Below are 97,852 nucleotides of genomic sequence, written 5' to 3' on the forward strand. Positions count from 1 at the left end.
TGCTGGATGATGAAATGAAATCTCGCGAGACAGAAAGAAAAGGGCCGCGTTGTACGCGACCCATTGGTTTGGTTATTGGGACGGCCCGTGCGGGGTGAACGCTGACAAGCCTTTGAGGATGTCTATGGCATATGCCAGTTGATAATCCTCTTTCCTCAGCTCAGCGGTTGCTTCGGCCCTTGCACGATCTTCCTCGATCTGGCGGATTTCATCCTCGCTCAGGCTGTCATTGTTCAGACTGCCGCGCAGGTCAGCTTCGGACCGGGTACGCCCGTTGCTCTCTTCTTCTTCTTCTGCAGGTGCAGGGCGAGGCTGTTCAACAATGATGTCCGGGCTGACGCCAAGGGCCTGGATTGATCGTCCTGATGGCGTGTAATAGCGCGATGTGGTCAGGCGCATAGCGCCGTCGCCGCGCAGCGGCATGACCGTCTGCACGGATCCTTTGCCAAAGCTCTTGGTGCCCACAACGATAGCGCGGCGATGATCCTGCAATGCACCGGCCACAATCTCGGATGCCGAGGCCGAGCCGCCATTGATCAGCACCACAATTGGCTTGCCTTCAGCCAGATCCCCGGGGGTGGCGTTGAACCGCTCACCCTCATTCGGGTCGCGGCCGCGCGTGGAAACAATTTCGCCTTCGTTCAGGAACGCGTCCGAGACTTTGATCGCCTGAGTCAAAAGGCCGCCTGGGTTGTTGCGCAGGTCCAGAACAAAACCGTTCACCTTGTCGATGCCACCCGCTTCGGCAATCTGTTCCTGCAATCCTTCCTGCAGGTTCGGGAAGGTCTGGTCGTTGAACGTGGTTACACGCAGCACGACACTGGTGCCTTCGGTCCGTGCGCGCACAGCGGTCAACTTGATTGTATCACGGATAATAGTGACATCGAACGGATCAGGCTCACCCTCGCGTACGACGGTGATGATAATTTCGGATCCGACCGGGCCGCGCATCAGGTCAACCGCTTTGTCCAGCGTCAGGCCCAGAATACTTTCACCGTCCACATGGGTAATGAAATCCCCGGCTTCGATTCCGGCTGCGTCGGCGGGGGTATCGTCAATAGGTGAGACGACTTTGACAAAGCCTTCTTCCTGCGTAACTTCGATACCCAACCCACCAAACTCACCCCGGGTCTGCACGCGCATCTGTTCAGCGTCGTCAGGAGAAAGATAACTCGAATGCGGATCAAGCGAAGTCAACATGCCATCAATGGCCGCCTCGATCAGTTCTTCGGGCTCAACCTCTTCGACATACTGGGCGCGGATACGTTCGAAAATGTCGCCGAACAAATCCAGCTGTTCATAGACGCTTGCCTTGTTCTCGGCCTCCTGCGCCAGCAGGGGTCCTGCAATCTGAGTTGTTGCAAGAATACCTGCCACAGTTCCAGCCAGACCGGCCACCACAAATTTCTTCATACGCGTTTATCCATCCTTGTCGGTCCGAAACCACGATTCCGGGTCCACGGGGCGATTGTCTTCTCTTACCTCTATATAGAGCGTTTCTGAGCGGTCAGTTCCAGTGCCATCACTGCTTGTTGACAAAATTGCGCCGATTTCCGGCATTTCACCGGGCATCAGACCAACTGGTGTGCCCTCTGGGATCACCTGACCGGTCTGGCCATAGACCTCCTGCAAACCGGAAAATACGAACAAAAGACCCGATTGAGGTTCAAGTATTACCAGGTTCCCCAGGTCCAGCAGCGGCCCGCGATAGCGAATTGTCGCAGAGGTTGGCGATGTGACCAAGGCGCGCGGGCGTGTCCCCATGATCAGGCCGGGGCGCATGACACCAGCGGCGTCCGTTTCACCGGCCTTGTGCAGCAAGATGCCCTGTACCGGCATTGATATCCGGCCTTTCCTGTCCAAGACGCTGGCATTGCTGTCGAGGATCTCTCCCTCCGAGATCTCGGACAGACCACTGGCAAAACCATCCAGTGTTTCGGTCGATGAGATCAGAATGGCCGTACGTACCGGGTCTTCCACGAAACGGCGGGGCAGATCCGTGCGGTCGGCGATTGCCTCGCTCAGACGGGTGCGGGCCGCCTGAACACCCATCAGACCCTCTGTCAAAGTTTCCGAGGCCTTTTGCTGCAAGACACGCAATGTCTGCACTTCATTCAGGTCCTGCGCCAGTTCCTGCGCGCTGGCGTTCAGGCCGGGGGTGACCTCGGACAGCATAATACCGGCGCGGGCAGCCCCCAACGGGCCGGCGGGATGTAACATCAAAACGGGTGGTTCGGTCGTTTCAATGGTTTGCAGAACACCGAGCAATCGCCGGATTTCTTTTTCGCGCGTCCGCAACTCGGCACTCAGTTGCGCCTCACGGGTAGCCGCTTGGCGCAATCCCACCCGCATCGCACCCAACCCGGCCTCATAGGCATGGATCGTCTCCGTAAGAGCATTGACCCGATCCCGGGCGCCTTCGGCCTCGGACAACGCCATGGACGCCTGTTCGAGCATCTGCGCTGCATCCAAAGCAGCCTTGGAAGCGTCTGGCTGGGCCAGCGCCGGCAAGGCCAAAAACAGACACACTGCCAGAGCAGCCGGTTTCATGACAGCAGGCTTTCCCCGGTCATTTCCGGGGGTTTAGGCAAACCCATCAGTTCAAGCAGGGTCGGGGCGAGATCGGACAAACGTCCTTGGCGCAATTTCGCACCTCCTGGCCCGCCAACCAGCGCTACGGGAACAGGATTGAGCGTATGGGCCGTATGCGGGCCGCCGGTCACAGGATCGACCATGACTTCGCAATTACCATGATCGGCCGTGATAATCATCGCCCCCTTGACCTTTTCAAGAGCCGCAATGACTTGCGCCAACCCCTGATCGACAGCTTCACATGCTTTGATTGCGGCATTCAGATCACCTGTATGACCAACCATATCGGGGTTGGCATAATTTGTAACAATCAGGTCATACCCGCCTTCGATGGCTTCGATAAACTTCGCCGTAACCTCTGCGGATGACATTTCGGGCTGTAGATCGTAGGTCGCCACTTTCGGCGAGCTCGGCATAAAGCGGTCCTCACCTAGTTCGGGCGTCTCCTTACCGCCATTCAAAAAGAACGTAACATGCGGGTACTTCTCGGTTTCCGCCAGTCGAAACTGACGGAGCCCTTGCTTGGCGACCCATTCGCCCAGCGTATTTACAATCGCGCGCTTTGGAAAAACCGTGGTCATGTAAGCATTATGCCCGTCAGAGTACTCGACCATGCCCAGCAGTGCTGAAAGCTTCGGGCGCGGTCCTGTCGCGAACTCGGAAAATCCGGGCTCTCCGAGGGCGCGCAGGATTTCACGTGCACGGTCAGCGCGGAAGTTCAGGCAAAAGAAACCGTCGCCATCGTGAATACCGTCATATCCCGTCAATACGGTTGGTGTGACAAACTCGTCAGATTCGGACTGGTTATAGGCGTGATCAACCGCGCCATGGGCGCTGCTGGCTGTTCGGCCCTGCCCGTTGACCATTGCACCATATGCTTCACTGACACGCCCCCAGCGATTGTCGCGATCCATGGCAAAGTACCGCCCGCTCACGGTGACGATGCGTACGTTTTCGGGCAGGCGTTCTTCCAGCTCAGCGATGTAAGTCAGAGCAGACCTTGGCGCGACATCACGCCCGTCCGTCACTGCGTGCAGTGCAACCGGGACACCGGCATCCGTTATGGCAGTGGCTGCGGCAAGGATATGGTTCAGATGACCATGCACCCCACCATCCGAGATCAACCCCATCAGATGTGCAGTACCGCCAACGGACTTAACACTGGCGATGAAAGCTTGCAGAGCTTCGTTTTCAAAGAATGTCCCGTCTTCAATGGAAAGGTCGATCTGGCCCAGGTCCATGGCGACCACACGCCCTGCCCCGATATTGGTGTGCCCGACCTCTGAGTTGCCCATCTGCCCGCTAGGCAGACCCACATCGGGGCCGTGGGTGATCAGGGTTGAATGCGGGCACTCAGACATGATCGCGTCAAACGTCGGCGTGTTTGCCAGATAGGGTGCGTTGGCTTTTGTGTCCTCGGACAGGCCCCAACCATCAAGAATACACAGGACTACAGGTTTGGGGGTGGCCATTGATGTACTCCATTTGCTGCTCTTGGGTCACCTTCTATCCTTTGGACTTCGACGGGTGAACCGCCTTTTGCAATGATGTACAATTATAACCAACACAGAGGTGTTAGTCCTTCAGATAGCTTTGGAAAGGGCGCGCCTTGCGATTGCGGTATTTGACTGTCAGATCCAGTGGTGCATCGTTTTCATCATAAACGCCCAGAACAACACCCCTGCCCCGGCTTTTGGTGCGCATTTCAATCAATTGCTGCTCGGACCGGGTCGTGCGCTGTGACGCCCGCCGCGTCCAGGCGAACAGGTGCTCGTACATTTCGGCGATTACACCGGCATGTTCGGCGCTGTCACCCAGATCGTTCAACTCATCGGGGTCGTTTTCCAGATCGAACAGGATTGGCCGGTACCCACCTTCACAATGGATCAGTTTCCATTTCTTACTTGCGACCATGAACATCACCGCATCGCGGACCGACATGTCCAAAACACTTGCGATTGGCGAAGCCGAGTAGTCATATTCGCAGATCACCACATCGCGTGGCAACGCGTCCACCTCCCCATAAAGGATGGGCAGCAGTGAGTGACCTTCCAGAATATGCGTCGCCACTTCCCCACCAGCCGCGTCAACAAAGGTCGGTGCAAGGTCGATGGATTCTACAAGCGCATCGCTGACAATGCCACGTGTCGCATCCGCCTCGGGCGACGGGTCATAAATGATCAACGGCACTCTGGTTGAGGCATCGTGGAAAAAGGTCTTTTCCCCCATCCAGTGATCGCCCAGAAAATCGCCGTGGTCTGATGTCAACACGATCATCGTGTTTTCCATCCGCCCGGTTCTCTCCATCCAGTCCAACAGGCGGCCCATCTGATCATCGGCTTGCTTGATCAGCCCCATATAGGCCGGGATAACCGCCTCACGCACGTCCTGCCGCGAGAAGGTCTGGCCGATCTTTGTGTCCATGAAGGCTTTGAGCACGGGATGCGCATTCTGACGTTCCGCCTCGGATCGCACCACAGGCAATACATGTTCCGGCCCATACATCGAGGCGTATGGGTCCGGTACGATGTACGGCCAATGCGGCTTGATAAAGCTCAGATGACAGCACCACGGGCCATCATGCGTTTCCATGAACTCGATCCCGCGCCCGGTCAGATAGGGCGTTTCGCTGTCTTCCTCGGCAATATTCGCGGCTTCGGGTGAATTCTTCAGAAACCAGCCAGACAGAACGTTCCCATCCGCATCCAGTCCGGAATTGGCAAAGTCATGCCAGGGATTGTCACTCTCATACCCCTTTGCTTTCAGGAACTTGTTGTATTCCTTTGCCCCGTCCGGGTCATAATACCCATCCGGACCTTCGGGCAGCATACCGTCATCCCGTTCATATACGTCAAACCCACATTCGGCGACGCGCGCACCTATCAAGCTGTCAGGTTCCAGACCAAGCCGCGCCATCCCTTCGGCGTCTGCACGCATATGGGTTTTGCCGACCAGCCAGCAATCCATCCCCGCCTTACGCAGGTGATCACCCATCGTTATCTCGCCGACTTTCAACGGAATTCCGTTCCACGACGCGCCGTGAGAATGCACATAGCGCCCTGTGTAGGTGGACATGCGAGAGCTGCCGCAGATCGGTGATTGGATATAGGCGCGGTTGAAGCGCACGCCTTTGGCAGCCAGACGATCGATATTTGGAGTATGCAGATGTGGATGGCCGTAGCAGCTCAGATAATCCCAGCGCAGCTGGTCGAACATGATGAACAGGATGTTTTTTGCCTTGGCCAAGTTGACGCCCTTCCCCAAAAGTCACGAGGGCCTAGTTAGCCCCTTCTGTCCGCAGAACGAAGCAAAACCTGCGTCAGGCCTGACGGTCCATTTGTTCCAGCATCTTCTTGGCGCGTTTACATTGCAGCTTGTCGCGCAGTGGGCTGTCGGGGTCGATGTCTTTTTGGCAGACAACGCATTTGTCAGCGCCCGAGATCGCGTTTAGACCACCGCAGCTGCCTTTGATGGTCTTTCCCATCAGCATGACACCCAATGACATGCCCACCATGACGAGAGCGAGAAGAATGAAGGCCAGAATAAAGGTACTCATCTCAGCTCCAACAGTCAGTTCAATCCCAGCGCGTCTTTGAACGCCGCACTATGGGCAGTGATATAGGCATCTTCGCCGCCTGTCACATCCCGCGAGATGAAATACACGGCAAGTTTATGCTCCTCCGCCAAAGCAAGACCCTTTTCCTGACCCAAAGCCAGCATGGCTGTTGCCCAGGCATCGGCCATCATCGCGTTTTCGGCCAGCACGGTAACCGAGGTGGTGCGATGCGTGATCGGGTGGCCTGTTGTCGGATCGATGATATGCGAATAGCGCACTCCATCCTGTTCAAAGAAATTCCTGTAATCGCCCGAGCTGGCCATGCCCCGATCATCCAGTGAAACAACCAGTTGGATGGTTTGCGAACCCGTTTCAGGTTTCTCGATACCAATGAGCCACGCTTCGCCCTCGTCATTCTTACCTTTGGCCACAAGATCGCCGCCAATTTCGACCAGATAGTTTTCGATGCCAGCGGCCTGCAAGGTTTCCGCAACAGCGTCAATTCCATAGCCTTTTGCAATCGCGGACAGGTTAATGCCCACACTGGCGTTTGACTTGGCAAGCGTACCAGCATGTGTATCGAGCTTCAGCAAGCGGCCCTGACCTACACCGTTCAGCGCTGCGTTGATATCGGCATCAGATGGCACCGGGTCCTCGGGTTTGCGTGGGCCAAAACCCCAAAGTTCGATCAAAGGGCCGAGGGTTACGTCGAAAATGCCACCGGATTTCGCGTGCACTTCGTTCGCCGCCGAAAGAACCAGCGCAAATTCGTCGGAAACAGGCATTGGATCTGTGCTGGACGACGCGGAAAAAACGGAAACTTCCGAGTTCGGATCCCAATTGGACATCTTGGCATTCACAGCTGCCAACTTATCACTGACGGCCGCAGCCAGTGCGTCTTCGTCAAGGTCTTCGCCAATTGCGGTGATATTGTAGGTCGTGCCCATTGTCTCACCGGACAGACGGACCACTTCGGGTTCCTTGTCAAAAAGACAGCCTGAAAGAAGGGTGAAAAAGGCCAGTATGGGCAAAAGACGCATTGGGCGTTCTCCGGGACATTCTGTGCCCGGCATATGACAGCGGTCCCTGCCAGAGTCAAATTGGCATTACAGTTTCAGCGGAAGGAAACCCAACAGTAAAAGACCAGTTCCGGCCGGAATACCAAACAACCACGCGCGTTTGCGCCACCCGGGCTGCTGTTGCTTCCACGCCATACGAAAGTTGTGACCGCACACAACAGCCGCAAAGAAGATCAGCGCGGCAACCGGGGGCGTAAGATAGAGTTCATTCAAAGGCTTAAGCTCCCTTTGCTGACCTGCGTTCGGCCAACTCGTGCAATTGTACCCTATACAGGTCGTTTAGCTGCGCTAAGGTGAAAGGGAAAGACTTTGCAAGAACCAAAAGGAGATTGCCCATGGCTCCAACCTCTTACCAGTCGCCGTCGCGCGGTGACAAGGCTGACAAGACAACCTACAGCCAATCAGCGGAATCAAACCTGTCGCATTCGCAGACGACCGTGGCCAAGTTGCTTGAGGGTAAAGGGGATGCGGTGTTTTCGGTGCGGCCTAATGATACCATCCATTCGGTGGTGAACACGCTCAAGGAAAAGCGGATTGGCGCTGTTCTGGTGACAGATCAGAACGGGGCATTGCAAGGGATCTTGTCGGAACGCGACATCGTGCGTCGCATGGCCGATACGCCCGGACAGACCCTGCCACAGTCGGTCGAAGACCTGATGACCAGGGATGTAAAGGCCTGTACGCCCGAGGATACGCTGAATGACGTGCTGAAAACCATGACCGAAGGGCGTTTCCGTCATATGCCGGTTCTGCGTGATGGCAATTTGTGCGGTGTCATCACTATCGGTGACGTGGTGCATTTCCGTCTGAGGGAATTGGAGTATGAAGCGCTTCGCATGAAGCAGATGATCGTAGGATAGTTTCAACCGGTTGAAAAAAACCTGACACTGCCGCCGTCTATTTCAGCGGCAGTTAATCTGCCTGAGGCAAAGGCACCTGTATCGATCGACACAACCCGGTTTCTAACCTGGGGGTGGCTTACAATAGTATGACCGTGAACAACCCATTGCGCGTCGCTGCGTGCAAGCCGTGGAAACATCGGATGACCCCAAAGACAGATCTGGCGATCCTGGGATTGAATGGATTGCCGCGGATCAAGTGCCGCGTGGACAAAGGTGACGTTGCCCCTAGTCCAGGTCAGCGGCAGATTTGCAAGCCAGTCCAGCAAGCTGTCGCCCATCTTGTGCCGCAGACGCTCTGCCAGTTCAGGCAGATGCTTGCCACTATCCAACTCGTCGGGACATTCGAGACCGAAAGATGCCAAAGTTTCCGTTCCGCCGTTATGAAACCAAAGCCTGGCGTATCGTTCCGGGTCGTTTACAAATTGCAGCAGCATCTCTTCGTGATTGCCAAGCAGGCATTGCACCCGCCCGTCTGACGCCTCACTCAGGTGATGCAAATGCCGCAGTACCTGCGCGCTGTATGCCCCCCGATCGATGTAATCGCCCAGAAAGACCAGCGGGCTTTGATCGTCGAGTCGTGGCAAAACCGCCTGAAGCAAATCAAGACGGCCGTGAATATCACCGACAGCTGTCACCTTTTCCGCGGGTGCCACGTCGCATGGCATCGCATTGGTGCTTTCCTTCGCCGCGGATTGGAACCGCCGTCTGATCCAGTCTTTTATCATGGCATTTGATCCCTACCCGCCCTGCGTAGTGGTCGCAATCAACAACTGTTTGAGTAGGCAAGGTGTTGACCACGAGCCTTAGATTGTCCGATATGGCCCGCAGGATGTTCGCAAGCAGTTGATCTGATGATAGGATCAACGCCTTTCGATCAGCGATGAATTTGCAGTGAGTTCTGAGGGTTTTATGAAACGAGTTTTGATTACAGGTTCTGCCGGGTTCATCGGATTCCATCTGGCCAAATTGCTTCTGGCAAAAGGGTTTCAGGTACATGGCTATGACGGGATGACCGACTATTATGATGTGACCCTGAAACAGCGTCGACATCAGATACTGCTTCAAACCCCAGGATTTACGGCAACTGAAGACCGTTTGGAAAACTTTGACCGTCTTGTGCAGGTCGCTGAGGAGTTTCAGCCCGATGTCATCGTCCATCTGGCCGCGCAGGCAGGCGTGCGGCACAGCCTTGAATATCCTCGCAGCTATATCGAGTCGAACGTTGTGGGCACGTTCAATGTGATGGAAATCGCGCGTCAGCACAAAGTGGAACACCTTTTGATGGCGTCGACCTCATCAATCTACGGTGCAAACGAGGACATGCCGTTCATCGAAACAGAAAAAGCCGACACCCAACTGACGATCTACTCCGCCACCAAAAAGGCGAATGAGGCGATGGGGCATTCCTATGCCCATCTGTGGGATTTGCCGACCACCATGTTTCGATTTTTTACCGTTTACGGCACTTGGGGGCGCCCCGATCTGGCCTATTTCAAATTCGTCGCTGCGATACTGGATGGCAGACCAATCGACATCTACAATCATGGCGACATGTATCGCGACTTCACGCATGTAGAAGACCTTGTGCGTGGGATCAGGTTGCTGATCGATGTTCCGCCGGTCCGCCCGACCAGCCGCGCGGATATCGAAGATGGTGACAGCTTGTCGCCCGTTGCACCGTACCGCATCGTCAACATTGGCAACGGAGACAAGGTGCGTCTGATGGATTTCATAGAAGCCATCGAAGAGGCTGTTGGCCAGAAAGCGGTCAAAAACTTTATGCCAATGCAGATGGGCGATGTTCATGCCACTTGGGCTGACAATCGGCTGCTGCAGCGACTGACGAATTATCGCCCGCAGACCGACCTGAAAGACGGCATTGCCCAATTCGTCGATTGGTACCGGGACTATTATGGAAAATAGGTCGACCTGGCGCCGGAATGAAAAAACCGGCGCACTCAGCGCCGGTTTCATTAGTTACCCGCCAAAATCGTCGAGCATGATGTCTTCGCGATCCACGCCCAGATCCAGCAGCATGTTGATTACTGACTGGTTCATGATTGGCGGTCCACACATGTAGTATTCGCAATCTTCAGGTGCCGGGTGGTTCTTGAGGTATTCTTCGAACAGAACGTTGTGGATGAAGCCGGTATAGCCTTTCCATTCATCCTCGGGCTGGGCATCCGACAGAGCGACATGCCATTCGAAATTGTCGAACTCTTCCGCCAGTTGGTCGAAATCCTCGACAAAGAACATCTCTTTCTTGGACCGCGCACCGTACCAGAAGCTGATCTTGCGGTCGCGGTTCTCAAGGCGTTTGAGCTGGTCAAAGATGTGGCTGCGCATCGGTGCCATACCGGCACCACCACCGATGAAGACCATTTCCTTCTTGGTTTCACGTGCGAAAAACTCACCAAACGGACCCGAGATTGTGACTTTGTCGCCCGGCTTCAGGTTAAAGATGTAGGACGACATCTGTCCCGCCGGAATTCCTTCTGAGCCCGGAGGCGGTGAAGCAACCCGAACATTAAGCATGATCATGCCCTTTTCATCCGGATAGTTGGCCATCGAATAAGCGCGCTCGATAGGTTCGTTCACAACCGACTCGTATTGCCACAGATTGAAGCGATCCCAATCCTCGCGATATTCTTCCTGCACGTCGAAATCGGTGTATTTCAACTGATGAGCAGGCGCTTCGATCTGGATGTAGCCCCCGGCACGGAAGTTCACATCCTCGCCTTCGGGCAGGTCCAGAGTAAGCGCCTTGATAAAGGTCGCAACGTTGTCGTTCGAGCGAACTGTGCATTCCCATTTCTTGACGCCAAAGACCTCTTCTGGAACCTCGATTTCCATGTCCTGTTTCACCGCTACCTGACAGGACAGACGGTTGCCACAGGATGCTTCGCGCTTTGTGATGTGACTTTCTTCGGTCGGCAGGATCGAACCGCCACCCGAATGCACTTTCACGCGGCACTGGGCACAGGTACCACCACCACCGCAGGCTGACGGAACAAACAGTTTTTCGGCCGCCAATGTTTGCAGCAGTTTGCCACCAGCCGGAACCGAGATAGTCTTTTCACCGTTGATGGTGATGTTGACGTTGCCGGTCGACACCAGCTTGGAACGTGCAGCCATAATGATGGCCACCAGCGCCAGAACGATCAGGGTGAACAGGACAACGCCGAGCGAAAAGGTTTCCATTCTCTCGCCCCCCCTTACAATTTCACGCCCGAGAAGGACATAAAGGCCATCGCCATAAGCCCGGCGGTGATAAAGGTGATGCCCAGCCCCTGAAGCCCGTCCGGAACATCCGAGTATTTGAGCTTTTCGCGCACGCCTGCCATCGCGGTGATCGCCAGCGCCCAGCCGAAACCGGATGAGATGCCATAGGTGGTTGCCTCGGCAAAATTATAGTCGCGTTCGACCATGAACAGCGAACCACCCAGAATGGCGCAGTTTACAGTGATCAAAGGCAGGAAGATCCCCAGCGCGTTATAGAGCGGCGGGAAATATTTATCGAGGATCATCTCGAGGATCTGAACCATCGCTGCGATAACGCCGATATAGGAAATCAGCCCGAGAAAGGTCAGATCCACGTCCGGGAACCCGGCCCATGCCAATGCACCCGGTTTCAGCAGGAAGGACAGCAACAGGTTGTTGGCGGGCACGGTGATGGCCTGCACCACCATGACTGATATTCCCAGCCCGATGGCAGTCGAAATCTTTTTCGACACGGCGATGAAGGTACACATGCCAAGGAAAAAGCTGAGCGCGAGGTTTTCGATAAAGACGGCCTTCACGGCCAGAGAGATAAGCCCTTCCATCAGTGCGCCTCTACCTGCTGGATTTTGTATTCACGTTCTTCGACCTGGTTCGGCTTCCACGTGCGGAAAGCCCAGATTAGCAGGCCGATCACAAAGAACGCCGACGGCGGCAGCAGCAACAGGCCGTTGGGCACGTACCACCCGCCATTGTTGACCGTTTGCAGGATTGTCACCCCGAACAGGCTGCCCGAACCGAACAGTTCGCGGATGATGCCCACCAGCATCAGGATCAGGCCATAGCCCATGCCGTTGCCCAAACCGTCGATGAACGATGCTACCGGCGGATTTTTCATAGCGAATGCCTCGGCTCGGCCCATAACGATACAGTTGGTGATGATCAGGCCGACGAACACAGACAAAGTCTTGGAAATCTGAAAGGCATACGCCTTGAGGATCTGATCCACCAAAATCACAAGCGAAGCGATGATCACCATCTGCACGATGATTCGGATCGAACCAGGAATCTGGTTTCGCAAAATCGAAATGAACATCGACGAAAACGCGGTCACAAAGGTCACCGCCAGCGCCATCACAAAGGCCACCTGCAACGACGAAGTCACCGCCAGAGCCGAACAGATGCCCAGCACTTGCAGGGTGATTGGGTTGTTGTCGACAAGGGGGTCGACCAACAGCTCTTTCTTGGTCTGAGACATCAGATCTCTCCTGCTTGCAGCTTGGCCAGGAACGGAGCGTAACCCGCGTCACCCATCCAGAATCTCACCAGGTTGTCGACACCGACAGTGGTCAGGGTCGCACCTGCCAGGGCGTCGATGTAATAGTCGGGCCCGGCCGCAGGCTGCGACTTGGCGACGGTGATCTGCAACACTCCCGCGTCGTCGCGCAGCTTCTTGCCGTTCCACAACGTCTTCCAGCGCGGGTTGTCCACCTCGGCACCCAGACCAGGCGTTTCACCATGCTGATAGAATTGCAGGCCGAAAATGTCGTTGCCGTTCTTTTCCAGCGCGATGAAGCCATAAAGCGTGGACCACAACCCATAGCCATGCAGCGGCAGGATCACCTTGTCCAACGCTCCGCTGTCGTCGCGCAGCAGATAGATGACCCGATACTTTGCCTTGCGACCAATGCCTGCGGGGTCATCGTCAAGGGCAACACTTAATTCCGGATCACCGGCAGCGGCCAGATCGTCAAAGGTGGCTGGGTCGAACTGATCGTCCGCAAATTCGCCCGTCGCCAGATCCAGAACATGCGGCTCGAACGCGGCAAAGGCCTGGCTGACATCAATGCCGGGTTCATACACCCCCGCCACCTGCAGAATGTTGACCTGCTTGTCCTTCAGCTTGTTGGCCTCCTGCACCGGGCGCAAGCTGACTGCGGCGGCAGACACGATCATCGAGGCAACGAGACAGACTGCAACAGCAATAAAGATTGTTTTGCCAACTGAATCTGGCGAGGCCGCCAGAAAACGGGCAATCGCGCCCTTGCGTTCAGGGGATTGCGTATCAGACATGGCGACGCGCCCTCCGTTTGATGTTGGCCTGAACGACAAAATAGTCGATCAGCGGTGCAAAGACGTTGCCGAACAGTATGGCCAGCATCATACCTTCGGGGAAGGCTGGGTTGATCACACGTATCAACACAACCATGACACCAATCAGTGCACCATAGATATAGCGCCCGACATTGGTGTGGCTTGCCGAGACCGGCTCGGTCACCATGAAAGCCAGACCAAAGGCGTAACCGCCCAACACGACATGCCAGTACCATGGCATTGCGAACATCGGGTTCGTCTCGGACCCGATCAGGTTCAACAGCCAGGTGAACGCAATTGTGCCCGCCAGACATCCCAAAATCAGCCGATAGTTGGCAATCTTGGTGATCAGCAGGAAGGCCAGACCGATCATGCAGGCCAGAGTCGAGGTTTCCCCGATACTGCCCTGAATGGTGCCGTAAAACGCGCTCCACCAGGTGATACCGTCAGCGGCCAGTGCCTGGTAGCCTTCGGCAGCCGACACAGCCAGAGCCGTCGCCCCGGAAAACCCGTCGACCGGGGTCCAGACAGCATCGCCCGACATCTGCGCGGGATAGGCAAAATACAAAAACGCCCGCCCCACCAAGGCAGGGTTGAGGAAATTCTTACCAGTGCCGCCGAATACCTCTTTGCCGATCACGACACCAAAGATAATCCCCAGGGCAACCTGCCACAGGGGTGTGGTTGCAGGCATGATCAGGGCGTAAAGCATCGAAGTGACAAGAAAGCCTTCATTCACCTCGTGGCCGCGGACCGTTGCGAAAATGACTTCGAAAATACCGCCTGCCACCAACGTGACGAAATAGATCGGCAGGAAGTACATGAGCCCGTGCATGACATTGGCAAAGATGCTGTCCGGACTAAGAGAAATGCCAAAAACCTGAAGAATTGCAATCCGCCAGCCGGTCGCAGACTCTGGGCCAAGCGCGGCAATGGCCGAATTTGCCTGATAACCGGTGTTCCACATTCCCCATAGGATGCAGGGAATAGTAGCAATCACGACATATGTCATGATCCGCTTCATATCCACGTAAGACCGCGCATGAGGAGCAACAGTGGTTACGGTTTTCGGAGTGTAGATGAAGCTTTCCACCATCTCGTAGATCGGAAAAAGCTTCTCGTACTTGCCGCCCTTGGTAAAGTTCGGCTCGATCCGGTCAAAGAAGTTACGCAATCCCATTCGGATCAGCCCTCCTTTTCAATCTTGTTCAGGCAGTCGCGCAGCGCCAGCCCGTATTCGTATTTCGCCGGACAGGCAAAGCCCACAAGGCCCAGATCCTCTTCGTCCAGTTCAAGCGCACCCAGTGCCTGAGCTGTATCCGTATCCATCACCAGCAAGGCCCGAAGCAATTGTGTGGGCAGGTAATCCTGCGGCATCAGCTCTTCGAACACACCTGTCGGCACCATCGCGCGGCGGCCACCGTTCAAGTTGGACGTGAAAGCATAGAGTTTTCTGGAAAAGGCCGAGCCCAATACAGGCTGGACGGAATACTTGGAAGGCATTGGTCGGATCCAGCCCATCGGAATCTGATCGTGATCCTCTTGGATGATACAGATTTGACGGGCAAACCGCCCCAGATATGCGGTCGGCCCGTCGGCATGTTGACCCGACAGGATCGAACCCGAGATAATGCGGGGCGTTCCGTCCACACTTACCTCACCTCGTGTCAAGTCGTCCGTGGACGCGCCCATCACGGTGCGGATCAAACGCGGCTGACGCGCACCGGGCCCGGTCAAGGCGATCACAACACTCGGATCCAGACGCCCGGTCTGCATCAGGCGGCCAATCGCGATGGTGTCCTGATAACCGATAGTCCAGACTCGCTTTTCCCCCGCAATCGGTTCGAGGAAGTGAATATGCGTTCCGGCCAAACCAGATGGATGTGGACCGGAAAACGCCACGGCCTCGACACCGGCAACATCCGCGCCGGGGATCGTGTCGCCTTGTTTCTGGCAAAGATAGGTTTTGCCCTCGGTCAGCTTGCTGATTGCTGCCAACCCAGCGGCAAAGGCCTCGGGTGCCTCGGCAATGATCGTGGCGGCATCAGCCGCCAAAGGGTCACTGTCCATGGCGGTCACGAAAATCGCGTTCGGCTTGGCACCGGGTTCCGGCATTTTCGAATAAGGCCGCGTGCGGAATGAAGTCCATAGACCAGTGGCGCACAGTTTTGCAGTCACGCCTTCGGCGCTGTGCGCATCGCCCACGCTCGAAAAATCCAAGCCCGTGTCATTGGCGTCGGACACTTCGATGACGACGCTCTGCAACACCCTGCGGGCACCCCGGTTGATGGCAACAATCTTGCCAGTCACCGGTGCAACCATCATCGCGTCAGGCGCATCTTTGTGACAAAAGAGCGGCGTACCCCGCTCGACACTATCACCTTCCTGCACCAGCATCCTTGGCTTCAGGCCAATGTAATCCCCACCCAGAACGCCAACGGTCGAATATTCCGGACCCGGATGAATGGTTTGGTCGGGAGCGCCTTCCACTGGCAGGTCCAACCCTTTTTTAAGTTTGAAAGTTTGCATGCCGCTACGTTCTTCCAAGCCTCTTTCCTGCGCCAGCCCTGCCGACACCCTTTAGGGGTCATGCAATAACGCGGTTTTTTCCGGTGCCCATCGCAAAAGCGTCGAAACGGGTCCAAATTCCGCAGGCGTATTTCTGATCACGGACCCTTTACGCGCGGATGCCCGCAAACGCAAACCTGTTACCGCCGAAAGTTAAGATCAAACTGCAAAATCTTGGAGTTTTCCCTCAAGATGGCCAAAAATACGGGTCAAAATTGCGTGTCGCGCCCGCTGAACTTCCAGTGTAAGCAACCGGAATGAAAAAAGACACAGACTTCGAAATCTTTCTGATTGCCACCCCGGGCCTTGAAGCCCCCCTCTGTGCCGAGGCGCAGTCCAACGGGTTCGCTCAGGTCAAGACGATTCCAGGGGGTGTCATTTGCCGTGGTTCGCGGTCCGAGGTCTGGCGCGCCAACCTGACCTTACGCGGTGCAAACAAGGTTCTGGTTCGTCTGGGCAGTTTTCCTGCCGTGCATCTAGCCCAATTGGACAAACGTGCGCGCAAATTTCCGTGGGGCGAGTTCCTGCGCTCCGATGTTCCGGTCAAAGTCGAGGCCACCAGCCGCAAATCCAGAATATATCATGCCGGTGCCGCACGGCAGAGAGTTGAACAAGCGATATCCGAAACTCTGGGCGCTCCGATATCTTCCGACGCCGATGTCAGGATCTTGCTGAGAATCGAAAAGGACATCTGTACGATATCGGTCGACAGCTCGGGAGAGCTTTTGCACAAGCGTGGTCATAAAGAAGCAATTGCCAAAGCGCCAATGCGCGAAACGATGGCAGCCATGTTTCTGCGTGACTGCGGATTTAGCGGCAATGAACCGGTGTTGGACCCGATGTGCGGTTCGGGTACTTTCGTGATCGAAGCCGCCGAGATTGCCCTGGGGCTGCGCCCTGGTCGGTCCCGCAGTTTTGCGTTTGAAAACCTTGCGGGCTTCGACCCTGACCGCTGGCAAGACATGCGCAGCGAGTCAGAGGTCGCTGAGTGTTTTTTCACCTTCTGTGGCTCTGACCGCAACGCCGGAGCTATCGAAGCCGCAACAGCCAACGCCCATAGAGCGCAGGTTAACGCCAACACGCGTTTTCAACAGCTTTCCGTCAGTGACATCAAACCCCCTGCGGGACCCGCCGGGCTGGTCATTGTGAACCCTCCCTACGGAGCGCGAATTGGAGATGAAAAGCGTCTGCGCTCTGTCTACGGAGCCTTGGGTAAATCTTTGATGAGCCGGTTTCAAGGATGGCGTGTCGGGATTGTGACCAGCGCCCCGGCCCTAGCTCGGGCGACCCGCCTGCCTTTGCTGGCACCCGGTCCGGTGGTAGACCACGGAGGCACCAAGATTCGCCTGTACAAAACGGACGCTCTGCCATGAGAGTCGCGTGACTTGCCTAGCCCATCCGATACCGGTTCAAAGACGGCAGATTCAGATGACCGCTTCTCAAAATCCTCTTGCGCATCGGAAAAGCCCCGTATAGATCACCCGCCACGGTCGGAGTGTAGCTCAGCCTGGTAGAGCACTGTCTTCGGGAGGCAGGGGCCGGAGGTTCGAATCCTCTCACTCCGACCAGTAAAACAAGGTGCCCAAAGGTGCCTTTGTTGTTTGCCGCTGATCGGCCGCAACGATATCCACAATGTTTCGTGTGCCGGATGTGCTCAGTTCGTTTGCAAGCGCCAGCTACCTACCACGCAGACGTACCTCATATCTTCCAGTCATTGATCCCTGCGGCCTTCTTAACCTCCTCTGGGCTTACGTGACTCATGCGCTTTTTCCAATGCCAAAGTCGTTCCTGTGATGTACGTGCCTGGGTTTAAGTTATCCCCGGCGATTTTGAGATCACCGACGCGATACATCAACTTGGCAACCTCGACAAAAAGACTTGAGGCCACATTGTTAACGCTGTTTTGGCCAGTATCGCCTGCCAAAACAGGCCGGACGGCGTTGTTATCTGCCTCTAGGTTCGAAAACCGCGAGTTTACGTCGCCAAAATCCACAAGCCGCCCGCTGACGGATGCTGTGTCGGCTGGCTGGGAGTAAATTCCCCATCCGTCTCAGGGCATACCCTATCTCCAATGGGTTAAGCCCAGCAAAAGCAGGGTTTTTGGATCATTTGTTGATTTCGGCCAAGTTATCTTCCCGTGGAGGAAGTCAGTGGTCGTCTTCAGATGTTTGCCACGCCTTTCGGCAATAGGACAAGTTCTCGATTCCTATAGAATGACACGTTATGGTCGTTAATGGCCTTTGCGTGCGCCATGGCTCGACCTCTCGCGTAAGAATTAACGTTTTCAGCCTTCACTATTTCAAATTCACACATTTCCAGTAGTGCAACCAAGCCTGAGAGGTTGGGCGCAAAGACGTTGGTGAAATCACCGCCCAATTCCCCACGGGGGTAGATTTGCATGATCGGCTCCTTATTGACTTTTGGAGCTATTTCTTGAAGCGAAGCCGGGTTTTTGAGGCTATCTGTTAGAAAGTAATCGTCAATAGACGCTGTTTCAAAGAAGGCAGAACCCTCATCACGCAAGACTGAGCGCACGTTGTCAATCGCCTTTGAGCCCAATCCAAACAAATCACCCATTACAGCCCGCCCGGTTTGCGTTCCGCTGCTGCCAATTGGCCAATTGCGCGCGATAAGCAGCTTGTTCCAGTCCAACCCGTTCAACATTTGCGATCTGCGCGGGATCCCTGCGGTTTTCTTAACCTCCTCTGGACTTATGGACTGATAAGGAAAGCCCGATTCACCAATGGAAAAGATGCGCACTTTTAAGGGTGTCAGAGGTGTGCGATTGGATCGAAGACAAGAAATCCGGCAGCGAGTGAACAAGGGGCCAGTTGGGGGCGCTGAAGCAAACTAGAAACTTAAATTTTCAAAACTTCAATTCATCAAAATGGTGCGGGTGGAGGGACTTGAACCCCCACGCCTTGCGGCGCCAGAACCTAAATCTGGTGCGTCTACCAATTTCGCCACACCCGCAACTCAGCGCCGCAGCGCTGGATTGAAGCGGTCAATAACAAAGCTTGCTTCCGAGCGCGAGGGGTAAAATACATGTATCGCCAAGTTTGTAGATCCTCTGATGAGATATGGGGCAACCACGCTATCTTATGAAAATGTATAGCCCCAAGAGGCTCGTCAGTGGAAAGTTGATGGGAACATCAGTGGCCGTGAAACCCGATATCCTGCGGGACAATGTCCACGCTATTTAGGAAGAGCTCTTCATTCGTGCCGAAGTTAAAAATTGACCCAGCTAGCCTGCGAAATATCGCTCTTACGTTGACCAAAGTCCTAGAAAAAGCCGACAGCTTGTTGTCAGATCACCAATGGCGAACATGGAAATCCTACTTCATTGCCCTTGCGCGTTCATAGTTGAATCCATGGGAGGAGGCGCGGGATTACTCGCCACGACACCCCAGAAAACGCATCTGCGACCCTTTCCAACTCAGAGAGCAACTTCAGGTTTCTGAAACAACAAGAATAACTTATCCGACTAAAGTGCCCTTCAGGGCCACACAGATTATTGAATAACCCGCACCGTCAGGTTCAGGCAATTGTGTTCCGCCGGTCTCCGCTCGGTTTCATACAGTAGGTGCGGAATGGCTCTTGCGTCATAGGCATTCCCGCGCAGGTTGAGGCATTCTCAAGAGAACTCCACCACAAAGCTGCCACATTTCAAACGCCAAAAAATCTTATTCACGTCAAAATAAGACCGCCTTGAAGGGTCTTGTTGTTTAGCAGGAGTTAATGAGTCTTTTTTGCCACTTTGGCGCCGGTACGAGTTTCCTGCTCAACTCCAGTACAAGGTTTACTGCTGTGACCGATCTGAATCCCTCCGCTACTGCCGAGCAAGAGGCTGTCTTCTTTGCTCGCGAAAGCTTTCTTGGCGAACTCAAGATCCTGAACCGGGACCACCCGAACACGGGCTTTGGGATATCGCTCCGAACCCATTCCGGAGACCACTACCTGCTGGCCAATGCGCGTATGCCATTGCCCGCGGTCAAATCCGAGGGTTTCCCGACCGGACGCCGCGTTGCGTGCCTTGAAAACGGCGATCGCTTCAGCTCGATCGAAGTGCTGGCTGACGCCAAGGCTTACGAAACCATCAGCCCGCGCGCCGAGGCTGACATTCTGGGCAACGCTTTGGACCTGATCGCACGTATCGACACGCTGACAGGAATTCCAACGGGCCGTCCTTCGCATGAACCCCGCATCGCAGCTACGGGAACCGGAGGTTAAGCATGGCGCGCAATGATCACCTGTTGTCTGTAGGCAACGAAGCTCTGGCGCCAATGACTTCGGCAATGTCATCACTGACGGCGCAGATTGATCAATTGACTGAGGTGGCTGATGCGCGCTCCTCGGCACGTCTGGCAACACTCAAGACCCGGATGGAAAACTTCACCGCCAGCATCACTATGGTCGGTCAGGTAAAAGCGGGCAAATCATCGATTGTAAACATTCTTGCGGGGCGCCCATCTTTGCTTCCGTCGGATGTGAACCCGTGGACGTCGGTCGTCACAACCCTGAATATCAACACGCGTCCACCGGGCGATACCAAGGCCAAGTTCACCTTCTTTGAGCAGGAAGAATGGGACAATCTGATGGTCGGGGGCGGCCGGTTGGGCGAACTGGCCAACCGAGCCGGTGCAGATGACGAGATGGAGGACATTCGCCGTCAGATCGGCGAGATGAAAGCAAAGTCGGAAGAGCGTCTTGGAAAGCACTTCGATCTGATACTTGGCCAAAGCCACCAATACGATCACTTCGATGAAGAACTGATCCAAAGATATGTCTGCCTGGGCGATGAGGACGACCCGGATATCAATCCAAAAACAGGCCGGTTCGCAGATGTGACCAAGTCGGCCGAGTTGTACATGGATATCCCTCAGTACCCGATTGCGCTGAAGCTTTGTGATACGCCGGGTGTCAACGATACCTTCATGGTGCGTGAACAGATTACCCTGCGCAGCCTGCGCGGGTCCGAAGTCTGTGTTGTGGTGCTTGCCGCAAGCCAAGCCCTGACCACCATGGACATGGCCTTGATGCGGATCATCGCCCAATTTGAGAACCGCCAGATTGTCCTGTTTGTGAACCGGATTGACGAGTTGTCAGACCCGGTCAATCAAGTCCCCGAAATCCGCGACCGGATTCTGGATACTCTGAAACAGAACAACATCGACGCAAAGACAAGTGTCGTGTTCGGCAGTGCCTTGTGGGCCGAGGCAGCGCTGACCGGGAACCCCGAAATTCTGAACGAGGAATCCCGCGAAGCACTCAATACATTTTACCTCGCTGCCGGGTTCGGTGATCAGGCCCCCTCGCTGGATAAAATCTGGGCATTGTCCGGTTTGCCTGACCTGCTGCTGGCGATAAACGAGCGTATTGCAGAAGGTGCCGGAACAAGGCTGATGGATCGGGTTCGCCATCGTGCCCGCAACATCGCCAGCCAGATTCGTGCCACCGCCGTGGCAAAGACTCTGTCAGAGGGTGAAGGCGTTGCGCGTGATCTTGACGGTGTTTCTCCGGAAGATGCAATTGCGAAAGTTTCTGCGGAATATGAAAAGAAAGCAGCCGAACTGACCAATGCATTACGCGACAAAGTATTGGAGCGCCTGAACTCAGCCGAGGCGAATTTTGTGAAGCGCGCCACGGATTCTCTGATCGCGCACCTTGAAAAGAATGGCGAGCAAGGCACGTGGCAATACGACCCTGCTGGATTGAGGACTTTGCAAAAAGCCGCTTATTTCAGTTTTGCCCGCGCAATGCGTAAGGATGCTGGCGCGCTCTACTCAACTGCGGCTGCGGATGTCGAAGCGCTGTATCACAAAATTCTTGGCAACCACCTGGGCGAATTCAGCATCGAAGCACCTATCGTGCCGCGCGTTCCACCACCATTGGGGATCGGCCGGACGATCGCTCTGGACTTGCAAAGTACCTGGTGGCGGCGCTGGTGGCAAAAGCGCAAAGGTTTTGAAGCATACGCTGCCGATTACACACGCCTGATCGCGTCCGAGGCGAATTCGATCACCAAGGATATCGAGGAAAACCAGATTGCGGCCGTGTTGGAAAACGTCCGCGCTATTCTGGCGGATTTCATGCGGGAACAGAAGGAAACGTTGCTGAGCATCTCATCATCAGCAGACAAAAACTCCAGCCAGACCTCGGCAGCGATGGCGGGCCTGCAACCTCAGAAATCGCGAGACGAGATTCTGGGTGACATCCTGAAAGACCTAAGCAACGAAGCGGCATAAGTAGAAAAATGGCAAAAGATTCACAAACACGCTTTGTTTCACCGAAAGCATGGGAACGTATCGAGCAGTGGTCCCGCCGCAAACCGGTTTTCGCTTTGATGGGTGAATTCAGCGCTGGCAAATCCACACTGATGAACTTTTTACTGCGAACGCAAACCTTGCCAACGCAGGTTACTGCAACCCAGTTACCACCGGTCTGGTTTAGCTGGGGCAGTGAAAAACCATATATCAAGCGGCATGACGGAAGCATTGAGCCAATCGAACTGGATCAGCTTGAGACTGTTGGCGTCAACGACGCGCAGTTCATTCGTATCTTCCTTGAGGCAGATATTCTGGAAGCCGTCGATCTGATCGACACCCCCGGCATCTCGGACCCCAAAATTTCGACAGATGTCTGGCAGCGCGCAGTCGGGCAGGCAAACGGCGTCATTTGGTGCACCCATGCGACGCAAGCCTGGCGCGAAACCGAACGTGCAACGTGGGTTTCGCTGCCGGACCGCTTGCAACACAACTCGCTGCTGTTGGTGACGCGGGCGGATGCACTAAACCTTAAAGACCGTCAAAAGGTTCTGCGACGCGTCAATCGCGAAGCCGGACATCTGTTCAACCGGTCCATTTTGTTTTCCGCCCGGGATGCGATCAATGCCCGTGACAAGACTGGCGACGCCGAAATGTGGTCGCGCAGCGGCGGCGGTAAGATGATTGACAGTTTTCTGGAAATCACAGAACAGATTATGGACAACCGCGCCGATCAGCTGGCACGGTACCAGATCGACAAAAGCCAGACGGGCGCATTCAAGGTTCAACCACTGCGCCCCGCCCGCAAACCAGACGAGCGAGAAGCACTGTCCAGCGACATCGAAGCTGCACCTTTGCGACTGGTCAACCCGTTGGACGACGAACAGCGAACTGAAGACAACGATCTTAATGTCGTGACAAGTTTCCCCATTCGGCCAGCCCGCGTTGAGCGGCGCTCTGATGAGGGCGAACGAGTTCGGATCAACCCGGATGAAGCTGAACGGCTGCGTGCCGAAATGGTATCAGACCCGGAGCAAATGTCCGAGAAAGCTGATACCAGCGACGAATTGCGCGCCTTCTTTAAAGACACCTCGAACGATCCGCTGGAATTGAAGAATGTCGCTGGTCTGGAAGAAGATGTAGATGAGTTCGACCTGTCCGGTGAAATCGGCGATACAGATGACTCTGACGATCTGTTGGATGACGCTCCAGATGCTGAAACGGGCGACAAATCCGTTGATGACGTCCTGACCTCGTTGAACACGACGTTGCGTGAAGCCTCGGACGAAGCGGACGAAGTCGAAATTTTCACGCCGGAAGTTGAATCGCGTGATGATCGGGGTATCGAAGTCTCGGTATCCTCCATTGCGGCTCTGATGGCGGCTCAGCCCGAGAACAACGCCGAGGATTACGAACCTGAGCCTGAGTCAAACGGTTTGATAGAGGTCGTGGCCTCAGTCGAGGAAGACGCCCGCGATATCCGCCACGATGCGCATATCGATCTTCCAGAATCCGCAGTCGGGTCGCCGCTTAGCGCGTCGGATATGTGGCGGGAAATCACAAACAAGGAGGACCTGCCAAAAGACGCAGTCGGGCTTCAGAATGTATTCAAAGCCTTTCTTGCCGAATTTGACCAGATCGCAGTTGAATATAGTGCAAAACAGTCCAGACACGCCCCGCAAGCCATTCCAAAGACGAAAGAAAGCAGCAGTGCAGAATGGCATGTTTTGTAAGGACGCCTTAGTCAAGGCGCTGAGAAGAAGGACGATAAAGAGTTAAATGTCCATTCAGGATGCATTGAACACCGCGATTGAAACGATACCCGACTGCATTGCAGCCGGGTATATCGACATGGAGACCGGCATGCTTTTAGGCAGCAGTATCTCTGATTCAGATTGCGCAGAATCGCTGGACACTTTGGCAATCGCAGTGGCCAATCTGTTTCAGGGGCGGGGTGTCGCTGCATTTGAAGCGCTCTTGCACGAGGCCGGAAACACTGATGAGGAAAACGCCGGGTTCGGGGAAATCGCGGTGTTTTCAAAAGACCGGTTGAACATCTTTTTGCGGACCAAGGAATATCCTGATCATGTGGTCTGCTATATCTGCCGCAACAGCGCGAATGTGGGACTGGCACTCACGAAATCGCATCTCAGTCTCAAGCCGGTCGCGGCCGCAGTCTGAACGGGACCAGAGGGGGTCACGGTATGATGGACACAGACATTCTCGACATGCTCGAAGATATCGGGCGGTCTTCGGTCGCCCGCCTGTCTCCGACGGTGATTGTCCCCGGTGAAACTGCTGCAGCCCGTCGGGTGGCTGTATTGCGTTTCATTCGCGGAACAATATTGCCCAGGCGACTGGAGCTGACCGCGGCAAATGGAAACTGCCTGAAAATCGAAGTGAACAGCTCTCGGATCACGGATGTGTTTCAGGTGCCGTCCGGGCAGATCCCTGATTTCGAAACGGAATCACGTACCGCGCTGGTCGACAAGCTGGCCCAACTGATTTCAGACATTTCAGCCGCCCCTGCCCCACTGGAACTGATGTCTGGAAAGCCAGCCTCGACGCTGGAGGCTGATGATGTTGGTATTACGCTGAGTGAGATCGAGAACGCCTGCGCCGGAATTGAGCTTTCCTCTGAGCCAATCGTGTCTGTCGTTCCGGACGTTGAAAAACCTTCAGACAACAGCCCTGCCCCGGCAGCAGGGTCGGGCAATTCGTTGGCGCAACAGTTTTTTGACGGGGCTGCACGCTTTGCCACAGGTCGTGTTCTTGTGGACAGTATGGAAAACACTGCGCTGGCTTTCGAAGGAACCTGCAAACCTTCCGAGGGAATGCACCCCAATCAAGAGATTTTGACACGTTTTGTTTCGGATCTTGCTGGTTGGAACAACGACACCCGGGACGAATTCGAAGGCCCACATCTGATCGTCATACGGCCATCGGGTGGTAAGGGTGCGGGCATGGCAGTTCTGAGCGATAACGAGCAGATTGCTGTGACCATCCACGATGCCCGCAAACTTGGGGCGGTCATTAATCTGTGGACATCTTTGGGGGAGGTTGAGGAATGACTACCCCTAAAGCATTCAAATTTTCGACTAATTCAACGCGTTGTCTTTTTTGTAGTCAGGGTAAAGAGTAATGAGTGAAACACATCGTCGCGAGCTTATTCGCATCGCAGAAGACATGAACGGGACGAGCAATGACGAAACACGTCAGTTCATATCGCGCATCATTGGTGATCTGGGGAAACTGAAACCGTCAGTTGCCTTTGTAGGACAAATCAAAGCAGGAAAGTCGCGCTTGATCAACGGCTTCACCGGTCAGGCAGAATACCTGCCGTCGGACGTGAACCCCTGGACGACCGTGATCACCGACATGCATTTCGGGCACCCGAACGGTCGAACCGAAGGAGCCGAGTTCCATTTCTTCGACAACTATCAGTGGCAATCACTGATCGCCGAAGGCGAAGAGTTGCGCAACATGTTCCCGGATGACGAGGACAGCTACAAGCGCGAGATGATCGAAGAGCAGGTCGAAGCCATGAAGACCCGGGCGCGTCGGCGACTGGGGGACAGTTATGAACAGCTGTTGGGTCAACATCACGATCTGGATCAACTGACATCCGATGATCTGGCGCGTTACGTGTGCGCCGGGGACGACCCCGCAGAAGATGGGACAGTTGACCCCGGCAGTGATCGCGGACTTTACAGCGACATCACGCGCAAGGCCGAGGTCTATTTTGACATCGGACATTTCCCATTCCCTCTGACCGTCACCGATACGCCCGGAGTAAATGACCCCCTGCTTATCCGTGAGGAGATTTCCCGCCAGTATCTCAAAGAATCCGATTTCTTTGTGGTGGTTCTTTCAGCGCATCAGGCGTTGTCGCGTGCGGACCTGAAACTGTTCCGGCTGATGCAGGCACTGGAACTTGGACAGATCGTTGTCTTCATCAACCGTGTCGATGAATTGGGCGGCGGGGCCGAAGATGCGGCAAAGGTGCGTCTGGATGTTGTAGACGGGCTGGAAAAAGCTTTGGGTACTTCGAATATCGATGTCCTGATGGGCAGCGCACAATGGGCGCATTATGCGCTGACCGGCGATGAAACCGGTGTGAATCACGATCATATTCTGGCGTGGTTGCGGGCGCACCCGGAACAGATGCAACAATACCTGAACGGTGTGGCAGAGATCAAACAAGGACCGGGGCCCATCAGCCGTGAGGCTGTCTTGCGGTTTGCCGCTATGATCGCGTCAGGCTTGCCCGACTTACGACGCCATGTCACTCAGGCGTTGACGGAGGGGCCGATAAACGAACAGTTGCGGATGGCGTGGCAGCATCTCGACAGCTTCGCGCGTGGCGAACTGGAGCGATCCCAGGTACATCTTCGTGCTCTGCAAGATGAAGGCAGCGCGGGTGCGCACAGCGCTGAGGACAGCGACAAGACGCTGGGCAATCTGCGCAAACTGATTGCGGACAAAACGCAGGACATTGTCAGGGACATGGACGACGTTCTGTCAAACCTGCGTGGGGTTATGGATGACACGGTGTCCGAGTCTGTCTTTGTTGTGGTGCGCGGGCCTGAAGGACAATCCCCATTGCTTGCCAAAGGTGGCGCGACCGAGTTGAATTTCTCACCACTGCGCGAACACATGCGCGAGCTGGTGCAAGGCGCCTCGCAAGTGGTTCGCCAACGCATGCTAAGCGAACTTTACGCGATCGACATGCAATGCAACGCCGCTTTACGGGCACTGCCGGGGTGGCAGGAGCCGGTCGACAATCGCATGAACACAAGTGCGGTACGTTGGTTCCGCCCGGACACCACTGCGCTAACCCGTGGCATTACGGTTGAGCTGCGTGTAAACTGGTTGTCGCGTCTGATATCGCGCAACAGTGTTGTGACGCGGGCCGAGCGCATGATCGTGCAGGAATTCGAGTTGATTGGCGATGACCTGATCGACACAACACGCGAAAACCTGCTGGACCGGTTGAAAACCGTTCTGGATCATTACTTGGCTCTTTTGGCAGGCCATCTTGAGCACCGTTCCGGGGCGGGTGAGTTGAATGCTCAGGCGAAAGCACAAGCTGCGTTCGAGCGGGCGCGCCGTATTACCGACGAGTTGGAAAGTGTCTTTGGAACAAACAACGTGGACGAACGACAGGCAGAGGCTGCGGAATGATTGAGTTTCCCGGAACCGAACAGGAAGTGCGGCAGCTGGAGCGCTTTCTGACAGCGACAGAAAAACTGTCGTCGGACCCGAAATTGGAAGATATGCGCACGCGGGCCCTCGCCCACGCAGAACGCCTGTCCAACGCGGTCAACATCGGTTTCGCCGGGGAGTTCGGAGCAGGCAAGTCAAGCCTTGCGAACATGCTGGCAGGGGCGGATATCCTTCCAACCGGTCCGCAGCACCTGAAGCTGCCACTTGTCATCGTTGCCTACGCGGATACGCCGGAGACGACAGTCGGCTGGTGGAACAAGGAGCCAAAGACATATTCTGGCATAGCACTGGAAAAGGCCGCTGCGGATGAGCCTGACTTTATTTCGGTTGGATTGAACACACCTGCTCTCAAAGAGATATCACTGTTCGATCTTCCCGGCTCTGGTGCATTGGATGATACATACAAACAGACACTGGACCTGCTGAAATTCGTCGACTGTGCCATCTGGTGTACCAACGGCACAAGCGCATGGCGTGAAACAGAACGGCATTTGTGGGCGCAGGTGCCGCCCGAGCTAAGAGCCAACAGCCTGCTGGCAGTTACACATGCTGATTTGCCCCCGGTGCAGGCCGCTCTGGATCGGGTACTGGCTCGATTGAACAAAGAAAAAGAAGGACTGTTTCGCGCTGTGGTCCCAATTGGCACGCCCGTCGCGGTGCGCGCCATGGCACAAGAGCCGGAACCAGATTTCGATCTTTGGGAAAACTGTGGCGGCCAGGAACTCGCGGAAAAAGTTCTTGATGCGGCGTCTGACCGGCGGCGCAGCGACCTTGACGCTGCCCGGAAGGATCTGAAGCACGAGTTTCTGCCATTCCTGGAAACATTGAATGGGCCAGAGCCGGAACCTACCGTCAACGATGCTGCGTCAATACAGTCAACGCTGGGGTCTGCCCTTCCGCCACTGAACAACCCCATTCTTGAAGACTGGCTGGCTGCCATTGCCAGCATTTATGAAGATCTGCGTGACACCGCTGCCATTGAACCCGCAGCTTTTTTGCAAAGCTGCCAGGAAATCGTCGAAGATTTCGCGGAACGGCTGGACCAAGGTGGCGAGATCGATCCGGATGCTGACTGGATTCCGGCCGAATTCGAAAAAGCGACTGACTTGTTGTTGTTGCTTCAGTTTGAAAGCGGAGATGCGCCTTTGAAAGACGCAATCAGCATACTTGTACAGCTTGGTGACAACCTTGCATGGGCTGGCAGTACCGTCGCCGCGGCACAATCCAAAACCGGTACCTAGCACTTTCCATCAGGATTGAAGCGCTGTTCAGCGATTCGAAGGGCCGAAGAATCGGCCCTTTATTGTTTCGAATTCGTAGACCAAGAGACCGATTTGGGGTCGTCAGTTTTCATTTATTCCACCCCGTTAATCAATATATTGTGCTATTGCTTCGCACTAGCACCGTATATGCCATATTCGAAAAAACGATCCTTAGTGAAGCCATCAGGCGGCCCCATTAAAGTCAAATTTGAAACGTCTAACCGTTCTCAAGTGTCCTGCGGTTGTTTTTGGTTGTGAGTTCGTGGGCTGCCGGCCCTGTTTAATTAAGCCGCAAAATGAGTAGAACGGGCGGATTAAAATGAGCCACAACCAGGCTGTCGGTGCAACGCACGACGAACCAAAAATTGAAGGACTGCAACCGGGCGCAAAGCTGTTGCGCGGGCAGTATGAGATCCTCCGATATCTCAGCAACGGCGGATTTGGGATCACCTATTTAGCACGCGACAGCCTGGAGCGTGATGTCGTGATCAAGGAATGTTTCCCCGGTGCGTTGTGCCGTCGCAACGGGGACTTGGTTGAGCCGAACGACCCGTCCTACAAGGATGATTTGCGCGCCATTATCGACCTGTTTATTCAGGAAGCCCGCAATCATGCGCGTCTGGTGCATCCGAACATCGTCGACGTTCATCAGGTGTTCGAAGACAACGATACCGCCTATATCGCTATGGATCTGATCCGAGGTTGCGACCTGCTGGACTATGTTGAGAATCCGGAAAACGACGGTGGTCCTGACTTTATCGTGCAAGTCACGGAAAAGATGCTGTCCGCGGTGTCGTTCATCCACCAAAGCGGGATGCTGCACCGTGACATTTCACCCGATAACATCCTGATTGACGAAAACGGAAACCCGGTCCTGATCGACTTCGGTGCCGCGCGTGAGCAAGCCGCAAACAAGTCGGCCGCATTGTTGACCCTGCGCGTCATAAAAGACGGATATTCGCCGCACGAGTTTTACGTCCGTGGTGCCGAACAAGGGCCCAGCAGTGACCTCTATGTCTTGGCCGCGACTCTGTATCACGCAATCAGTGGCGAACGCCCGGTAGACGGCCAGAGCCGCCTGAATGCATTCAACAACGGGCAAGACGACCCTTATACCCCATTGGCAGGCCGCTTTGACGGATACCCCAACGGATTCCTCGAAGCAATCGACAAGGCAATGGAAGTACACGCAACGGACCGGTTGCAGACAGCCCTAGATTGGCTGCGCATGTTCCGCGGCCCTGGCGTGATGTTTGATACATTCGCCTATCGCCCGGTTTCCGTGATTGTCGGCATGGATCGCAAGGACAAGGAAGAAGAAAAGGCGCGGATCAAGGCCGAAAGTGAAAATGCCGAAGCGGTTGTGACGGCTCTGCTTGCCGGGAACTCGGACATTGTTCGCGAAAACGAAAAAAAGAATGAACCCGAGATGGCCAAGATTTCTGCAAAAGCGGAAACACCGGTCGCAGTTGATACCGTGGTTCAGAGCGGATCCGGTGGCAGCGGCAAGATGATCGCTGGTGCAGCAGTGCTTGTGGCAGCGTTGGCCGCAGGCGGTTTCTTCGTGATGTCCGGCGACAAAGGTGAAGAACAAGCCGAGGTTACGACGACGCTGCCTGAAGCAACCACACAAACTGCCGAAGCAGAACCGCCCGCGGTGGAAGAACCCTTGGCCGAAACACCTGAACCCGACGTCACGGTCGCTTCAGAGCAACAACCTGAACCAGATGAGCCTGTCGAGCAGGCGCAAGTTGAACCTGCGGAACCAACCGCTTCAGAAACAGCGTCCGAAGCTACCGAGACTGCCGGTGCCCAGGAACAACCTGCAGAACAAGAGGTTGCGGCCGTTGTGGACGAACCCAAAACCGATGCCGCTTCCGGCACTCCGGTCGAACAACAGGTATCTTTCCACCATTGGGATGTTGAAATCCCCTTCCAGACGTCCCGCCGCCGGACCGCAACAGGTGCAACTATTGCGGTTACCGGTGTGGACGCCAATCAGGACATGAACGTTATCGGTGAATGGGTGGAACCCGGAGTTGTGATCTTTACTCTGAACGGCAACCCGGTTCGTCAGGACATCTCTTTCGCGGCGCAAGTCCTGGACAAGCTAAGCGTCGACCCAGACGGCTTTACACGGGTTGCAGCCCGCTACCGGCCGCTTGGAAAGACCCGCGCGCAGAATGGCCTGCTGGCACTGCCTGTTCTGCGCTCGGTCGGATTGGAGAACGGTTACTCGTTCACAGTCAGCAGCTCGGGAGGTGAAGGGTGGCAAACAAAAGTAAGCTCGGTTCCAGCCGAGGCGACAGGCAGCCTGCAAAAAGGCGATGTTCTGTTGAGCGAAAGCCAGACCAACATGACATTGAATACGTCCGAAAGCCTTGATGGCATGCTGGCTACGCTGGTTTCCGACAGTCAGCCTGAGGCAAAGCTGACCGTATTGCGCAACGGTGCTGAGGTAGCTGCGGCCATGCAGTTAGCGCAGGAGTGATCTGACCGGTTCAATTTTGATCTGCCAGTGTGTGTTTACTGAGGGTGGCTTTAAGTTTGCCGCCCGGCGGGAACCGGCCCGCCGCAGAGAGTACCAGTTTCCATGTTTTCAATTGAGTGTCTCTGCGTTGTTCCACGCAGGGTTAGGTAGCAGCCCCATGGCACAAAAGGTCCGTGCCAACAATTCGAAGGTGTCGACACCATGTTCAAATACAAAAGCCCACTGAGCCGGCTTCTCGAAGGTGCCGGCAAATCCAAAGAAGATGATGTTGCTGAAAACGCTCATGCAACTGACAGCGCGGCACCTGAAACCGAAAAGCAGGAGCCTATCGCAGACTTCAACGCGCTGCGTGCCGCACTGGCCGGTGGAAACATGACGTCTGAATCCTATGAGGAAACAGACGAACTTATCCCTGAAGAGAAAATGCCGGAATTCGACGAAGTTGCGGCGGAGAACACGGAAGAGCCGGTTGAAGTGTCCATCTTCGTTGAAGATGCAACTGACGAGGACGACCAAGATACCAAGAACTTGATGGCCGACCCCGACGAGGACGAGGATATCTCGGACGATCAAATCATCACTTTGCATGTAGCAGACGAGCTTGCCGAAACACCGGATGAAGTTGCGCCGCCTCTGGATGTAGCTGAAATGAGCGCGCCGGAAACGATGGAAGCTGAGGTTGCAGCCCCGTCCGTGCAAGAACCGGCAGTGGTGGAAGAGGGTGCCGTACAGGCTCAACCCACGCCTGCCGCCCCAGCCGAGGACCGTCGCTCGCGGGTCAAAACAACGTTCCTTGGGTTTGAGCGTGCGGACACGCATGTTCAGGAATTGATCGAAACATCAGAACCCGTCTCAAAAACTGAAGCCGCTCAGGAAACATTCCCGGTTGGTTGGCTGGTGGTGACGGCAGGTCCCGGACGGGGCGCCAGCATCACCCTGACCGAAGGCCTGATGCAAATCGGTCGAAACGATGACCAGGCGATCCAATTGGATTTCGGCGACACGGGCATTTCACGTTCGAACCACGCCGTTATTGCTTATGACCCGGAAGATCGGAAATGCTATCTGGGGCATGGCGGTAAGGCCAACCTTGTTCGCCTGAATGGTAAACCCGTTCTGAGCACAATCGCACTCTCCAGCGGTGATCTGATCCGCATCAGTGAAACATCAATCCGATTTATGGCCTTCTGCGATGAAGGTTTTGATTGGCGGGATTCCTGATAGATGCTGGCGACTCCGGCATATGATGTTGCGCTGATCCTGAACCAGGGTCAGCGGGAAACGCAGGAAGACGCGATTGCTGCGCGCATGTTCGACGCATCGGACGCGGGCTATATCGCGATTGCTGACGGTATGGGTGGCCACGAGGCGGGCGAAGTGGCTTCGGAAATGGTGATTGCCGCTTGGCGGAACGCGCTGGATACCGAGCTAGAGGCCGATACCTTGAATGAAGGCGCCGCAATTGACGCGCTGCCATTGGCAGCCATGCAAGCCAATGCAGCGATATCCGACCATAACGAGGCACAGGGCCAGGGTTTCAACATGGGCTCCACCTTGTTGGGTGTCCTCTTTCTGGGTCAGCGTGTGTTCAGGATTTCGATCGGAGACAGCCCCCTTTACCTGTTCCGCGAAGGCAAGTTGACACAGGTGAACGAAGACCACTCGATGGCCCCCGTGATCGACGCAAAACTGGCCGCTGGTGAGCTTTCGGAAGCTGAAGCACGGGGATTGGACAGGAACCAACTGACGTCGGTGATCATGGGGGGTGCTATTCCAAAAGTGGATTGCCCTGAAGACCCGCTGATCGTGTCTCCGGCTGATATTCTGATCCTTGGCAGCGACGGGCTTCAATATCTTAGCGACGCTGAGATTCAGGATGTTCTGCGCCTGCATCAGCAGGAGCTAGCACAGGAAATCGCCGAAGCCTTGCAACTGGCAGTGCAGGCCAAGGGCGACCCCGATCAGGACAATCTGTCGATCGCAGTCGCAAAACTTACGAGAAAATAACCAGGCAAAGCAACAGGACCCATGAGAAAACACCTATTCATATCAAGCCTTGCACTTGCCGCCGCCACAGGCGCGGCGTCAGCGCAAGAGGCATGTTCAAGCTACGAGATTCAACGTGGCGATAGTCTGCGGGAATTGGCAATCCGAGTTTACGCGACCGAAGATTATCGGCCAATCTACGATGCGAACAGGGATGTTATCGGCACAAATCCCAATATCATTCGTGTCGGCGATGTTTTGAAATTGCCTTGCCTGGAAGATGTCGGGCGCGCACCTGAGTTGCCCGACACCGAAGCAGGACGCCTCGCGGCTGAAATGGCCTCAGAACTGGTAAAAGCGGCAGAAGAACGCGCGGAGAAAGCCGTGGCCGAAGCGGAAGCCCGTGTCGCGGCGGCAGAGGCTGAGGCAAAGAAGGCAAGTGAAGATGCAGTCGTCGCTGCACGGGCCGCTGCCAAAGAAGAGATTGAGGCAGCCCGCTCGGAAGCCGCTGCACTGATCAGAAATGCTAACGCTGAAACGCGCCCGGAAATTCGTGATCGTCAGTTGCTGTTGATTACCGGTGGGAACTACGCTCCGTTTACGGACGAAGCATTGCCCAACCGGGGGCTTTACACGCATCTGGTTGAGACAGCGATGCTGCGGGCCGCGCCGGAACAAGCGTATAAAATTCAGTTTGTGAACGATTGGTCGTCGCATCTGGATTTGTTGATGCCAACACTTGCATTTGACGGCACCTTCCCGTGGTCCCGCCCAAATTGCGAAGATGCAGCAGCGTTGTCGGAAAGTGACCGCAATCGTTGTGAGACCTACAATTTCTCAAACCCGTTCTATGAAGTCGTGGATACATTCTTTGCGCGCGATGGATCGGGGTACGAGCAGACGCTGACCTATGCCGACTTTGCCGGGACAACAATTTGCCGCCCGGAAGGTTGGTCGCTTTCACATATGGACGCGGTAAGTCTTTACGAACCCGTCATCAAGCTGATGCGGCCAACATCGCCTGATGATTGCTTTCATGCTGTGATGGACGGAACTGCCGATATCGTGGCAATCGAAGCGCATCTGGCAGAGGAAGCCATCGCACGACTTGGCTATAAACACCGGATTATCGAAAACCCCAACCTGGCGGCGATCAAGTCGCTTAATGTCATGACCCATAAAGATAATCCTGATGGGGAAGCGATCTTAGAGACGCTGAATCAGGGTCTGGCAATCATGCAGCAGTCAGGCGAATGGCGCGATATCGTGTCGACCGCCCTGCGTCACCAAATGGAAAATGGATAAGGCCCCGTCTGGCCTGACAAACAAAAGTCTGGAGGAAGTGGAAATGTTTAACGAGAAAATTAAGAAACTGGCGCTGTCGGCAACTGCCATCACAGCTCTGAGCGCGGGAGCCGCCGCTGCACAGGAAGCGTGCACGAACTATACCGTGCAAGATGGTGACACATTGGCAACCATCGCCATTGCCGCCTACGGCACCTCGAACTACCAGCCAATCTTCAACGCGAACAGGAACGCGATCACAAACCCGGGGGCTCTTAATCCTGGGCTGGTGCTGGCCCTGCCCTGTGAAGACGGTAGCCTGCCGAACGGCCAAAGCGCGCAGGAAATCATCGCTGCTGAAGAACAGCGCGCGGCCAGCGTAAAGCGGTCGAATGTCTATGCGCCGCCGATCAAAATGGTGGCTGGTAACGGCTGGGAACCGTTCACAACCGAAACACTGAATGGCGGCGGCATCATGACCCGTCTGGCAACGACCAGCCTTCAGCGGGCCGGAAACAGCCGTGAGTATTCAGTCAGCTTTGTCGACGACTGGAGTTCGCATCTGGATACACTGTTGCCGCTTGGTGCCTTTGATATTTCAATTGCATGGACCGTTCCTGATTGTACCAACCGTACATACGAATGGTCCCCTGAAACCGAAGCTCGCTGCACTCAATTCGTAGCTTCGGTCCCGGTTTACGATATCGTCGGCGGCTTCTTCACACTGCCGGAAAGCGAATACGCAAGCGCGACCAGTTTCAAGGACCTGGAAGGCTCGACCATTTGCCGTATGGCAGGCTGGAGCATGGTTGTTCTGGAAGAACAGGGACTGAACCGCGAGAACACGACTGTGGTTCAGCCCAGCTCGGCCCGTGATTGCCTTGACGCTGTATTGACCGGAACCGCAGATGTTGCGGCATTCGAAGTTGATCTGTTCGCATCGACAATGAAAGACATGGGTTTGACTTCGGCTGACATCGTTGAGAACCCCTATGTGTCCACACTGTCGTCGATGAGCTTCCTTGCGCATCGCACCAACCCGTTCGCGCGCGAATACATCGCTATGATGAACAAGGGTCTGATCGAAATGCGTCAATCCGGTGAATGGTACGCGATCATCTCGGATACGCTGCGTGAGCAAAACGCAAAGTTGAACGCAGCTTCGAACTGATCCCTCGGTTCAGCTGAAACTTTGGGGCCGGTTCTTGAACCGGCCCCCTTTTGCTGAATTATCGGCGCGATTCAATCGGATGCCAAAATTCGGCCATTTATCTGCTTCAGAAATACCTCATACGCGCAGCATCTTGGGAACAAAGCGCAATCATCCCTCAAGTGACACGTCCGAGCGAGCAAGAGTGACATATGATACAGGGTGCCTTGAATATCCAAAGTGGATCTCTGACACGGGCGTCGTGGCCGGGTTTGGAAATTGCTGTTATCTTGCCCTGTTACAATGAAGCCGTTGCCATTGGTGAAACAGTCAAGCAGTTCCGCGCCGCCCTGCCGGAGGCGGTAATTTACGTATTCGACAACAATTCCACGGACGGCTCGGCGAGAGTGGCGCAAGAAGCTGGCGCGCGGGTCTATTCTGAAACATATCAGGGTAAAGGTAACGTTGTCCGCAGGATGTTTGCCGACGTGGATGCGGATGTCTACGTTATGGCAGACGGGGATGCGACCTATGACAGTATGGCAGCACCTGAATTGATAAATCTGCTGGTCTCTCGAAATCTTGATATGGTCAACGGCGCACGGGTAAACGACGACATTCAAGCCTATCGGCGGGGCCATAAACTTGGAAACGCCTTGTTCAGCGGGCTGGTGAAATTCTTCTTTAAAAGCAAAATCAACGACCTGCTCTCCGGCTATCGTGTTTTCAGCAGACGCTTTGTCAAAAGTTTTCCAGCGGTTTCCAACGGTTTCGAAATTGAAACTGAACTTACGGTACACGCGATGCAGATGCGCATGCCAATTGGAGAAATCGAGACCAAATACGTCGCACGGCTTCCGGATTCGAATTCCAAGCTAGCCACCTATTCCGATGGGTGGCGAATTCTCAAGATGATTGGCCTTCTGATCAAGGACGAAAAACCAATCGCTTTCTTCCTCTCTTTGGCCTTGTTGATTTTCTTACCGTCGCTTTTCGTATTCGTATCGGTTTTCCGAGAGTTTCTGGAAACGGGGTTGGTGGACCGAATTCCATCTTTGGTTGTCGCAGTATCCGGTTTTGTCGGAACCATGCTGTCGATCGTGTGCGCGCTTATCCTGGAATCCCTGGCGCTCGCCCGGCGTGAGGCGCGTCGCCTTTCTTATTTGCGGCATAAAGGTGTTGCGGTTAGCGGAGCGAACAGAATACAAGCGCCGATTGCCAGCCCAGAACCCCGGCGTGTTGGCTAAAACCCTGTCTCCAGTATTTTTAACCCTGTCTCCAGTATTTTTGTGAGCACTCGATTTCGTGTTCAACCATGGTTGAACTGCTGAGCTGTCCAGAAAATCCTGAGAACCAAAATGAAATGACCAGCACCCCAAATGCTGGTCATTCTCTGAGTGAGTGATAAGGCCCTAAGGCATCACCAGTGAAATTCTCTGTTATCCAAGGTTTAAAGCAGTCAGCGCTGTCGTGCTATTAGGGGAATCCCGTAAGTACAAACAAATTTTTTATAACGCATTGTAAATGCAAAAAACTTTTGCCGACCCTACTTTCCGTCACAGTGTCTGCGATACAAAAAGGGACCGCACAACTGTGCCGGTCCCTTTCCATGTTTTGAACAGGCGAGGGATCACCTGTTTTGCCGTTAGCGATTAGCCGATGATTGTGTTCAACGTTGTGCTGGGCCGCATAACCGCTGCCGTTTTGGCTGGGTCCGTGTGATAGTAGCCGCCCAAATCCGCAGCTTGACCTTGAGCTGCGGCCAACTCTGACAGGATCTGCTCTTCGTTGGCGGCCAGCTCCTTGGCCAGTGACGCAAACTCGGCAGCCAGTTCCGCATCTTTGGATTGGGTGGCCAAAGCCTCTGCCCAATAGCGTGCAAACCAATAGTGGCTGTCGCGGTTGTCCGGCTGACCAACTTTTCGGCTGGGTGAGCGGTTGTTGTCCAGAATACCCTGCGTCGCTGCTTCGGCCGCTGTACCCAGAATGCCCGCTTTTTCGTTGCCTTTGCTATCAGCAAGGAAGTTCAGCGATTCACCCAACGCACAGAACTCACCCATCGAGTCCCAGCGCAGATGGTTTTCCTCGACCAACTGCTGCACGTGTTTGGGCGCCGAACCACCGGCACCGGTTTCGAACAATCCGCCACCGTTCATAAGTTTGACGATGGAGAGCATCTTGGCCGAAGTACCAAGCTCCAGGATCGGGAACAGGTCAGTCAGATAGTCCCGCAGCACGTTGCCTGTAATGGCAATCGAGTCGTTACCAGCGGTGATCGTCTCCAACGACTGACGGGTCGCTTCACGCGGGGCCATGATCAGGAACTTGTCGGCCACGCCAGCGGCCTCAAGCGCCGGTTTGACATATTTAATAAGTTCCGCGTCATGGGCCCGGTTTGCGTCCAGCCAGAAAATCGCTTCGGACCCGGTCAGACGCTGACGGTCCATAGCCAACTGAATCCAGTTCTCGATAGGCGCCTTTTTGACGGTGCAGGCGCGCCAGATATCGCCGGCCTCGACACTGTGGCTGTGCAACGTTTCACCATTGGCCAGAACGATGCGGATTGTACCATCGGCCGGTGCCTCGAAAGTTGTCGGGTGCGAACCGTATTCCTCGGCTTTCTGAGCCATCAGGCCCACGTTCGCCACGGCTCCGGCAGTGGACGGGTTCAACGCGCCATTGGCTTTGAAGAACTTGATCGCCTCATCATAGACGGTCGCGTAGCACCGATCTGGGATCACACAGTTGGTGTCACCTTTGGCTCCCGTCTCGTCCCAGCCTTTGCCCCCAGCACGGATCACTGCAGGCATTGAGGCATCAATGATCACATCCGATGGGACATGCAGGTTCGTGATTCCGCGGTCCGAATCCACCATATACATGGATGGACGGTCCGCCTTGAGCGTGTCGATAGCCGCCATGATGTCAGCATGACCCTGTACGCGCTCCAACAGAGCGCCCAGACCTGAATTTGGGTTCACACCCAACGCATCCAGTTCCGCGCCGAACTTTTCGAACACGGGGGCCAGCCAGGCTTTGACCGCATATCCAAAGATGATCGGGTCTGAAACCTTCATCATCGTGGCTTTCATATGCAGCGAGAACATGGTCCCGTCTTTTTTGGTGTCCTCAATGGCATCTGAAAGGAACGCAGACAGTGCATTGACCGACATGAAAGTCGCGTCGGCTATGGTTCCTTCTTCCAGCGACCAGCCGTCTTTCAGAACGGTGACGTCACCATCTTTACCTACAAACTCGATTTTTGCATCGCCTGCTTGTGCTGCGGTGATGGTGGCCGAAATCTCGTTTGCATAGAAATCATTAGCCGGCATGGACGAAACTTTGGTCTTGCTGTCCGACGCCCATTCGCCCATCGAATGCGGGTTGTTCTGAGCATAGTTTTTCACCGCACGCGCCGCACGGCGGTCGCTGTTCCCTTCGCGCAGAACCGGGTTAACAGCAGAACCTTTGATCGCGTCATAACGGGCGCGGATCGCCTTTTCCTCATCCGTTGCAGGTTCTGCAGGGTAGGTCGGAATGTCGTAACCCTGCGATTGCAGTTCTTCGACGGCCGCAACCAACTGTGGAACCGAGGCAGAGATATTTGGCAGCTTGATGACATTGGCATCAGGTGTCTTCACCAGATCGCCCAAATCCGCCAGATCGTCGCTTACACGCTGATCGTCGGTAAGGTTCTCGGGGAATGCTGCCAGAATACGTCCCGCCAGAGAAATATCTTTGGTGCCAACGCGGACGCCCGCAGCAGATGCGAACTTGCGGATGATGGGCAGGAACGAAGCGCTGGCCAGTTCTGGCGCTTCGTCTACAATGGTATACAATATGTCGAAGTTCGATTTATCTGCCATATTCTTTTACCTTTTTTAAGCCTTTCGGGGCGTGCGATCCAAGAGTTGCAACCACAATTGCGTGGCGTGAGAGGGGCTAAACCACGATACAGCCCCTGGGTGACTCTGTTTTGACAGGGCTTCCCTTAAATCACGTTTGACTTGGAATCAATCGCATCTGCCCGCGCGTTTTGCCACGGGTCAGATAAAGTGTCGTGCAACTCTTGGGACGGGTAAGACTGCCCGTGGGCTGGAAGGTCGTGACTAACGATACCGTTGCCCGGTCTCTGGATCAAAAAACATCACACGATCTGGCTGTATGGCGATGCCGATCCGATCCCCGGTTCTGCTTCGTTGATCGTCCCGTTCCTCAATGATCAGCTTATCACCATTTGGCGTCCGTAAATAGGAATAGGACACGCCGCCTAAGGCTTCGGTCAGGTCCACGGTGCAGGCATCTGCCGAACGGTCAATCTGAATATGCTCGGGCCGCATGCCCAATGTCACCTTGGTCCGACCAGAGGGTATAGCCACAGAAACGGGCAAGGGCTTGCTAAGTGCGGGATGGGAGACTAGGCCGTCCTCATACTCACATTCCAGAAAGTTCATTGCAGGCGAACCGATAAAACCTGCGACAAACCGGTTGTCGGGATCGCGGTACAAATCCATCGGAGCGCCAACCTGTTCAACACGACCATCCCGCAGCACGACGATCTTGTCGGCCATGGTCATGGCTTCGACCTGATCATGGGTCACGTAAATCATGGTCGCGCCGATTTCCTGATGAAGGCGCGCGATCTCGACACGCATTTCCACGCGCAACTCGGCGTCCAGATTGGACAAAGGTTCGTCAAACAGAAAAACCTCGGGGCCACGAACGATGGCACGGCCAATCGCAACCCGCTGCCGCTGACCACCCGACAGGGCCTTGGGTTTGCGTTTGAGGTACTGGTCAAGCTTCAGAATGTTCGAGGCTTCCTGCACTTTTCTGGTGATCTCTGCCTTTGGGATGCCGTTCATGCGCAGCCCAAAGCCCATGTTTTCCGCTACGGTCATATGTGGATAAAGCGCATAGGTCTGGAACACCATCGCCACGCCGCGCTTAGCCGGGTCCATGTGGGTTACGTCCCGCGCCCCTATGTGGATCTCGCCTTCCGACGTTTCTTCAAGACCCGCGATCATCCGTAACAATGTGGATTTGCCACATCCCGAAGGGCCAACGAAAACACAGAATTCACCATCTTCGATCTGCAAGTCGATGCCGTGAATGACTTGCGTCTGGCCGTACCGCTTGATTGCCTGGTTCAGAGTTACACCTGTCATGTCGCTTGCTTCCTGTCATTGCCGAGGTCTGGTCGCGTTTCAGGGAAACGCCAAGCCTGTGCCTCGGTGCTGATTTGTTCAGCCACCCGCCGCACACGAGGCACCCATGCCTCGAGTTGTTCAAAATCCATTCGTTGAGTCGAGCCGGTTACCGAGATTGCGCCTAGGACCCGACCGCTTGTTGTCAGAATGGGGCAGGCAACGCAGATAATTCCGGGTTCATGTTCTTCGTCATCAACGGCAAAACCCTTGCTGCGAATTCGATCAAGATCGGTGCGCAGATCATTGTCCGACGTCAGGGTCTTGTCGGTAAAGCGGTGAAAACTCTGCTGCGAAATTGCCCGGTTAAGGTCTCCCTCATCCAGAAATGCAAGCATCGCCTTGCCGACGCCCGTGCAGTAGGCCGGGCCCACCTTACCCGCCTGAGAATACATCTCGATCGGTTGCGCTGCGTTGCGTTTATCAACGTATAGAACCTGACCTGCATCGAGCTGCGCCAAATGCACGGTCTCGCCGGTTTCCTGGCTTAGAATATCGAGAAACGGACGTGCGATAGGGGCCAGTGAGCTTTGGGTCCAAGCTGCATGCGCAAGCCTTACCAAACGCATACCCGGAGCGTAGGTTTGGCGCTCGGGGTCGTAACATAGCATTCCCTGATTGGTTAATGATTGCAAAAACCGATACAGTGTTGCTTTCGGGAAATCGCTGTCGTCCAGCAATTCCGAAAATCGCACAGGGCGCTGAAATGCGGCGACCTGATCCAGCACGTCACATGCTTTGCCAATAGTTCCGTCACCTGACACGAGCGTCCGTTCTCCTCCGCTTGCCCATCGCAGTTCGCACGAGGGTCTTGACAAGACTAACCGAGTCGATGTGTAGTTTTCAATATATAAAACTAGGTTTCATTATTTGAAACTTGCATGGAGACAACAGGGAGGAAACCATGTATTCCACTTTCAAGCGCACAACCGCTGCGCTGGCACTTGGCGTTGCTATGGCGGCACCAGCAGCTGCCGACCTGACCGGAGAACTTCGGATTTTTCTGGACACGTCGAACCCGGCCCCGCGCGCAACGATGGAAGCGATGATCGAACGGTTTGCAGCGCAGCACCCCGGCCTGGAAATTGAAACCACGGTGATCGACCGCGAGGCGTATAAGACCCAGATCCGCAACTTTCTGACGGCCGACACACCTGACGTGGCCACCTGGTACGCCGCCAACCGTATGAAACCATATGTCGAGGCCGGTCTGTTCGAAGACGTCTCGGATCTTTGGTCGGAACCTGAAATCGCCGAAAACCTGGCATCAACCAAAGGCGCGATGACCATCGACGGCAAACAATGGGGCGTGCCCTATACCTACTACCAGTGGGGCGTTTACTACCGCAAAGACATCTTTGATGAGCTGGGCCTGAGCGAACCGACCACTTGGGAAGAAGAGCTGGCAAACTGCCAGAAGATCGTCGATTCAGGTCGCGCTTGCTATACCATCGGGACCAAGTTCCTTTGGACCGCTGGTGGCTGGTTCGACTACCTGAACATGCGCACCAACGGGTTTGATTTTCACAACCAGCTGGCCAATGGTGAAATCAGCTGGGAAGATGACCGGGTCAAGCAGACCTTTGCCAACTGGAAGCAGTTGATCGACATGGGGGCCTTCATTGATAACCATCAGACCTATAGCTGGCAGGAGGCTTTGCCATTCATGGTCAATGGAGAAGCCGCCGCGTACCTGATGGGCAACTTCGCAGTCGCGCCCTTGCGTGAAGCAGGGCTGACCGATGATCAGCTGGATTTCTACCAATTCGTGTCAATCAACCCTGATGTCGAACTGGCTGAAGACGCGCCGACCGATACATTCCATATCCCGGCGAATGCCTCGAACAAAGAAGCAGCGCGTGAATTCCTGCGCTTTGTTGTCTCGGCGGACGAACAGACCGAGATCAACAATGGGTCAAACCTCGGTCAGCTGCCGGTGAACGCGCAATCCTCAGTAGACGATGACAAGTTCCTGCAGCAGGGTTTTTCAATGCTCTCGTCCAACAGCCCCGGCGGTGTGGCTCAGTTCTGGGACCGCGACGCGCCGGCTGAAATGGCCAAAGTGTCAATGGAAGGTTTCCAAGAATTCATGGTCAAACCAGACAATGCTGACCGTATTCTGGCCAAGCTGGAACGCGCGCGAGAGCGTATCTACGACAACTGATCAGGCTTGGGCCGGGCTGAAGCCCGGCCTACTTGACCCGCTTTGTTGGGCAGGTTTCAGCCCGCCTTCACCTCAAGAAAATCCGGGACACCCATGACCACTGCCGCCGACGCCCCAGAACAGGAAAGCTGGTTCCACAGAAACCAACAGCGCATCGCGCCGTGGCTATTTCTGGCTCCGGGCCTGCTGTTCTTTATGGTCTACGTGATCATTCCGGTCTTCCAATCCTTCAACCTGTCACTTTACGAGTGGGATGGGTTGGGTGCCGCCGAATATGTAGGCATGCGCAACTATGAAGATTTGTATTGGGAATGGGTTGACCGGGACGCATTCTATATCTCGCTCAAAAACAATCTGATCTGGTTGATCCTATACCTTCTGGCCATTCCGGCGGGCCTGTTCATTGCCTTGTTTCTGAACCAGACAGTCTGGGGTATCCGCCTTTACAAATCGCTGTTTTTCTTTCCATTTGTCATTTCTCAGGTTGTCGTTGGCCTCGTATTCACGTGGTTTTACGACCCGACTTTTGGTCTTCTGAATGAGCTTCTTGGCTTATTTGGAATAGGCCCCTTGAATGTGTTGGGCGACGAACGTTTGGTCACCTACGGCATCATCGTCGCGGGCCTTTGGCCGCAAACCGCCTATTGCATGATCCTCTACCTCACCGGTCTGAATGCCGTCGACCCCGAACAGATCGAAGCCGGGCGCCTGGACGGTGCCAAAGGCTTGAGAATGCTGTGGCACATCATTCTGCCGCAGTTGCGCCCGGCGACTTTCATTGCATTCGTCGTGACAATCATCGGAGCGCTGCGCAGTTTCGACCTGATCTCGATCATGACACAGGGCGGGCCATTCGGATCCTCCCGAGTTCTGGCCTATTACATGTTCGAAGTCGCCTTATCTGAATACGGCTTCCGCATGGGGTATGGCGCGGCAATCGCTGTGGTGCTGTTCCTGATTATGCTCTGCTTCATCGCCTATTTCCTCTGGTCGATGTATCGTGAAGAAAGGGGGCACTGAGATGTTTCCCAAACCCATCGAAAAACAACCTCGCGCCGCGCAGATCACCTATCAGGCGATGCTGCCACTTGCCTTGTTGCTGTGGCTGGGGCCCCTGCTGGCGGTGGCTCTGTTTTCGGTCAAACCTGCGGCGGATTTCACCAATGCAAACTACTGGGGCTTGCCATCCAGTTTTGAAGGTGCAGTCAATTACGGGCTGGTGTTCTTCAACTCGGACATGCCGCGATATTTATTGAATTCTTTCATGATCACCATTCCTACGGTAATCGGTGCCGTTGCCCTCAGTTCCATGACAGGCTTTGCACTGGGTATTTACAAATTCAAATCGAACCTATGGATTTTCTTCATGTTCGTAGCCGGCAATTTCGTGCCATTCCAGATCCTGATGGTGCCTGTGCGCGACCTGACACTGGATTTAGGCCTCTACAACACTAAAACCGGCCTCGTCTTGTTCCACATCGCCTTCCAGACCGGCTTTTGCACCTTGTTCATGCGCAACTTTATCCGGGCCCTGCCCTTTGAATTAATCGAGGCCGCGCGGGTCGAGGGTATCAGCGAATGGCGCATCTTCTGGTATGTGGTTCTGCCGTTGATGAAACCCGCAATAGCCGCACTCAGCGTGCTGATCTTTACCTTCATCTGGAACGATTACTTCTGGGCGGTCGTCCTGACTCAGGGCGCGGAAAGCCAACCTGTCACGGCAGGTATCACCAGTTTCAACGCCCAGTTCCGCGCCGCCTACCAACTAATGAGCGCGGGCTCGATCGTAGCAGCGCTGCCGCCGGTTGCCATGTTCTTCCTGATGCAAAAGCACTTTATCGCGGGCCTGACCCTCGGAGCTGTAAAATGACAAAGATAACTTTCATCGGAGCAGGTTCGACAATTTTCATGAAGAACATCGTGGGGGATGCTCTGCTGACCCCCGCTTTGGCGGACAGTCACTTTGCGCTGATGGATATCGACCCCGTACGCCTGACAGAAAGCGAAGCTGTAGCCCGCGCCATGATCCGTTCGGTCCGGTCAAACGCGACAGTATCCACACATACAGACCGACGCGCCGCACTCGATGGTGCCGATTTCGTTATTACCGCCTTTCAGATTGGCGGGTACCAGCCCTGTACCGTCACAGATTTTGAAATCCCCAAGCAATACGGGCTGCGCCAGACCATCGCGGATACGCTGGGCGTCGGCGGCATCATGCGTGGGCTGCGCACTGTGCCAGTCTTGTGGGGCGTGGCGCATGACATGATGCAGCTATGCCCTGATGCGACACTGCTACAATACGTCAATCCAATGGCCATCAACACCTGGGCACTGGCCGAGAAATACCCATCATTGAAGCAGGTCGGTCTGTGTCACTCGGTTCAGAACACGGTTGCGGAACTGGCACATGATCTGGACCTGCCAAAAGACGACATTCGCTACAAAGTCGCGGGCGTCAATCACGTCGCCTTCTTCCTGCGGCTTGAGCATCAGGGCCATGATCTTTACCCCGCCCTTAGGCAAGGTTATGTCAGCGGCAGAATGCCCAAGGCCCCGCTGCTGATGCCGCGTTGCCCCAACAAGGTGCGCTACGAAGTGATGGACCACCTTGGCTATTTCTGCACCGAAAGTTCTGAGCATTTGGCAGAATACGTGCCATGGTTCATCAAAGACGGGCGGGCGGACCTGATCGAGAAGTTCTCAATCCCACTCGATGAATACCCGACCCGCTGTGTGGAACAGATGAGCAACTGGAAAGAGCAGGCCAAAACCCTGACCGACGGGCGCGACATTGCCGTCACTCGCAGCCATGAGTTTGCGGCAGACATAATGAACGCAATCATCTCTGACACCCCCTACGTGGCATATGGCAATCTGCCAAACACCGGCCAGATACCTCAGCTGCCGATGGGGGCTGCTGTCGAAACACCGTGTCTGGTTGATGCAAATGGCATTCAACCTTCTGTCATCGCAGACATCCCACCGCAGCTGATCGCCCTGATGCGTAGCCAGATCAACGTTCAGGAACTCACAGTCAGGGCATTGGTCGACCAGAACCCCGAGCATATCTTTCATGCAGCCATGATGGACCCGCACACCGCCGCCGAGCTGGACCTGCGCCAAATTCGAAATCTGGTGAACGACCTTCTGTCTGCCCATGCCGACTGGCTGCCAGATTGGTGCCGCCCATCTCGCGCCGCTTGAATTTCACCTTTTTACAAATACTCAAATCCACCCAGACCTAAAAAAGCATCACAGAACAATGTCAAAACGCCGCTCACAGCACTGGTACGGGAAACTCGACAAGGATGGGTTCATCCATCGATCCTGGATGAAAAATCAGGGTTTTCCTGATCACGCCTTCGATGGGCGGCCGATCATCGGAATCTGCAACACATGGTCGGAGCTAACCCCTTGCAATTCCGGCCTGCGCGATCTGGCCGAAGGGGTAAAGCGTGGTGTGTGGGAGGCCGGGGGCTTTCCCGTCGAATTCCCGGTCATGTCGTTGGGCGAGACCCAGATGAAACCCACAGCCATGCTGTTTCGCAATCTTCTGGCCATGGATGTCGAAGAGTCGATCCGCGCATATGGCATTGATGGTGTGGTTCTGCTGGGCGGGTGCGACAAGACCACGCCAGGCCAGCTGATGGGCGCGGCATCGGTCGATCTGCCGTCGATCGTTGTCAGCTCCGGCCCTATGCTGAATGGAAAATATCGCGGTCAGGATATTGGCTCAGGAACCGATGTTTGGAAGTTTTCCGAAGCTGTGCGCGCCGGAGAGATGACCCTTCAACAGTTCATGAGCGCCGAATCCGGGATGTCTCGCAGTGCCGGGGTCTGCATGACCATGGGAACCGCCAGCACCATGGCGTCTCTGGTCGAAGCGATGGGCATGAGCCTGCCCACCAATGCCGCCCTGCCCGCCGTTGACGCCCGCCGCATGGCCCTCGCCCATTTGACCGGCAAGCGGATTGTCGAAATGGTCGACGAAGACCTGAAACCATCGGACATTTTGATTAAGGAAGCCTTCGAGAATGCAATCCTCGCCAATGCGGCCGTTGGTGGATCGACCAATGCCGTTGTGCATCTACTTGCGCTCGCAGGTCGCGTGGGCGTTGACCTGACGCTCAAGGACTTTGAAATCGGATCAGAGATTCCCCTTCTGGTGAACTGCATGCCCTCAGGCAAATACCTGATGGAAGATTTCTGTTACGCGGGCGGTGTGCCGGCTGTGCTGAGCGAACTCAAACCTTTCCTGCGCCCGGCCAGAACGGTTCTGAACAAGGACATCTCGGCCCACTACGAAGGTGCTGAATGTTTCAACCGCGACGTCATTCGCCCTTTCAACGATCCGGTGAAGCCCGCTGCTGGCCTTCGTGTTTTACGCGGCAATCTTGCGCCCAACGGGGCCATCGTCAAACCTTCTGCCGCAACAGATGCCCTTCTTGAAACCGAGGGTGAGGCGTTCGTTTTCGAAAATATCGAAGACCTGAAAGCCAATATCGACCGGGTTGATCTGCCGGTCACATCCAAGAGCATTCTGGTGCTCAAGGGATGTGGACCCAAGGGTTATCCCGGGATGCCCGAGGTAGGAAACATGCCGATTCCGGCCAGATTGGTTAAGGAAGGTGTTCGCGACATGATCCGTATCTCGGATGCCCGTATGTCCGGCACTGCCTATGGCACCGTCATCCTACATGTCAGCCCCGAGGCACAGGCGGGCGGCACACTGGCGCTGGTGAAAACCGGCGACCGCATCCGCGTATCTGCCAGCGCTGGAAAGCTTGAGCTGTTGGTGGACGAAAAAGAACTGGACGCGCGCCGAGCCCAATGGAAACCAGACAAGCCGCATTATTCCCGCGGGTATGCCAAACTATATGTCGATCATGTGCTGCAGGCCGATCAAGGTGCCGATCTGGATTTCCTTGTCGGCAAAGACACCCGCCTTGTGACCAGAGAGAGCCACTGATGACCCAACCAGCAACATTTCATGACTTGAACGGGTCATCCGTCTATATCACCGGCGGAGGCTCGGGCGTGGGCGCAGCATTAACGGATGGGTTTTTGGCTCAGGGGGCCAATGTGGCTTTTATCGGCAGATCGGACGCCAGCGGTTTTGTCGAAGAGATGCGCGACAAACACGGCCGCGCACCTCTGTTCATGCAGGGCGATATGACCGACACTCAGCTTCTTCACACGACAATGGCCAAAGCCGCCGAAGCCCACGGCCCCCTAGACGTTTTGGTTAACAACGCGGCCAATGACCAGCGCCATACACTTGAGGAAACCACGACCGAGTTCTGGGACTGGATGATCGACGTAAACCTGAAAGCCTACTATTTCGCCTGTCAGGAAGCGGCCCGGCAAATGAAGGAAGGCGGCGTTATCATTAACTTCAGCTCGATCAGCTACATGATGGGCAATGCAGGCTATCCGATCTATACGACGTCAAATGCGGGCATTACAGGGATGACGCGGTCTTTGGCCCGCGAACTGGGGCCAAAGAACATACGTGTGAATGCGCTGGCTCCCGGTTGGGTTTTGACGCAAAAACAGCTGGATAAGTGGGCCACGCCCGAAGATTTGGCCGCGCATTTGGATCGACAATGCCTGAAAGAACATTTGACGCCCGAAGACATGGTTGCACCGACATTGTTCCTGGCATCCAACGCCAGCCGGGCGATGACCGGTCAGTGTATGGCGGTTGATGGCGGCGTCGTAGTTTCAGGGTGAAGCAATGAATACCGACTGGATCGCCGTTGATTGGGGCACATCTCACCTGCGGGTCTGGGCCATGCAGGGGGCAACGGTGCTGGACTGCGCGCAGTCCGACAAAGGTATGGCACGTATCGGAGCCGACGGGTTCCAGACCGCCCTGTTGGAACTTGTTGAAAACTGGCTGAAGGATGGCCCCATAGATGTGATCGCCTGCGGTATGGTCGGTGCACGCCAAGGCTGGGTCGAAGCACCTTATTCTACCGTTCCGTCGCAACCCTTGCCGCAAGTACCGGTCCGTGTTCCCAGCACAGACCCGCGCATCCGAGCCTTCGTCATACCCGGATTAAAGCAATTGACCCCGCCGGATGTGATGCGGGGCGAAGAAACTCAGATCGCTGGATTTTTGGGAACTCGCCAGAACTGGGATGGTGTCCTCTGCCTTCCGGGAACTCACACGAAGTGGGTTCAGGTCAGCGCAGGTGAAATCGTGAGTTTTCGGACGCTCATGACCGGAGAGCTTTTTGATTTGTTAAGTGCGCAATCTGTGCTGCGGCATTCTATAGGTGAAGGATGGGATGAAGATGCCTTTGCAGATGCTGTGGCGGATACATTGTCCAAACCCGAACAGTTGGCTGCACGCCTGTTCGGCTTGCGGGCTGCAGACCTGCTGCACGATCAGGACAAAGACATCGCGCGCGCACGGCTGTCCGGACTGCTTATCGGTGCTGAATTGGCCGCCACTCGTCCATATTGGCTGGGCCAACAACTGGCTATCATTGGCGCAGATGCCGTATCGCGGGTCTATGCGGCAGCGCTAAGACAACAGGGCGCTTTTGTTGAGACTGCAAACGCCACCGAAGCAACGCTGGCCGGGCTGGCACTGGCGCGCAACATGACAAGGCAAATCGCATGAGCCGCCCCATCATCGCCATTCTGCGTGGTCTGCAACCACAAGAAGCCGAGGCGGTTGGCAGAGTTATCATCGATGCAGGGATCGACCGGATCGAAGTTCCACTCAATTCGCCTGATCCGCTCGACAGCATTTCCATTCTGGCCGAAGCTTTCGAAGATCGCGCCCTGATTGGCGCTGGTACTGTACTAACGGTTGATCAGGTGGACGCAGTTCGGAATGCCGGCGGCAAGTTGATCGTGTCACCCAATTATGATGCTGATGTGATCAAACGGTCTGTGGCGTTGGGGATGCAAAGCTGGCCGGGCGTTTACACGCCGACCGAAGCTTTTGCCGCTCTCAAAGCCGGGGCCACAGGATTAAAGCTGTTTCCTGGTGTCATGGCTGGCCCTTTAGGGCTCGCAGCACTTCGCCCCGTCTTGCCCAAGGAAACACGCGTCTTTGCCGTCGGCGGTGCCGGGCCCGAAAATTTCGACCAATGGATCAAAGCTGGTGCCGATGGATTCGGGATTGGATCAGCGCTGTACAAACCTGGCATGGATACAGTCGAAGTCGCAGAACGCGCGGGGCAAATCGTGGCAGCCTTTGACAAGGCGGCAGGATGAGTACGGTCTTTGACGACCGCCCATGCGCGTTGGGCGAAGGTCCGCTATGGCACCCCGCTCGGCAACAGCTTTTCTGGTTCGACATTCTCAACAAACGCATGATGACGCGCGAAGGCGAAAATCAGATAAGCTGGGATTTCGATGAACATGTCTCTGCCGCTGGCTGGGTGGATCGCGATACACTGCTTTTGGCGTCGGAAACGGGTCTTTGGCAGTTTAACTTGAAGTCCGGGCATCGAGCGCTGGTCACGCCGCTCGAGGCAGACAACCCAATTACCCGCTCGAATGACGGTCGCGCTGATCCCTGGGGCGGTTTCTGGATCGGTACGATGGGCAAACAGGCTGAAGCCGGGGCCGGATCAATCTATCGGTTCTGGAAAGGTACACTCAGATGTCTCGTGTCGGATGTGACGATTTCCAATGCAATCTGTTTTGCCCCGGATCGATCCGTGGCCTATTTCTGTGACACGAAAACGAGGCAGGTCAGGCGCTGGAGCTTGAATGCAGAAAGCGGATGGCCCGAAGGGGAAAGCACGGTATTTCTGGACTTACGCAAAGAAGGCCTGAACCCGGACGGTGCGGTGGTTGATGCCGACGGGAACATCTGGATCGCGCAATGGGGGATCGGACGTGTCGCGGCCTACACGCCCGAAGGTCAATTTCTAAAGGCCATTTCCTTCGACGCGTCACATACGTCCTGCCCGGCGTTTGGCGGCGACAGCTTAGGCACGCTGTTCTGCACCTCAGCGCGCCAGGGATTGAGCAACGCGGATATTGAATCCCAACCCACCAACGGCATGACCTTTGCAATGCCAAACGCGGGGCGAGGGCAGGCAGAACACAGGATCATATTATGAAGCCGGAACTTGGTGTGTGTTACTACCCTGAACACTGGCCCGAGGCGATGTGGGCGGAAGATGCCGCGCGCATGGTGGACACCGGCATCTCGTGGGTACGCATAGGAGAGTTCGCCTGGAGCCGGCTGGAGCCCCACCCCGGAACCCTGCAATTCGAATGGCTGGACCATGCGGTTGAAACACTTGGCGAGGCGGGATTGAAAGTCGTGCTTGGCACACCAACAGCAACGCCACCGCGTTGGATGCTGGACAAACATCCGGACATGCTGGCCGTGGATGCACATGGAAACGTGCGCAAATTCGGGTCACGGCGACATTATTGCTTTAGCCACCAGGGTTATGTCGATGAATGTGTCCGTATCGCAAGGGTCCTGGGGAAGCGCTATGGTCACAACCCGTATGTGGCGGCATGGCAGATCGATAATGAGTATGGGTGTCACGACACAACCGTCAGCTATAGCACCCCGGCTCTGAACGCATTCAGGCGCTGGCTGGCTGTTCAATACAGTTCCATAGAACAGCTGAACAAGGCCTGGGGAAACGTGTTCTGGTCGATGGAGTACCGTAGCTTCGATGAGGTTGATTTACCCAATCAAACTGTAACCGAGCCGAACCCTGCTCATGTACTGGCATTCCGTCGGTTCAGTTCAGATCAGGTTGTGGCATTCAACAAAGCTCAGGTCGATGTATTGCGAACTTTAACCGATGCGCCGCTGTTGCATAACTATATGGGCCGTATTCTGGATTTCGACCATTTCGAGGTTGGCGCGGATCTGGATATTGCGACTTGGGACAGCTATCCGATCGGATTTCTATCGGACCGATTGGAAGATGACGAAGCCCACAAGACCGCCTTTCTTCAGCAAGGCGATCCGGACATGCAGGCGTTTCACCATGATCTTTACCGGGCAGTGGGCCGTGGCCGATGGTGGGTGATGGAACAACAACCCGGTCCGGTGAATTGGGCACCCTATAACCCGGCACCCTTACCCGGAATGGTACGGTTGTGGTCGCTTGAGGCTGTCGCTCACGGAGCTGAGGTTGTGAGCTATTTTCGGTGGCGGCAAGCCCCCTTTGCACAGGAACAGATGCACGCGGGTTTGCTGACACCGGACAATCGCCCTGCCCCTGCCTTGCACGAGGCCCGTCAGACAGCGGATGAGCTATATACATTGGGCGAGGTGCATCAGGCGCAATCCAAGGTTGCCATACTGTTTGATTACCCTTCGGACTGGGCCTGGACATCGCTACCGCAAGGAGCAGGCTTTGACTATTTCCGGTTGGTCTTCTCAGCTTATCGTGCATTGCGCCGCGCGGGGCTGTCGATTGATTTCGTTTCGTCCAATGACCTGTCCGCGCATTATGCGCTGATCCTTGCCCCCGGACTGGCAACGATTGGCCCGGATTTGGAGCGTAGGTTAACGGACAACTCGGATCTGGCCATCCTCGGTCCGCGCAGCGGCGCAATTACTCGTGATTTCCAGATCCCCGTCGTCGGTCGACCTGGCCTGAAAGGGTTGGATTGCAACGTGGATTTGGTCGAAACACTGCCCCCCGCAAACAACCGGACTGTCCGAGGTGGCGGCGCGGTACAACATTGGATTGATCGCCTTTCAGGATCAGCCGAAGAAATTCTGAGTTTTGACGACGGAGCGCCTGCGCTTATGGCAGGGGACGGGCTCTGGTATCTTGCAGGCTTCCCAAACGAAATATTATGGGATCGCGTCATCGGCCTGGCTGCGGAAGAAACGGGATTGAGCCTGAAGCCAATGCCGCCAGGACTGCGACTGCGTGAGACAGCCGATCACGTGTTCCTGATCAACTATAACGCTGAACCGGTGGTCTGGAACGGGTCGACCATCGGCGGTTGTGATGTAAGAATCCTGAAGCGCAATCTGCCCGGACAGATTTGAATCCTGTCCGGGCAGTTGCGTTGGTTGCCGCTTAGCACAGCATTAGTCGCTTTTCAGGCTGTTGGGGTCAAACACCCCTCCGAAACCACTGTTGTTGGATGGCTCACTCTCGGATTCAGAAGTACCTTCGTTGCTTTCATTCTCGCTACCATCCAGCGAGTTCGGAGCGAAGACATTACCAAAACCGCTGTTATTTGACGGCTTTGGCGCGGTTTGGGCATCACCCTGCCCGGCTTTTTCCGCCTCCTGCTGTTTGCGGCGTTCCTCACGCTGCTTGCGAAGTTCCTGAATGCGTTGTTCCGCTTCCAGCTGTTTTTGCTCGCGAACATCGGCAATGCATTGCGCCGGACTGTAGGTCGCCGCTGTGCCGATAACGGTGATCGTTACAACCGCAAATGCGACCAACAACACGGCGGCCATGTTACCGGCAAAGAAACTGGGCAGCTTGATCTTTCCAGCCAGTTCCTCGACCGTTGCGTTCTTACGCGCCGCGGCCACCAGTTCCTGACGTTTCAGCTTGGCTTCGTTAAGCAGAGCGAAGAAAACCGTCAGCGCAACGATGATGAATGCCAGCGCCGAGATCGCAGGCGTGATGCCGTAGCGAACCTTCTGAGCCAGCTCAATCGTCAGCGTCGGGTATTCACCAAAGGTGAAAGTGGTGGTGTTGTAGTTCTCGAACGAGGCCAAGAATGCCAGCACCGCTGCCGAGGCGATTGCAGGGCGCATGAAGGGCAGCAGGATCTTGCGGAAAGCCTGTGCATGGCTGGCCCCAAGGTCCAGTGCCGCCTCGGTCAAGGCAACATCGTACCGTTGCAACCGCGCCACTAGCACCAGCATGCAGTAACTGGCGATGAAGGTGGATTGGCCGATCACCGTCAGGAAGATGCCGTTTGACAGAAAGCTGTCTGCACCCAGCCCCAGCATCCGGTTGATCCGGTCCCAGAAGACCAGCGTCGAGATACCAAGTACCACACCGGGGATCAGGATCGGTGCGATGATGACAGTATAGTAGGTCGCGCGAAGCTTCGGCCAGATCTGGGTCAGCATCAGCGCGCCTGCCAAACCCATCGCCACGGACAGGATCACTGTGCCAATTCCGATGATCAGCGAGTTCTTGATACCGTTTAGGATGCGCTGATCCTGAAACAGTTCGCCAAACCACTGGAATGTCAGACATTCCCATGGGCTCATACGGGGGAAGCCGGACGAGTTGAACGCGGTGATCGACATGATCACAAGCGGGCCCAGCAGATACAGGAAGAAGATCGCCAGATAGACCCAGATGCTTATACGGAGGAAGGAATTGTTCATTTCCCGATATCCCCCATGTTCACTTTGAACAGGCGCATCATGGCCAGCACGAACAGAATACAAGTGACCAGCAGAACGATTGCGTAGGCGGCGCCCTGTGGCCAGTCGTTGTTGTCATTGAACTGCTGATAGATCAGTTGGGTGAACCACAAACTGGACGGCCCGCCCAGAATTTGCGGCGCAGCCAACGCACCGGCGGACAACATGAAGACCATGGTACAGCCCGAGCTGATCCCCGGCTTGGCATAAGGAATGACCACACGCCAATGTATCCGCCACCAAGGCGCCCCAAGGTCGCGTGCTGCTTCGATCTGGTTTTTGTCCAGACTTTCAATCACGTTATACATCGGGAAAATCATCAGCAGAATGTACGCGTATCCCAGACCCGCATAGAGCGCGATGTCATTGCGAATGAAGTCGAACGGCGTATCCCAGATGCCCAACCCCGTGAACAACGTGTTCAACACACCTGTTTCCCCAAAGATGATGCGTAGCGCAAAGGCGCGCAGGATTTCGTTGATCCAGTAAGGGATGATCAGCATGATCGCAAAGATACGAATATGGCTACCTTCGGCCTGACCCAGGTAATAGGCAATCGGATAGCAGATGATCAGGTTGAAAACCGTCACAAAAACCGCAGCCACAAGAGTTCGGAAAAACACCCTCAGATCAACGGTGTTGTAGTCCTGACTGCCGCCTTCGGGGCCATAAATCAGATATTTGTAGTTCTCCAGCGTATATACGTCTTTGGGTCCGCCGATCTCTGGCGGCGGCAGGTTCGGACGGAACGAGAAGTCCAACATCGACAGCTGCGGAAGGATGATCAGGCCGATGGTCCAGAACAGAACCAGACCCAGGATCGCCACTCCCATGCCGGTGCCGTTGCGATTGAAGAAGTCTTTCAGAAACTGGGGCATGAGTTTTTCCCCTTATTCTGCAGCCAGTTCACCCGCAGGAACGATGACGGCATTATGCGTCTTGTATTCCAACGTGATGTTCTGTCCGGTGTGGTCCTCGAAGGATTGTCCATGGTTCGGGATCGACACCTTGATCTCTTTTCCACCTTCACCTTCGGTAAAGATGTTGAAGACGTTGCCTTCGAATTCTTCGTGGTTGACCCGCGCGGTAACAAAATGGTCACCCGAAGCCCCCTCGGGCGCAATGGCGAAGGCTTCGGGACGAATGAACATCATCGCACTATCGCCTTCTTTCATCTTGCCTTGGTTGGCGGTCGATATCCGTGCAACCAGGTCGCCCGAGCGGTTGGTCGAGATCAGCGCCTCGTTGCCCATGACCTGTTTGATCTTGCCACGGAAAACGTTGTTTTCGCCGACAAATGAGGCCGCGAAAGCCGTGTTGGGATCGTTGTAGATGGTTTTACCGTCGGCAATCTGGTCAATCACACCTGCACGCATGACGGCGATATTGTCTGACATGGTCAGTGCCTCGCCCTGGTCGTGTGTGATGTAGATAAAGGTAATGCCCACCCGCTGCTGTATCTCACGCAGTTCCGTTCGCATGTGCTGGCGCAGTTTGAGGTCAAGTGCCGACAAAGGTTCATCAAGAAGCAGAACATCCGGCTCGGCGCAAAGGGCGCGAGCGATGGCCACTCGCTGACGCTGACCCCCAGACAATTCGCTAGGAAGTTTGTCGCCTTGCCCCGGCAGCGCGATCATGTCCAAAAGCGCATCAGCGCGCTTGCGCCGTTCGGCGCTGCTGGCACCTTTGATTTCCATCGAGAACGTGATGTTCTCCCAGACCTTCATCAAGGGAAACAACGCCAGGTTCTGAAAGATCAGAGCAGTGGGGCGTTTGTTAGGTCCGATGCCCCGCATGTTCTTGCCGCCGATCAGAACATTGCCTTCGCTAGGCTCGAGAAAGCCGGAAACAGCCCTTAAGATCGTTGTTTTTCCGCAACCCGAGGGCCCGAGGAACGAAAAGAAATCGCCCCCGTTTATATTGACGTTTGCATCGCGCACGGCGACGAAGTCACCGAAACGGATCCACAGGTTTTCCAGATCGACTCCGACCCCTGCACTCATTTTTGGTATCTCCCTGAGGTGTGTGCTGTCACCACACCACATAGCTTTCCGTTACGCCGGAGCGGCGCACAGATTGTTGCCCCCCGCAGAACGCGAGGGGCATGGTTTCAGATCGCTTATGCGCTCTTGAACTTGTTGACGAACTCGGTCCGCGTTTCAGCATACCATGGTGCTTCGGCCGGCCACGGGTTGAGGTTGGCCAGCGAGTCGCCCGGATAGGCCTCGGCAAAGTTCTTCTTGTAGGTGTCGCCAGAATACTGGTCAGCCCCCAGAACAGGAGAGTTGTACCCGTGGCTGTCGATGGCAACACCGGCAGGTTTGGCCTGATAGGCGAAGTCGATGAAGGCATAGATCTGGTCGATATTCGCCGCACCAGATGGAATCGACATCCCGTCAACCCATGCCATCGCCCCTTCGATAGGCGCCTGATAGTGCACCGGTTCACCAGCCGATTTCAGTGCCAGTGGCGGACCGTCCCAGGTCTGACCGACAACAACACCTTCGTTCAGAAGGCCGTTCTTCTGCGTGTCGGCGTCGTTCCAGATCAGCTTGATGCGATCCTTACGTGCAATGCACCAGTCGGTGATCTGTCCCCAGACCTTGCGCATGGTTTCTTCATCGCCATATGCGGCCCAGACCGAACCCGGCTCCATCTCGCCGGAACGCTCCATGTAAAGACCAGCGCCAAGCATCATCGAATGCGCGCGGCCCATGGTCTTGCCTGCGTTTTCTTCCGACCAGACGTCGCCATAGGATGGTGCATCCCCAGCCGGCAGCCACAAGTCGGTGCGGTATGCAATACCTTCGGTGCCCCAGATATGCGGCAACCAGTGGACCCCGGCGCCGCCAAAGTTCCAAGCATCCGTACCGATTTTGGCCATGGCAGGGTTCACCAAGTCGACCGGAACCTTGTTCATGTCAAAGGGCTGCAACAGCTCCAGCGGCTCCCACTGCAACGAGCGGTTGTTGGTCGGTGAGACGATGTCAAAGCCCTGACCTTTGGTTGCCTTCATCTTGTTGATGATTTCTTCGTTTGAGCCGATCCCGGTGTAGTTCACCTTGATGCCGGTAAGGGTCTCAAACTCTTCGATAAAGCTGGGCGGCAGGTAATCCGACCACATCAGGATGTTGATTTCACCGGACGACGCCAGTGCGCTCTTGCTGTAAAGAGGCGCGGCAAGTGCCGCGGCACCCGCTCCTTTCAAAACAGTGCGTCTGGAAAGTGATGATTTGGTAACCATAGTGTTCTCCCGTTGTTGGACTCGATTTTTTTGTTTTCTATTCATAGGACTTTCTGCGCCCATCCGTCAGTCCAAAAGTGACAGTTTGCGAAAATCTTATGTCCAGTTTCGCGATTTGACACGTCTAAGCTGAATTATGAGGCGCCGCATTCTCCTGCCAAACGGTAATGTCCTTTGGATTGACCGGATCTGAACCAAGCAAAATTTGACGTGCAAGGCCAACAGGCAAAGGCTTTGAAACGTCACTGAAGTTGAACGCGTAGTAGGTCGAGCCGCGTTGGGTTATGCGCAAATCGGGATCGCAAGGCGTTGCATTTATCCCAGCCCAGTTCAGTACCTCACCGACAATCGCTTGCAAAAGCTCATTACGCGGAACCATTGCCAGATAGGTCGTGCGGTCAGAACGGATGACCGCCGGGCTGGCATCGCAATAAGCGCTCTTGAAGCGGGCCAAAACGTGCTCTTTGGTTTCGACGATTTCACGCCAGCCCGTGAATTCGAGTTGCTGACCATCGGGAAGAATCACAGCCTCCTGCGCAAGTGAAGGGAGTGATTCGACGCGCGTGACACGGATACCTGTTAACTTTGCCAGTTCGCCCGGAGCCAGATTGGAAGGAGTGTTCATCCCGGATGTCTTGCTGCCGGAACGGGCACCTATCAGTATCTTGGCTCCCGAAGCGTCAAGCTTGTCTGCAAGGTCAGCCGTCACGATCATGCTTTGCGGTAATACGATGAGGGCATAGCCGCTCAGTTCATCTTCAGGGCCAACAAAATCAAGATCGACCCCAAAACCACGAATAGCAGTGTGCCACTCGCGAAAAATCTGGACATTGGGGAAATCCCTGTCATGCGGCAGGATATCCGCCGCCCAGATCGAGGTATAATCCAGCAGCATTGCAACCCGCGCTTTTGCCCGCCTCTCGGGTGGCAAAATGGCGCGATCCTTCACGATCTGGGCCAATTCAACAGCGGCCTGATCCAGGCTGCCATCTGACCGCAATATCGCTGTATGGTATTGTTCTTGAGCAGATTTTGCCTGTCGCCAGCGAAAGAACATCACGGCTTGCGCGCCATGTGCATAGGCCGCCCAGGTCCAAAGCCGAACCATCCCCTCTGCCGGAGAGGGGTTTTTATCGGCCCAATCTACCGGACCCGGCTGCTGTTCCAGAACCCACATCCGACCGCGCCCCTGACTGCGATATAAATCACAATGAAATCCCTGATAGTCCGGTGCGCCGGTGCGCAGATAACGGCGCTTTTCTTCATCCGAAAGGGAAGAGCCCAATAGGTTCCCCAGCGGGTAACTGTCGAACCCGACAATATCCAGATCAGCAGCCACGACGTGGTGATCGAACTCGAAACTGCCTGCCATAAAGTTATGGGTGATATCCCGGCCCGGCGCATATTTGCGCAGAACATCCACCTGCGTTTTGTTGAACAGCCGAACCCGCTCTGAAGAATAGCGCGCGAAATCCAGCGCGTGGGCTGGATTGGGCATGGCGACCAGCCCGTTGGGCAGTTCGATCTGACCAAACCGTGAGTAAAGCGACCCCCAGAAAACGGTTCCCCACGCGTCGTTCAATACGTTGATTGCACCATATCGTTCCTCCAACCAGTTCTGAAAACCAGTCCGCGCGGCATCGGAATAGCTGAGAACTGTATCGTGGTCGTTATACTCATTGTCGATCTGCCACGCTTGTACATACGAATTCTGACCATATCTGCGAGCGTATTCGGTTGCGATCCTTTGCGCCTCGGCCAGATAAACCTCACTGGAAAAACAATAATGCCTGCGCGAACCGAACCCTCTGACCCGACCATCCGGCCCTACAGGCAGGATTTCGGGGTACTCATCGATCAACCATTTTGGGGGGGCGGCTGTTGGGGTGGACATCATGACCCGCAGACCGGCTTGCCCCAAAATCTCAATCACCTCATCCAGCCAGCCCCAGTGGAACTGACCGCGCGCGGGTTCGATCAGGCCCCAGGTGAATTCAGCAATCCGCACCCAATCCAACCCCATATCTGCCATTCGGGCGGCATCGTCTCGCCATTGCAAAGGGTCCCACTGTTCGGGGTAGTAACAAACCCCAAGTTCCAGCGCGCTCATCGTGTGTCCTTTGCCGTGCGTCGTTCGATCCACTTCAGGAAACTGGCGCAGCCGAGTGTGAGAACGACATACAGGATTGCTGCCGTGTTGAAGGGGGCAAAGGGCAGAAAGCTAGCCGCCTGAAATTCGCGCATCCTCTGGGTCATGTCGCGGACGGACAGGATAGACAGCAATGACGTATCCTTGATCATCGCGATGAACTCGTTGCCAAGCGGTGGAGTTACAATCCGAAGGGCTTGCGGCAGAACAATAAGCCGCGCCGTATGCCATCGCGACAAACCCAGAGAGCTGCCCGCTTCCAATTGGCCTTTCGGTATCGCCTCGATCCCGGACCGGAAAATTTCGGCCATATAGGCGGAATAACCAACCGAGATCGCGATGATCCCGCGTGTCATATTGGTCATATCGATTCCGCCGCCGGTAACATCCTTGACTGCGCCCGCCAGCGGCAAACCGATATAAAGAATGATTACCAGCATCGGAATGCCGCGTATCGTATCCACGAAAAATTCGGCCCCGACCGCCAGCGGGTGCAGCTTATGCTGAGCCCCGCCGATGGTCAGTGTCAGCAACAAAAACCCGAGCACGGCAAATGCCAGGGCTGGATTGCGGTACTTGTCGGGTAGAAATCTTGTTTGCCACAGGACCGGATAACCTTGTGTATGGGCATCGGCCGGGACAAAAGCGCCCGAGACACTGTCGACCGTTTCGATCTGTTCAAGCGCGGCAGTGGCATCGGTTGCGCTGCGGATGCGATATTGCTGACCGTCGGCCCCTTCGAACTCACCAAACCGGATGACGTCAGCCTGCGCCTGCGGCGTGCCGCGCACAACCGCGATACGCCCTTCGGTGCTGCCCACCAGAACAAAGCTGACCTGCGGCTGCATGAAGAAAAAGGCTGAGGCTGCCAGCAATGCCAAACTGATCGAACCATAGACGACCGTCGTACGCGCCTTTGGTTTAAACGATTGCAACCCGACCCAGACCAAACCAAGAATGGCCGCGAAGATATAGGCAAATATGGCCGCGCGGAATGTAATGGCCACCCCGGTCGCGAACTGCCAATGAGCCATGAACATGAGATAAAACAGAACCGCGCCTGTGAGACACTCCAACCCCAACAAGACGCGCCCGCGCCAGGGCGGCTGCAAACGTGCCGAAATTAGGCATAGTGCGACGACAGCCGCGTAAACCGCCAGGAAAACTTGTAATCCCGTCTGAACCTTGGCGATCACGCCCGGAAACAGTACCCAGGTCTGACTGGATCGATCGATAAGGGGTGATGTGTTTTCGCTGAGCGCATGGAAGAAGACCGACTCGGCAAATGGCATCAGAAGCAGCGGAGAAACAAAGCTGATGACCAAAAGCGCCGCAGAAGCTGGGAACGCGGCAAGCGCGCAGAATCGCAACCAGCCGGGGGAGTTTTGTGAAAACCGCACGTAGCGTGCGCAAAGATATCCAAGGATCGCAACGGTCGCAATCAGCAGAAATCCAACAAAGATGGGCCCCGCGTCGGTGCCGATCCCCAGAATTGCGACCAGAGACCGCAAGTATTTTGAGGATGTGGCGAACAGGTAGATAATAAAGGGCGCTGCTGCGAGCAACACCAGGTTACTCGGGCGGATCGTGCTGAGGCGCAACATGGAACTTCTCCGCTAAGACAAGGCCCGGCAGCGCTGGCCGCCGGACCGGAAGGGCGCTAATGGATCAATTGGTGCCCCAGTATTTGGCTGTCAGTTCGTCCAGCGTTCCATCCTCCTGAATGGCTTTCAGACCAGCGTTAATTGCATCCACTGTCGGATCGCCTTCCTGAAACACGATGCCTAACGGGTCGGATTGCAGGCCTGTGATGCCAACAGTCAACTCGCCCGCAAATTCCTGTTCATAGGCCGCCGCTGAAGTGCCATCGATGATCACGCCCTGAACGTCCGCGTTCTGAAGCGCCAAAATGGCGGCCGAGAAGTTGTCGTAAAGGCTGACATTCTCGCGCCCAACAAGCTCTTCCGCCAATTGGGCGTTGGTCGTCGCAGTTTGCGCGGCCAGTTTCTGGCCACCGGCTTTGAAATCCTCAAGTGTCATGTCAGCATTATCGACCTGCAACAGAATGGCCTGGCTGACAACGATGTAAGGCTCGGAAAAGTCCATGGTTTCTTCGCGTTCCGGTGTGATCGACACGCCCGAGATAACCAGATCGAACTCACCCTGCTGAAGGGCCGCAAAGATACCATCCCAGGCGGTGTTTACGAAATTGGGGACGCAATTGACCTTCGCGCAGATTGCATTCATCACATCGACGTCAAAGCCCACGATCTCACCGGTTGTTTCATCCACGGTTTCCATCGGTGGGTATGTCGCATCGGTTCCGATTTTCAGAACACGACCTTCTAGGTCGGCAGCAAAGGCCGCTGGAGCCATCAGTGTTGTGAGTGTTGCAGCGGCAAGTAGGTTTTTAAACATTTTCAGGTACTCCTTTGTTGGATCAGGTGGTTTGCGCCGCATCCGGCGCCGGGGTGTCAGGTTGCCGCTCGATCAATGAGGCCCTGATCTTTTTCTGAATCTCGGACGGATCGACCCCGTCCAAAGCTTTCAACATGAACTCACCCAGCAGACGGCTTGTTTCAGCAATCGGCAAGTAATAAGTGCTGGGTGGCGGTACAAAATACTGGCTGAGCTTCAAGTCGTCGTTCGAGATGACCACAACGTCCCTTCCAACCTGCACTCCGGCTTTATCGGCAGCTGACAGCGCCCCAAGGGTTATGGCCTCATTAGCGCAGATGATGGCGCTCGGCGGTTTCGGCAACTCCATAAGCGTAGCAAATTTCTGCTGACCGGATTCCGCGGTGGTCGGGCCGGTGGAAACCAGTGCCGGATCGAACTCCACACCGCATTCTGATAGCGCATTAGCATAACCCCGGCGGCGTTGCTGCGCATAGATCAGGTCATCCGGCGGGTTTATCAAAGCGATGCGACGATGCCCCAGCCCAAGCAGCCTGGCGGTGGCATCATAAGCTGCTGCCTGACTGTCGAGATCCACATAAGGATGCGGTTGGGGGCTGTCGCTCATGCCGTATGTGACAAAAGGAAAGCCCTGCCCCTGCAGATACGCGACGCGTTCATCATGAACACGTGTGCCGGAAAAGATCACGCCATCAGCCTGCCCTTCCTGCACGATGGACTTCAACGTCTGCACCGCGGCCTCGCCATCACATGTGCTGAACACGCTCAACTGATAGCGTGTTCCTATTAGCGCATTGGATATACCGGCTAGAATACGCGTAAACTCTACACCTTCCCACTCTTCCGCAGCGTCGTTCGAAACACTGACCATGACCCCGATTCTATAGGATTTATTGGTGCGTAGCTTCAGGCCATCCAGATTCACCCGATATCCCAGATCCGACGCAACTTTTTGAATCTCTTCCCGGGTTTCCCGTTTCACCGATACGGAATCCCGCAAAGCATTCGAAACTGTGCCAACGGAATACCCAGTACTTCTGGCAATCGATTTGATCGTCGCCCGCGCCATCACCCAAACCCTGCCAATTGTTCCGTCAAAAATGACCGACCCGTTTGCAGGGTGCGCACGTGATCATCGGTTTCGTCATGTTCGACAAACAGGTCCGTGCAGTTGGTCGAGGCAAGCACACGCAGGGTTGCGTTCCAGTCAACCACGCCTTCGCCCAAATCGCGCCAGCGCGCGTCACCTGTTCCGCCTGCTGGGTCGATATCCTTTGCATGCACGGACAGGATTCGATTGGCGTGGCGGCGGATCGCGTCCGCCGGATCCAGACCAGCCGCAACCAGCCAACCGATATCTGGTTGCCAAAAGACATCTCCGCCGGCAAGGATCAGGTCAAGAGGTGTGTCACCAGCCTCACCGATAAGATCAAAATCATGATTGTGATACGCTAGGCTGATATCTTGATCTGTCAGCTGATTTGCCCATTTGGACAACTGGCCCGACACCGCCCTCCATCCCTCGGCAGTGTCGGGCCGCACCTGGGGCGCCAGCCAAGGCATGACAGCCACCCGGCATTCCATTAGGTTTAATACTTCGACGATATCCGAAAATCGCCCTTCGAACTCTTCCCAATCAAAATGTGCAGACCGAACATTAAGGCCTGACCCGTAAATAGTGCCCGCCATCTGAGCTGGGGTCAGGCCGTGCAAGCCAGTGGTTTCGACATCTGAAAAACCGCAGGCCGCAACCAATTGCAGCTGATCTGCAAGATCACCGCATTGCCGCACTGTGTAGAGTTGGGCAGAAACTCGCATCCCTCACCTTTGAAACGTTTCAAATATGGTGAATTACGAGCTGTATCCTTGTCAAGCGCCGTATTGATTCGATCCGTACGCCAGCTTTGAATAAGGCTCCGAGCCTTTGCCTAAAACCCAGATGGGGTGGGAAATCGAGCCATTTCCCGCAACCGATTTCTGATCCGAACAATGAAGGGCTATACGAGCGAGCCACCAATCTGTATCACCAAAAACGGTATGGCGCGCGCAGAACGTCTTCAGAATGATAATCGCATGGATTATCTCGACCGACACCTGGCTGCCGTAAGGGACGCTTTGGCACAAGATGTTCCGGTAAAGGGCTGTTTTGTCTGGTCACTACTGTGACAAATGCGAATGGGCCTTGGGATGTGGAAAAAGGTTTGGACTGGTGGACGTGAATTTTGAAACGCTTGAGAGAACACCCAAAGCGTCTTTCATGGCGCTCAAGTCTGCCCTTTCCGGGGGTCAGAACGTCTCTCAGCCGTTAGCGCAACCATCCAGTGCAGTGCATGAGCATTGGAATCTGGTTGCTGACATAGGGGGCACCAACACGCGGCTGGGCGTGGTAACGAACGGAGAGCTGACAGACCTGCGCAAGCGCCCAACGGGGACACTGGAAGATCTGCTGGAAGCGTTTCACGCGCTTAGGGATGAAATCGGAACAAATCCACAGGCGGTCGTGGCGGCGGGTGCGGGCCCTGTCCGGAACGGCACGATTCGGCTGACAAATGCCAATCTGGACCTGTCCGAGGCCGAATTGGCAAAGGCCACTGGTGCCAGTCATACGTTTGTAATTAATGATTTCACCGCTGCAGCGTGGTCGGTGGCAGAAGTAACCCAAAAAGACGTTGCCGTCTTGCAAGGTCACGCGACACCGCCCGCGGGCACGCGATTGGTGGTGGGCCCCGGCACAGGGCTTGGCGTGGGGGCGTTGCTGTTTTCCGAGGGCCACTATCACACAGTCTCTGGCGAAGGTGGGCATGTGGGCCTGTATCCGCGTCACCGCGACGAAGTTGACATCTTTGAAGCAGCCCGCAGCATTGCGCCTGAGTGTTTTTTTGGTGACAGCCTCGCGCTGGAAGCTGAAATGTTCCTGAGCGGTACGGGCTTGCCTATCCTCTATCAGGCGATCGGGCTGGCGGCAGGCCATATGCAGACACCAACGCGCTCGGCGAAAGACATTCTGCTTGATGCCCGCGACCGTTCTGACCCCATCGCGGTACAGGCCGCTCGGATGTTCAACACCCATCTGGGGGCTTTGATGGGCGACATGGCCGTCACACTGATGCCTGCAGGCGGAGTATTTCTTGTTGGCGGTGTCGCAGAAAAGAACCGCTGGTTATTCGGTGATGAGTTCAGAGAGGCGTTCAACGGCGGTGGCCGTTTCAGCGAACTGCGCCGCTCATTGAACCTTTATGTGTCCGAGCAAGCAGAATTCGGCATCATCGGGGCGAACAATTTCTGCAAGAACGCTTTGATGCGATAACAGGTCTTCCTGACAAAATAATCTGAAAAGGACTACGAAATGATCCTGTGCTGTGGTGAAGCCCTGATCGACATGATTTCCGAGCCGACAGTGTCGGGCGCACAAGGATTTGTACCGCACACAGGTGGGGCGATATTGAACACGGCGGTCGCAGTCGGTCGTCTGGGTGTTTCCGTCGGAATGCTGACCGGTGTGTCGTCTGACATGTTTGGCCAACAAATTACTAAGGCGCTGATTTCAAGCCATGTTGACACGTCACATGTGGTCGTCTCTGACCGCCCCACGACCCTTGCGTTCGTACAGCTAAAAGACGGTCACGCCACTTACGGCTTTGTTGATGAAAACACCGCTGGACGAATGCTGCAACCCGAGGACATGCCGGACCAGCTTACAGCCGTGTCCGCCTTATATCTTGGGGGTATCAGCCTGGCATGTGAACCCTGCGCGGATGCCTATGCCTCCCTTCTGAACCGCCACGGAGCGGATCGCGCAGTGATGTTGGATCCGAATATCCGACCGGATTTCATCAAGGATCAGACCCGGTATCGAACCCGTCTGAACCGCATGATTGCGCAGTCCGATATTGTGAAGGTTTCAGACGAAGATCTTGACTGGATCATCCCTGGAGCCGAACCCGAGGCCGCCAAAGCGTCCCTTTTATTGCAGACCGGTCCGTCAGCCCTCATCGTGACCAGGGGTGGCGACGGGGCGAATGGGTACCTGGCCGACGGATCCAAGGTTTCGGTTCCTGTGAAACCTGTTCAGGTTGTCGACACAATAGGCGCGGGCGACACGTTTAACGCTGGTGTTCTGACTGAACTCAGCCGCGCAGGGCATTTGACAAAGCAGGGGCTGCGCAATCTGACCTCTGAAAGCTTGCGGGCAGCCATGGCGTTGGGCGCAACTGTTGCCGCCGTAACAGTATCACGCGCCGGGGCAGAACCGCCCTGGGCACATGAGATTTGATTGCCTGCATAAACCCGAAAAAACGAACTGGTGACAATCGCTTCAAGGCCGAGGGCCGTGGCTGCGGAGATTGCGACCGTCTGGCAGTCGCACAAACTATGTTAAACCACGGCAGAATTACCACCTATCGCTTCCGGGCAATGATCCACACGGGATGATATGTCAGTGAGACCCCGCGATCCGTGCCGAACTCCTTAGCGTATTCTTTTTCGAACCGAGCCAGCGTGGACTTGGTCCATATCCCTTGCGCCCTGCCGTTTACACCTGTTCTTCGCAAATACCTAAGTACCTCGCGGGGCGTATCGAAATAGGTTTGCTTCAGGCTTTCACCAACGGCCAATATCTGCATCGGGCCGTCGACAGCAGCGGCAAGAGCAGTCGGCGTAGTAAGTCCCGGTGCACGGGCAGTTGATCCAATCTGACTAAGCTCTTGATATTGCTGAGGGCCAAAACCCGAAACCGCCAACCACCCGCCGGGCTCAAGCGCGTCCATCGCTTTGTGAAGCAACTGAAGTGGGCTTTCCATCCATTGGATCATCGAAGCCGAGGCGATCAGATCAATCCGGGAAGGCCAGTGAACTTCACGCGCATCACCGGCAATGAACGTCGCCTGTTCCGCATCCGCCGTTGCCTGAGCCTGCGGCGCGATGTCGTTCAATATGAGGTTTGGCAGGTGAAAGTTTTGTCGCATCAGACGGGTCAGATGCCCTGTGCCACATCCCAACTCGAAGACAGTTTCAAAACGGCCCGGGGCTCTGGCACGACGCAGTTCGGAGACCAGCTTGCCTGCGACCCAGGCTTGCTGATTTGCCGTGTCGTGGTAGGTTTGAAAGCTTCTGCTAAAGCTCCGCTGCACCCTGTCTGCCAGTTGCGCTGTCATGATACCCAACTCGCCCAACTTTGCTCCGGTAGGAATGGTACGTGCGGCCCCGCAACATGCTCGACTCGGGCCGAGGTTGAGGCCCATGCCGTTTCTTGGGCCGCTGTCGGAATGATCCGGTCGTTTGTGGGTATCCACACCCTGTCAAAACCCGGATCAGGGGCAGACCCACGTTGGATCACGGCAAATAGCTCCTGTTGCGCCGCTGCGATGTCCAGTTCCGGGGGCTCACCTGGCAACCCCGCACGGCGGCAGAACTTGGCGAAGCTGCGCTCGGAAAGCTGAGCCGCTGTTGCCATGATCATGTCAGGCGCAATGCCACGTTCCGGGCACGCCGGGTGCAAAGTGCCGCTGATGGCGATCAAACGGTCGGGACGAAACCCCGAGCACGCCAGCCAATGCGCGGCCGACGCGACACCGAAGGAAAAGGCCAGCATATCTATGTGATCGAAACGGGCGAGATCAGGCAGGGGATCATCGAGGCTGGTGTAACCTTCCACCAACAGGATATTCCCGCCCCCCGCAAGACCCCGGAACGGAGCATCGCCCAATGCCCATCCACCGAACACAAGGGTCAGAGTACTGTCACCTGATCGCGCCAGCCAACGGCTTTTCATTTGTGTCCCCCAACCAGAGCAAGCATCGCAGACGTTACCCTGCTCAGTTCGTCAGGTGAAATGACATAGGGGGGCATGCAATAAATATTGCGAGCAAACGGGCGCAGCCAAACACCGGTTTCCGCAGCCAATCCATGTGCGATGGAGGGGTCGACCCGCTCTTCCATCTCGATGACGCCGATTGCGCCAAGCACGCGCACATCTGCAACACCGGGCAGATTGCGCGCGGGGGCGAGTTCGACCTTCATCTGCTGCGAGATTGATGCAACTTCCTGCTTCCAGTTTCGCTGTTGCAACTGGTCAAGGCTCGCCACCCCTGCCGAACAAGCCAAAGGGTTGGCCATGTAGGTGGGACCGTGCATCAAAACTCCGGCCTCACTTTCCCCGATCCCACGCGCGACAGCCTCGGTCGCGATAGTGGCGGCCAAAGTGATATGCCCACCGGTCAGCGCCTTGCCAAGACACAGGATATCCGGAACTACCCCGGCGTGATCCATTGCAAACATCTCGCCGCTGCGTCCGAAACCGGTCGCGATTTCATCGAAGATCAGCAAAACGTCATGCGCATCACACAAGGCACGCGCCCCGCGTAACCAGGCGGGGTGATAGAAATACATCCCACCTGCGCCCTGCACCACCGGTTCAAGGATCAGTGCGGCAATCCTGTTGCCTTTGTCGTTCAGCAACGCCTCTAGCGCCTCCAACCCGTTCTCGGAAGGGTCGTCGAACCACTCATCACCGAACTGGATGTGGGGGCGTGGCAGAAAGTGCTGGATCGACAACACACCGCGAAACAGACCATGCATCCCGTTGACGGGATCACAAACGCTCATCGCTTTCCATGTGTCGCCATGATAGCCACCCCGGATCGTGGCAAATTCAGACCGTTCGCCCCGGCCTTTGGCAATCTGGTACTGGACTGCCATCTTCAACGCGACTTCAATCGCGACCGAGCCGCTGTCGCTGTAGAAAATGCGATCCAGGCCATCTGGCAGAAGGTCGACCAACCTGCGCCCGAGTTCCACGGCGGGTTCGTGGGTCAGACCGCCAAACATCACATGCGGCAGTGTATTCAGCTGCTTTTGCATCGCATCGATGATGGCCGGGTGCCTGTGCCCATGCACCGTACACCACCAGGACGACATTGCGTCGATCATTCTGATGCCATCAGCACGCGTCAGCCAGACACCTTCTGCCCCGGTAATCAGGTGCATCGGGCCGGGTTCAAGCACATGTGTATAAGGGTGCCACAGATGGCGCGCATCAAATTCCAACGGGGTCACAGGAACCTCCGAATGGTCGCCACATCGATTGCCGAAAATGCGCTGTTCAGGCGCTGCGGTGTCAGGTCGCTCAGAAATGGCAGGCGTCCCAGATGATGCACTTTACACATCTCGACGATGGTTTGCTCTACGTCCGGCACGGGGTCACCCACGAATGCGACGCCGACAACCTCGCAGCCAGCAGCCCGAAGCGCCATTAGGGACAATGTGGTGTGGTTGATCGTTCCCAAGGCGGTGCGCGCTACAAGAACAACCGGAGCCTGCCATCCGGCAATCACGTCCAGAAAGAAGGACTGGCGGTTCAGTGGCACCATAAGGCCCCCTGCCCCTTCGACAACCAGAGGCCCGTCCACTTTCGGAATTTCAAGACGCGAGAGGTCAATCTCAACGCCCATGTCTTCGGCAGACAGATGCGGTGAGGCGGGCATGTTCAGCCGGTACGCTTCGGGCAGGACCTCGGCACCGCTCAGCGCGCTGACGGTTTCAGTGTCTGTAACATCCTCAAGACCAGACTGAACAGGTTTCCAGTACTGGGCCTGCAACGCTGCCGCCAGACCTGCTGAAAACACGGTTTTTCCAACACCTGTGTCGGTTCCGGTAACGATCAGCGCGCTCATGCGGCCTCCGACTGACAGATTGAGATAGTTGTGAACAAGGCCGAGATATCCTGAAGGGTGACATTTCCGGTAATCGAGATGCGCAACCGGGATGTGCCTTTTGGGACAGTGGGCGGGCGGATGCCCCGAACGTCAAAACCCTGCTGCTGCAAAGTAGCCGCCATCGCCATTGTGCGCTCGTCATCTCCCAGTACAACCGGGATGATCTGGCTGTTCAACGCGGCTGCGGGCAACCCCAGTTCCCGTGCGGCGTCATGGGCATGACGCATACGTTTGTGCGCGCCTTCAACCAGGCTGACATCCTCGGCCAGTTCCCGTAGCGCAGCACGAACCAGAGAAGCGTTCAAAGGCGACGGAGCGGTCGCAAAGATGAAGGGACGAGCGCGGTTGATTAGGGTATCTATCATTACGCGCGGACCGCAGATCAGCCCACCTGAAACACCAAGCCCTTTACCACAGGTATGCAATGTCAGCAGATCAGCGTTCAGGTCATGCGCAAGCCCCCTGCCTCGTTGTCCAAAAACACCGGTGGCGTGGGCCTCATCAACAACCAAAACCGCGTCAGTTTCGCGCGCAAGTACGGACAAGTCTTCCAGCGGCGCCAGATCACCTTCCATCGAATACACGCTTTCGACGGCAATCCAGACCTGACCCGAACCGCCTGCAGATTGCCAGTCGCGCAATACGTTGCGTGCATCCGCAACATCATTGTGACGGAAGGCACGCAGGTCTGCCCGGCTGGACCGCATACCTTCATGGGCGCTCGCGTGAACCAGGGCGTCATAAAGGACCAAATCCTCAGCCGCTGGCAACGTGGAGAAGATTGCCTGATTGGCCTGGAACCCGCCTCCCATGAACAGCGCGGCCTCAGCCTCAAAGAATGCGGCCGCTTCCCGCTCCAGCGCTTCATGTTCAGGGTGGTTGCCCCGCAACAGACGTGAACCTCCCGAACCTACAGGCACACCCCGCGACAGCGCATCATGTGCCGCACGTTGTAACACTTGAGATCCGGCAAGACCCAGATAGTCATTCGACGCGAAATCCAGCCCTTGCGTCGGGATCAAGGCCCGGCGGCGGTGCCGGGCTTGAAGCGCATCAAGCATCGATTCCAGTCGGTTGACTGCTTTCATTCGGCAGCTTCCGTGCAGTTTCGCGTTTCGGCTTTTTCAGCTTGCAGGCCAAGTTTGGCAAACAGGACCGCGTCGGTGTCTTCTTCGGGGTTTTCTGCTGTCAGTAGCGTTTCGCCAACAAAGATCGAGTTGGCACCGGCGAAAAAGCACATCGCCTGCATCTCGTCACTCATGTCGCTGCGTCCGGCCGAAAGCCGCACATAGGACTTGGGCATCAGAATGCGGGCCGTTGCAATGATCCGCACAAAGTCGATCGGATCGATCGGCTCGGCGTCGGCAAGCGGGGTATCGGCCTGCGGCATCAACATATTGATCGGCACCGAGTCCGGCGGAGGCGTCATGTTGGCCAATGTCAGCAACATGTCGATACGGTCGCCAGTATGTTCACCCATCCCCAGAATGCCGCCCGAGCAAACCTTGATCCCGGCTTCCTGCACCCGGTTCATCGTGTCAATCCGATCCGCAAAAGTACGGGTGGTGATGACTTCGGAGTAATAGCGTTCCGAGGTGTCGATGTTGTGATTGTAATAGTCCAAACCGGCATCGCGCAGCTGCACCACCTGGGTGTCGTCGAGCATACCCAGCGTCATGCAGGTTTCCATACCCAGTTCCTTGACGCCCTCGACCATCGCGACCAGCGCATCCATGTCACGCGCCTTTGGCTCGCGCCACGCCGCCCCCATGCAAAACCGGGTCGCGCCGCCATCGCGAGCTTTCTTGGCCTCGGTAAGAACGCGCTGAACCTCGATCAGCTTCGACGCGGGCAAGGTTGATCCATTGCGGGCTGATTGCGAGCAATAGGCGCAATCCTCGGCGCAGCCACCAGTCTTGATCGACAATAGCTTCGAGGTCTGGATCTGGTTCGGATCAAAGTTTTCGCGATGCACGGTCTGCGCACGAAACAAAAGATCCATCAACGGAAGATCGTGAATAGCTTGCGCAGTTTTACGGGTCCAGCCGGAGTGTGGGATGATCATTTTATCTATAAAACTTTCTGCAGCTTGCGTTGCTGTGGATTTATTATCGATAAAACTTGAATACGCAACTGTGTTGGCGCAAACGATCATAAATCAAGCGGAAATGCCGCGCCTTCAGAAATCGAGCCCCAGATCGACGGTGCGGGCGGAATGCGTCAAGGCACCGGACGAGATGTAATCCACCCCTGTCGCCGCAATTGATGCGACCCGTTCCAACGTTACATTGCCGCTGGCTTCGGTCTTCAACCGCCCGCCCACCATGGCAACCGCTTCGCGCAGCATGTCATTGTCCATGTTGTCCAGCAGAACCACTGAAGCACCGCCAACGTCCAGCACTTCGGCAAGCTGGTCCAGTCGATCAACTTCAATCTCGACCGCCATCATGTGACTGGCCTGTGCCTTGGCGGCTTCAAGGACCTGCCGAATGCCACCTGCCGCAGCAATGTGGTTGTCCTTGATCAGGATCGCATCTGATAAGGAATAGCGGTGGTTGAAACCGCCACCGTGCAGCACGGCCTGTTTTTCCACGATGCGCAGGCCTGGCGTGGTTTTGCGCGTGCAGGTCATGCGGGCCGTAGTGCCGTTGGTCTGCTCCACAAATGCGGCTGTCATTGTGGCAATACCCGTCAGGCGTCCGGCAAAGTTCAGAGCGACGCGTTCGCCGGACAGGATCGATGCGGCAGAGCCCTTGATGGTCATCAGTGTATCACCGCGTACGCAACGCGAACCATCCTTGATCCGCACGTCAACCTCAAGCGACGGGTCCACAAGCCGGAACGCGATTGCGGCGACCTGCATCCCCGACACGACGGCGTTTTCGCGCGCGTTCAGTCTGGCAGTATAGGTTGTTTCCTGTGGGATCACGGCGCGGGTTGTCACATCACCGTAGCTTCCCAGATCCTCCATCAGCGCAGCGCGAACCATGGGTTCCAGGATCAGATCTGGCAGAATCGCATTTGTCATGACAGTTCCTCGCAGGCTTTGGCCCGAATGCTCATTGCTTCGGACAAATACATCCGGGACCGCTCTCCGGGCCCATCATTGGCTTTTGGAAAATCGGATCGCTTGTGTGCACCGCGGCTTTCTTCACGGTGCAAAGCAGCAGCAGCGATCAGGGTCGCGGTGGCACACATGTTGCAAAATGACGGGCAGGCATCGTGCTGCGCCTCCAACTGCGCAATAGTTTGCAGAGCACGGATTAGGCCCGTCCGGTCCCGGACAACACCAACGTCGCGCGTCATGGTTTCGCGCAACTCCTGGATAGCCCTTGTCGTGTCTGGAGTCACCACATGGACAAACTGCAATGTAACGGGGTCGGCATTTGACACCACCGGAACGGAAGCCCCGATGCTTTCGGCGCAGATGCGCGCAAAGACAAGCGCCTCAAGCAGCCCGTTCGAGGCCAGCCGGTTGGCGCCGTGAAGGCCGGTCGAAGATGCCTCGCCGCAGACCCAAAGCCCGTCAAGTGTCGCGCGACCGTCAGTGTCGGTGGCAATACCACCCATGTGATAATGCGCTGCCGGTGCGACCGGGATCGGTTCGTTGACCGGGTCGATACCGTTGCGCGCGCAGTATTCAGCAACTGCCGGGAACAAGTCCGTTATCTTCGAGCCCAATGCGGTGCGGGTGTCCAGCATGGGTCGGTTGCCTGCCTGCACTTCGGCAAAAATCGCACGCGCAACAATGTCTCGCGGGGCGAGTTCTGCGTCCGGGTGGACGGATAACATGAACCGCTCACCCTTATTGTTGATCAGGGTTGCCCCTTCGCCGCGCAACGCCTCGGTTGCCAGCGGAGCCGGATCTTCACCAACATCCATTGCCGTCGGATGAAACTGAACGAATTCGGCGTCAGCAATAAGTGCACCAGCACGCGCGGCCATCCCGATGACTTGCCCGCGAATGCGTGCCGGATTGGTCGTCAAGGCATACAGCCCGCCAGAGCCACCCCCGGCAAGCAATACGGCAGGCCCACATAGCGTTACGGGCTCGGACTCTGTTTCGGATGCGTCCTGAACCGTGACGCCAGTCACCCGACCGTTTGATACGTCCAGCGCCGTAGCAAGGACACCTTCCAACACCTGAACCGAAGGCGTTTCATGCACCCGTTCGATCAGGGCAGCCATGATTTCACTACCTGCCTGATCCCCTTTCACCCGTACGACACGTGCGAAGCTATGCGCCGCTTCGCGTGACAACACATAACTGCCATCCTTGGTGCGATCGAATGGCGTGCCCAATGTCGTCAGGTCGAAGATATATTGCCGCGCCTCGCGTGTGACCAGATCAGCAACAGCCGGAACGACTATGCCCGCGCCAGCCTTGACGGTGTCCAGGCTGTGGCTTTCCGGGCTGTCAGACAAATCCATTGCTGCGGCCACACCGCCTTGTGCCCAAGAGGAACTAGCACCTTCACCCAAAACATCCGGTGAAATCACAACCACTGCCCGCGGCGCGAGCTTTAGTGCTGCATAAAGCGCACCAATGCCAGCCCCCACAATAATAACGCGATCCGTGGTGACTTTGGTCATTTCAGATCAAATGCCGAGCTTGCGGGACAGATCGATCATCGCCTGTACGGATTTGCGCGCCTTTTCAGCCACATCTTCGGCTACCTCGACCTGCCCTTCCATCGTGTGCAGGGCGTAGAGGATTTTTTCAAGCGTGATCTTCTTCATATACGGGCACATGTTGCATGGCCCGACAAATTCGACCTCGGGCAATTCATCGGCAATGTTGGATGCCATCGAACACTCGGTGATCAGCATCGCCTTTTTCGGCTTTTCATCATGCACGTATTTGATGATGCCGCTGGTCGAGCCGGAATAGTCTGCCTCGGCCACCACATCCGGCGGGCATTCAGGATGCGCAATCAGCCGTGTTCCCGGGTTCCATTCTCGGAAGTCGCGCAGGTCCTGTGCCGTGTATTGTTCGTGCACGATGCAAGAGCCAGGCCAATACACCACGTTCTTGTGGCTTTGATTGGCAACATTCTGCGCCAGATACTGATCCGGTGTCATGATGACCGTATCACTTTCCATGGCGTTCACGATCTGAAGTGCGTTCGAAGAGGTGCAGCAGATATCCGAGGCTGCTTTAACCTCGGCAGTGGTGTTTACATAGGACACAACCGGCGCGCCGGGGTATTTGGCACGCATTTCGTCGATTCCCTCAGCGGTGATCGATTCTGCCAATGAACAACCGGCTTCCATGTCGGGCATCAGAACAGTCTTCTGAGGGCTGAGGATTTTCGATGTCTCGGCCATGAAATGAACACCGGCCTGAACGATCACATCTTCTTCGACCTCACTGGCCTTGATCGCAAGCTGTAAACTGTCTCCAACGAAATCGGACACGCCATGAAAAATCTCGGGTGTCATGTAATTGTGCCCAAGGATCACTGCGTTACGCTCTTTCTTGAGCGTATTGATGGCCCGCACGTATGGCGCGTAGATTGCCCAATCTGGTGGGCTGACCACACGATCCATGCGGGCAAACGTGTCTTTCATCTCATTGGCCAGAGTGGCCGATGGAGCAAGGTCATAAACGTCCGAAATCACCGAGCGGACATGTGCAATATCGAGCAACGGGTAGCCACCTTTGTCAGTTGCCTTCAACCCCTCGGGGCTGTTGAACGGCTTAGCCCTAGCGGAAACAGTACCGGTTCGAAACCGGAAAATGTGACGTTAGCGCTAAGGCAAACCGACAAAACAAAGGTTCGCGTGGTAATCAGCCCAAAATGCCCGGCAATCGCAGACCATGTTCACGAGCGCAGGCTTTTGCATCCTCGTACCCGGCATCCGCATGACGCCAGACACCTGACGCGGGATCATTCCAGAGCACCCGTTCCAGCCGCTTGGCGGCGGCATCGGTTCCGTCTGCGCAGATTACGACGCCTGCATGCTGGCTGAAGCCCATACCAACCCCGCCGCCATGATGCAGCGAAACCCACGTTGCACCCGAGGCCGTATTGACAAGCGCATTTAGCAGCGGCCAGTCCGAAACAGCGTCCGAACCGTCCCTCATCGCCTCGGTCTCGCGGTTGGGGGAAGCGACAGAACCACTGTCGAGATGGTCTCGACCGATGACGACCGGAGCTTTCAATTCGCCGTTTCTAACCATCTCGTTGAACGCCAGCCCAGCCTTGTGGCGATCTCCTAGCCCAATCCAACAAATCCGCGCCGGCAAGCCCTGAAATTCAATACGCTCCTGCGCCATGTCCAACCAGTTGTGCAGATGGGTATTGTCGGGGAACAGTTCCTTCATCTTGGCGTCAGTCTTGTAGATATCTTCAGGGTCTCCGGACAACGCGCACCAGCGGAAGGGTCCGATACCGCGACAAAACAGCGGGCGAATATAGGCAGGCACGAAGCCGGGGAAGGCAAAAGCGTTCTCCAACCCTTCATCCTGCGCCACCTGTCGGATGTTGTTACCGTAATCTAACGTCGGCACGCCCGCGTTCCAGAAGTCCACCATTGCAGCGACGTGCTGCTTCATCGAAGCACGTGCAGCCTTTTCGACCGCCTTCGGGTCACTTTCGCGCTTGTCTTTCCATTGCGCCATGGTCCAACCAAGCGGCAGGTAGCCATTTACCGGATCGTGGGCGCTGGTCTGATCCGTGACAATATCGGGGCGCATCCCGCCAGCTTGCATCCGGGCGTAGATTTCCGGGAAGATTTCAGCGGCATTCCCCAACAAACCAACGGATTTCGCTTCGCCCGCCCTAGTCCAGCGATCAATCATTGCCAGCGCTTCGTCCAGCGTCTCGGCTTTTTCGTCCAGGTATTTTGTACGCAAGCGAAAGTCGATGCTGTCCGGGTTGCATTCCACGGCCAGACAACAAGCCCCTGCAAAGACAGCGGCCAGAGGCTGCGCGCCGCCCATTCCACCCAGTCCCCCGGTCAGGATCCACTTACCTGTCAGGTCGCCGCCATAATGCTGACGCCCGGCCTCGGCAAATGTTTCATAAGTGCCCTGCACGATGCCCTGTGTACCGATATAGATCCACGAGCCAGCGGTCATCTGGCCGTACATCATCAGACCTTTCTTATCGAGCTCGTTGAAGTGGTCCCAATTGGCCCAGTGCGGCACAAGGTTCGAGTTAGCGATCAATACGCGGGGTGCATCGCTATGGGTGCGAACAATGGCAACCGGCTTGCCGGACTGGACGATCAGCGTTTCATCCTCTTCCAGATCCTTCAGGCTGGCAACGATGGTGTCAAAATCCTTCCACGTCCGCGCCGCGCGGCCAATCCCGCCATAGACCACCAGCTCATGCGGGTTTTCGGCCACGTCCGGATGCAGGTTGTTCATCATCATCCGCAATGGCGCCTCGGTCATCCAGCTTTTGGCGTTCAGTTCTGGTCCGGTGGGCGGAAAGATGTCACGGGTGTTTTTGCGAGGATCGGTCATCGGGCAAGCTCCAATGCTGTGTCATTGAGGACGTCTAGAATGTCTTTCAACCAACGGCGGAGACGGTTGGCTTTGGCGGTGTCAAAAGTCCAGGGCGGCATTTCTGAGGTCAGGTAGGTCGACTGCGCCAGCTCCATCTGGATCGCGTGAATACAGTTATCCGGATGTCCGTAGTGGCGTGTCGTCCACCCGCCTTTGAAGCGCCCGTTCAAAACGGTGCTGTAAGGGGATGAAGAGGCGAACTCATGTGCAATTGTTTCGATTTCCAATGCACAGGTCATCCCGTTATTTGTGCCAATGTTCATGTCGGGCAATACGCCGTCGAACAGAAAAGGAATGCGGCTGCGGATTGAGTGGCAATCATACAGCACAGCGATGCCATGGATCGCCTTCACCCTCTCCAGTTCGGCCAGCAAAGCGGCGTGATATGGCGCATGAAATGCGTCACGCCGTTCAATGATATCTTTTTCAGTTGGAGGGATGTCCCAGATGTCCTGCCCGTCGAAATCCGTCAGCGGCACCAGGGTCGTCGTGTTCTGGCCAGGGTAAAGGGAAGTACCGCTCGGGTCACGGTTGGCGTCGATCACATAGCGATGAAAGGTGGCCCGGACCGTGGTAGCACCGGGCAAAAGCCCGTCGTAAAGCATGTGGATGTGCCAATCCGTATCTGCCAGCGCCCGACCCTGTGCATTCAGTTTGGCATCAATCGCCGCAGGCACATAGGTGCCCGTGTGAGGCAGCCCCAAAACAATTGGACTATCGCCCTGAACTACTTCGACTGGATCAGTCATGCGCCAAGCTCCGGCATGGCGACACCAGCGCCATCGGAAATCTCACCGCTTGCAATAAGGGCCGAGGCTGCTTCGATGTCATTTGCCATGTACCTGTCATCTTCCAACGCCGGTACAACAGAACGCAGACGCGCCATGACACTTTGAAGGCTTTCACTGGTTGGCAGCGGCGCGCGATATTCAACCCCTTGCGTTGCGCACAGCAACTCGACCCCCAGGATACGTTCCAGATTGGTCACCATTTGCCCCAGCCGCCGTGCGCCATGGGCGGCCATTGACACGTGATCTTCCTGATTGGCCGAAGTCGGTGTTGAATCCGTGACGCAAGGATTGGCCAGATGCTTGTTTTCGCTCATCAGTGCGGCTGTCGTGACTTCGGCAATCATCAGGCCAGAGTTCAAACCGGGGTTGGGTGTCAAAAACGGAGGCAAATCAAAGCTGAGCACCGGATCGACGATCAGCGCGATGCGTCGCTGCGCAATCGCCCCGATCTCGGCCACTGCCAGAGCAATCATGTCGGCGGCAAACCCGACCGGTTCTGCATGAAAGTTTCCGCCTGATACGATCAACCCGGCCTCGGCCAGAACCAGAGGGTTATCGGTGGCGGCGTTGGCTTCGGTTTCCAGTGTCACCGAAGCCTGACGCAGCACATCCATCGCGGCACCAACAACCTGCGGCTGGCAGCGGATGCAGTACGGGTCCTGAACCCGCGTATCACCGTCCCGATGGCTTTCGCGAATGACCGACCCAGCCAGTAGCGCGCGCATGGTTGCGCCCGCTTCGATCTGGCCCCGGTGACCACGCAAGGCGTGAATTTCGGGCTGCAAAGGCGCGGTAGACCCCATAATCGCATCAGTTGTCAGGGCTGAAGTGACCAAAGCGCTTTGCGCCGCCCGCCAAGCGCCGAAAAGCCCCGCCAGCGCAAACGCCGTAGAAAACTGAGTGCCGTTGATCAGCGCCAGACCTTCCTTGGGGCCAAGTTCGACCGGGGTCAAACCTGCCGCTGCCAGCGCGTCGCCGCCAGACATGAGGGTGCCGCCAAACTCGGCCTCACCCTCGCCCATCATGACGGCTGCCATGTGCGACAGCGGTGCCAGATCGCCCGAAGCACCAACAGACCCCTGTGCCGGGATTACCGGTGTCACCCCTGCGCCAAGCATCGCTTCCAGCAGGTCAATCAGTTCCAGCCGCACACCCGACGCGCCACGTCCGAGGCTGAGCAGTTTGAGTGCCATCATGAGCCGCGCAACAGCACGCGGGATCGCTGGTCCGACGCCACAGCAATGGGACAGGATCAGGTTGCGTTGCAGCGTCGCGGTATCCTCGGCCGCGATCTTGACGCTTGCCAGTTTTCCAAAGCCCGTATTGACCCCGTAAACGGCGGCTTCGCCAGTCGCCGCCTCAATGATGCGAGCGTGTGCCGCGGCTATCGCAGGCCTGCAATCCGGGTCCAGCCGAACGGCGCATTCCTGGCGGAATACCTGTTCCAGCTGCGCCAGAGAGACAGCGCCGGGAGTTAACGTCAGAGTGGTCAAAATGCGCCTCCGAATATGCGGGCGTGAAGGGGATTAAAACCGATGCGGTAGGCAAGCTCGGCCGGGTGAGTGACATTCCAGACAGCCAGATCCGCCCGCAGGCCCTGAACGATCCTGCCGCAGTCTCTCAGGCCCAGTGCACGCGCGGCATTCACAGTGACACCTTTCAACGCTTCCTCGGGGGTCATTCGAAACAAGGTGCATCCCATGTTCATCGCAAGCAAAAGTGATGTCATCGGAGCCGAGCCCGGATTGCAGTCGGTCGCAAGGGCCATTGGCACGTCGTACTTGCGTAGCAAATCAATTGGCGGTTGTTGCGTCTCGCGCAGGGTGTAGAAAGCCCCGGGCAGTATCACGGCCACCGTGCCTGCCACTTCCATGGCTTTGACACCGCTTTCGTCCAGATACTCGATATGGTCGGCAGACAGCGCACCAAAGCTTGCAGCAAGTTTCGCACCACCCAGGTTGGACAGTTGTTCGGCATGCAATTTGACCGGCAGTCCTAGTTCCTTGGCAACGTCAAACAGTGGCACCAGTTGGTCGGGCAGGAAGGCAATCCCTTCGCAAAATGCGTCCACTGCATCAACCAAACCCTCGGCATGAGCCGCGCGGAGGGTCGGAATGCAAATCTCTGCAATGTACGCCTCGGGCCGGTCTTTATACTCGGCGGGCACAGCATGAGCGCCCAGAAAGCTAGTTATAATGCGCACCGGGCGGCTTTCCTGCAGGGCCCGCGCGGCGCGCAGCATGGTCAGCTCAGTTTCACGATCAAGCCCATAGCCCGATTTGACCTCGATCACCGAGACCCCTTCGGCGATCATCGCGTCCACGCGCGGCAGGGCCTGCGCAATCAAATCCTCTTTACTGGCCGCACGCGTGGCTTTCACGGTCGAAATAATCCCACCACCCGCGCGGGCCACCTCTTCATAGCTGGCACCGTTAAGGCGCATCTCAAACTCAGCCGCGCGGTGGCCGCCATGCACTACATGGGTATGGCAATCGATCAGAGCCGGCGTCACCAGCCGCCCGTCCAGCGAAGTTTGAGAGAATGTCGCGTATTCTTCCGGCAACTGCGTCTTCGGACCGACCCACGCGATCCGGTCCCCACGCACGACAATCGCCGCGTCTTCGATCAATCCGTATGCATCCGCACCAACCATGGTCGCGGCGTGCAGATCTGTGAACAGATGATCGTGGGTTTGCATTCGAATCCCTCTTCGGTGCAATTCTCTCTTTTCTGGTACAGGTCTTTATGTCATATGTCTATTCATAAAACCGGAGGTAGGGATGACGGTCATTTTCGCAAAACGGGCCTATCTGGCAGCCGGCTGGGCAGAGAATCTACGACTCGAGATCAAAAATGGTCGTATTGCCCGTCTGACACCCGACGCGGTCGCGCAACTCGGCGACACCTGCGTTGACACTCTACTGCCCGCTTTGGCCAACCTTCACAGCCATGCCTTTCAGCGTGCCATGGCGGGAATGACCGAATATCGGCAGGCTGGCCGTGACAGTTTCTGGACTTGGCGTGATCTGATGTATCGCTTCACAGCCCGCCTGAACCCCGAACACATTCAGGCCATCGCTGCGCAAGTCTATGTCGAGATGCAGGAGGCCGGGTACGCCTCGGTCGGGGAATTCCATTATCTGCACCACCAACCGAACGGGCAATCCTATGACAGGCTTTGCGAACTCAGCGACCGGATCATGGCCGCTGCTGCTGAGACCGGAATTGGCCTGACCCATCTGCCCGTGCTCTACAGCTATGCAGGAGTTGGGGAAAAACCACTGGAGGCGGGGCAGCGACGCTTTGGCAATGATGTGGACCGTTTTTGCGAACTTGTCGCGCAGGCGCGGGGTGCGCTCGGCAATCTTCCTGACGACTGTCGCGTCGGCATCGCGCCACATTCCCTACGCGCCACCTGTCCGCGCGATCTGGCGCAGGTGGTGGCATCACAAAGTTCCGGTCCAATCCATATTCACATTGCCGAACAACCCAGAGAGGTTGAGGAAGTGCAGGCTGGCCTTGGCGCGCGTCCGGTCGAATGGCTGCTGGATAATGCCCCGGTTGATTCCAACTGGTGCCTGATCCATGCCACCCACATGACTGACGAAGAGACTCGCGCCATGGCCCATAGCAATGCCGTTGCCGGTCTGTGCCCGGTGACAGAAGCCAACCTGGGCGACGGGCCTTTCAACGGCCCTGTCTATCTGAGCGCAGGCGGCGCTTTTGGCGTGGGATCGGACTCCAACGTGTTGATTTCCATGACCGAAGAACTCCGCACACTCGAATACTCGCAACGACTGCGCGACCTGTCACGTAACGTGATGGTGGTCGGCGAAGGCTCGACCGGACAAACCCTTTATCGCGGCGCAGCTATGGGCGGCGCGCAGGCGCTTGGTCGCAATGCGGGGCAAATTACCGAAGGAATGCTGGCTGATCTCGTCGCCATCGACAGTCAGGCCCCTGCCCTTTGTGCACTACAGCCCCACCAGTTGCTGGATGGTTTAGTCTTTGCCGCCAAAGATAATGTCGTTACTGATCTTTGGTCCGCAGGCCGACACCAGGTTCAAAACGGGCGTCACATCCTGCGCGACAAAGTCGCTAACAACTACAAACAGGCAATAGGTGGGCTTCTTGCTGAGCTTTAGGTCCGGGTCTTATTGAAAATCACGCGAAGGATCTTAGAGCCCGCAGCCGGACTGACCGTAACAGCGGCGTTCAGCGTCATTGCGTCTCCGGCAACCAGCTGCGTTTTGTCTGACATGTGGCCCATTCCCGAGACGACAAAGACGAACTCGCCCGCAGCCCCTTCGAATTCCTGATCATTTGCAAAAACGTTCACTACCACAACGACGATCTTTGGATCGTAGATCACATTGAGCGCACGACACGGCCCGCCCAACAGACGCGCATTCAGCGCGAGCGCTCCGTCGAACGAAACCGGCAGGAATGGTCGCACTGGTAAAACGCCACTATCGCCGAGCAAATCAAGCCCGGCGCCTTCGATGATCGTGTGTACACGCGCCATGCCTGGAAATCGGGAAAATGGCCCATCCCGATCGATCCGGGCCACACTGATACGCCAGACGACGTGCTCGCCGACCCGCTTCGCGGCAAGTTCGGTTGTTACACCGCCACCATTGGCCCAAGGCGTAACCGCGCAATCCTGCAATCTTATAAGGTTCTGGGTCAAATTCTTTGCATCTCACCCTTAACATAGACATAATACTAATAAGTTCGAAAAAAATAGTGAGCACAATGTGAACGGGCAGAAAAACACCGGCTTCCAGGATGTCCGCGACGAAGTTTTAAATCGCATCCAGACCAGAATCTGGCCGCAAGGCAGCCTGCTGCCTACCGAACTGGAGCTTGCCGCCGAATTCGGTTGTGCTCGCGCAACTGTCAATCGCGCTCTGCGTGAACTCGCTGATCAGGGTATTGTTACACGGAAACGCAAAGGCGGCACGCGTGTGGTCACAACACCGGTCAAACAGGCCAGGCTGCCCATTGCAGTAGTCCGGCAAACCATTGAAGACATGAATGCAGAATACCGGTATGCGTTGGTCAGCCGTACGCTGATAGATTGCCCGGCATGGCTACAAGCCAAACTCGGACTGCCCGAGGGCACGCAAATTCTGCATTTGCGCTGTATGCACCATGCTGACAATCGCCCCTTCCAGTTCGAGGAGCGATGGATCAATACAGCCGCAGTACCGCACGTCATGAATGAGGACTTTCTGACCACCGGTCCAAACGAATGGTTGCTGGCCGAAGTTCCGTTTTCGAACGCCGAAATTGCCTTCTCGGCTGTTCCGGCGACCGGCCCGCTTCAGGATTTTCTTTCTGTTCCGCCCGGAACACCTTTGTTCCAGTTGGAGCGGACAACGTGGTTTCGAAAAACCCCGGTCACCTTTGTACGCATGACCTTTCATCAGGGGTATCAAATGCGGACAACCTACTGAGGCTTTTTCCGCTATTGGTGGTCCTGCCGAAAGCCAAATCTCGACCCGCCACCCCGCTTGTTTCAAATACGCACTACATCAAGTGCATGTGCATTCGGGTGGCCAAATTGCCCAGAACCCAGACGGTGCCAAGGATCATGATCATCAGAACCAGTGTCGAAAACAGCACCAGATGCAGATCTTCGCGGCTGCTGCGCCGACGATCGATATGCAGGAAGTAGACAAGCTGCAACACAAGCTGTGCCAATCCAAGCAACCCGATGGTCAGGTAAACCCCAACCGTTTCAATCCCATAAACCTGCGCTACGCCAAACATCGCCAAGGTCAGCAAAAGCGAGCCACCATACCCGATCACATAGCGCCGACGCTCGCGACGATGCATTTCAGAGCGCTTATCCATAGGTCAGACCTCCGAAATACACGATGGTAATGATGCCAATCCAGATCAGATCGAGAAAATGCCAGAACAACGCCAGCCGCACCACGCGCGAAATAACCACATCCGTCATGCCCTTGACGCGTAGCTGGATACCCAAAACGATCAGCCAAAGGCATCCAGTCGCAACGTGCAGACCATGAAGCGGGACCAACCCAAAAAAGGCTGACAAAAAACCGCTGCGCTGCGGAATGCCGCCTTTTTCCGCCATGGCCATGAAGTCACGCACTTCCAGCACCAGAAAACCAAGCCCCAGCGCAAGAGTGACGCCAAACCACAAGACAATGCGACCGCGCGGCAGATTGTACTTCAGCGCCAGCATGGCAAGACCCACTGTCAGGCTGCTGGTCAGCAGTATCAGGGTTTGCGCAAAAACACTTTTCAGATCAAACAACTCGTGCGGGCCGGGACCACCTGCCTGCGCATCGATCATCGTTATGTAAATCGCAAACATCAGGCCGAAATAGACCAGATCGCTCATCAAGAAGACCCAGAACCCAAAGGTGACAACCTCGGCCGCCTTGTGGGCGCTGGCGTGATGTTCCCCTAGATTGATACCGGGATAGCTGTGTGTCGGCGCGCGCTTCATGTCGCCACCTCCAGATCCGGGCGGGCAAGGCCGCGGTTTTCCGAAGAAGTTTCAGAGTCACGATCAACTGCGGCTTCGCTGTGGACCAACGCCAGCCAGGCTTCGTGATCCCTTCGCACCTCTTCCGCGGGGATGGTGAGTTCTGTACTGTCATCAAATGTCCAGATGATCACCGCAAGGATCATCAAAACCGTCATTATCGCGGCAAGCCACCAGATCCACCAGACCAGCGCAAATATCCATATGCCGCTGAGAACACACAGGACAAAGCCAATTCCCGTGTTTCGGGGCAGTTCGATATCTTCATAAGCGTCTGGTGTTGGATAGGCCGTTCCTTTTGCCTTCTGTGCCGTGAATTCATCCCGATCCGTAACCTTGGGGATGATCGCAAAGTTGTACGCGGGAGGCGGTGAAGGGATAGTCCATTCCAATGTGCGACCATCCCAGGGATCCCCAACAGGAACGCGGGTTTGGTCGCGGTCACGAATGCTGACCCATAGCTGGATCAGTACCGAGAACAATCCACAGGTAATAACTATTGCTCCGATGATGGCCACAATCATGAAAGGGTGGAAAGACGGATCGCTATAGCTGAAAGAGCGGCGTGGCATGCCCAATAGCCCGACGAAATAGAGCGGCATGAATGTCAGCAAAAACCCCCCGGTCCAGCAAAAGACAGAAACCCGGCCCCAGAATTCGTTCAGTCGGAATCCAAAGGCCTTGGGGAACCAGTAATTGTATGCCGCCAACAATCCGAACAACACGCCAGGCAATAACGCGTTGTGGAAATGAGCTACCAAAAACAGCGTATTGTGAACCTGGTAATCTACGGTTGGGTTTGCCAGGATCACACCGCTCAGCCCACCGATGGCAAACAGCATCAAAAATGACAGCCCATAGAGCATCGGCACCGAAAACCGAATGCGCCCCCGCCACAGCGTCGCCATCCAGTCATAGACTTTCACGCCGGTTGGGATGGCAATCAGCATGGTCGCAATACCAAACACCGCGTTGATCAGCGCGCTTTGACCCATGGTAAAAAAGTGGTGCAGCCAGACCGTGAACGACAACACTGCGATCGACATGGTCGCAATAACAAGCGAGTTGTAGCCATAAAGCCGTTTGGCCGAGAAGGTCGCAAACACCTCGGAATAGATGCCATAAGCAGGCAAAACCAGCAGGTAAACCTCGGGGTGGCCGAACAACCAAAACAGATTGGCATAGTTCATCATGTTGCCACCGAGGTCGTTTGTGAAAAAGTGGAAATCAAGATAGCGATCAGCGGCAAGCATCAGCGCGGCGACACCCAAAGGCGGCATAGCAAAGACGATCAGGATCGAACTGCAAATGATTGTCCAGCAATACATCGGCAGCCGCATGAACGTCATGCCCGGCGCGCGCAACTTGTAGATCGTAACGGCAAAATTGATACCCGTCAGCGAGGTGCCAATGCCCGAAACAACGATGGCCCAGATCCAGTAATCCGGTCCAACACCGGGATTGAACGCTGCGCCGGTATACGGTGGATAGGCTGTCCAGCCGCCGGTCGAAAACTCTCCAATCACCAGCGACACCATCAGCATCATGCCTGACGAAACCGTAAGGCCCAGACCAATCTGGTTTAGTCGCGGGAACGCCACATCGCGCGCGCCGATCATCAGCGGGACAATGTAATTCGCAACACCAAAGACAAAGGGAACGGCAACAAAGAAGACCATGATTGTGCCGTGAGTGCTGAAAAGCTCGGCAAAATGTTCGGCTTCGAGGAAACCGTCGCCGGGCCCGGAAGCCTGCTGCGCGCGCATGACAACGCCTTCAAGCACACCGCGCGCCAGCATCACGATGGCAAAGACGATATACATGATACCGATCTTTTTGTGATCGACGCTGGTCAGCCAATCGCGCCACAGGGGTGTCCACAGACGAAACCAGCTCAGCAATCCTACGACAACAACAACGCCAATAATCACAACAGCTGCGGCTGTATTGGCCACAATCTCATTAGTATTTGGGTTCTGGATCAACCCGGCAATCGGAAAAGCGTCCCAACTCAGACGCCCGAAGAAACCTGTCTCGGTCGGCGTCATTTTTGCGCCTCCTGCCCAAATGATGCAGTTCCAGGCTGTAGATCGATGGGCAGCGGCTGACCGCTGTGGTAGCGGCTCAGGATATTCCGGAACAGATCGTCTTTTATTGTGAAGTAGAGCGCATCATCCGGCATCCGAGATGTTCCCAAAGCGGCCTGAACTTCATCCCTGTCGGTCCGCATGGCCAGTTTCCGATACGTTGCCACATCTAGTTGGATGCTGTTGTTACGCACTTTTTCGACCCAAGCGTCGAAATCCTCATCACTCATTGCGATGGTGCGGAACTTCTGCTTGGTAAAGCCCCGTCCGTTGTACTGAGTGTTTTCACCCTGCATCACTTCCGGCGCATCCGCGACAAGATGTAACTGGGTGGTCATGCCCGGCATCGCATAAATCTGTCCGGCCAGCGCGGGTATCATAAACGACTGCATCACGGTATCGGTTGTCAGCGTCAATGCAACTTGCCGCTTTGTCGGAATTCCGAACTCTCCTACAGTGGCGACCCCAAGATCGGGGTACAGAAACAGCCACTTCCAATCCAGACCGACAACCTGAACCCGCAGCGCCGGATCTTCACCAAACGGTGCCGAATACGGGTCAAGCCGATGCGTCGCCTTCCAAAGGTAAAAAGACAGCAAGGCCACGATTATGACAGGCACACCCCACATGACAAATTCCAGCTTGGCCGAGAAATCCCAATCCGGCGCGTAGGGCGCAATGCGGTTGCTTCGGCGGCGATACCGAAACGCTATTATCGGGACCAGCACCAATACCGGGATAACGGCCAGCAGGATCAATACGGTCGCCCGAAGCAAATGCGTTTTCTGAACTGCCGCTATTGGGCCTTGCGGGTCCATAAAGCTGTCGCTGGCCAAAGCTGGTTGCGCCGAAACGATCAACAGGAGCACAACGACAAGCCTGAGCAAGGATGGATTTGATGAAATGACTTGTGCCACAGCTGACTGTCCTCTCCTCATCTCAATCCCATGCAACTATCGGCAAGCGGGTGAAATTTCTCAAGAGTTTTCCGAACCACAAATTGCCAACCTCAACTTACTTTCAACTTTGGGTGTAAAGAGCTACGGGTCGCGCGGCATCTTCCCGTTGACTTGCAAGGCCAGTCGGGACAGATAAATCGTCAATGCGTATTTTGCTGTTCACTCTAGGATTGATCATTCTGTCCCAGACCGCACTGGCACAGGATCGTGCAGCAATTGAACGCCAGTTTCAGTCGTGGTTGTTGGAGACGATCTGGCCGCAGGCGCAGGCCAAAGGTGTTTCGCGCAACACACTGCAACAGGCGTTTTCCGGTGTTACTCTGAACTGGGACCTGCCTGATCTGGTTCCCCCCGGACATAAACGCAAAACGCCCAAGGCGCAAAAACAAGCCGAGTTTGGATCGCCCAGCCGGTATTTCAATCCGGGGTCAATTCAGGGCGCAACGTCTGTCGGGCGCAGGATGGCGAGGCAACACTCTGCGATTCTTGCGAAAGTCGAAAGCAATACAGGCGTTCCTGCTCGCATCATTCTGGCAATCTGGGGCAGAGAGAGTGGCTATGGGCAGGTGCCGATCCGCCATGATGCGTTCAGGGTTTTGTCGACCAAGGCATTCATGAGCACGCGCGCGGACTACTTCACGGCCGAGCTTATCGCGGCTCTGCAAATCGCGGAAGCAGGACCTCTGCCAGCCCGGCAATTGAAAAGCAGTTGGGCGGGCGCGTTAGGACAACCCCAATTCATGCCATCAAGCTATTTGGCTTACGCCGCAGATGGCAACGGCGACGGACAGGTCGATATCTGGGGGTCATCCGATGATACAATCACATCGATTGGCAACTACCTGAAACAGCACGGCTGGATCGCCGGGCGTGACTGGGGTTTCGAAGTGTCTGTGCCAGCAACCGTTTCATGTGCATTGGAAGGACCTGATCAAGGGCAGTCAATCCAGCAATGGGAAGCGATGGGCATAAACCGGGTCTCGGGCAAACCTTTTCCAGCCCACGAGTTGAAGGGGGCAGGTTACCTGATGATGCCGGCAGGACGATTTGGTCCTGCTTTTCTGGTCACTCCGAATTTTTACGTTTTGAAGGAATACAACAAAAGCGATCTGTATGCTTTGTTCGTCGGCCATGTCGGTGACAGAATCCAATTTGGAAGCGACGATTTTGCAGGGCGGTGGGGCAAGGTCGGCGGTTTTTACCGTTCTGACATCGCAAAGATGCAGGGCGCACTGGAAAGCTTGGGGTACGATGTCGGAGGCGTTGACGGCTTGCCAGGTTTCAAAACCCGCCGATCCATAGGCAGATGGCAGGAAACGATGGGTGTTGCACCTACCTGCTTTCCCGAAACCTCGATGACAACGAAACTGGCCCGATAAGGCACCAAGCATGCGTTGAACGGTCGCTCTCGACTTGCTTAAGCATCTTATCGCCGGTCGCAACAGACCGCATTTATCATCAATCTTAATGATTTCGACCCTATTGTTGCTCATCCTAAAACGGACTTGATGCGTCAGATCATGTATTTCCAAGAAGCTCGGATGTTTGCCGACGGGTTACTTGTGCCGTTAAGACACGTTACTTGACGCAGCTTGCGACTAAGTGAGCCGTGTTAATTTCAGTTGCACAGTCCCTGCCATCTAAATTCTTTTCGGCCGCGCAGTCCTAAACTACTCGTCATAACAAGGCGCTATGCCCATCCAAAGAAAAATATGCAGGACTCCGTCCGGGAGTTTTTCAAGACAACCGACGCCGCTCCAAACATATCAACTTTCCGTGAACGACAAATCGTCGTCAGATTTTTGGCACAGAGTTATAGCGGAAGGGTCTCTGGGAACTGTGGTTCAGGCCTTGTATACAGGAAACACCGGAGTCGGCTTTTGACTCATCTGGACCGAGGTGGCACGATTTGGTCAATAACGGCCGGCACACCGGGCATGATTGATTGACGCGGTTTTGAAGACTAAGAGGACATTCCGGATGTTTTCTGCTTTTCCGGCCAAGTTTTGTTTTGAGAGGCACCATGACACGCAAAGTCACCAAAGCAGTTTTTCCAGTGGCGGGAATGGGAACCCGGTTTTTGCCGGCAACCAAATCTGTTCCGAAAGAGATCATGACGTTGGTGGATCGCCCGCTGGTGCAATATGCAATCGATGAAGCCCGCGCCGCTGGTATCAAAGAGTTCATCTTTGTGACTTCTCGTGGGAAATCCGCGCTTGAAGATTACTTTGACCACAACCTTGTCCTCGAACAGGAGTTAATGGCCAAGGGCAAAAACAAGCTTCTCGATATCTTGAACAAGACGAATATGGAAAGCGGCGCGATTGCCTATATCCGCCAACACAAAGCCCTGGGGTTGGGGCATGCTGTATGGTGTGCACGCCGTTTGATAGGCGATGAACCCTTTGCTGTAATGCTGCCTGACGATGTGATTGCTGCAGATAAACCATGTCTGCAACAAATGGTTGAAGCCTATGAGGAAACGGGCGGCAACATGGTGGCAACGATGGAAGTTTCACCAGAAAAGACCAGTTCGTACGGCGTTCTGGATGTCGTCGACAGTATCGGCCCGGTCATTCCGGCCAAGGGTATGGTTGAAAAACCCGAACCCTCAAAAGCGCCATCCAATCTGGCGGTTATCGGGCGCTATATTCTTCGACCTTCCGTATTGAACAACCTGAACGCAATGAAAACCGGAAGCGGCGGTGAAATCCAACTGACTGATGCGATCGCCGAGGATATCGCATCCGGCGTGCCCGTTTTTGGCTACAAGTTCGACGGGCAGCGTTTCGATTGCGGTTCAAAATCCGGTTTTCTGCAAGCGACCGTTTCCTTTGCCCTTGCCCGTGACGACCTGCGCGATGATCTGAGCCAATATCTGAATGACATCGTTGCAACTGGAAAAGCGGCCCAGTAGCCACGGGATCTCCCATTCCACAAAAAAAGAATTGAACAATATCGTTGGTCATCAGCAATTCAGGGGCACGTGTATGAACAGAACGGTCTATCCAGTCATCCTGTGTGGTGGTTCAGGAACGCGTTTGTGGCCCCTGTCGCGCAAAAGCTATCCCAAGCAATTCGTTCCACTTGTCGGAAAAACCAGTCTGTTACAGGATTGTGCCGACCGGATGCTTGGACCCTCGCATACGCCCTATGCCAAACCAATGGTTCTCACCAACGAAGCCTTTCGGTTTATTGTACCTGAACAGCTGACCGCTATTGGGATCGACCCCGGTCCGATTCTGATTGAGCCTGAAGGGCGAAACACGGCCCCTGCCGTACTGGCGGCTGCGTTGTACCTTGCCTCACGTGATCCGGATGCCATCATGCTGGTCGCGCCTTCAGATCATGTGCTTCCAAACAAGGCCGCTTTTCATCAGGCCGTCGCCACAGGCGTGCGAGCAATTGCCGAACGAAGCGATCTGGTGACATTTGGCATCACGCCCACTCGACCCGAAACCGGGTATGGCTACTTAAAGCTGAACGACGCCCCAGACGCGTCCGGGGGTGCAGTTCGCTTGGATCGGTTCGTGGAGAAACCGGATTTGGAAGCCGCGCAGGCGATGGTGAAAGATGGCAGTTACCTGTGGAATTCCGGCATCTTCCTGTTTGCGGTACGTGACATCGTTGCAGCATATGAAAAATACGCAAGCACCCTTGTTGCACCTGTCCAACAGGCCGTCGACAACGCAAAGACAGATTTGGGGTTCCTAAGATTGGACCCTTCGGCTTGGGCTGACGTCGATGACATCTCGATCGACTATGCGGTCATGGAAAAAGCCCCCAACCTTAGCGTGGTTCCGTATTCCGCAGGTTGGTCGGATGTTGGAAGTTGGACGGCTGTTCAAGAATTGTCAAACCCTGATGAAAACGGCATCGCGACATATGGGGAAGTAACCACAATCGACTGCCGCAACGTTCTGATACGATCAGAATCACCTGCGCAGGAAGTGGTGGCAATGGGGCTTGAGAACATTATCGCAATTGCGATGCCAGATGCTGTGCTGGTTGCTAGCATGGATAAAGCTCAGGACGTCAAGCAGGCTGTCGCTGCCTTAAAGGCTAAAGAGGCCAAACAGGCTGATACGCTTCCGGTCGATCACCGCCCCTGGGGCTGGTTTGAGAGCCTCGTGATCGGTGACAGATTTCAGGTCAAGCGAATCCATGTGCATCCTGGCGCAGCGCTCAGCCTGCAGTCCCATCACCATCGGTCCGAGCATTGGATTGTGGTTGAGGGCACCGCCAAGGTCACAATCGATGATCAGGAACGGTTGGTTAGCGAAAATCAGTCTGTCTATATCCCGCTGGGTGCCGTGCACCGGATGGAGAACCCTGGCAAAGTGCCCATGGTTTTGATCGAAGTGCAGACCGGCACCTATTTAGGCGAAGATGACATCATTCGATATGAAGACATTTATGCCCGGGACTAAGCGGCGACATAGTTCTCCATAGGCCATACTCGGGTCGGCTTGTCCCCGGGGATACTCAAGTTAACAGATTATTTCCTGTGCGGTCGGCCGGGTCAGACGGGATTGACGCGTCTTACGGCAGAGTGGCGCGCAACCGACTTTCGGACCGACAGCCACAGGAGGACCCTCGTGTCAATGACCTCACCCAGATTGCGCCTGCCTTTTCTACAACCTTCGCAGGCTCAAAAGCACGTCACCCACAACGAGGCACTGCGACAGCTTGATCTGGTCGTTCAGCTAACAGTTCAGACGACCAATGCCAGCACCCCGCCCGTTGTCCCCGAGCAGGGTGATATCCATGCTCTGGGCGTCACCCCCACCGGGGACTGGGCCGGACATGCAGGAGAGCTTGCCGCATGGCTGGACAACGCCTGGTATTTCTTGACCCCGTATGCGGGCTGGCGCGCCTGGGACGAGGCCACTGGTGAACTGAAGATCTGGAATGGGTCTGACTGGCTGCCCTTGCCCGTCAATACTCAGAACCTGAATGGTATTGGGGTGGCAACAAGTTCGGACGCTACGAATCGCTTGTCTGTCCGAAGCCCGGCAACGCTTCTGAGCCATGAGGGCGGCGGGCATCAGCTGAAGATCAACAAGGCGGGTGCCAGCGATACAGCATCGCTGGTGTTTCAGTCGAACTGGACCGGTCACGCTGAAATGGGGTTATCCGGAAGTACGGGGTTTTCAATCAAAGTGTCCCCTGACGGAGGTACCTGGACGGAAGCTCTGACTTTTGACCCCGCGACCGGAACAGCGGCTGGTGCGGCTGTTCAGGGCGATGCGACGGATACCACTTCGGGTCGCTTGATGCGTGCCGACTACGGTTATGGGCCGGGTAACCTTCTGGGGTCGGTATCAGAAGTTGGCGGTATACCAACCGGTGCGGTCATAGAGCGCGGAAGTAACACCAATGGCGAATTTACACGTTTTGCCGATGGAACCCTGATCTGCACCGCCGCGTTGCTTCCTGTCGCATGCACGGCCGCGGAAGGCGTATTGTTCGCAAGCGCTGCAATGACGTGGAACTACCCAGCGCCATTTTCCTCTGCGCCTAGCGTTAGTGGCAGCGCTGGAGCCAATAATCGTTTCATCGGGTTTGATGTGCCCGGAAACACTCAAGCCACGTGCAAAGCCCTCTCTGTAACTTCGGATACAGCGGCTTTTTCACCAAGTGTCATCGCCATAGGGCGCTGGTTCTGAGCACAGCTGCCGCCTGAACTGTGGTTCGGGCGGTTTTTTTGCGTCGTCGGTCCATTTCTATAGCAATCGCCAATTCCATTGGACCCGCCACAGCCGCCTTGCTCCGGGCGGAAAGTGGGCGGCGCAACACCGCCCGCTTAGTGGCTGTTTATTACTGGTCCATGCCCAGAATTGTATCATTTCAGCTGACAATGGACGTGATTCAACAAGTTCTGCGCAGCACGACGGATTGTAAAAACTCTGTTCCCGCGCATATTGCCTCAAAAACAACAAGAAAACATGGGAACTTAGCAGCCATACCTGTAAATCATTGAAACCGGCGCTGGATTCTTCGATTGTGCGCGCGCCGTTGATAGTAATTGGTAAAAAAGGATTTGGCAGATGCGCATTGCAATGATCGGCACCGGGTATGTGGGCCTTGTGTCCGGCGTGTGTTTTTCGGACTTCGGTCATGATGTGATTTGCGTTGATAAGGCTGAGCAGAAAATCGATATGCTCAAAGCCGGACAGGTGCCTATTTATGAACCGGGTCTTGACGTGCTGATGGCGCGAAACGTCGCGGCTGGCCGCCTGAGCTTCACAACCGATCTTGCAGCCGCAGTAGACGGCGCCGATGCTGTCTTTATTGCTGTCGGAACGCCAACCCGGCGTGGAGACGGCCATGCGGATTTGACTTATGTGATGGCAGCGGCGGAAGAAATCGCTCAGGCTGTCACCGGGTATACCGTTATCGTCACAAAATCGACTGTGCCCGTCGGAACAAACAGGAATGTGTGGGAAACAGTCAAGGCCGCCAACCCCCAGGCCGATTTTGACGTGGCTTCGAACCCTGAATTCCTTCGCGAAGGCGCGGCAATCGACGATTTCATGCGCCCGGATCGCGTCGTGGTCGGCGTTGAAAATGACCGCGCGGCCGAAGTGATGGCAGAAATATACCGCCCTCTGTATCTGCGCGACTTCCCGATCCTGACCACCGATCTGGAAAGCGCGGAGATGATAAAATACGCCGCCAACGCGTTTTTGGCGACCAAGATCACCTTCATCAATGAAATCGCCGGGCTATGCGAAAAAGTTGGTGCGGATGTTAAAGAAGTCTCGCGTGGCATTGGTCTTGACGGGCGGATTGGCAACAAATTCCTGCATGCAGGACCTGGCTACGGTGGTTCATGTTTTCCAAAAGATACGGCCGCGTTGGCCCGGATCGGGCAGGACCACGCGCATCCGATGCAAATCACCGAGACCGTCATCCGCGTGAATGACGAAATCAAGAAACGGATGATCGAGAAGATTCGTGACGCATGTGACGATCATTTCAACGGCAAGACCGTGGCGGTTCTGGGTGTCACGTTCAAACCCAATACGGACGATATGCGTGACGCGCCATCACTGTCCATCGTACCCGCCCTGATAGGCGGAGGCGCAAAGGTGCGCGTTGTTGACCCACAGGGAAAATCTGAAGGAGAGGCGCTTTTGCCTGGCGTCGAATGGTGCGACGATCCGTATGTCGCTGCGCGGGGCGCGGATGTTGTTGTGCTGCTGACGGAATGGAATGAATTCCGCGCGCTGAACCTTTCCGAAATTGCGGCGTCAATGAAATCAGCCAGGATGGTCGACCTGCGCAACATCTACTCGAAAACTACAGCGCTGAAATCGGGGTTTGAAACCTACGTCGGCGTTGGACGCTGAAAGCACCCGTCCTCGCAAGTAGTTGACGGATCATAGTGCGGCTGTCCAAACCCGGTAGCGGCCTTGTCCGGTGACCTCGCGCACCAGGCCTCTCCGGGTGAACAGGTCAAAGTTCCGCTGAACCGCTGCGCGGGAAGAATTGGTAAGTTCTTCTGCAAGTGGGGCCGAGACCATCGGCCACGCCGCCAGAGCATCAATCAGACGCGGGGGGGTGCGACCGCTCAGATCCTGCGTCGCGTCGCGGGCCTTATCCTCCCAGACACTGATCCTGTCGAGGTGCAGCAAAGCCGCAAGAACAGCTTGCCCGGCGCCCTGTATCCAAGACCCTAACTTTTCCGTCGGCCCACCTGTTCCGCGCAACGCACCCGGACCAGACAACGCCAGAGGCATGAACATTGCGCCACCCCGCCCCATCGAAGCCGCGTGCCGCGCTGCGATGATTGCCGCCTCGGTGTCTTGTCCGACCCCCTGCGAAACCGCTCGCCATGCATGAAACGCGATGGCCGATTGTGTCACCGGGTGCAGCCTTTCAGCATTCCGCATGACTTCGGCCAGATCAACGATCGCTTCGGGCGTCGCTTCAGCCCCCTGAGCCAGACGGTCGAGAAACGCGGTCAACCCGCTTTCCCACCCGCCTGTCGCAGGGCCCGCGCCTGAGCTCAGACGGCGCACGGCCCAACCTGCCCGAAACAGCGCCTGCACGTCATCGTGGGTCGCGCCGATCCTCAGACCCGTCCACAGAGCCAGGCGGTCCACGCTGACCCGATCCCCTGTCCACCACCCCAGATCGGACGTTTCCATAAGTGCCAAACGATGCGTCCACCCCTCAGGCCCCGAACGCAGCCGCTCATCCAGAGCGCCAAAGGTCAGGGCAAGATCAGCAAGCTCTGCCGACAATTCTGATTGTGCCGAATACCAATCGCGCGGATCGAATAACGGGCGCTGATCCGATCGGGGACCAGGCAAAAAGAAATCTTCCTCCACGTCCTGGTCCGGGGGCAAAAACCAAGGGTCATCTTCTTCTGCCGGATCACCATCATAGATGCTGGCTGGGCCAAGATCATCGACCTCGTCTTCTGGAAGGGGCATGGTTTTCTTCGACGTCATACCCCGCATTCTTTGGGCATTTGCAACAGTTCACAAGGGTTTTCCATCAACCCGAGAATGTGCGGGTCAACACTTCCAGTTCGGCGCTTAAATCCGTGTGTGGGGAACTGCCCAACAGCATATATCCATAACCGCCCTGCTCCCACTTTGCAGTTGCCAAACCGCTCAACACCGTTTGTTGGACTTCGGTACTTGGGGCATTCGGTCCCTGGCGAATGACACAGAAGGCAAGTGGTCGACCCTGATCATCGGCAAAAACCACTTGGATCAAGGGCTTGCCTTTGAATGAAAGAACCTGCGCCCGCTTCAGCTCCAGCCCTGGCAACGCTTCCAGTGTTTCCAGATTCAGCGTTCGTCCCAGTTCGGCTTCGGCCATTGCAAATTGCTTGGCCAGCGACGCGTCTGAACTGTCCAGCGATGCAATCGTTTCCGGCACGTAAAGTGATTGATAGATCGCGGCCTGCTGGGCCCAGCTTAAGTCTGCTGGCCGGGTGGCCCAGAATGTTACGGCGACGGCTGCAAACGCCGCGCTGGCAGCCACCGCAACAAGACGCAGAAACCCGTTATTGGCGGGCCGCGTCGTTTTTTCCGGAAGGTCCACCTTCGGCGCTTCAGCGGGCAGGTTCTCAAAAACATCCCGAACAACAGGCGCAATCGGATCCAGCGCCATCAGACGATGTTCCAACGTAGCGTCATCTTCAACCGCAACATCAATAGCGCGGGTCTGAGCCTCATCCAGGCTGCCTTCCAGATACGCTAATAGCGTCTCGTCGGAAAACGTCATTTGCCACTCCGTCGCGCGGTGTCCGCTGCATCAACCTGCATCACAGTTTTAAGTTTCTGCCGGGCATTCGAAAGCCGGCTCATGATCGTGCCAATTGGAACCTCCAACAAAGCGGCGGCTTCGCGGTAACTGTACCCCTCAACGAAGACGAGCATAACCGTTTCGCGCTGTGCCTCAGGCAACTGCATCACTTGAGTAAACACTTCAGCCGCGAAAATATTCGTTTCTGTATCCGGTCCCGTTGCAACCAGATCCGCTTCGGGGGTCACCGACAGCGCCTGCGCGCGCCGAACCGACCGTGAACGCAGCTCATTCAGCCAGATTGACCGGCAGATTGTCATCAACCAGCTGTCTAGTCGGTTGTGCGACGTCACCTGATGATGTCGTTCAAGCGCGCGCAAACATGTGGCCTGCAACAAATCGTCAGCTACATCCGAGGCACCCGATAATGCCATCGCAAACCGCCAGACACGCTTCGAATGCGTCTGAACCGCATCGCGGACGGCTTGTTCAGAAGTCATCTCGGCTCTCATCGAATGATCGCGACCTGCTTGTGTTTCTCAATCACGGACCGGACCCGCAAGGGCAGAATTGTCATATTTAGCGGTGAAATGAAACGAAACTCCAGCTCCATGCAGTCACGTTTGCGTCTGTAATTGTTGCAGCGCCTGTTTCTGCAACCAACTTGGCGTTGGATATTGGCCATTTGCGACGGTTGTTTTGGTTGCGGGTTTGGTGGTGAGGTCTTATTTAGCGTGTTTGGATGTTGGGATGGGTTGGTGTGCCGCAGGGTTGCATCTGTCCTTTA

General features: G+C 55.7%; 84 protein-coding genes and 2 tRNA genes. 37 read left to right on the forward strand and 49 right to left on the reverse strand.

Annotated features, from left to right (window positions below; genetic code table 11):
* Nucleotides 1-72: 72 nt before the first annotated feature.
* The 7 genes from ACR0M3_RS11985 to ACR0M3_RS12015 form a co-directional block, all read right to left on the reverse strand.
* A complete protein-coding gene (locus tag ACR0M3_RS11985) occupies nt 73-1,413 on the reverse strand; it encodes a S41 family peptidase (RefSeq protein WP_209507125.1) in 1,341 nt (446 codons plus the stop codon).
* A 6-nt stretch (nt 1,414-1,419) separates the two neighbouring features.
* Entirely contained in the window at nt 1,420-2,550 is a 1,131-nt protein-coding gene (locus tag ACR0M3_RS11990; RefSeq protein ID WP_480910931.1) for a murein hydrolase activator EnvC family protein, read from the reverse strand.
* Nucleotides 2,547-4,064, reverse strand: coding sequence for a 2,3-bisphosphoglycerate-independent phosphoglycerate mutase (gpmI, locus tag ACR0M3_RS11995; protein ID WP_480910934.1), 1,518 nt, complete (start codon nt 4,062-4,064; stop codon nt 2,547-2,549). The genes ACR0M3_RS11990 and gpmI overlap by 4 nt, the downstream gene beginning before the upstream one ends.
* Before the next feature lie 103 nt (nt 4,065-4,167).
* Nucleotides 4,168-5,838: a sulfatase-like hydrolase/transferase gene (locus ACR0M3_RS12000; protein WP_480910936.1), complete on the reverse strand. Its 1,671-nt coding sequence runs from the start codon at nt 5,836-5,838 to the stop codon at nt 4,168-4,170.
* A gap of 73 nt (nt 5,839-5,911) precedes the next feature.
* Nucleotides 5,912-6,148 carry a (Na+)-NQR maturation NqrM gene (nqrM, locus tag ACR0M3_RS12005; RefSeq protein ID WP_267366293.1) on the reverse strand — a complete coding sequence of 79 codons (237 nt, stop codon included), beginning with the start codon at nt 6,146-6,148 and terminating at the stop codon, nt 5,912-5,914.
* Between the two features lie 14 nt (nt 6,149-6,162).
* Nucleotides 6,163-7,188 (reverse strand): FAD:protein FMN transferase, encoded by a 1,026-nt coding sequence (locus tag ACR0M3_RS12010; protein ID WP_480910937.1) that lies wholly within the window; start codon nt 7,186-7,188, stop codon nt 6,163-6,165.
* 66 nt (nt 7,189-7,254) lie between these two features.
* Complete coding sequence (locus ACR0M3_RS12015) at nt 7,255-7,440, reverse strand: hypothetical protein (RefSeq protein WP_480483690.1); 186 nt, start codon at nt 7,438-7,440, stop codon at nt 7,255-7,257.
* A 122-nt stretch (nt 7,441-7,562) separates the two neighbouring features.
* Here ACR0M3_RS12015 and ACR0M3_RS12020 point away from each other — a divergent pair, with 122 nt between their 5' ends.
* Nucleotides 7,563-8,087 carry a CBS domain-containing protein gene (locus ACR0M3_RS12020; RefSeq protein ID WP_480483689.1) on the forward strand — a complete coding sequence of 175 codons (525 nt, stop codon included), beginning with the start codon at nt 7,563-7,565 and terminating at the stop codon, nt 8,085-8,087.
* A gap of 2 nt (nt 8,088-8,089) precedes the next feature.
* Here the strand turns inward: ACR0M3_RS12020 and ACR0M3_RS12025 are convergent, their stop codons facing one another.
* Complete coding sequence (locus ACR0M3_RS12025) at nt 8,090-8,854, reverse strand: metallophosphoesterase family protein (RefSeq protein ID WP_480910940.1); 765 nt, start codon at nt 8,852-8,854, stop codon at nt 8,090-8,092.
* Nucleotides 8,855-9,038: 184 nt separating this feature from the next.
* On the opposite strand from ACR0M3_RS12025, the gene ACR0M3_RS12030 reads away from it, so the two are divergent.
* Nucleotides 9,039-10,052, forward strand: a complete 1,014-nt coding sequence (locus ACR0M3_RS12030; RefSeq protein WP_480910942.1) for an NAD-dependent epimerase/dehydratase family protein — start codon at nt 9,039-9,041, stop codon at nt 10,050-10,052.
* 54 nt (nt 10,053-10,106) lie between these two features.
* Here the strand turns inward: ACR0M3_RS12030 and nqrF are convergent, their stop codons facing one another.
* The 6 genes from nqrF to ACR0M3_RS12060 are packed head-to-tail and all read right to left on the reverse strand — an operon-like array spanning nt 10,107 to nt 15,971.
* The gene (gene nqrF, locus ACR0M3_RS12035) at nt 10,107-11,330 is read right to left on the reverse strand and encodes an NADH:ubiquinone reductase (Na(+)-transporting) subunit F (RefSeq protein ID WP_480910945.1); all 1,224 of its coding nucleotides are present in this window, start codon (nt 11,328-11,330) and stop codon (nt 10,107-10,109) included.
* Between the two features lie 14 nt (nt 11,331-11,344).
* Nucleotides 11,345-11,953, reverse strand: a complete 609-nt coding sequence (gene nqrE / locus ACR0M3_RS12040; RefSeq protein WP_209507136.1) for an NADH:ubiquinone reductase (Na(+)-transporting) subunit E — start codon at nt 11,951-11,953, stop codon at nt 11,345-11,347.
* Nucleotides 11,953-12,606 (reverse strand): NADH:ubiquinone reductase (Na(+)-transporting) subunit D, encoded by a 654-nt coding sequence (locus ACR0M3_RS12045; RefSeq protein ID WP_209507137.1) that lies wholly within the window; start codon nt 12,604-12,606, stop codon nt 11,953-11,955. Before ACR0M3_RS12045 ends, nqrE begins: the two co-directional genes overlap by 1 nt.
* Nucleotides 12,606-13,421, reverse strand: coding sequence for a Na(+)-translocating NADH-quinone reductase subunit C (locus ACR0M3_RS12050; RefSeq protein WP_480910948.1), 816 nt, complete (start codon nt 13,419-13,421; stop codon nt 12,606-12,608). Before ACR0M3_RS12050 ends, ACR0M3_RS12045 begins: the two co-directional genes overlap by 1 nt.
* Nucleotides 13,414-14,622: an NADH:ubiquinone reductase (Na(+)-transporting) subunit B gene (locus tag ACR0M3_RS12055; protein ID WP_480910950.1), complete on the reverse strand. Its 1,209-nt coding sequence runs from the start codon at nt 14,620-14,622 to the stop codon at nt 13,414-13,416. Before ACR0M3_RS12055 ends, ACR0M3_RS12050 begins: the two co-directional genes overlap by 8 nt.
* A gap of 5 nt (nt 14,623-14,627) precedes the next feature.
* Nucleotides 14,628-15,971 carry a Na(+)-translocating NADH-quinone reductase subunit A gene (locus ACR0M3_RS12060; protein WP_480910951.1) on the reverse strand — a complete coding sequence of 448 codons (1,344 nt, stop codon included), beginning with the start codon at nt 15,969-15,971 and terminating at the stop codon, nt 14,628-14,630.
* Between the two features lie 296 nt (nt 15,972-16,267).
* On the opposite strand from ACR0M3_RS12060, the gene ACR0M3_RS12065 reads away from it, so the two are divergent.
* Both ACR0M3_RS12065 and ACR0M3_RS12070 read left to right on the forward strand, forming a co-directional pair.
* Complete coding sequence (locus tag ACR0M3_RS12065; protein WP_480910954.1) at nt 16,268-17,383, forward strand: THUMP domain-containing class I SAM-dependent RNA methyltransferase; 1,116 nt, start codon at nt 16,268-16,270, stop codon at nt 17,381-17,383.
* A gap of 118 nt (nt 17,384-17,501) precedes the next feature.
* Nucleotides 17,502-17,578: transfer RNA gene (locus ACR0M3_RS12070), tRNA-Pro, on the forward strand.
* A 592-nt stretch (nt 17,579-18,170) separates the two neighbouring features.
* On the opposite strand, the gene ACR0M3_RS12075 is transcribed toward ACR0M3_RS12070, so the two are convergent.
* Both ACR0M3_RS12075 and ACR0M3_RS12080 read right to left on the reverse strand, forming a co-directional pair.
* Nucleotides 18,171-18,770: a hypothetical protein gene (locus ACR0M3_RS12075; protein ID WP_480910957.1), complete on the reverse strand. Its 600-nt coding sequence runs from the start codon at nt 18,768-18,770 to the stop codon at nt 18,171-18,173.
* A 128-nt stretch (nt 18,771-18,898) separates the two neighbouring features.
* A tRNA-Leu gene (locus ACR0M3_RS12080) sits at nt 18,899-18,983 on the reverse strand.
* An 834-nt stretch (nt 18,984-19,817) separates the two neighbouring features.
* On the opposite strand from ACR0M3_RS12080, the gene ACR0M3_RS12085 reads away from it, so the two are divergent.
* The 13 genes from ACR0M3_RS12085 to ACR0M3_RS12145 all read left to right on the forward strand — a co-directional run bounded on the left by ACR0M3_RS12085 (nt 19,818) and on the right by ACR0M3_RS12145 (nt 36,919).
* Nucleotides 19,818-20,240 (forward strand): hypothetical protein, encoded by a 423-nt coding sequence (locus ACR0M3_RS12085; protein ID WP_209507691.1) that lies wholly within the window; start codon nt 19,818-19,820, stop codon nt 20,238-20,240.
* Nucleotides 20,241-20,242: 2 nt separating this feature from the next.
* Entirely contained in the window at nt 20,243-22,255 is a 2,013-nt protein-coding gene (locus ACR0M3_RS12090; RefSeq protein WP_480487410.1) for a dynamin family protein, read from the forward strand.
* Nucleotides 22,256-22,263: 8 nt separating this feature from the next.
* Nucleotides 22,264-24,006: a dynamin family protein gene (locus ACR0M3_RS12095; RefSeq protein ID WP_480910959.1), complete on the forward strand. Its 1,743-nt coding sequence runs from the start codon at nt 22,264-22,266 to the stop codon at nt 24,004-24,006.
* Nucleotides 24,007-24,052: 46 nt separating this feature from the next.
* On the forward strand, nt 24,053-24,454 hold the full coding sequence (locus ACR0M3_RS12100; RefSeq protein ID WP_480910962.1) for a hypothetical protein: 402 nt from the start codon (nt 24,053-24,055) through the stop codon (nt 24,452-24,454).
* Nucleotides 24,455-24,477: 23 nt separating this feature from the next.
* Nucleotides 24,478-25,344 carry a hypothetical protein gene (locus tag ACR0M3_RS12105; RefSeq protein ID WP_480910965.1) on the forward strand — a complete coding sequence of 289 codons (867 nt, stop codon included), beginning with the start codon at nt 24,478-24,480 and terminating at the stop codon, nt 25,342-25,344.
* 70 nt (nt 25,345-25,414) lie between these two features.
* Nucleotides 25,415-27,457: a dynamin family protein gene (locus ACR0M3_RS12110; protein WP_480605678.1), complete on the forward strand. Its 2,043-nt coding sequence runs from the start codon at nt 25,415-25,417 to the stop codon at nt 27,455-27,457.
* Nucleotides 27,454-28,740 (forward strand): dynamin family protein, encoded by a 1,287-nt coding sequence (locus tag ACR0M3_RS12115; RefSeq protein ID WP_480910968.1) that lies wholly within the window; start codon nt 27,454-27,456, stop codon nt 28,738-28,740. Before ACR0M3_RS12110 ends, ACR0M3_RS12115 begins: the two co-directional genes overlap by 4 nt.
* Before the next feature lie 340 nt (nt 28,741-29,080).
* Complete coding sequence (locus tag ACR0M3_RS12120) at nt 29,081-31,252, forward strand: serine/threonine-protein kinase (protein ID WP_480910971.1); 2,172 nt, start codon at nt 29,081-29,083, stop codon at nt 31,250-31,252.
* Nucleotides 31,253-31,453: 201 nt separating this feature from the next.
* Nucleotides 31,454-32,473, forward strand: coding sequence for an FHA domain-containing protein (locus ACR0M3_RS12125; protein ID WP_480910973.1), 1,020 nt, complete (start codon nt 31,454-31,456; stop codon nt 32,471-32,473).
* A gap of 3 nt (nt 32,474-32,476) precedes the next feature.
* Nucleotides 32,477-33,259: a PP2C family protein-serine/threonine phosphatase gene (locus ACR0M3_RS12130; protein WP_267366226.1), complete on the forward strand. Its 783-nt coding sequence runs from the start codon at nt 32,477-32,479 to the stop codon at nt 33,257-33,259.
* 21 nt (nt 33,260-33,280) lie between these two features.
* A complete protein-coding gene (locus ACR0M3_RS12135; RefSeq protein WP_480910975.1) occupies nt 33,281-34,543 on the forward strand; it encodes a type 2 periplasmic-binding domain-containing protein in 1,263 nt (420 codons plus the stop codon).
* 43 nt (nt 34,544-34,586) lie between these two features.
* Nucleotides 34,587-35,693 (forward strand): transporter substrate-binding domain-containing protein, encoded by a 1,107-nt coding sequence (locus ACR0M3_RS12140; protein WP_267366224.1) that lies wholly within the window; start codon nt 34,587-34,589, stop codon nt 35,691-35,693.
* Between the two features lie 191 nt (nt 35,694-35,884).
* On the forward strand, nt 35,885-36,919 hold the full coding sequence (locus ACR0M3_RS12145; RefSeq protein WP_480910978.1) for a glycosyltransferase family 2 protein: 1,035 nt from the start codon (nt 35,885-35,887) through the stop codon (nt 36,917-36,919).
* A gap of 405 nt (nt 36,920-37,324) precedes the next feature.
* Here the strand turns inward: ACR0M3_RS12145 and ACR0M3_RS12150 are convergent, their stop codons facing one another.
* The 3 genes from ACR0M3_RS12150 to ACR0M3_RS12160 form a co-directional block, all read right to left on the reverse strand.
* Entirely contained in the window at nt 37,325-39,538 is a 2,214-nt protein-coding gene (locus ACR0M3_RS12150) for an NADP-dependent isocitrate dehydrogenase (RefSeq protein WP_480910981.1), read from the reverse strand.
* 243 nt (nt 39,539-39,781) lie between these two features.
* Nucleotides 39,782-40,840: an ABC transporter ATP-binding protein gene (locus tag ACR0M3_RS12155; RefSeq protein ID WP_480560254.1), complete on the reverse strand. Its 1,059-nt coding sequence runs from the start codon at nt 40,838-40,840 to the stop codon at nt 39,782-39,784.
* Nucleotides 40,837-41,643: an IclR family transcriptional regulator gene (locus ACR0M3_RS12160; RefSeq protein WP_480507002.1), complete on the reverse strand. Its 807-nt coding sequence runs from the start codon at nt 41,641-41,643 to the stop codon at nt 40,837-40,839. The genes ACR0M3_RS12155 and ACR0M3_RS12160 overlap by 4 nt, the downstream gene beginning before the upstream one ends.
* Nucleotides 41,644-41,783: 140 nt before the next feature.
* Between ACR0M3_RS12160 and ACR0M3_RS12165 the strand changes: the two genes are divergently transcribed.
* From ACR0M3_RS12165 to ACR0M3_RS12210, 10 genes are all read left to right on the forward strand, one after another.
* Complete coding sequence (locus tag ACR0M3_RS12165) at nt 41,784-43,043, forward strand: ABC transporter substrate-binding protein (protein WP_480507003.1); 1,260 nt, start codon at nt 41,784-41,786, stop codon at nt 43,041-43,043.
* Between the two features lie 93 nt (nt 43,044-43,136).
* Nucleotides 43,137-44,063 carry a carbohydrate ABC transporter permease gene (locus tag ACR0M3_RS12170; protein WP_480483664.1) on the forward strand — a complete coding sequence of 309 codons (927 nt, stop codon included), beginning with the start codon at nt 43,137-43,139 and terminating at the stop codon, nt 44,061-44,063.
* Nucleotide 44,064: 1 nt separating this feature from the next.
* Nucleotides 44,065-44,913, forward strand: a complete 849-nt coding sequence (locus ACR0M3_RS12175) for a carbohydrate ABC transporter permease (protein WP_480483663.1) — start codon at nt 44,065-44,067, stop codon at nt 44,911-44,913.
* On the forward strand, nt 44,910-46,250 hold the full coding sequence (melA, locus tag ACR0M3_RS12180; protein WP_480910983.1) for an alpha-galactosidase: 1,341 nt from the start codon (nt 44,910-44,912) through the stop codon (nt 46,248-46,250). The genes ACR0M3_RS12175 and melA overlap by 4 nt, the downstream gene beginning before the upstream one ends.
* Before the next feature lie 58 nt (nt 46,251-46,308).
* Nucleotides 46,309-48,015, forward strand: coding sequence for an IlvD/Edd family dehydratase (locus ACR0M3_RS12185; protein WP_480623570.1), 1,707 nt, complete (start codon nt 46,309-46,311; stop codon nt 48,013-48,015).
* Nucleotides 48,015-48,779: an SDR family NAD(P)-dependent oxidoreductase gene (locus tag ACR0M3_RS12190; protein ID WP_480519824.1), complete on the forward strand. Its 765-nt coding sequence runs from the start codon at nt 48,015-48,017 to the stop codon at nt 48,777-48,779. The genes ACR0M3_RS12185 and ACR0M3_RS12190 overlap by 1 nt, the downstream gene beginning before the upstream one ends.
* 4 nt (nt 48,780-48,783) lie before the next feature.
* The gene (locus tag ACR0M3_RS12195; RefSeq protein ID WP_480910987.1) at nt 48,784-49,677 is read left to right on the forward strand and encodes a 2-dehydro-3-deoxygalactonokinase; all 894 of its coding nucleotides are present in this window, start codon (nt 48,784-48,786) and stop codon (nt 49,675-49,677) included.
* Entirely contained in the window at nt 49,674-50,279 is a 606-nt protein-coding gene (locus tag ACR0M3_RS12200; RefSeq protein WP_480910989.1) for a 2-dehydro-3-deoxy-6-phosphogalactonate aldolase, read from the forward strand. The genes ACR0M3_RS12195 and ACR0M3_RS12200 overlap by 4 nt, the downstream gene beginning before the upstream one ends.
* Complete coding sequence (locus ACR0M3_RS12205; RefSeq protein WP_480910991.1) at nt 50,276-51,136, forward strand: SMP-30/gluconolactonase/LRE family protein; 861 nt, start codon at nt 50,276-50,278, stop codon at nt 51,134-51,136. The genes ACR0M3_RS12200 and ACR0M3_RS12205 overlap by 4 nt, the downstream gene beginning before the upstream one ends.
* On the forward strand, nt 51,133-53,049 hold the full coding sequence (locus tag ACR0M3_RS12210) for a beta-galactosidase (RefSeq protein WP_480910993.1): 1,917 nt from the start codon (nt 51,133-51,135) through the stop codon (nt 53,047-53,049). Before ACR0M3_RS12205 ends, ACR0M3_RS12210 begins: the two co-directional genes overlap by 4 nt.
* Before the next feature lie 42 nt (nt 53,050-53,091).
* Here the strand turns inward: ACR0M3_RS12210 and ACR0M3_RS12215 are convergent, their stop codons facing one another.
* The 9 genes from ACR0M3_RS12215 to ACR0M3_RS12255 all read right to left on the reverse strand — a co-directional run bounded on the left by ACR0M3_RS12215 (nt 53,092) and on the right by ACR0M3_RS12255 (nt 64,028).
* Entirely contained in the window at nt 53,092-54,360 is a 1,269-nt protein-coding gene (locus ACR0M3_RS12215) for an ABC transporter permease (RefSeq protein ID WP_480483655.1), read from the reverse strand.
* Nucleotides 54,357-55,277, reverse strand: coding sequence for an ABC transporter permease (locus ACR0M3_RS12220; protein WP_209597330.1), 921 nt, complete (start codon nt 55,275-55,277; stop codon nt 54,357-54,359). Before ACR0M3_RS12220 ends, ACR0M3_RS12215 begins: the two co-directional genes overlap by 4 nt.
* Before the next feature lie 12 nt (nt 55,278-55,289).
* On the reverse strand, nt 55,290-56,402 hold the full coding sequence (locus ACR0M3_RS12225; protein WP_480483654.1) for an ABC transporter ATP-binding protein: 1,113 nt from the start codon (nt 56,400-56,402) through the stop codon (nt 55,290-55,292).
* Nucleotides 56,403-56,518: 116 nt separating this feature from the next.
* Entirely contained in the window at nt 56,519-57,643 is a 1,125-nt protein-coding gene (locus tag ACR0M3_RS12230; RefSeq protein ID WP_209507630.1) for an extracellular solute-binding protein, read from the reverse strand.
* A 124-nt stretch (nt 57,644-57,767) separates the two neighbouring features.
* Nucleotides 57,768-59,753, reverse strand: coding sequence for a beta-galactosidase (locus ACR0M3_RS12235; protein WP_480910996.1), 1,986 nt, complete (start codon nt 59,751-59,753; stop codon nt 57,768-57,770).
* Complete coding sequence (locus tag ACR0M3_RS12240; RefSeq protein ID WP_480519810.1) at nt 59,750-61,396, reverse strand: amino acid ABC transporter permease; 1,647 nt, start codon at nt 61,394-61,396, stop codon at nt 59,750-59,752. Before ACR0M3_RS12240 ends, ACR0M3_RS12235 begins: the two co-directional genes overlap by 4 nt.
* Before the next feature lie 64 nt (nt 61,397-61,460).
* Nucleotides 61,461-62,210: a basic amino acid ABC transporter substrate-binding protein gene (locus ACR0M3_RS12245; protein WP_480483651.1), complete on the reverse strand. Its 750-nt coding sequence runs from the start codon at nt 62,208-62,210 to the stop codon at nt 61,461-61,463.
* Nucleotides 62,211-62,232: 22 nt separating this feature from the next.
* Nucleotides 62,233-63,279, reverse strand: coding sequence for a LacI family transcriptional regulator (locus ACR0M3_RS12250; RefSeq protein ID WP_480910999.1), 1,047 nt, complete (start codon nt 63,277-63,279; stop codon nt 62,233-62,235).
* Entirely contained in the window at nt 63,279-64,028 is a 750-nt protein-coding gene (locus ACR0M3_RS12255) for a sugar phosphate isomerase/epimerase family protein (protein ID WP_480623579.1), read from the reverse strand. Before ACR0M3_RS12255 ends, ACR0M3_RS12250 begins: the two co-directional genes overlap by 1 nt.
* Nucleotides 64,029-64,247: 219 nt before the next feature.
* Between ACR0M3_RS12255 and ACR0M3_RS12260 the strand changes: the two genes are divergently transcribed.
* From ACR0M3_RS12260 to ACR0M3_RS12270, 3 genes are read left to right on the forward strand one after another with little or no spacing between them, the layout of a single operon-like run.
* On the forward strand, nt 64,248-64,376 hold the full coding sequence (locus ACR0M3_RS12260) for a family 1 glycosylhydrolase (protein ID WP_480911061.1): 129 nt from the start codon (nt 64,248-64,250) through the stop codon (nt 64,374-64,376).
* Between the two features lie 43 nt (nt 64,377-64,419).
* The gene (locus ACR0M3_RS12265; protein WP_480911002.1) at nt 64,420-65,517 is read left to right on the forward strand and encodes a glucokinase; all 1,098 of its coding nucleotides are present in this window, start codon (nt 64,420-64,422) and stop codon (nt 65,515-65,517) included.
* Nucleotides 65,518-65,556: 39 nt separating this feature from the next.
* On the forward strand, nt 65,557-66,483 hold the full coding sequence (locus tag ACR0M3_RS12270; RefSeq protein WP_480911005.1) for a carbohydrate kinase family protein: 927 nt from the start codon (nt 65,557-65,559) through the stop codon (nt 66,481-66,483).
* 124 nt (nt 66,484-66,607) lie between these two features.
* On the opposite strand, the gene ACR0M3_RS12275 is transcribed toward ACR0M3_RS12270, so the two are convergent.
* From ACR0M3_RS12275 to hutI, 13 genes are all read right to left on the reverse strand, one after another.
* Complete coding sequence (locus ACR0M3_RS12275; RefSeq protein ID WP_480911006.1) at nt 66,608-67,363, reverse strand: methyltransferase domain-containing protein; 756 nt, start codon at nt 67,361-67,363, stop codon at nt 66,608-66,610.
* Entirely contained in the window at nt 67,360-67,980 is a 621-nt protein-coding gene (locus tag ACR0M3_RS12280; protein WP_480911009.1) for a pimeloyl-ACP methyl esterase BioG family protein, read from the reverse strand. The genes ACR0M3_RS12275 and ACR0M3_RS12280 overlap by 4 nt, the downstream gene beginning before the upstream one ends.
* Entirely contained in the window at nt 67,977-69,263 is a 1,287-nt protein-coding gene (bioA, locus tag ACR0M3_RS12285; RefSeq protein WP_480911012.1) for an adenosylmethionine--8-amino-7-oxononanoate transaminase, read from the reverse strand. Before bioA ends, ACR0M3_RS12280 begins: the two co-directional genes overlap by 4 nt.
* On the reverse strand, nt 69,260-69,880 hold the full coding sequence (gene bioD / locus ACR0M3_RS12290) for a dethiobiotin synthase (protein ID WP_480899908.1): 621 nt from the start codon (nt 69,878-69,880) through the stop codon (nt 69,260-69,262). The genes bioA and bioD overlap by 4 nt, the downstream gene beginning before the upstream one ends.
* Nucleotides 69,877-71,010, reverse strand: a complete 1,134-nt coding sequence (locus ACR0M3_RS12295) for an 8-amino-7-oxononanoate synthase (protein WP_480899906.1) — start codon at nt 71,008-71,010, stop codon at nt 69,877-69,879. The genes bioD and ACR0M3_RS12295 overlap by 4 nt, the downstream gene beginning before the upstream one ends.
* On the reverse strand, nt 71,007-71,987 hold the full coding sequence (gene bioB, locus ACR0M3_RS12300; protein ID WP_209507670.1) for a biotin synthase BioB: 981 nt from the start codon (nt 71,985-71,987) through the stop codon (nt 71,007-71,009). The genes ACR0M3_RS12295 and bioB overlap by 4 nt, the downstream gene beginning before the upstream one ends.
* Before the next feature lie 114 nt (nt 71,988-72,101).
* Complete coding sequence (nadC, locus tag ACR0M3_RS12305) at nt 72,102-72,950, reverse strand: carboxylating nicotinate-nucleotide diphosphorylase (protein ID WP_480870433.1); 849 nt, start codon at nt 72,948-72,950, stop codon at nt 72,102-72,104.
* Entirely contained in the window at nt 72,947-74,515 is a 1,569-nt protein-coding gene (locus ACR0M3_RS12310) for an L-aspartate oxidase (RefSeq protein WP_480911016.1), read from the reverse strand. Before ACR0M3_RS12310 ends, nadC begins: the two co-directional genes overlap by 4 nt.
* Before the next feature lie 6 nt (nt 74,516-74,521).
* Nucleotides 74,522-75,571: a quinolinate synthase NadA gene (gene nadA / locus ACR0M3_RS12315; RefSeq protein WP_480911019.1), complete on the reverse strand. Its 1,050-nt coding sequence runs from the start codon at nt 75,569-75,571 to the stop codon at nt 74,522-74,524.
* A gap of 142 nt (nt 75,572-75,713) precedes the next feature.
* Nucleotides 75,714-77,396, reverse strand: a complete 1,683-nt coding sequence (gene hutU / locus ACR0M3_RS12320) for a urocanate hydratase (protein WP_480911022.1) — start codon at nt 77,394-77,396, stop codon at nt 75,714-75,716.
* Nucleotides 77,393-78,187, reverse strand: coding sequence for an N-formylglutamate deformylase (hutG, locus tag ACR0M3_RS12325; protein ID WP_480911025.1), 795 nt, complete (start codon nt 78,185-78,187; stop codon nt 77,393-77,395). Before hutG ends, hutU begins: the two co-directional genes overlap by 4 nt.
* Nucleotides 78,184-79,722 (reverse strand): histidine ammonia-lyase, encoded by a 1,539-nt coding sequence (gene hutH, locus ACR0M3_RS12330; protein WP_480911028.1) that lies wholly within the window; start codon nt 79,720-79,722, stop codon nt 78,184-78,186. Before hutH ends, hutG begins: the two co-directional genes overlap by 4 nt.
* Complete coding sequence (gene hutI / locus ACR0M3_RS12335; protein WP_480483634.1) at nt 79,719-80,927, reverse strand: imidazolonepropionase; 1,209 nt, start codon at nt 80,925-80,927, stop codon at nt 79,719-79,721. Before hutI ends, hutH begins: the two co-directional genes overlap by 4 nt.
* An 82-nt stretch (nt 80,928-81,009) precedes the next feature.
* On the opposite strand from hutI, the gene ACR0M3_RS12340 reads away from it, so the two are divergent.
* Nucleotides 81,010-82,374 carry a formimidoylglutamate deiminase gene (locus tag ACR0M3_RS12340; RefSeq protein WP_480911031.1) on the forward strand — a complete coding sequence of 455 codons (1,365 nt, stop codon included), beginning with the start codon at nt 81,010-81,012 and terminating at the stop codon, nt 82,372-82,374.
* Here the strand turns inward: ACR0M3_RS12340 and ACR0M3_RS12345 are convergent.
* Nucleotides 82,371-82,919: a HutD/Ves family protein gene (locus tag ACR0M3_RS12345; protein ID WP_480911034.1), complete on the reverse strand. Its 549-nt coding sequence runs from the start codon at nt 82,917-82,919 to the stop codon at nt 82,371-82,373. The genes ACR0M3_RS12340 and ACR0M3_RS12345 overlap by 4 nt on opposite strands.
* A gap of 67 nt (nt 82,920-82,986) precedes the next feature.
* On the opposite strand from ACR0M3_RS12345, the gene ACR0M3_RS12350 reads away from it, so the two are divergent.
* The gene (locus ACR0M3_RS12350; RefSeq protein ID WP_480899891.1) at nt 82,987-83,688 is read left to right on the forward strand and encodes a GntR family transcriptional regulator; all 702 of its coding nucleotides are present in this window, start codon (nt 82,987-82,989) and stop codon (nt 83,686-83,688) included.
* A gap of 73 nt (nt 83,689-83,761) precedes the next feature.
* On the opposite strand, the gene ACR0M3_RS12355 is transcribed toward ACR0M3_RS12350, so the two are convergent.
* The 4 genes from ACR0M3_RS12355 to ACR0M3_RS12370 are packed head-to-tail and all read right to left on the reverse strand — an operon-like array spanning nt 83,762 to nt 87,756.
* Nucleotides 83,762-84,088, reverse strand: a complete 327-nt coding sequence (locus tag ACR0M3_RS12355) for a cytochrome o ubiquinol oxidase subunit IV (protein WP_480483630.1) — start codon at nt 84,086-84,088, stop codon at nt 83,762-83,764.
* Nucleotides 84,081-84,713 carry a cytochrome c oxidase subunit 3 gene (locus ACR0M3_RS12360; RefSeq protein WP_480911036.1) on the reverse strand — a complete coding sequence of 211 codons (633 nt, stop codon included), beginning with the start codon at nt 84,711-84,713 and terminating at the stop codon, nt 84,081-84,083. The genes ACR0M3_RS12355 and ACR0M3_RS12360 overlap by 8 nt, the downstream gene beginning before the upstream one ends.
* A complete protein-coding gene (locus ACR0M3_RS12365) occupies nt 84,710-86,800 on the reverse strand; it encodes a cbb3-type cytochrome c oxidase subunit I (protein WP_480483628.1) in 2,091 nt (696 codons plus the stop codon). The genes ACR0M3_RS12360 and ACR0M3_RS12365 overlap by 4 nt, the downstream gene beginning before the upstream one ends.
* Complete coding sequence (locus ACR0M3_RS12370) at nt 86,797-87,756, reverse strand: cytochrome ubiquinol oxidase subunit II (RefSeq protein WP_480507035.1); 960 nt, start codon at nt 87,754-87,756, stop codon at nt 86,797-86,799. Before ACR0M3_RS12370 ends, ACR0M3_RS12365 begins: the two co-directional genes overlap by 4 nt.
* Nucleotides 87,757-87,941: 185 nt before the next feature.
* Between ACR0M3_RS12370 and ACR0M3_RS12375 the strand changes: the two genes are divergently transcribed.
* The 5 genes from ACR0M3_RS12375 (at nt 87,942) to ACR0M3_RS12395 (ending at nt 95,153) form a co-directional block, all read left to right on the forward strand.
* On the forward strand, nt 87,942-89,177 hold the full coding sequence (locus tag ACR0M3_RS12375) for a lytic murein transglycosylase (protein ID WP_480911039.1): 1,236 nt from the start codon (nt 87,942-87,944) through the stop codon (nt 89,175-89,177).
* A gap of 644 nt (nt 89,178-89,821) precedes the next feature.
* The gene (locus ACR0M3_RS12380; RefSeq protein ID WP_480483625.1) at nt 89,822-90,715 is read left to right on the forward strand and encodes a UTP--glucose-1-phosphate uridylyltransferase; all 894 of its coding nucleotides are present in this window, start codon (nt 89,822-89,824) and stop codon (nt 90,713-90,715) included.
* A gap of 73 nt (nt 90,716-90,788) precedes the next feature.
* The gene (locus tag ACR0M3_RS12385) at nt 90,789-92,228 is read left to right on the forward strand and encodes a mannose-1-phosphate guanylyltransferase/mannose-6-phosphate isomerase (protein WP_480911042.1); all 1,440 of its coding nucleotides are present in this window, start codon (nt 90,789-90,791) and stop codon (nt 92,226-92,228) included.
* Between the two features lie 174 nt (nt 92,229-92,402).
* Nucleotides 92,403-93,467 (forward strand): DUF2793 domain-containing protein, encoded by a 1,065-nt coding sequence (locus tag ACR0M3_RS12390; RefSeq protein WP_480911044.1) that lies wholly within the window; start codon nt 92,403-92,405, stop codon nt 93,465-93,467.
* A gap of 381 nt (nt 93,468-93,848) precedes the next feature.
* The gene (locus tag ACR0M3_RS12395; RefSeq protein ID WP_480911047.1) at nt 93,849-95,153 is read left to right on the forward strand and encodes a UDP-glucose dehydrogenase family protein; all 1,305 of its coding nucleotides are present in this window, start codon (nt 93,849-93,851) and stop codon (nt 95,151-95,153) included.
* A 30-nt stretch (nt 95,154-95,183) separates the two neighbouring features.
* Here the strand turns inward: ACR0M3_RS12395 and ACR0M3_RS12400 are convergent, their stop codons facing one another.
* From ACR0M3_RS12400 to ACR0M3_RS12410, 3 genes are all read right to left on the reverse strand, one after another.
* Nucleotides 95,184-96,242 carry a helix-turn-helix domain-containing protein gene (locus ACR0M3_RS12400; protein ID WP_480507041.1) on the reverse strand — a complete coding sequence of 353 codons (1,059 nt, stop codon included), beginning with the start codon at nt 96,240-96,242 and terminating at the stop codon, nt 95,184-95,186.
* 64 nt (nt 96,243-96,306) lie between these two features.
* Complete coding sequence (locus ACR0M3_RS12405; protein WP_480911050.1) at nt 96,307-97,044, reverse strand: hypothetical protein; 738 nt, start codon at nt 97,042-97,044, stop codon at nt 96,307-96,309.
* On the reverse strand, nt 97,041-97,565 hold the full coding sequence (locus ACR0M3_RS12410) for an RNA polymerase sigma factor (RefSeq protein ID WP_480899883.1): 525 nt from the start codon (nt 97,563-97,565) through the stop codon (nt 97,041-97,043). The genes ACR0M3_RS12405 and ACR0M3_RS12410 overlap by 4 nt, the downstream gene beginning before the upstream one ends.
* Between the last annotated feature and the right edge of the window lie 287 nt (nt 97,566-97,852).

It is taken from the genome of Ruegeria sp. O5, assembly GCF_056535105.1.

Excerpts from the sequence above, each read along its gene's own strand:
- ACR0M3_RS11985 (WP_209507125.1), bottom strand. The coding sequence starts at position 1,413 with ATGAAGAAATTTGTGGTGGCCGGTCTGGCTGGAACTGTGGCAGGTATT.
- ACR0M3_RS11990 (WP_480910931.1), bottom strand. The coding sequence starts at position 2,550 with ATGAAACCGGCTGCTCTGGCAGTGTGTCTGTTTTTGGCCTTGCCGGCG.
- gpmI (WP_480910934.1), bottom strand. The coding sequence starts at position 4,064 with ATGGCCACCCCCAAACCTGTAGTCCTGTGTATTCTTGATGGTTGGGGC.
- nqrM (WP_267366293.1), bottom strand. The coding sequence starts at position 6,148 with ATGAGTACCTTTATTCTGGCCTTCATTCTTCTCGCTCTCGTCATGGTG.
- ACR0M3_RS12010 (WP_480910937.1), bottom strand. The coding sequence starts at position 7,188 with ATGCGTCTTTTGCCCATACTGGCCTTTTTCACCCTTCTTTCAGGCTGT.
- ACR0M3_RS12020 (WP_480483689.1), top strand. The coding sequence starts at position 7,563 with ATGGCTCCAACCTCTTACCAGTCGCCGTCGCGCGGTGACAAGGCTGAC.
- ACR0M3_RS12025 (WP_480910940.1), bottom strand. The coding sequence starts at position 8,854 with ATGATAAAAGACTGGATCAGACGGCGGTTCCAATCCGCGGCGAAGGAA.
- ACR0M3_RS12030 (WP_480910942.1), top strand. The coding sequence starts at position 9,039 with ATGAAACGAGTTTTGATTACAGGTTCTGCCGGGTTCATCGGATTCCAT.
- nqrF (WP_480910945.1), bottom strand. The coding sequence starts at position 11,330 with ATGGAAACCTTTTCGCTCGGCGTTGTCCTGTTCACCCTGATCGTTCTG.
- nqrE (WP_209507136.1), bottom strand. The coding sequence starts at position 11,953 with ATGGAAGGGCTTATCTCTCTGGCCGTGAAGGCCGTCTTTATCGAAAAC.
- ACR0M3_RS12045 (WP_209507137.1), bottom strand. The coding sequence starts at position 12,606 with ATGTCTCAGACCAAGAAAGAGCTGTTGGTCGACCCCCTTGTCGACAAC.
- ACR0M3_RS12050 (WP_480910948.1), bottom strand. The coding sequence starts at position 13,421 with ATGTCTGATACGCAATCCCCTGAACGCAAGGGCGCGATTGCCCGTTTT.
- ACR0M3_RS12055 (WP_480910950.1), bottom strand. The coding sequence starts at position 14,622 with ATGGGATTGCGTAACTTCTTTGACCGGATCGAGCCGAACTTTACCAAG.
- ACR0M3_RS12060 (WP_480910951.1), bottom strand. The coding sequence starts at position 15,971 with ATGCAAACTTTCAAACTTAAAAAAGGGTTGGACCTGCCAGTGGAAGGC.
- ACR0M3_RS12065 (WP_480910954.1), top strand. The coding sequence starts at position 16,268 with ATGAAAAAAGACACAGACTTCGAAATCTTTCTGATTGCCACCCCGGGC.
- ACR0M3_RS12090 (WP_480487410.1), top strand. The coding sequence starts at position 20,243 with ATGGCGCGCAATGATCACCTGTTGTCTGTAGGCAACGAAGCTCTGGCG.
- ACR0M3_RS12095 (WP_480910959.1), top strand. The coding sequence starts at position 22,264 with ATGGCAAAAGATTCACAAACACGCTTTGTTTCACCGAAAGCATGGGAA.
- ACR0M3_RS12100 (WP_480910962.1), top strand. The coding sequence starts at position 24,053 with ATGTCCATTCAGGATGCATTGAACACCGCGATTGAAACGATACCCGAC.
- ACR0M3_RS12105 (WP_480910965.1), top strand. The coding sequence starts at position 24,478 with ATGATGGACACAGACATTCTCGACATGCTCGAAGATATCGGGCGGTCT.
- ACR0M3_RS12110 (WP_480605678.1), top strand. The coding sequence starts at position 25,415 with ATGAGTGAAACACATCGTCGCGAGCTTATTCGCATCGCAGAAGACATG.
- ACR0M3_RS12115 (WP_480910968.1), top strand. The coding sequence starts at position 27,454 with ATGATTGAGTTTCCCGGAACCGAACAGGAAGTGCGGCAGCTGGAGCGC.
- ACR0M3_RS12120 (WP_480910971.1), top strand. The coding sequence starts at position 29,081 with ATGAGCCACAACCAGGCTGTCGGTGCAACGCACGACGAACCAAAAATT.
- ACR0M3_RS12125 (WP_480910973.1), top strand. The coding sequence starts at position 31,454 with ATGTTCAAATACAAAAGCCCACTGAGCCGGCTTCTCGAAGGTGCCGGC.
- ACR0M3_RS12130 (WP_267366226.1), top strand. The coding sequence starts at position 32,477 with ATGCTGGCGACTCCGGCATATGATGTTGCGCTGATCCTGAACCAGGGT.
- ACR0M3_RS12135 (WP_480910975.1), top strand. The coding sequence starts at position 33,281 with ATGAGAAAACACCTATTCATATCAAGCCTTGCACTTGCCGCCGCCACA.
- ACR0M3_RS12140 (WP_267366224.1), top strand. The coding sequence starts at position 34,587 with ATGTTTAACGAGAAAATTAAGAAACTGGCGCTGTCGGCAACTGCCATC.
- ACR0M3_RS12145 (WP_480910978.1), top strand. The coding sequence starts at position 35,885 with ATGATACAGGGTGCCTTGAATATCCAAAGTGGATCTCTGACACGGGCG.
- ACR0M3_RS12150 (WP_480910981.1), bottom strand. The coding sequence starts at position 39,538 with ATGGCAGATAAATCGAACTTCGACATATTGTATACCATTGTAGACGAA.
- ACR0M3_RS12155 (WP_480560254.1), bottom strand. The coding sequence starts at position 40,840 with ATGACAGGTGTAACTCTGAACCAGGCAATCAAGCGGTACGGCCAGACG.
- ACR0M3_RS12165 (WP_480507003.1), top strand. The coding sequence starts at position 41,784 with ATGTATTCCACTTTCAAGCGCACAACCGCTGCGCTGGCACTTGGCGTT.
- ACR0M3_RS12170 (WP_480483664.1), top strand. The coding sequence starts at position 43,137 with ATGACCACTGCCGCCGACGCCCCAGAACAGGAAAGCTGGTTCCACAGA.
- ACR0M3_RS12175 (WP_480483663.1), top strand. The coding sequence starts at position 44,065 with ATGTTTCCCAAACCCATCGAAAAACAACCTCGCGCCGCGCAGATCACC.
- melA (WP_480910983.1), top strand. The coding sequence starts at position 44,910 with ATGACAAAGATAACTTTCATCGGAGCAGGTTCGACAATTTTCATGAAG.
- ACR0M3_RS12185 (WP_480623570.1), top strand. The coding sequence starts at position 46,309 with ATGTCAAAACGCCGCTCACAGCACTGGTACGGGAAACTCGACAAGGAT.
- ACR0M3_RS12190 (WP_480519824.1), top strand. The coding sequence starts at position 48,015 with ATGACCCAACCAGCAACATTTCATGACTTGAACGGGTCATCCGTCTAT.
- ACR0M3_RS12195 (WP_480910987.1), top strand. The coding sequence starts at position 48,784 with ATGAATACCGACTGGATCGCCGTTGATTGGGGCACATCTCACCTGCGG.
- ACR0M3_RS12200 (WP_480910989.1), top strand. The coding sequence starts at position 49,674 with ATGAGCCGCCCCATCATCGCCATTCTGCGTGGTCTGCAACCACAAGAA.
- ACR0M3_RS12205 (WP_480910991.1), top strand. The coding sequence starts at position 50,276 with ATGAGTACGGTCTTTGACGACCGCCCATGCGCGTTGGGCGAAGGTCCG.
- ACR0M3_RS12210 (WP_480910993.1), top strand. The coding sequence starts at position 51,133 with ATGAAGCCGGAACTTGGTGTGTGTTACTACCCTGAACACTGGCCCGAG.
- ACR0M3_RS12215 (WP_480483655.1), bottom strand. The coding sequence starts at position 54,360 with ATGAACAATTCCTTCCTCCGTATAAGCATCTGGGTCTATCTGGCGATC.
- ACR0M3_RS12220 (WP_209597330.1), bottom strand. The coding sequence starts at position 55,277 with ATGCCCCAGTTTCTGAAAGACTTCTTCAATCGCAACGGCACCGGCATG.
- ACR0M3_RS12225 (WP_480483654.1), bottom strand. The coding sequence starts at position 56,402 with ATGAGTGCAGGGGTCGGAGTCGATCTGGAAAACCTGTGGATCCGTTTC.
- ACR0M3_RS12230 (WP_209507630.1), bottom strand. The coding sequence starts at position 57,643 with ATGGTTACCAAATCATCACTTTCCAGACGCACTGTTTTGAAAGGAGCG.
- ACR0M3_RS12235 (WP_480910996.1), bottom strand. The coding sequence starts at position 59,753 with ATGAGCGCGCTGGAACTTGGGGTTTGTTACTACCCCGAACAGTGGGAC.
- ACR0M3_RS12240 (WP_480519810.1), bottom strand. The coding sequence starts at position 61,396 with ATGTTGCGCCTCAGCACGATCCGCCCGAGTAACCTGGTGTTGCTCGCA.
- ACR0M3_RS12245 (WP_480483651.1), bottom strand. The coding sequence starts at position 62,210 with ATGTTTAAAAACCTACTTGCCGCTGCAACACTCACAACACTGATGGCT.
- ACR0M3_RS12250 (WP_480910999.1), bottom strand. The coding sequence starts at position 63,279 with ATGGCGCGGGCGACGATCAAATCGATTGCCAGAAGTACTGGGTATTCC.
- ACR0M3_RS12255 (WP_480623579.1), bottom strand. The coding sequence starts at position 64,028 with ATGCGAGTTTCTGCCCAACTCTACACAGTGCGGCAATGCGGTGATCTT.
- ACR0M3_RS12260 (WP_480911061.1), top strand. The coding sequence starts at position 64,248 with ATGGCGCGCGCAGAACGTCTTCAGAATGATAATCGCATGGATTATCTC.
- ACR0M3_RS12270 (WP_480911005.1), top strand. The coding sequence starts at position 65,557 with ATGATCCTGTGCTGTGGTGAAGCCCTGATCGACATGATTTCCGAGCCG.
- ACR0M3_RS12275 (WP_480911006.1), bottom strand. The coding sequence starts at position 67,363 with ATGACAGCGCAACTGGCAGACAGGGTGCAGCGGAGCTTTAGCAGAAGC.
- ACR0M3_RS12280 (WP_480911009.1), bottom strand. The coding sequence starts at position 67,980 with ATGAAAAGCCGTTGGCTGGCGCGATCAGGTGACAGTACTCTGACCCTT.
- bioD (WP_480899908.1), bottom strand. The coding sequence starts at position 69,880 with ATGAGCGCGCTGATCGTTACCGGAACCGACACAGGTGTTGGAAAAACC.
- ACR0M3_RS12295 (WP_480899906.1), bottom strand. The coding sequence starts at position 71,010 with ATGAAAGCAGTCAACCGACTGGAATCGATGCTTGATGCGCTTCAAGCC.
- bioB (WP_209507670.1), bottom strand. The coding sequence starts at position 71,987 with ATGATCATCCCACACTCCGGCTGGACCCGTAAAACTGCGCAAGCTATT.
- nadC (WP_480870433.1), bottom strand. The coding sequence starts at position 72,950 with ATGACAAATGCGATTCTGCCAGATCTGATCCTGGAACCCATGGTTCGC.
- ACR0M3_RS12310 (WP_480911016.1), bottom strand. The coding sequence starts at position 74,515 with ATGACCAAAGTCACCACGGATCGCGTTATTATTGTGGGGGCTGGCATT.
- hutU (WP_480911022.1), bottom strand. The coding sequence starts at position 77,396 with ATGACCGATCCTCGCAAAAACACCCGTGACATCTTTCCGCCCACCGGA.
- hutG (WP_480911025.1), bottom strand. The coding sequence starts at position 78,187 with ATGACTGATCCAGTCGAAGTAGTTCAGGGCGATAGTCCAATTGTTTTG.
- hutI (WP_480483634.1), bottom strand. The coding sequence starts at position 80,927 with ATGCAAACCCACGATCATCTGTTCACAGATCTGCACGCCGCGACCATG.
- ACR0M3_RS12340 (WP_480911031.1), top strand. The coding sequence starts at position 81,010 with ATGACGGTCATTTTCGCAAAACGGGCCTATCTGGCAGCCGGCTGGGCA.
- ACR0M3_RS12355 (WP_480483630.1), bottom strand. The coding sequence starts at position 84,088 with ATGGATAAGCGCTCTGAAATGCATCGTCGCGAGCGTCGGCGCTATGTG.
- ACR0M3_RS12360 (WP_480911036.1), bottom strand. The coding sequence starts at position 84,713 with ATGAAGCGCGCGCCGACACACAGCTATCCCGGTATCAATCTAGGGGAA.
- ACR0M3_RS12365 (WP_480483628.1), bottom strand. The coding sequence starts at position 86,800 with ATGACGCCGACCGAGACAGGTTTCTTCGGGCGTCTGAGTTGGGACGCT.
- ACR0M3_RS12375 (WP_480911039.1), top strand. The coding sequence starts at position 87,942 with ATGCGTATTTTGCTGTTCACTCTAGGATTGATCATTCTGTCCCAGACC.
- ACR0M3_RS12380 (WP_480483625.1), top strand. The coding sequence starts at position 89,822 with ATGACACGCAAAGTCACCAAAGCAGTTTTTCCAGTGGCGGGAATGGGA.
- ACR0M3_RS12385 (WP_480911042.1), top strand. The coding sequence starts at position 90,789 with ATGAACAGAACGGTCTATCCAGTCATCCTGTGTGGTGGTTCAGGAACG.
- ACR0M3_RS12390 (WP_480911044.1), top strand. The coding sequence starts at position 92,403 with ATGACCTCACCCAGATTGCGCCTGCCTTTTCTACAACCTTCGCAGGCT.
- ACR0M3_RS12395 (WP_480911047.1), top strand. The coding sequence starts at position 93,849 with ATGCGCATTGCAATGATCGGCACCGGGTATGTGGGCCTTGTGTCCGGC.
- ACR0M3_RS12400 (WP_480507041.1), bottom strand. The coding sequence starts at position 96,242 with ATGCCCCTTCCAGAAGACGAGGTCGATGATCTTGGCCCAGCCAGCATC.
- ACR0M3_RS12405 (WP_480911050.1), bottom strand. The coding sequence starts at position 97,044 with ATGACGTTTTCCGACGAGACGCTATTAGCGTATCTGGAAGGCAGCCTG.
- ACR0M3_RS12410 (WP_480899883.1), bottom strand. The coding sequence starts at position 97,565 with ATGACTTCTGAACAAGCCGTCCGCGATGCGGTTCAGACGCATTCGAAG.